This is a genomic window from Serratia sp. LTN-2, from assembly GCF_059740205.1.
In genome coordinates this window covers 78,095-174,479 of the sequence record NZ_JCAXDO010000009.1, presented here as the reverse complement: position 1 = coordinate 174,479, position 96,385 = coordinate 78,095, and the positions used below count along the sequence as shown (strand labels likewise).

Annotated in this window: 79 protein-coding genes (1 of these 79 only partly in view); 48 read left to right on the top strand and 31 right to left on the bottom strand. The window is 60.8% G+C overall.

Translation table 11 applies throughout. The features are described 5' to 3' along the window. The first annotated feature begins 107 nt into the window (after positions 1–107). Together dinF and AC6BYQ_RS17970 are read left to right on the top strand one after the other, a co-directional pair. Positions 108–1,445, top strand: a complete 1,338-nt coding sequence (gene dinF, locus AC6BYQ_RS17975) for an MATE family efflux transporter DinF (protein WP_019453221.1) — start codon at positions 108–110, stop codon at positions 1,443–1,445. A 314-nt stretch (positions 1,446–1,759) separates the two neighbouring features. Continuing rightward, positions 1,760–1,969 (top strand): CsbD family protein, encoded by a 210-nt coding sequence (locus tag AC6BYQ_RS17970; RefSeq protein ID WP_004936743.1) that lies wholly within the window; start codon positions 1,760–1,762, stop codon positions 1,967–1,969. A gap of 105 nt (positions 1,970–2,074) precedes the next feature. On the opposite strand, the gene zur is transcribed toward AC6BYQ_RS17970, so the two are convergent. Next, the gene (gene zur, locus AC6BYQ_RS17965) at positions 2,075–2,587 is read right to left on the bottom strand and encodes a zinc uptake transcriptional repressor Zur (protein ID WP_015379223.1); all 513 of its coding nucleotides are present in this window, start codon (positions 2,585–2,587) and stop codon (positions 2,075–2,077) included. Positions 2,588–2,831: 244 nt separating this feature from the next. On the opposite strand from zur, the gene AC6BYQ_RS17960 reads away from it, so the two are divergent. Further along, positions 2,832–3,404, top strand: a complete 573-nt coding sequence (locus tag AC6BYQ_RS17960; protein WP_063918669.1) for a sugar O-acetyltransferase — start codon at positions 2,832–2,834, stop codon at positions 3,402–3,404. A 21-nt stretch (positions 3,405–3,425) separates the two neighbouring features. Here the strand turns inward: AC6BYQ_RS17960 and AC6BYQ_RS17955 are convergent, their stop codons facing one another. Together AC6BYQ_RS17955 and AC6BYQ_RS17950 are read right to left on the bottom strand one after the other, a co-directional pair. Further along, entirely contained in the window at positions 3,426–3,959 is a 534-nt protein-coding gene (locus tag AC6BYQ_RS17955; protein WP_084799185.1) for an RNA polymerase sigma factor, read from the bottom strand. An 18-nt stretch (positions 3,960–3,977) separates the two neighbouring features. Further along, on the bottom strand, positions 3,978–4,511 hold the full coding sequence (locus AC6BYQ_RS17950) for a tetratricopeptide repeat protein (RefSeq protein ID WP_498057294.1): 534 nt from the start codon (positions 4,509–4,511) through the stop codon (positions 3,978–3,980). A 205-nt stretch (positions 4,512–4,716) separates the two neighbouring features. Here AC6BYQ_RS17950 and dusA point away from each other — a divergent pair, with 205 nt between their 5' ends. Both dusA and pspG read left to right on the top strand, forming a co-directional pair. Continuing rightward, positions 4,717–5,727 carry a tRNA dihydrouridine(20/20a) synthase DusA gene (gene dusA, locus AC6BYQ_RS17945; protein ID WP_019453217.1) on the top strand — a complete coding sequence of 337 codons (1,011 nt, stop codon included), beginning with the start codon at positions 4,717–4,719 and terminating at the stop codon, positions 5,725–5,727. Between the two features lie 157 nt (positions 5,728–5,884). After that, a complete protein-coding gene (gene pspG, locus AC6BYQ_RS17940; protein WP_019453216.1) occupies positions 5,885–6,103 on the top strand; it encodes an envelope stress response protein PspG in 219 nt (72 codons plus the stop codon). A gap of 299 nt (positions 6,104–6,402) precedes the next feature. Here the strand turns inward: pspG and AC6BYQ_RS17935 are convergent, their stop codons facing one another. Further along, the gene (locus AC6BYQ_RS17935) at positions 6,403–7,386 is read right to left on the bottom strand and encodes a quinone oxidoreductase (RefSeq protein ID WP_019453215.1); all 984 of its coding nucleotides are present in this window, start codon (positions 7,384–7,386) and stop codon (positions 6,403–6,405) included. 167 nt (positions 7,387–7,553) lie between these two features. Here AC6BYQ_RS17935 and dnaB point away from each other — a divergent pair, with 167 nt between their 5' ends. Next, positions 7,554–8,978, top strand: a complete 1,425-nt coding sequence (dnaB, locus tag AC6BYQ_RS17930) for a replicative DNA helicase (protein WP_025160134.1) — start codon at positions 7,554–7,556, stop codon at positions 8,976–8,978. Between the two features lie 17 nt (positions 8,979–8,995). Beyond that, a complete protein-coding gene (gene alr, locus AC6BYQ_RS17925; protein WP_019453214.1) occupies positions 8,996–10,075 on the top strand; it encodes an alanine racemase in 1,080 nt (359 codons plus the stop codon). Between the two features lie 44 nt (positions 10,076–10,119). On the opposite strand, the gene AC6BYQ_RS17920 is transcribed toward alr, so the two are convergent. Next, positions 10,120–10,887, bottom strand: a complete 768-nt coding sequence (locus AC6BYQ_RS17920) for a transporter substrate-binding domain-containing protein (RefSeq protein WP_154747264.1) — start codon at positions 10,885–10,887, stop codon at positions 10,120–10,122. Between the two features lie 215 nt (positions 10,888–11,102). Between AC6BYQ_RS17920 and AC6BYQ_RS17915 the strand changes: the two genes are divergently transcribed. From AC6BYQ_RS17915 to maa, 5 genes are all read left to right on the top strand, one after another. Next, entirely contained in the window at positions 11,103–11,570 is a 468-nt protein-coding gene (locus AC6BYQ_RS17915) for an Lrp/AsnC family transcriptional regulator (protein ID WP_004936775.1), read from the top strand. A gap of 83 nt (positions 11,571–11,653) precedes the next feature. Continuing rightward, entirely contained in the window at positions 11,654–12,847 is a 1,194-nt protein-coding gene (locus AC6BYQ_RS17910) for an amino acid aminotransferase (protein ID WP_041922290.1), read from the top strand. 126 nt (positions 12,848–12,973) lie between these two features. Further along, on the top strand, positions 12,974–13,390 hold the full coding sequence (locus AC6BYQ_RS17905) for a secondary thiamine-phosphate synthase enzyme YjbQ (RefSeq protein ID WP_063918672.1): 417 nt from the start codon (positions 12,974–12,976) through the stop codon (positions 13,388–13,390). A 4-nt stretch (positions 13,391–13,394) separates the two neighbouring features. Next, positions 13,395–13,748 (top strand): MmcQ/YjbR family DNA-binding protein, encoded by a 354-nt coding sequence (locus AC6BYQ_RS17900; protein WP_019453210.1) that lies wholly within the window; start codon positions 13,395–13,397, stop codon positions 13,746–13,748. 146 nt (positions 13,749–13,894) lie between these two features. Then, on the top strand, positions 13,895–14,452 hold the full coding sequence (maa, locus tag AC6BYQ_RS17895; RefSeq protein ID WP_063918673.1) for a maltose O-acetyltransferase: 558 nt from the start codon (positions 13,895–13,897) through the stop codon (positions 14,450–14,452). A gap of 15 nt (positions 14,453–14,467) precedes the next feature. Here the strand turns inward: maa and AC6BYQ_RS17890 are convergent, their stop codons facing one another. The 3 genes from AC6BYQ_RS17890 to uvrA all read right to left on the bottom strand — a co-directional run bounded on the left by AC6BYQ_RS17890 (position 14,468) and on the right by uvrA (position 19,483). After that, on the bottom strand, positions 14,468–15,265 hold the full coding sequence (locus tag AC6BYQ_RS17890) for a M48 family metallopeptidase (protein WP_157783364.1): 798 nt from the start codon (positions 15,263–15,265) through the stop codon (positions 14,468–14,470). Positions 15,266–15,484: 219 nt separating this feature from the next. Beyond that, entirely contained in the window at positions 15,485–16,291 is an 807-nt protein-coding gene (locus AC6BYQ_RS17885; protein ID WP_074055131.1) for a MipA/OmpV family protein, read from the bottom strand. A gap of 363 nt (positions 16,292–16,654) precedes the next feature. Further along, positions 16,655–19,483 carry an excinuclease ABC subunit UvrA gene (gene uvrA, locus AC6BYQ_RS17880; RefSeq protein WP_019453206.1) on the bottom strand — a complete coding sequence of 943 codons (2,829 nt, stop codon included), beginning with the start codon at positions 19,481–19,483 and terminating at the stop codon, positions 16,655–16,657. Between the two features lie 277 nt (positions 19,484–19,760). Here uvrA and ssb1 point away from each other — a divergent pair, with 277 nt between their 5' ends. Further along, on the top strand, positions 19,761–20,291 hold the full coding sequence (ssb1, locus tag AC6BYQ_RS17875; protein ID WP_004936793.1) for a single-stranded DNA-binding protein SSB1: 531 nt from the start codon (positions 19,761–19,763) through the stop codon (positions 20,289–20,291). A 60-nt stretch (positions 20,292–20,351) separates the two neighbouring features. Here ssb1 and AC6BYQ_RS17870 read toward each other — a convergent pair whose 3' ends face one another. Then, positions 20,352–21,266, bottom strand: a complete 915-nt coding sequence (locus AC6BYQ_RS17870) for a LysR family transcriptional regulator (RefSeq protein WP_025921000.1) — start codon at positions 21,264–21,266, stop codon at positions 20,352–20,354. A 672-nt stretch (positions 21,267–21,938) separates the two neighbouring features. Between AC6BYQ_RS17870 and AC6BYQ_RS17865 the strand changes: the two genes are divergently transcribed. Further along, positions 21,939–23,153: an MFS transporter gene (locus tag AC6BYQ_RS17865; protein ID WP_498057293.1), complete on the top strand. Its 1,215-nt coding sequence runs from the start codon at positions 21,939–21,941 to the stop codon at positions 23,151–23,153. 194 nt (positions 23,154–23,347) lie between these two features. Here AC6BYQ_RS17865 and AC6BYQ_RS17860 read toward each other — a convergent pair whose 3' ends face one another. After that, entirely contained in the window at positions 23,348–24,097 is a 750-nt protein-coding gene (locus tag AC6BYQ_RS17860) for a 3-oxoacyl-ACP reductase family protein (RefSeq protein ID WP_063918675.1), read from the bottom strand. Between the two features lie 126 nt (positions 24,098–24,223). On the opposite strand from AC6BYQ_RS17860, the gene AC6BYQ_RS17855 reads away from it, so the two are divergent. Next, positions 24,224–25,141: a LysR family transcriptional regulator gene (locus AC6BYQ_RS17855; RefSeq protein ID WP_432525670.1), complete on the top strand. Its 918-nt coding sequence runs from the start codon at positions 24,224–24,226 to the stop codon at positions 25,139–25,141. A 55-nt stretch (positions 25,142–25,196) separates the two neighbouring features. Here AC6BYQ_RS17855 and bhsA read toward each other — a convergent pair whose 3' ends face one another. Continuing rightward, positions 25,197–25,457 (bottom strand): multiple stress resistance protein BhsA, encoded by a 261-nt coding sequence (gene bhsA / locus AC6BYQ_RS17850; RefSeq protein ID WP_063918677.1) that lies wholly within the window; start codon positions 25,455–25,457, stop codon positions 25,197–25,199. Between the two features lie 195 nt (positions 25,458–25,652). On the opposite strand from bhsA, the gene AC6BYQ_RS17845 reads away from it, so the two are divergent. From AC6BYQ_RS17845 to AC6BYQ_RS17825, 5 genes are all read left to right on the top strand, one after another. Then, positions 25,653–26,096 carry a lipocalin-like domain-containing protein gene (locus AC6BYQ_RS17845; protein WP_063918678.1) on the top strand — a complete coding sequence of 148 codons (444 nt, stop codon included), beginning with the start codon at positions 25,653–25,655 and terminating at the stop codon, positions 26,094–26,096. Further along, entirely contained in the window at positions 26,093–26,761 is a 669-nt protein-coding gene (locus AC6BYQ_RS17840; protein ID WP_019453191.1) for a glutathione S-transferase family protein, read from the top strand. Before AC6BYQ_RS17845 ends, AC6BYQ_RS17840 begins: the two co-directional genes overlap by 4 nt. 47 nt (positions 26,762–26,808) lie before the next feature. Then, a complete protein-coding gene (locus AC6BYQ_RS17835; RefSeq protein WP_019453190.1) occupies positions 26,809–27,216 on the top strand; it encodes a VOC family protein in 408 nt (135 codons plus the stop codon). A gap of 333 nt (positions 27,217–27,549) precedes the next feature. Further along, positions 27,550–28,911 (top strand): NCS2 family permease, encoded by a 1,362-nt coding sequence (locus AC6BYQ_RS17830; RefSeq protein WP_063918680.1) that lies wholly within the window; start codon positions 27,550–27,552, stop codon positions 28,909–28,911. Positions 28,912–29,108: 197 nt separating this feature from the next. Further along, positions 29,109–30,758 carry a Na+/H+ antiporter gene (locus AC6BYQ_RS17825; protein ID WP_019453188.1) on the top strand — a complete coding sequence of 550 codons (1,650 nt, stop codon included), beginning with the start codon at positions 29,109–29,111 and terminating at the stop codon, positions 30,756–30,758. Positions 30,759–30,833: 75 nt separating this feature from the next. Here AC6BYQ_RS17825 and AC6BYQ_RS17820 read toward each other — a convergent pair whose 3' ends face one another. Further along, positions 30,834–31,721, bottom strand: a complete 888-nt coding sequence (locus AC6BYQ_RS17820; RefSeq protein WP_019453187.1) for a LysR family transcriptional regulator — start codon at positions 31,719–31,721, stop codon at positions 30,834–30,836. A 140-nt stretch (positions 31,722–31,861) separates the two neighbouring features. On the opposite strand from AC6BYQ_RS17820, the gene AC6BYQ_RS17815 reads away from it, so the two are divergent. The 3 genes from AC6BYQ_RS17815 (at position 31,862) to AC6BYQ_RS17805 (ending at position 51,358) form a co-directional block, all read left to right on the top strand. Beyond that, entirely contained in the window at positions 31,862–32,284 is a 423-nt protein-coding gene (locus AC6BYQ_RS17815) for a CidA/LrgA family protein (RefSeq protein ID WP_004936830.1), read from the top strand. Then, a complete protein-coding gene (locus AC6BYQ_RS17810; protein WP_004936833.1) occupies positions 32,277–32,966 on the top strand; it encodes an LrgB family protein in 690 nt (229 codons plus the stop codon). The genes AC6BYQ_RS17815 and AC6BYQ_RS17810 overlap by 8 nt, the downstream gene beginning before the upstream one ends. Positions 32,967–33,577: 611 nt before the next feature. Next, positions 33,578–51,358 carry an amino acid adenylation domain-containing protein gene (locus AC6BYQ_RS17805; protein ID WP_498057292.1) on the top strand — a complete coding sequence of 5,927 codons (17,781 nt, stop codon included), beginning with the start codon at positions 33,578–33,580 and terminating at the stop codon, positions 51,356–51,358. Between the two features lie 42 nt (positions 51,359–51,400). On the opposite strand, the gene AC6BYQ_RS17800 is transcribed toward AC6BYQ_RS17805, so the two are convergent. The 3 genes from AC6BYQ_RS17800 to lpxO all read right to left on the bottom strand — a co-directional run bounded on the left by AC6BYQ_RS17800 (position 51,401) and on the right by lpxO (position 54,340). Further along, positions 51,401–52,099: a CTP synthase C-terminal region-related (seleno)protein gene (locus tag AC6BYQ_RS17800; RefSeq protein ID WP_498057291.1), complete on the bottom strand. Its 699-nt coding sequence runs from the start codon at positions 52,097–52,099 to the stop codon at positions 51,401–51,403. Positions 52,100–52,213: 114 nt separating this feature from the next. After that, positions 52,214–53,134: a kdo(2)-lipid IV(A) palmitoleoyltransferase gene (gene lpxP / locus AC6BYQ_RS17795; protein WP_063918681.1), complete on the bottom strand. Its 921-nt coding sequence runs from the start codon at positions 53,132–53,134 to the stop codon at positions 52,214–52,216. 300 nt (positions 53,135–53,434) lie between these two features. Beyond that, the gene (lpxO, locus tag AC6BYQ_RS17790; RefSeq protein ID WP_019453182.1) at positions 53,435–54,340 is read right to left on the bottom strand and encodes a lipid A hydroxylase LpxO; all 906 of its coding nucleotides are present in this window, start codon (positions 54,338–54,340) and stop codon (positions 53,435–53,437) included. 247 nt (positions 54,341–54,587) lie between these two features. Between lpxO and AC6BYQ_RS17785 the strand changes: the two genes are divergently transcribed. Next, positions 54,588–54,929 carry a KPN_00521 family repetitive protein gene (locus tag AC6BYQ_RS17785; RefSeq protein WP_019453181.1) on the top strand — a complete coding sequence of 114 codons (342 nt, stop codon included), beginning with the start codon at positions 54,588–54,590 and terminating at the stop codon, positions 54,927–54,929. 126 nt (positions 54,930–55,055) lie between these two features. Here the strand turns inward: AC6BYQ_RS17785 and fis are convergent, their stop codons facing one another. The 11 genes from fis to acuI all read right to left on the bottom strand — a co-directional run bounded on the left by fis (position 55,056) and on the right by acuI (position 64,791). Continuing rightward, positions 55,056–55,352: a DNA-binding transcriptional regulator Fis gene (fis, locus tag AC6BYQ_RS17780; RefSeq protein ID WP_000462905.1), complete on the bottom strand. Its 297-nt coding sequence runs from the start codon at positions 55,350–55,352 to the stop codon at positions 55,056–55,058. Then, complete coding sequence (gene dusB, locus AC6BYQ_RS17775) at positions 55,334–56,338, bottom strand: tRNA dihydrouridine synthase DusB (RefSeq protein ID WP_004936856.1); 1,005 nt, start codon at positions 56,336–56,338, stop codon at positions 55,334–55,336. The genes fis and dusB overlap by 19 nt, the downstream gene beginning before the upstream one ends. Before the next feature lie 393 nt (positions 56,339–56,731). Continuing rightward, complete coding sequence (gene prmA / locus AC6BYQ_RS17770) at positions 56,732–57,613, bottom strand: 50S ribosomal protein L11 methyltransferase (protein ID WP_498057290.1); 882 nt, start codon at positions 57,611–57,613, stop codon at positions 56,732–56,734. An 11-nt stretch (positions 57,614–57,624) separates the two neighbouring features. After that, positions 57,625–59,070 (bottom strand): sodium/pantothenate symporter, encoded by a 1,446-nt coding sequence (gene panF, locus AC6BYQ_RS17765; protein WP_435981426.1) that lies wholly within the window; start codon positions 59,068–59,070, stop codon positions 57,625–57,627. Further along, complete coding sequence (locus tag AC6BYQ_RS17760) at positions 59,060–59,302, bottom strand: YhdT family protein (protein WP_004936865.1); 243 nt, start codon at positions 59,300–59,302, stop codon at positions 59,060–59,062. Before AC6BYQ_RS17760 ends, panF begins: the two co-directional genes overlap by 11 nt. Positions 59,303–59,454: 152 nt before the next feature. After that, entirely contained in the window at positions 59,455–60,804 is a 1,350-nt protein-coding gene (gene accC, locus AC6BYQ_RS17755) for an acetyl-CoA carboxylase biotin carboxylase subunit (RefSeq protein WP_019453177.1), read from the bottom strand. Positions 60,805–60,816: 12 nt separating this feature from the next. Continuing rightward, positions 60,817–61,284: an acetyl-CoA carboxylase biotin carboxyl carrier protein gene (gene accB / locus AC6BYQ_RS17750; RefSeq protein ID WP_019453176.1), complete on the bottom strand. Its 468-nt coding sequence runs from the start codon at positions 61,282–61,284 to the stop codon at positions 60,817–60,819. Positions 61,285–61,316: 32 nt separating this feature from the next. Next, a complete protein-coding gene (gene aroQ / locus AC6BYQ_RS17745) occupies positions 61,317–61,769 on the bottom strand; it encodes a type II 3-dehydroquinate dehydratase (RefSeq protein WP_498057289.1) in 453 nt (150 codons plus the stop codon). Between the two features lie 287 nt (positions 61,770–62,056). Further along, positions 62,057–62,656, bottom strand: coding sequence for a protein-methionine-sulfoxide reductase heme-binding subunit MsrQ (msrQ, locus tag AC6BYQ_RS17740; protein ID WP_498057288.1), 600 nt, complete (start codon positions 62,654–62,656; stop codon positions 62,057–62,059). Beyond that, positions 62,657–63,658, bottom strand: a complete 1,002-nt coding sequence (msrP, locus tag AC6BYQ_RS17735) for a protein-methionine-sulfoxide reductase catalytic subunit MsrP (RefSeq protein WP_063918684.1) — start codon at positions 63,656–63,658, stop codon at positions 62,657–62,659. Between the two features lie 155 nt (positions 63,659–63,813). Next, positions 63,814–64,791: an acrylyl-CoA reductase (NADPH) gene (gene acuI / locus AC6BYQ_RS17730; protein ID WP_435981427.1), complete on the bottom strand. Its 978-nt coding sequence runs from the start codon at positions 64,789–64,791 to the stop codon at positions 63,814–63,816. 203 nt (positions 64,792–64,994) lie between these two features. Between acuI and csrD the strand changes: the two genes are divergently transcribed. From csrD to AC6BYQ_RS17680, 10 genes are all read left to right on the top strand, one after another. Continuing rightward, a complete protein-coding gene (csrD, locus tag AC6BYQ_RS17725) occupies positions 64,995–66,929 on the top strand; it encodes an RNase E specificity factor CsrD (RefSeq protein ID WP_498057287.1) in 1,935 nt (644 codons plus the stop codon). 413 nt (positions 66,930–67,342) lie between these two features. Beyond that, positions 67,343–68,386 (top strand): rod shape-determining protein MreB, encoded by a 1,044-nt coding sequence (gene mreB / locus AC6BYQ_RS17720; RefSeq protein WP_003855260.1) that lies wholly within the window; start codon positions 67,343–67,345, stop codon positions 68,384–68,386. A gap of 94 nt (positions 68,387–68,480) precedes the next feature. Beyond that, on the top strand, positions 68,481–69,506 hold the full coding sequence (gene mreC / locus AC6BYQ_RS17715; RefSeq protein WP_025160128.1) for a rod shape-determining protein MreC: 1,026 nt from the start codon (positions 68,481–68,483) through the stop codon (positions 69,504–69,506). Then, a complete protein-coding gene (mreD, locus tag AC6BYQ_RS17710; protein WP_004936918.1) occupies positions 69,503–69,991 on the top strand; it encodes a rod shape-determining protein MreD in 489 nt (162 codons plus the stop codon). The genes mreC and mreD overlap by 4 nt, the downstream gene beginning before the upstream one ends. Positions 69,992–70,001: 10 nt before the next feature. Next, positions 70,002–70,586, top strand: coding sequence for a Maf family protein (locus AC6BYQ_RS17705; RefSeq protein WP_498057286.1), 585 nt, complete (start codon positions 70,002–70,004; stop codon positions 70,584–70,586). Positions 70,587–70,624: 38 nt separating this feature from the next. Further along, a complete protein-coding gene (gene rng, locus AC6BYQ_RS17700; RefSeq protein ID WP_019453170.1) occupies positions 70,625–72,094 on the top strand; it encodes a ribonuclease G in 1,470 nt (489 codons plus the stop codon). 88 nt (positions 72,095–72,182) lie between these two features. Further along, complete coding sequence (gene yhdP / locus AC6BYQ_RS17695; protein ID WP_498057285.1) at positions 72,183–75,986, top strand: AsmA2 domain-containing protein YhdP; 3,804 nt, start codon at positions 72,183–72,185, stop codon at positions 75,984–75,986. Next, positions 75,983–76,843: a deaminated glutathione amidase gene (nit1, locus tag AC6BYQ_RS17690; protein WP_074054984.1), complete on the top strand. Its 861-nt coding sequence runs from the start codon at positions 75,983–75,985 to the stop codon at positions 76,841–76,843. Before yhdP ends, nit1 begins: the two co-directional genes overlap by 4 nt. A gap of 7 nt (positions 76,844–76,850) precedes the next feature. Then, positions 76,851–78,296 carry a metalloprotease TldD gene (gene tldD, locus AC6BYQ_RS17685; protein ID WP_309530677.1) on the top strand — a complete coding sequence of 482 codons (1,446 nt, stop codon included), beginning with the start codon at positions 76,851–76,853 and terminating at the stop codon, positions 78,294–78,296. Between the two features lie 163 nt (positions 78,297–78,459). Then, entirely contained in the window at positions 78,460–79,224 is a 765-nt protein-coding gene (locus tag AC6BYQ_RS17680) for a CDP-diacylglycerol diphosphatase (RefSeq protein WP_498057284.1), read from the top strand. Positions 79,225–79,239: 15 nt separating this feature from the next. Here AC6BYQ_RS17680 and AC6BYQ_RS17675 read toward each other — a convergent pair whose 3' ends face one another. Together AC6BYQ_RS17675 and uriH are read right to left on the bottom strand one after the other, a co-directional pair. Continuing rightward, positions 79,240–80,922 (bottom strand): PglL family O-oligosaccharyltransferase, encoded by a 1,683-nt coding sequence (locus tag AC6BYQ_RS17675; protein WP_498057283.1) that lies wholly within the window; start codon positions 80,920–80,922, stop codon positions 79,240–79,242. Positions 80,923–81,615: 693 nt separating this feature from the next. Next, on the bottom strand, positions 81,616–82,557 hold the full coding sequence (gene uriH / locus AC6BYQ_RS17670; RefSeq protein WP_019453164.1) for a uridine-preferring nucleoside hydrolase UriH: 942 nt from the start codon (positions 82,555–82,557) through the stop codon (positions 81,616–81,618). Between the two features lie 207 nt (positions 82,558–82,764). On the opposite strand from uriH, the gene AC6BYQ_RS17665 reads away from it, so the two are divergent. Further along, a complete protein-coding gene (locus AC6BYQ_RS17665; RefSeq protein ID WP_019453163.1) occupies positions 82,765–83,040 on the top strand; it encodes a zinc ribbon domain-containing protein in 276 nt (91 codons plus the stop codon). After that, a complete protein-coding gene (locus tag AC6BYQ_RS17660; RefSeq protein ID WP_063918689.1) occupies positions 83,037–83,381 on the top strand; it encodes a hypothetical protein in 345 nt (114 codons plus the stop codon). Before AC6BYQ_RS17665 ends, AC6BYQ_RS17660 begins: the two co-directional genes overlap by 4 nt. Here AC6BYQ_RS17660 and aaeR read toward each other — a convergent pair. Further along, positions 83,372–84,283 carry an HTH-type transcriptional activator AaeR gene (aaeR, locus tag AC6BYQ_RS17655; protein WP_025160124.1) on the bottom strand — a complete coding sequence of 304 codons (912 nt, stop codon included), beginning with the start codon at positions 84,281–84,283 and terminating at the stop codon, positions 83,372–83,374. The two genes, AC6BYQ_RS17660 and aaeR, sit on opposite strands and share 10 nt — an antisense overlap. Before the next feature lie 314 nt (positions 84,284–84,597). Here aaeR and aaeX point away from each other — a divergent pair, with 314 nt between their 5' ends. From aaeX to AC6BYQ_RS17630, 5 genes are all read left to right on the top strand, one after another. Further along, positions 84,598–84,801 carry a p-hydroxybenzoic acid efflux pump operon protein AaeX gene (aaeX, locus tag AC6BYQ_RS17650; protein ID WP_004936952.1) on the top strand — a complete coding sequence of 68 codons (204 nt, stop codon included), beginning with the start codon at positions 84,598–84,600 and terminating at the stop codon, positions 84,799–84,801. Positions 84,802–84,808: 7 nt separating this feature from the next. Continuing rightward, positions 84,809–85,744 (top strand): p-hydroxybenzoic acid efflux pump subunit AaeA, encoded by a 936-nt coding sequence (gene aaeA, locus AC6BYQ_RS17645; RefSeq protein ID WP_498057281.1) that lies wholly within the window; start codon positions 84,809–84,811, stop codon positions 85,742–85,744. Further along, positions 85,744–87,711, top strand: coding sequence for a p-hydroxybenzoic acid efflux pump subunit AaeB (gene aaeB, locus AC6BYQ_RS17640; RefSeq protein WP_498057280.1), 1,968 nt, complete (start codon positions 85,744–85,746; stop codon positions 87,709–87,711). Before aaeA ends, aaeB begins: the two co-directional genes overlap by 1 nt. Positions 87,712–87,991: 280 nt before the next feature. Beyond that, on the top strand, positions 87,992–88,465 hold the full coding sequence (locus AC6BYQ_RS17635) for a ribonuclease (RefSeq protein ID WP_019453158.1): 474 nt from the start codon (positions 87,992–87,994) through the stop codon (positions 88,463–88,465). 5 nt (positions 88,466–88,470) lie between these two features. Continuing rightward, the gene (locus tag AC6BYQ_RS17630; RefSeq protein WP_019453157.1) at positions 88,471–88,770 is read left to right on the top strand and encodes a barstar family protein; all 300 of its coding nucleotides are present in this window, start codon (positions 88,471–88,473) and stop codon (positions 88,768–88,770) included. A 30-nt stretch (positions 88,771–88,800) separates the two neighbouring features. Here AC6BYQ_RS17630 and yjgA read toward each other — a convergent pair whose 3' ends face one another. Continuing rightward, entirely contained in the window at positions 88,801–89,349 is a 549-nt protein-coding gene (gene yjgA / locus AC6BYQ_RS17625; RefSeq protein ID WP_197667931.1) for a ribosome biogenesis factor YjgA, read from the bottom strand. Between the two features lie 190 nt (positions 89,350–89,539). Here yjgA and AC6BYQ_RS17620 point away from each other — a divergent pair, with 190 nt between their 5' ends. The 4 genes from AC6BYQ_RS17620 (at position 89,540) to cybC (ending at position 92,265) form a co-directional block, all read left to right on the top strand. After that, positions 89,540–89,902 (top strand): type II toxin-antitoxin system RelE/ParE family toxin, encoded by a 363-nt coding sequence (locus AC6BYQ_RS17620; protein ID WP_498057279.1) that lies wholly within the window; start codon positions 89,540–89,542, stop codon positions 89,900–89,902. After that, positions 89,886–90,224 carry a helix-turn-helix domain-containing protein gene (locus AC6BYQ_RS17615; RefSeq protein WP_498057278.1) on the top strand — a complete coding sequence of 113 codons (339 nt, stop codon included), beginning with the start codon at positions 89,886–89,888 and terminating at the stop codon, positions 90,222–90,224. Before AC6BYQ_RS17620 ends, AC6BYQ_RS17615 begins: the two co-directional genes overlap by 17 nt. Before the next feature lie 175 nt (positions 90,225–90,399). Then, the gene (pmbA, locus tag AC6BYQ_RS17610; RefSeq protein ID WP_063918690.1) at positions 90,400–91,740 is read left to right on the top strand and encodes a metalloprotease PmbA; all 1,341 of its coding nucleotides are present in this window, start codon (positions 90,400–90,402) and stop codon (positions 91,738–91,740) included. 138 nt (positions 91,741–91,878) lie between these two features. Next, positions 91,879–92,265, top strand: a complete 387-nt coding sequence (gene cybC, locus AC6BYQ_RS17605; RefSeq protein WP_019453154.1) for a cytochrome b562 — start codon at positions 91,879–91,881, stop codon at positions 92,263–92,265. 4 nt (positions 92,266–92,269) lie between these two features. Here the strand turns inward: cybC and AC6BYQ_RS17600 are convergent, their stop codons facing one another. Further along, the gene (locus tag AC6BYQ_RS17600) at positions 92,270–93,052 is read right to left on the bottom strand and encodes an AraC family transcriptional regulator (protein ID WP_019453153.1); all 783 of its coding nucleotides are present in this window, start codon (positions 93,050–93,052) and stop codon (positions 92,270–92,272) included. Between the two features lie 283 nt (positions 93,053–93,335). Between AC6BYQ_RS17600 and AC6BYQ_RS17595 the strand changes: the two genes are divergently transcribed. The 3 genes in view from AC6BYQ_RS17595 to AC6BYQ_RS17585 are tightly spaced (each overlapping or abutting the next) and all read left to right on the top strand, a layout consistent with a single transcriptional unit that may run on beyond the window. Continuing rightward, entirely contained in the window at positions 93,336–94,790 is a 1,455-nt protein-coding gene (locus AC6BYQ_RS17595; RefSeq protein ID WP_498057277.1) for an FAD/NAD(P)-binding protein, read from the top strand. Further along, a complete protein-coding gene (locus tag AC6BYQ_RS17590; RefSeq protein ID WP_498057276.1) occupies positions 94,787–95,668 on the top strand; it encodes a formyltransferase family protein in 882 nt (293 codons plus the stop codon). The genes AC6BYQ_RS17595 and AC6BYQ_RS17590 overlap by 4 nt, the downstream gene beginning before the upstream one ends. Beyond that, positions 95,661–96,385, top strand: partial view of a sulfite exporter TauE/SafE family protein gene (locus AC6BYQ_RS17585; protein WP_498057275.1) — the 5' portion only. Its footprint extends 64 nt past the window's final position; only the first 725 of its 789 coding nucleotides appear in the window; its start codon is at positions 95,661–95,663; its stop codon lies beyond the right edge, outside the window. The genes AC6BYQ_RS17590 and AC6BYQ_RS17585 overlap by 8 nt, the downstream gene beginning before the upstream one ends.

The following is a 96,385-nucleotide window of genomic DNA, read 5'->3' as shown; positions in this document are numbered from 1 at the left end:
ATTTAAACGCCGCGCCATCCGTACCGCTCCCTGTATCAATCGCCCCTGTTCTGGGGCGTTTTTGTTTCTGACTTTGCCCTTCGCCACTGTTACGGGAACATTTCATCATGCGTTTGATTTCCGCCTTCACCAGCGACACCGATAAAGCCCTGTGGCGCCTGGCATTGCCGATGATTTTCTCCAATATCACCGTGCCGCTGCTCGGATTGGTGGACACTGCGGTGATCGGCCACCTCGACAGCCCCATTTATCTGGGGGGCGTGGCGATCGGCGCGGTGGCGACCAGCTTCCTGTTCATGCTGTTGCTGTTCCTGCGCATGAGCACGACCGGCCTGGCGGCACAGGCGCTGGGGGCGCAGAACCCCCAGGCGCTGGCGCGCGCGTTTATGCAACCGCTGCTGCTGGCGCTGTTGGCCGGGGTGGCGATCGTCCTGCTGCGCTACCCGCTGATCGAACTGGCGCTGCAGATCGTCGGCGGCAATGCCGACGTGCTGGAACAGGCGCGGCGTTTTCTTGAGATCCGCTGGCTGAGCGCTCCGGCGGCGCTGGCCAATCTGGTGCTGCTGGGCTGGTTGCTCGGCGTGCAGTATGTGCGTGCGCCGGTGATCCTGCTGATCGTCGGCAACCTGCTGAACATTGTGCTGGATATCTGGCTGGTGATGGGCCTGGGCTGGAACGTGCGGGGAGCGGCGGCGGCGACCGCCATCGCCGAATACGCCACGTTGCTGCTCGGCCTGTGGCTGGCGTGGCGGGTGATGCGCCTGCGCGGCATCACCTTGCCGATGCTGTGTGAGGCTTGGCGGGGCGATCTGCGCCGCCTGCTGGCGCTCAACCGCGACATCATGTTGCGCTCATTGTTGCTGCAACTGTGTTTTGCGTCGCTGACCATCTTCGGCGCTCGCTTGGGGAGCGATGTCGTGGCGGTCAACGCGGTATTGATGAATCTGCTGACGTTCACCGCTTATGCGCTCGACGGCTTCGCTTATGCGGTGGAGGCCCATTCGGGCCACGCCTACGGCGCTCGGGACGACAGCCAGCTGCGCAAGGTGTGGCACGCGGCCTGTCGGCAGGCGGGGCTGGTCGCGTTGGCCTTTGGCCTGACCTATGCCGTCATCGGCCAGCAGATCGTGGCGGCGTTGACCTCTTTGCCGGAGCTGCGTGCGTTAGCCGCCCACTATTTACCTTGGCAGGTCATCCTGCCGCTGGTCGGCGTGTGGTGCTATTTGCTGGACGGCATGTTTATCGGCGCCACGCGCGGCGCCGAGATGCGCAACAGCATGGCGGTGGCCGCGGCGGGATATGGTATTGCGCTGTTCAGCGTGCCGCTGCTCGGTAACCATGGGCTCTGGCTGGCGTTGGCGGTGTTTTTGGCGCTGCGCGGCCTGGCGTTGGGCTGGATCTGGCACCGTCACCAGCTGCGTGGCAGTTGGTTTACTGCACGCTAGTCCAGAAACTTTGTCAGGTAATAAATTAGATTTTTTTATGCTTTTATTCATGTTTACTTACATGTTTTCGGTCCGGGCCTGTTCACGTTAGCTTCTTGTTTGTTGGCGTTTTTTGTTTTTATTTTATTTATTAATGGTTTTTTATACTGGTTTTTTTATTTTAATTTCTTTGTTTGACTAGAATTAGTCTTGTGGCTGGCGAATGAATGGGCGTGATTACCCTTAAGGTGAGGGCGTAATCAGCCAGAAATGTTTCTGGTTAACCCCGGCCGGTTACAGGGATCGCTGATTCACCACAGGTTAACGGAGAGACTATGAATAAAGATCAAGCCGACGGTAACTGGAAGCAGCTTAAAGGCAAAGTGAAGGAAAAATGGGGCAAGCTGACTGATGACGATCTGACGGTCATCGAAGGGAAACGCGAACAGCTGGTCGGTAAAATTCAGGAACGCTACGGTTATCAGAAAGAGGCGGCCGAGAAAGAGGTGAAAGCCTGGGAAGATCACACCAAACACCGCTGGTAATTTGCAGGGCCGCCATTGAAGGCGGCACGCACAGCGCAGGCCGGCGTCGCCCCATCCTCTGGCGTCCCGGCCGCAGGTACAAGGAAGTACCTGACTTCGTATTGCTTACTTCTTCTTGATGGCGATGCTGTGATCGTGTTCGGCGCAGTCATGCTTGCTGTCGCAAGCCTCAACCTCCACGCAGCCGGCACACAGACCGTGCGCCTCCACCACGCTGTGCCGCAGCGCAAATCCGGCCTCCTGCGCCAGCTTCTGCAGCGTTTCTTCTACGCCCTCGGTAGTGCGTTCAGTCACCTGGCCGCAGCGATCGCAGATAAACAGCGCGGACGTATGCATCGGCTGTTCGAAGTGATGGCACAGCACGTAGCTGTTGGCGGACTCTACCCTATGGATAAACCCTTGCTCCAGCAGAAAATCCAGCGCGCGGTAAACCGTCGGCGGCTTGGCCTGCGGTTCGGCGACGCGCAGCAGATCGAGCAGGTCGTAAGCGCTGATTGCACCGGGTTGCTGAGTCATCAGACGCAGCACTTCCAGCCGTTGCGGCGTCAATCGCACATTGCGTTGCTGGCAGAGGCGTTCCGCCTGCGCCAACAGCTTTTCCTGGGTGGTTGAGTTCATCGCAAATATCCCGGTACGTAAAAAAGCCGATTTTACCATGATTACGGCGAATCGCCGAGAGTTGCCCCTTTTCCCCTGAGGATAGTGCAGAGAAAGGCGCGTTGGCCGCGTTAAACGAGAGGTGTATCACAACTTTTTCCCGCAGGCGGGCGGCAAATCAACATTGCCGATTTTAGCGCTGGAGAGCGGGCGGTGAGAGCGGTATAACGCGCCTCACCCGCGTTAAAAGCTGGAGCCCCGCGTGATGACGGAAAGAGAGAAATTGTTAAACGGCCAGGTGTACAACAGCCGCGATGAAGAACTGATCGCCATGTACCACCGGGCGAGGGCGTTGACTAAATGCCTGGGTGCGCTGGATTCGCATCAGGCGGACGAAAAAAACCGCCTGCTCGGCGAGCTGTTCGGCGCCTGGGGAGAAGCAAGCTGGATTGAAACGCCATTCTGGTGCGACTATGGTCAACATGTCCGCATCGGAAAGAACTGTTTTATCAACGTCAATGCGGTGTTCCTCGACTGCAATACCATCACCATCGGCGATAACACGCTGGTCGGCCCTAACGTGCAAATCTACACGCCGAGTCATCCGCTGAAGGCCGATGAACGCTTCACCGGCGATCCGGATTTTCCTTTCCGCACCTCGGCGCAGCCGGTGTCCATCGGCAACAACGTATGGATCGGCGGCAACGTGGTGATCCTGCCGGGGGTGACCATCGGTGACGGCACCACCATCGGTGCGGGCAGCGTAGTGACCGGCGACATCCCGGCCAACGTGCTGGCGCTGGGGCAGCCGTGCCGGGTTATCCGCGCGTTGGAATAAGTACGGTCGCTGGCCGACGGTTTATCGGCGGGAGTGGGGTAAGGGGGGCGAATGGCTTTCCTTACGGTGTTGCCGTTGTCGGTCATCGGCCAATGCTTGGCGTGCGGCCGCCAGGCGGCTCATGACGGTGCCGATCGGCACCGTCAGCACTTTCGCCGCTTCCCGGTAGGACAGCCCTTCGACATACACCAGAAACAGCGCGTTGCGCTGGGCCGCCGGCAACCGGTTTACGCGCCGCATCACTTCATTGAGCAAGACCGGTTGTTCACCGGTGTCCGCATCGCCCAGCTCTTCCGCCACCATGCAGCCTTGCCCCTGGCGAAGGAGCTGGGCGCGAACTTCATTGAGCCAAATAGAGTGCAAGATGGCAAACAGCCAGCGATCCAGATGTGAACCGGGGGTGAATTGCGCGGCGCGCTCCAGCGCACGCACGCAGGTCGCCTGCACCAGGTCGTCGGCGACATCCCGCCGGTGCGAAAGCACCAGCGCATAGCGCCACAGGCGGGAGAGATAGTGGCCGAGTTCATCGCGTATCGCATCGCCGCTGATAGTCACCTCCGCAGGCGCGTCGGATCAAGATTCCGGATGGCGGTCGATGGCTGCCGCCAAATCTCGGTACTCCTCGCACCCGGTGCCGCACAGCGACTGGATCACCTGCAGCTGTTGGCGCGCCAGGTCGGGCCGCCCTTTTAGCATATAGGCTTCACCCAGGTACTCGCGCACTTTGGGGTATTTCGGATCGAGGGCCACTGATTTTAAATAATAGCCGATACCCTCATCGGTGCGGCCAAGTTTGCGCGTGGCGTAGCCGCGATAATTCAGCGCTATGGCGGTGTTGGGATTTTTCAGCGTGTTGAGCATATCGATCGCTTCCTGATAGCGGCCGCTTTTCGCCAGTGCATAGGCATAGTTAGTGCGGTCGGCGTCGTCGACTTTGCTGCTTTTATCCACCGTGCAGGTCTGGGTTTTACTGTCGTAGACCTGGCCTTTCGGACAGGTTGGCGGGGTTTGGCTGCTACCGTCGCCGCCCATCGCCAGCGCCCCGCCGGAAAACAGCAGGCAGCCGGCAATGGCCGATGCCAGCAGGCGTTTAATGAAGCTGTTCATGGTTGTGTCCTCAAGGCAGAGGCGCCGTGCGCGCCCGTAATGAGATAACACCTGAGCGAGTGGGTTTATTCGCTTTATCCCCCACTTAATTTTTGTCGGCGACAAGGCGGTTTTCCCAACGGCGCCGATTGTCGTTATAATAGCCGTTTGCGGCCGCGCGCCGTTCGTTGAATTCAGACAGACATCAGGTAGCCAGTAACTCAGCATGACGAAAGACAACCACGCCCCAACCTACGCCGCCAATCGTTTCTCCATCGCGCCAATGCTCGACTGGACCGATCGTCATTGCCGTTACTTCCACCGCCTGCTGACCAAGGAAACGCTGCTGTACACCGAGATGGTGACCACCGGCGCGATCATCCACGGCAAGGGCGACTATCTGGCCTACAGCGAAGAAGAACATCCGGTGGCGCTGCAGCTGGGCGGCAGCGATCCGGCCGCGCTGGCGCACTGCGCCAAACTGGCGGAGCAGCGCGGTTACGATGAAATTAACCTCAACGTCGGCTGTCCGTCCGATCGCGTGCAAAACGGCATGTTCGGCGCCTGTTTAATGGGCCAGGCGACGCTGGTCGCCGACTGCATCAAGGCGATGCGCGACGTGGTGTCGATCCCGGTGACGGTGAAGACCCGCATCGGCATCGACGATCAGGACAGCTATGCCTTCCTGTGCGACTTTATTCAGACCGTCGCCGGGCGCGGCGAGTGCGACATGTTCACCATTCACGCCCGCAAAGCCTGGCTCTCCGGCCTCAGCCCAAAAGAAAACCGCGAAGTGCCGCCGCTGGACTACCCGCGCGTCTATCAGCTGAAGCGGGATTTCCCGGCGCTGACCATCGCTATCAACGGCGGGGTGAAGACACTGGAAGAGGCGCAGCAGCACCTGCAGCATCTGGACGGCGTGATGATGGGGCGCGAGGCGTACCAGAATCCGGGGATTCTGGCGCGGGTCGACAGCGAACTGTTTGGCGCGCAAACCGCGGTGCCGGACAGCGTGGCGATCGTCGAAGCGCTGTATCCGTATATCGAGCGCGAGCTGTCCAACGGCACCTACCTCGGCCACATCACTCGCCACATCCTCGGTTTGTTCCAGGGCGTGCCGGGTGCGCGTCAGTGGCGCCGCCATCTGAGCGAGAACGCCCATAAACCGGGCGCCGATGCGCGGGTGGTGGAGCAGGCGCTGGCGCTGGTGCGCCAGCCGCGGGTCGAAATGGCGTAATTAACAAAAAACTTCACCAATAGTTAGTCTTTTTCGCCAGGCATTCAGCGTATCACTGGATGCCTGTCTAATCATTTCAATGTGTTAGCGCTTTCGCCGTTCTGGCACGCTTCTTGTAATTCACTCTGCAGATACGTTGTATTGCAAAGGAGCAATCATGTTGGAAATCTTCTTTCTCATTGGCTTTGTGGTGATGCTGATGGTGACCGGCATCTCGCTGCTGGGGATCTTCGCCGCGCTGTTGGTGGCGGCGGCGTTCATGTTGTTGGGCGGATTGTTCGCGGTGGTGTTTAAGCTGCTGCCGTGGCTGATTTTGGCGGTGGTCGGGGTGTGGATTTACCGCTCGATGCAGAAACCTCAGATCAGACGCTACTGATTTTTTGCTGAATAATCAGTCAGTCGCGCTGAAACTTGCGCAATCGCCCGCACCGCTAATGCGGCAGCGATCACAGCTTGGCAGTTTTCCCGCGCGATGTGGCACATAAAGCGTGTTTTTTGCCGGACGGGGCTGTTAGGATATTTATCGATGCAGTGATGCGACCAATTTCATCACCGTGAGAGACAACTAAAATTCGTGTTGCTGAAGCAACCCCTGTCTCTGGCGGACTCTGCTCTACCCCTACAAAACGCAGTAACAGAAAGGGCTCCGCAAGGAGCCCTTTTCTTTGGCCGTTATCAGGGGATCAATAGGCTGGAACCGCTGGTGCTGCGGCTTTCCAGCACCTGGTGCGCGCGTTGGGCGTCGGCCAGCGCGAATTTCTGCTCGTCTTTCACTTCCACCCGAATAGCGCCGCTGCCGATCAGCGAGAACAGCTCGTTGCTGGCGTACTGCAGCTCGGCGCGGTTGGTCACGTAGCCGTTAAGGGAAGGGCGGGTGACATACAGCGAACCTTTCTGATTGAGCAGCGCCAGATCGACCCCGGTCACCGGGCCGGAGGCGTTGCCGAAGCTGACCATCAGACCGCGCCGCTTCAGGCTGTTGAGCGAGGCCTGCCAGGTGCTTTGCCCCACCGAATCGTACACCACGCCAACCTTCTCGCCGTGCGTCAGCTCGGCTACTCGCTGGGCGATATCCTCTTTGTGGTAGTTGATGGTGGCCCAGGCGCCGGCCTGCTTGGCCAGCGCGGCTTTTTCGTCGGACCCGACGCTGCCGATCAGGCGCGCGCCCAGCGCTTTGGCCCATTGGCAGGCGATAAGCCCAACCCCGCCTGCGGCGGCATGGAACAGGAACACTTCACCCGGCTGCACTTCGTGGGTCTGGCGCAGCAGATAGTGCACCGTCAACCCTTTCAAGAAAGAGGCGGCACCCTGTTCAAAGCTCAGGTTGTGCGGCAGCAGCGCCACTTTTTCTTCCGGCACGTTGTGGATTTCGCTGTAAGCGCCGAGCGACGACTGCGCATACACCACCCGGTCGCCCGGTTTGATCGCGCTGACCCCGGCGCCGACCTTGACCACCACGCCGGCCGCCTCGGTGCCGAGGCCGCTCGGCAGACTGGCCGGCGCGTATAGCCCGCTGCGCACATAGGTGTCGATGTAGTTGATGCCGATCGCCTTGTTCTCGATCTGCACTTCGCCGGCGGCCGGATCGAGCGGTGTAAAATCAACGTATTGCAAGACTTCCGGCCCGCCGGTGGCGGAGAATTGAATGCGCTTGGCCATGTCGTTACCTCGTTGGAGTGTCTGATTTCACCCTATTCTTTTTAGTCGCGGAGATCCAGTTCGCCCGTGCGGGGGCCAATACCTTTTTTGCATCGGTTATGACGCAAAAATCACGTATACTCTCGCGTCAGGATCCTTCATTCGCAACCGGATAAAGACTACGTTTCATGGCAGGAAAAAAACCAACCAACAAAACAAACGCGGACGAAACCAGAGAGCGTTCCAGAGATCGTCAGATGGAAGGGCTGAAGATGCCGCCGCACTCGCTGGAGGCCGAGCAGTCGGTGTTGGGCGGTTTGATGCTGGATAACGAGCGCTGGGACAACGTGGCGGAGCGCGTGGTCGCCAACGATTTCTTCAGCCGTCCGCACCGCCTGATCTTTACCGAGATGCAGCGTCTGCTGGAGATGAGCAAGCCTATCGACCTCATCACCCTGTCCGAATCACTCGAGCAGAAGGGCGAGCTGGACTCGGTCGGCGGCTTCGCCTACCTGGCCGAGCTGTCGAAGAACACCCCGAGCGCCGCCAACATCGGCGCTTACGCCGACATCGTGCGCGAGCGCGCGGTGGTGCGCGAGATGATCTCGGTCGCTAACGAGATCGCCGACGCCGGCTACGATCCGCAAGGGCGCAGCAGTGAAGATCTGCTCGATCTGGCGGAGTCCCGCGTCTTCCAAATCGCCGAGAACCGCGCCAGCAAAGACGAGGGCCCGAAGGGCATCGAACGCATCCTGGAAGATACCGTGTCGCGTATCGAGCAGCTGTATCAGCAGCCGCACGACGGCGTGACCGGGGTCGATACCGGCTATCAGGACCTCAACAAGAAAACCGCGGGCATGCAAAAGTCCGATCTGATCATCGTCGCCGCCCGTCCATCGATGGGGAAAACCACCTTCGCCATGAACCTGTGCGAAAACGCCGCGATGACCCAGGAAAAACCGGTGCTGATCTTCAGCCTGGAGATGCCCGGCGAGCAGATCATGATGCGTATGCTGGCGTCGCTGTCGCGCGTGGATCAGACGCGCATCCGTACCGGCCAGCTCGACGACGAGGACTGGGCGCGCATTTCCAGCACCATGGGCATCCTGCTGGAGAAGCGCAACATGTACATCGACGACTCCTCAGGCCTGACGCCGACCGAAGTGCGCTCGCGCGCGCGGCGCATTTTCCGCGAGCACGACGGGCTTAGCCTGATCATGATCGACTACCTGCAGCTGATGCGCGTGCCGGCCTTGTCCGACAACCGTACGCTGGAAATCGCCGAGATTTCGCGCTCGCTGAAAGCGCTGGCGAAAGAGCTGCAGGTGCCGGTGGTGGCGCTGTCGCAGCTGAACCGTAGCCTGGAGCAGCGCGCCGACAAACGCCCGGTCAACTCCGACCTGCGTGAATCCGGCTCTATCGAGCAGGACGCCGACCTGATTATGTTCATCTATCGTGATGAGGTGTATCACGAGAACAGCGATCTGAAAGGGATCGCGGAAATTATTATCGGTAAGCAGCGTAACGGCCCGATCGGTACCGTGCGCCTTACCTTTAACGGCCAGTGGTCGCGTTTCGACAACTACGCGGGGCCACAATACGATGACGAATAATCAGCTAAGGAACTGAAATGAAAGCGGCAACCGCTGTAATCGACCGCCGCGCTCTGCGACATAATCTGCAACAGGTGCGCCGCCAGGCGCCGCAAAGCCGCCTGATTGCCGTTGTGAAAGCAAACGCTTATGGACATGGCCTGCTGGAAACAGCACACACCCTGCAAGACGCCGACTGCTACGGCGTGGCGCGCATCGGCGAAGCGCTGATGCTGCGCTCCGGCGGCATCGTCAAACCGATCCTGCTGCTGGAAGGCTTCTTCAGCGCCGAAGACCTGCCGGTGCTGGTGGCGAACAACATCGAAACCGCGGTGCACAGCATCGAACAGCTCGAAGCGCTGGAGCAGGCCGAGCTGGCGCGTCCGGTGCCGGTGTGGATGAAGCTCGATACCGGCATGCATCGGCTGGGGGTGCGCCCCGAGCAGGCGGAGGCGTTTTATCAGCGCCTGTGCGCCTGCCGCAACGTGGCGCAGCCGGTCAATATCATGAGTCACTTCAGTCGCGCCGACGAGCCGGAATCCGACACCACGTTGAAACAGATCGCCTGCTTTGAGCAGTTCGCGCGCGGCAAACCGGGCCAGCGCTCGGTCGCCGCTTCCGGCGGCACGTTGCTGTGGCCGGACGCCCACAACGAGTGGGTACGCCCTGGCATCATTCTGTACGGCGTATCGCCGCTGGATAACGGCAGCGGCGCCGAGCATGGGCTGCAGCCGGCGATGACCCTGAAATCCAGCCTGATCGCGGTGCGCGAACACAAGGCCGGTGAAGCGGTCGGCTACGGCGGCACCTGGGTAAGTCCGCGCGATACCCGGCTGGGGGTGGTGGCGATGGGGTACGGCGACGGCTATCCGCGCAGCGCGCCGACCGGTACGCCAATCCTGATCAACGGCCGCGAAGTGCCGATCGTCGGCCGGGTGTCGATGGACATGATTTCGGTCGATCTCGGGCCGGACGCCGCCGATAAGGTGGGAGATGAAGCGGTGCTGTGGGGGCCGGCGTTGCCGGTCGAGCGTATCGCCGTCTGTACCGGCATCAGCGCTTATGAACTGATCACCAAGCTCACGCAGCGCGTGGCGATGGAATACATCGGCGACTGATGCGCCGCAGGGGCCGACGTGCGTCGGCCCCGTTCCTCAACGCGTTACTTCTTTACCGCCAACCATTTGTCGATAATCTTCTGATACTCTCCGGTCGCCTTGGCCAGGTGCAGCCACTGATCCACATACAGTTTCCAGCTCAAATCGTCGCGCGGCAGCATGTAAGCCTTCTCGCCGTACTGCATCGGCTTGGTCGGATTCACCGCGCACAGCTTCGGATAACGCTTCTGCTGATACAGCGCCTCGGAGGCGTCGGTGATCATTACGTCCGCCTTGCGATCCACCAGCTGCTGGAAAATGCTCATGTTGTCGTGCGTCAGCGTCAGCTTGGCTTTTGGCAGATAGGCGTGCACGAAGGCTTCGTTGGTGCCGCCCGCCGGCTCCAGCAGGCGCACCGACGGTTTGTTGATCTGTTCGAGAGTGCGGTATTTCTTCACGTCGGTGCAGCGCACCAGCGGGATTTTGCCGTCGGTATCCAGTTTGTCGGCGAAGAACACCTGTTTTTGCCGCTCCAGCGTGACGGAGATGCCGCCCATGGCGATATCGCACTTGCCGGAGGCGAAGTCCGGCGTCAGGGTTTTCCAGCTGGTTTTCACCCACTTCACTTTAGCGCCCAGGCTCTTGGCCAGCGATTCCGCCATGTCGATGTCGATGCCTTCATAGCCGCCGTCTTCCTTGAGGAAGGTATAGGGCTTGTAGTCGCCGGTGGTGCAGACCTCCAGGGTCTTTTGCTGCAGCACTTTGTCCAGGTGGGATTGCGCGCCGGCGCTGCCGGCGGCGAGCAGCAGCGCGAGGGGGAGTAGCTTTTTCATCTGGCGTCCTTTTTATACATTCGTGGTTTTATGCGTTACTTCGCCGTTAATTGTCGTTTGCCTGCATGGGTTAGCCGTTTTTTATGCCGCTTACCGGCGAAAACGCCGGGCGTTGCTGCTGTACGCGATTTAAGCGCCAGGGTGTGACGTCGGCAACGGTAAAAAAACTGGTAGGCTGTAACGTCAACATTTATTAACACAGTTTACAGGTGGCTATGTACAACATTGACGATTTTGATATGAAAATCCTGACGCTGTTACAGGCCAACGGCCGTCTGACCAATCAGGAGCTGAGCGAGCTGGTGGGGCTCTCCGCCTCCCAATGTTCGCGGCGGCGCATCAGCCTGGAGCAGGCGCAGCTGATCCGCGGCTACCACGCGCGGCTGGCGCCGGAGGCGGTCGGCCTGGGGCTGGTGGGGCTGATCGAAGTCAGTCTGATCACGCACGCGCAGGAGCAGATCGACAGCTTTCATCAGATGCTGGAGGAAGTGGACGCGATCCTTGACGCTTACAAGACCACCGGCGACGCTGATTACCTGCTCAAAGTGGCGGTGGCGGACCTGCCGGCGCTGAGCGAGTTCATCAGCCAGACGCTATCGCCGCACAAAAGCGTGGCGCATATCAAAACGGCGGTGGTGCTCAATCGCATCAAGGAAAACGGTTTATTGCCGGTGGCGAGATAAAGCTAAAACCGAACGCGGTTTTCCGTCTATATTAGGAACGTAACGCTGTGCCCAAAACCACAATAAACCAGGAGAAAAACCCCGTGTTCCAGAACGTTGACGCCTATGCCGGCGATCCCATTCTGTCGCTGATGGAAAAATTCAAACAAGACCCGCGCGCGCACAAGGTGAACCTGAGCATCGGCCTGTACTACGATGCGCAGGGCATCATCCCGCAGATGCGGGCGGTCGCCGCGGCGCAAGCGCAGTTGAACAGCGTCGAGCATGGCGCCTCGGTATATCTGCCGATGGAAGGGCTGCAGTCTTACCGTTCCGCCATTCAGCAACTGCTGTTCGGCGCGCAGCACCCGATGCTGCAGCAGGGGCGCATCGCCACCATTCAGACCGTCGGCGGTTCCGGCGCACTGAAAGTGGGTGCCGATTTCCTGAAAAGCTACTTCCCGGATTCGCAGGTGTGGGTCAGCGATCCCACCTGGGAAAACCACGTCGCCATCTTCAGCGGCGCCGGTTTCAAAGTGAATACCTATCCGTATTTCGACAGCGAAAGCCTGGGCGTGAAGTTCGACGCCATGCTTGCCGCGCTGAAACAGCTGCCGAAGCACAGCATCGCGCTGCTGCACCCATGCTGCCACAACCCGACCGGTTCCGACCTGACCCCCGCCCAGTGGGATGAAGTGGTCAAGGTGATCGCCGAACGTGAAATCATTCCGTTCCTCGACATCGCCTATCAGGGCTTCGGCGGCGGCATGGAGCAGGATGCTTACGCTATTCGCGCCATCGCGGCGGCCGGTTTACCGTGCCTGGTGAGCAACTCGTTCTCGAAGATCTTCTCGCTGTACGGCGAGCGCGTCGGCGGCCTGTCGGTGGTGTGCGAAAGCGAAGAAGCGGCCGGGCGCGTGCTGGGCCAGCTGAAGGCCACCGTGCGCCGCAACTACTCGAGCCCGCCGAACTTCGGCGCGCAGCTGGTGGCCAAAGTGTTGAACGACGCCCAGCTGAAAACCCAATGGCTGGATGAAGTGGAGAGCATGCGCACCCGCATTCTCGAGATGCGTCATGCGCTGGTGGACACCCTGAAGAGCGCGCTGCCGCAGCGCAACTTCGATTACCTGCTGGCGCAGCGCGGCATGTTCAGCTACACCGGCTTCAGCGCGGCGCAGGTCGATCGTCTGCGTGAAGAGTTTGGCGTCTACCTGATCCACAGCGGGCGCATGTGCGTGGCCGGTTTGAACCACAACAACGTGCGTCAGGTGGCCGAGGCGTTTGCCGCGGTGCAGTAACGCCTGTTAGTCTGAACGGACGTTGATCGAGGAGCGATAGCGATATCGCTCCTTTTTTATTGCCGGCGCGCCGCCGAAGTTGCCGCAAACCGGAGAGAGAATATACTGATTGAGGGGCGCTCACTCATGTGGCATCAGCAAACGCTAATCCTCAGCGCAAAAGCGCGTGGCTTTCATCTGGTTACCGACGAGATCGCCAACCAGTTAACCCACTTACACCGCCTGCAAACCGGCCTGCTGCATCTGTTGCTGCAGCATACCTCGGCCTCGCTGACGCTCAACGAGAACTGCGATCCCACGGTGCGAGCCGATATGGAGCAGCATTTCCTGCGTCAGGTGCCGGAAAACGCACCCTATCAGCATGACTACGAAGGGCCGGACGACATGCCGGCGCACATCAAATCCTCGCTGCTGGGCGCTTCCTTGACACTGCCCGTCAGGCACGGGCGGCTGATGCTGGGCACATGGCAGGGCATCTGGCTGGGGGAGCACCGCATCCACGGCGGAGCACGCCGTATTGTGGCCACATTACAGGGGGAGTAACCCAATGAATAACAGCGCATTGCTGGAGTACTGCATGGCGAAGCCGGGCGCGGAACAAAGCGACCAAAACCAGTGGCAGGCCAGCCAGATCAAGGTAGGCGACGTGATGTTCGCCATGGTGTGCGAGGTGGAAGGGCGGCCGGCGCTGGCGGTCAAGTCCAGCCCAGAGCTGGCGGAAAGCCTGCGCGAACACCATCCGGAGATCGTCGCCTGCGACGGTCTGAACAAGGCGCACTGGAATACGGTGTTCCTCGACGGCAACCTGCCGAACTCACAGTTTTACACGCTGATCGACAGCTCTTATCAGCTGGTGGTGGAAGGCCTGCCCGAACACGTGCGCCAGGAACTGCGCGCCTGATTGCCGGGCGGCGGCGCCGCCCGTTTTTTCCCGTTCTTTCGTCTTAAAGCGTGATCGCGGTCCTGATTTGGGAACGTTCCCTTTTTATCGCCTGGCTAAAGCGACTACGCTTGAGCCTTCAAGCAACGCGGATTAAGGAGGCCGATATGGCCATCAGCGAAGAAAAGCGCAAGATGATCGCCGGAGAGCTGTACGACGCCGGCGATGAACTGCTGCGCAGCGAACGCCGGCGCGCACGCCAACTGACGCATCGCTACAACCATTCGTCGCCGGAAGAGGGCGAGCTGCGCAAGCAGTGGCTGGATGAGCTGCTGGGCCGCTATCAGGGCGGCACCATCGAGCCGACGTTCCGTTGCGACTACGGCTATAACATCTATCTCGGCAAGAATTTCTACGCCAACTTCGACTGCGTGATCCTCGACGTATGCGAGGTGCATATCGGCGACAACTGCCTGCTGGCGCCGGGCGTGCATATCTACACCGCCACTCATCCGCTGGATGCCGAGACTCGCGTCGGCGGGGCGGAGTTCGGCAAGCCGGTCAAGATTGGCGACAACGTGTGGATCGGCGGGCGTGCGGTGATCAATCCGGGCGTAACCATCGGCGATAATGCGGTCGTGGCGTCCGGCGCCGTGGTCACCAAAGACGTGCCGGCCAACTGCGTGGTGGGCGGTAATCCGGCGCGCGTGCTGAAAACGCTGTAGGCGCGCCGGAGTAGGTTAAAACATGCTGCCGTGGCGCTCGAAGCCGTGCATCTCAATGTCTTTGAGCGCCTTGAAGCGTTTAACCATCACCGCATGGTCAGACAGCAGATTGCTGATGCGGACAAACAGCTCTTTATTCTCGTCTTCACACTGTTCCAGCCAGGCCTGCGGGTTCACGCCATGTTGCATCCAGGGGCCGACGGCCAGCAGCCGCACCGTGTTGGCGTAGTTCGGGCACACCGCGAGCGCCACGCGATCGGCGGAATACTCCTGTGCGCGAGTCGTCGCCAGGCCGGGCAGCAGCAGCGACTGCGGCACGACGCCGATCGCCAGACGCCACAGCGACACATGGCGCAGTTTGTGGTGGGCCAGCTCATGCGCCAGCACGAACTCCACGATCTCCGGCGCGGTAGGCATCAGCATGGCGATTTCAGAATGGATCACCACGTAGCGCTGGCGGCGATTGCACTCCAGCGCGAAGGCGTTGACCACGCCGTTGCCGTTGGTCAGATAAAGCTTGGGCAGCGTCTTGAGTTCCAGCCGCCGGCCGATATCCTGATACAGCGCAAATAATTCCGGAAATTGCGCCGGCCCGATGCGCAAGGCGTTGGATTTCGCCTGTGCGGCGAGATAGAAACGATAAATATAGAAAGCGATCGGGATCAGCGGTAATAACGCAAGCAGGCTGAGGGTATCCAATGTTTCCTTGGCGTCGTCTCCCAATCCAAGTGCAGTGCCATCCGTATTTACCACGACGGCGGCGATACCAAATAAAAAACCGAGCAACGTAATTATCGCCGACAGCCAGATCATGGGCATTTCCCATCGATGCCGAAATGCGGTGAAATTGCGGCTCTCTGTCGCATGATGTTGACACATAAAATATCCTTAATAAGAGGGAGTCACGCCTGACATTGTCAGGTAAATAATCAATGCTTAATTATCCATCCGTTTACCTAACAATCAGCTAAACTATAGTTCATTTTTTAACCGCGACGTTTTCCCTGCCTGCACAGACCCTGGGCAACAACCTCAGAAGCTGTAACTGGCGCTGGTGAAGGCCATGCCCGAGGTGGTTTTCTCGACGATAGGGCTGTCGGCCGCATCGCCCAGCAGACGGGTCACGCCGACCCCGGCCTGGAAAGCGACGTTCGGCCGCCACTGATAATTGAGGGCGGCGGTGAGCGTGGCGTCCTTAAATCCGCTGCCCGGCCGATAAGCGCTAAAGGCGCTGCGTTGAGCCTGCTGCGACGTTACGCCGAAATAGCCGCGTTGATAGCCGCTGTTGGCCCAGGTGGTGGAGAGGTTGCCGATCAACGTCAGCTGTTCGCTGAGCGGATATTGCCCGGTGAGCCCGGTTTCCACATAGGCGGTGTGGCCCAGTTCTTCCCCGCCGTAGCTGCGTTTGCGCGTCGCCTGCATCCCTTTGACATAGGCGCGGAAGGGATCGAATTGGTAGCTTAGCTCGGCGCCGGCCTCCAGTGCGCCACCCAGTTTTCCCATGCCTTTGAGCCGGGTGTTGCGGCCGCGCAAGGTTCTGATTTCTTCGTCACGACCGGCGTCATAGTTAAGCAACAGCGCGATGCCGATGGGCCCGGCCAGCGGAAATTGCCAGCGCGCCCCTTCGCTGCCCGCGCTGAACTCTCCCCAGTTGGCGTTTTGATAGCCGGCATTCACCTGATACAGAGGTTCAATACTGTAAAAAGAAGAGCCTTCATAGGCGGGGGCGACGGCGAGACCGCCGGCGAGCGTCAAAGACGCTTCGCCGTCTTGCGCCTGACCGGCGAGGGGGAAAAACAATAACAGCGCGGCGGCAGAGGTTCCCAATTTATTATCCACGTTAAACACCTTTTATATCATCCCATTGAAAGTACGAGCCAATAGGCCCATTCATTTATTGAAGGCTATTTATAAACGCTATGTTTATATTGATTAATATGCGCGCGGTGCACAGGCGCGGCGTTATTTCATCGGAATAGTGAAGCGCATGGGGAATAAACAAAAGGCAAACAGGCGGCATTCAGGAGGGATTTTATTTTTCGAGGTGAAGAAACTGCCTGTTTTTAAAGGCATGATTCAGAAGAAGCAAAAAATCGGCATATTATGCCAATCACTAAAGCGATAGGTGTTTCTCGGCGAAAAGTGCGGAATATTAAAAAAATGAGGCGGACGATTCCGCCTCGTTGAGAGAATAACCCGCCGTTATTTTGCCAGCAGCGGTTTCAGGAAGCGCGCGGTGTGCGATTTTTCACAATCGGCGACCGTTTCCGGCGTGCCGGCGACCAGGATCTCGCCGCCGCCGCTGCCGCCTTCCGGCCCCAGATCGACGATCCAGTCGGCGGTTTTGATCACGTCCAGGTTATGCTCGATGACCACGATGGTGTTGCCCTGATCGCGCAGCTGATGCAGCACCGCCAACAGCTGTTGGATATCGGCGAAGTGCAGACCGGTGGTCGGTTCGTCGAGGATATATAGCGTCTGGCCTGTGCCGCGTTTCGACAGCTCGCGCGCCAGCTTCACGCGCTGCGCCTCACCGCCGGAGAGCGTGGTGGCCGACTGGCCGAGGCGGATGTAGGACAGGCCGACATCCATCAGGGTCTGCAGCTTGCGCGCCAGCGCCGGCACCGCGTCGAAGAAATCACGCGCTTCTTCGATGGTCATCTCCAGCACTTCGTGGATGCTCTTGCCTTTGTACTTCACTTCCAGCGTTTCGCGGTTATAGCGTTTGCCCTTGCACTGGTCGCACGGCACGTAGATGTCCGGCAGGAAGTGCATCTCGACCTTGATCACCCCGTCGCCCTGGCAGGCTTCACAGCGCCCGCCCTTGACGTTGAAGCTGAAACGGCCCGGCGTGTAACCGCGGCTGCGTGATTCCGGCACGCCGGCGAACAGCTCGCGCACCGGAGTGAAGATACCGGTGTAGGTGGCCGGGTTGGAGCGCGGCGTGCGGCCGATCGGGCTCTGATCGATGTCGATCACCTTGTCGAAATGCTCCAGGCCGGTCACTTCGCGGAACGGCGCCGGTTCGGCGATGGTGGCGCCGTTGAGCTGGCGCTGGGCGATCGGGAACAGCGTATCGTTGATCAGCGTCGATTTGCCGGAGCCGGACACGCCGGTGATGCAGGTAAACAGACCGACCGGCAGCGTCAGCGTCACGTCTTTCAGGTTGTTGCCGCGCGCGCCGCTCAGCTTCAGCACCTTGGTCGGATCGGCCTGCACGCGCTGCGCCGGAATGGCGATCTCGCGTTTACCGCTGAGGAACTGGCCAGTCAGCGACTCCGGCTGCGCCATGATGTCGTCGACGGTGCCTTCCGCCACCACCTGGCCGCCGTGCACGCCGGCGCCGGGGCCGATGTCGATCACATGGTCGGCGGCGCGGATGGCGTCTTCGTCATGCTCCACCACGATCACCGTGTTGCCGAGGTTGCGCAGGTGGATCAGCGTTTCCAGCAGGCGCTCATTGTCGCGTTGGTGCAGGCCGATCGACGGCTCATCCAGCACGTACATCACGCCCACCAGGCCGGCGCCGATCTGGCTGGCGAGGCGGATACGCTGCGCTTCGCCGCCGGAGAGCGTTTCCGCCGAACGGGACAGCGACAGGTAGTTCAGGCCGACGTTCACCAGGAATTTCAGGCGATCGCCGATCTCTTTCAGCACTTTTTCGGCGATCTTGGCGCGCTGGCCGCTGAGCTTCATGTTCTGGAAGAAGGTCATCGCGTGGCCGATGCTCAGATCGGAGATCTCCGGCAGCGTAGTGTCTTCGACGAACACGTTGCGGGCTTCTTCGCGCAGGCGGGTGCCGTGGCATGAGGCGCACGGTCGGTTGCTGATGAACTTCGCCAGCTCTTCGCGCACCGCGCTGGACTCGGTCTCTTTATAGCGGCGCTCCATGTTGTGCAGCACGCCTTCGAACGGATGGCGGCGCACGGTGGTGTCACCGCGATCGTTGATGTATTTGAATTCGATCGACTCTTTGCCGGAACCGCTCAGCACCGCCTTCTGCACGTTGGCGCTCAGGGTGTTGAACGGCGCTTCGACGTCGAACTCATAGTGCTCCGCCAGCGAGCGCAGCATCTGGAAGTAATAGAAGTTGCGGCGATCCCAGCCGCGGATCGCGCCGCCGGCCAGCGACAGCTCGGGGTTCTGCACCACGCGGTCCGGATCGAAGAACTGCTGCACGCCCAGGCCGTCGCAGGTCGGGCAGGCGCCGGCCGGGTTGTTGAAGGAGAACAGGCGCGGTTCCAGCTCGCGCATGCTGTAGCCGCAGATCGGGCAGGCAAAGTTGGCGGAGAACAGCAGCTCGTCCGCTTTTTCGTCGTCCATATCCGCCACTACCGCGGTGCCGCCGGACAGCTCCAGCGCGGTTTCGAACGATTCGGCCAGGCGCTGCGCCATGTCGTCGCGCACCTTGAAACGGTCGACCACCACTTCGATAGTGTGTTTCTTCTGCAGCTCCAGCTTCGGCGGATCGGACAGATCGCACACTTCACCGTCGATGCGCGCGCGGATATAGCCCTGGGCGGCCAGGTTTTCCAGCGTTTTGGTGTGCTCGCCCTTGCGGTCTTTCACCACCGGCGCCAGCAGCATCAGGCGTTTGCCTTCCGGCTGGCTCAGCACATTGTCGACCATCTGGCTGACGGTCTGCGCCGCCAGCGGCACATGGTGATCCGGGCAGCGTGGCTCACCGACGCGGGCGAACAGCAGGCGCAGGTAGTCGTGGATCTCGGTGATGGTGCCGACCGTGGAGCGCGGGTTGTGCGAGGTGGATTTCTGTTCGATGGAGATCGCCGGCGACAGGCCTTCGATATGATCGACGTCCGGCTTTTCCATCAACGACAGGAATTGGCGCGCATAGGCGGAGAGCGATTCGACATAGCGCCGCTGCCCTTCGGCATACAGCGTATCGAAAGCCAGCGATGACTTGCCGGAACCGGACAGGCCGGTGACGACGATCAGTTTGTCACGCGGGATAATCAGGTTGATGTTTTTCAGATTATGGGTTCGAGCACCACGAACTTCGATATTGTCCATTTACACTTCCCGTCTTGATGATACACCGCGCCTGTCGCGATTTTTGCGGGGGATTTTGTGATGGATCTCGCAAAAAACCGGCACAGCCTGGTCGAAACGCATAATTATGACACAAAAAAACCTGAATGAATATCCAGTATGCGAATGCAACAAGGCCGATCGAAAAGACAATTCTGGAATGCAATTCGCACTTATCAACACGGGTGTGGTTTCGTACTCAGCGTGGTAAACTGACGCGTTTATACTGTGTAGAAATCAATCATCGGGAGAAGTGCTCATGGCCAGCAGAGGCGTAAACAAAGTAATTCTGGTCGGGAATCTGGGTCAGGATCCAGAAGTCCGTTACATGCCGAACGGCGGCGCAGTGGCCAACATTACCCTGGCGACCTCCGAAAGCTGGCGTGACAAAGCGACCGGCGAACAGAAAGAAAAGACCGAGTGGCACCGTGTCGTGCTGTTCGGCAAACTGGCCGAAGTGGCGGGCGAATACCTGCGCAAAGGCTCTCAGGTTTACATCGAAGGCTCCCTGCAGACGCGTAAATGGCAGGATCAGAGCGGCCAGGATCGTTACACCACCGAGATCGTGGTTAACGTCGGCGGCACCATGCAGATGTTGGGCGGCCGCCAGGGCGGCGGCGCACCGGCCGGTCAGTCTGCCGGCGGCCAGGGCGGTTGGGGCCAGCCTCAGCAGCCACAGGGCGGCAACCAGTTCAGCGGCGGCCAGCAGCAGTCTCGTCCGGCGCAGAACAGCGCACCGGCGACCAGCAACGAACCGCCAATGGATTTCGACGACGATATTCCGTTCTGATATCCGGCCGTTTACAGCCAACAAAAAAGCCCCGCAAGGGGCTTTTTTGTTTTTGCAGCCTCAGCGCTCTGGCGATGAGGCCAACAATTGTCGGGCTGCGTTCAATACGTTGACCCGTTTTTCGTTTTTTTGCATCACCAGATAAACGTCGATATGCAATCTTTCATTCATTTGTGCATCCAGGTGGCGATAGCACAAGCCCGCCCGGGTGGATACGCACATCGATTGTGGCATCAGTGCCATGCCTTTTCCCCGAGCGATGCTGGCCAGCATGATCAGTGAATCATCGGGTTCCGCTTTGCGCTTCAGTACAAAAGGCAGTGATTGAAGGACATTTTCGCACTTATCATAAAAACCCGGGTTTGCACTGCGGGAGAACCAGTAGAGCGGCAGATCGACAACGTCGCGCAGCGATACGGTATCTTGAATGCTGGCGGGATGAGACGAAGGCAGCGCCAACATGAGCGGTTCTCGATACAACCAACGAAATTCAAAGGCTTCTTCGCCGTTAGGCGCTTTCTCGCCGACAAGCGCGATATCCAGATTCCCCCGAGCCAAGATCTGCAGTAACTGTTTTGACGTCAGTTGATGAGCGGAGATCTCATCGGCATCGATGAGCTTTTCCAAATGGGCATTGATGGTGGGGATCAGACTGAAATCCAGCGTACGCGTGACGCCGATTTTCACCGTGTCGCTCTCGACATTGAGTCGTTGAACCAAATGAGAAAGCTGATTAATGAGTTGTTTGGCTTGCTCCTCCAGTTTGATTCCCGCCTCAGTTAAATGTACCTGATGGGTATCGCGGGTAAACAGCGGGCAACCAATCACGTCCTCGAGGCACTGGATTTGCCGGGTCAACGGCGGTTGCGTCATTCGCATTCTTTCGGCTGCCCGGCGAAAATTCAGCTCGTGTGCGACGGCGAGAAAGCACTGCAACTGCTTAATTGTGGGTAGTTTTTCATTGAAAATCGTCAATTACGGGCTCCGACGTCATTCGACCTGACGCTGATTGGCGAAAGGTGGGCGATAGCAAATAAAATCCAGAATCAACACGTCGGGTACAGCGGTATTCTATTTTTTGTATCAGATTACCTGAACGGTTGTTATATTTCCATAACATTATTGATACAAAAGTTATATTACAAAACTAACAATTCTCTAATGTTATTGGTTTGTTATTGTGAGCTCTCTGAACGCCCTGTTGGAGGTTTATACCTTTCGTGACGCTTTGCCCACTGAAATATCATGTAAGCAAGCCGAAATTAAAATGGCCGAAGACTTTATTACTTACTGTGAAATAAGGCTTTTTAAGCCGCTCTGACTGGAAAGTAACTGATGAGAATAAAATAAATAATGTCATAGAAGACATAATACTTGTCCCGATCCATTGTCGTACTACGGAATAAGAATCTTGGTGAAAGAGGCTCTACGCTGATGCCATTCTTCATGCTCTATTGTCATTCAGCCAAACCATAATATCGATTTGAACAAAATTTTTGCCTATGACGACGATCTCTCTGATATTCCGATGCTGTCAGCGACGGGCAAGCCCGTTTGTGTAGGCGAACATTCAAACCTGGCGGAATATGCGCGCCGGAATAATTGGAACATGCTGGCGGAAAATGCTCCCAATTAATTGAGGATACGATGAAAAATTTATCGAGTGACAATCAGCCATTGAGCATTAAAACCTGGTTGGCATTGGTGATCTTGGCCCTGTCCACGTTCACCATTGTTACCACTGAATTAGCGCCTATCGGCCTGTTGACGCCGATGGCCGAAGGCCTGCACCAGTCAGAGTCGATGATCGGTCTGACCGTCACGCTCTATGCGTGGGTTGGCGCGATCAGCGCGCTGTTGTCTTCGCTGTTTCTGGGTAACTTGCCTAAGAAGCTGCTGTTGCTGACGTTGACGCTGATCATCCTGGTCTCCAACAGTCTGTGCGCCATGGTTGAAAATTACCACTGGTTACTGGCTGCCCGCGTGATCGGCGCTTTGGCGCACGGCGCATTCTGGGCGATGATCGGTGCAACGGCGGTATCGCTGGTGCCGACAAGATTCATCGGGCTGGCTACGTCCATCGTTTTCGGTGGCGTCTCTGCGGCCAGCGTATTCGGTGTGCCGCTGTCGAATTATATCGGGCTGAACGTCGGCTGGCGGCCTGCTTTTTGGTTGATGTCTCTGCTGAGTGTGATTGCATTGGTGGGAATTGCTTTGGTCGTGCCGAAGGTGAAAGCCAGTAGCGCCCTCGGCTTCGAGGCATTGGCTCGCGTATTGCGTTCAGGCGCGCTGTGGCGCATCTACGGTGCGACTTTGCTGGCCATCACGGCGCATTTCGCTGCATTCACCTTTATTGAACCCTGGTTGCACAGCGTTGGGGCAGTCACTTCCAACATGATCCCGGTGATGCTTTTCGTTTTCGGTATTGCCGGCCTGGCGGGCAACTTTGTCACCGGCGTGTTTATCGACAAATGGTTGAAACCGATGGTGGTGCTGTCTGTCGTGCTGATCGCCGCAACGCTGCTGACCCTTGGCCAGATCGGCAACAGCCTGACGAGTGCGGAAATTCTGGCGTTGGTGATCGTCTGGGGCCTGGCCGTTTCCGGCATCTTCGTCGGTTTCCAAACCTGGGTGCTGCGCCTGGCCGGTGAAAATGCGTTCCCCGCTTCAGCGATTTACGTCTCCTTCTTTAATGGTGCCATCGGCTGCGGCGCGTTGGCGGGAGCATGGCTGGTGTCGTTGTACAGCATTCCTGCGTTATTGATGATCGCGGGTATCGCCATTGCGCTCTCGTTGCTGCTGATTGCGATGATTCCGGTAAAAGCTGAACAAGTGGTGGTGTTGGTGGGAGAAGCGTCATGAGTGACGCTGGCAACAACATAGATGACTGGGCAGTATGGCATTGGCTGTAATGACAAGAGAATTTCAAAGTTGTCGATTCAAAAAAGGTATCGAGTGTGGCATTAATGTGATTAAGCCAAATAATGCTTCCTTATTTAATGATATTTTTTCTATAAAAAAGCCCCTTCACGGGGCTGTTTGCATTTCAGAGATGGTTATGCAGAGAAGCCACCGTCGATGCTCAGGCTGGCGCCGGTGATATAACCCGCCTGCGGGCCGGCCAGGTAGGCGACGAAGCCGGCGATCTCTTCATCTTTGCCGTAGCGGCCGATCGCCATCAACTGCTTGAGTTGATCGGCGAACTCGCCGGCGTCCGGGTTCATCTCGGTGTCCACCGGGCCGGGCTGCACGTTATTGACGGTGATGCCGCGCGGGCCGAGATCGCGCGCCATGCCTTTGGTCAAACCGACCAGGGCCGATTTGCTCATCGCATAGACCGCGGCGCCGCCGAACGGCACGCGCTCGGCGTTGGTGCTGCCGATGTGGATGATGCGGCCGCCGTCGTTCATGTGGCGCGCCGCTTCCTGGCTGGCGACGAACACGCTGCGCACGTTGACCGCCAGCATGCGGTCCAGGTCGTCCAGCGCCAGCTCTTCGGTGCCGCCCAGCGTAAATACCCCGGCGTTATTCACCAGAATATCCAGGTTGCCGAAGAGGTTCACCGCCTGGCGCACCGCCTGCTGCAGCGCCGCCGCATCGGCACTGTCGGCCTTGATGGCGAGGGCTTTGCCGCCGGCGGCGGTGATGGCGTTCACCACCGCGTCGGCGCGATCGGCCGAGGCGGCGTAGGTAAAGGCGACGGCGGCGCCTTCGCTCGCCAGCCGTTTAACGATGGCGGCGCCGATGCCGCGCGAGCCGCCCTGAACGAATGCGACTTTACCTTGCAGAGTTTGTGCTGTGGTCATGCTGTGTCTCCAGAGTGGGTAAGGGAAAACCGTTACGGCCAGTATCTGGGATCGCCCGCACGGTAACTAGCCACAAAGAGCTATAATCAGTTCAAACCATAAGTTTAAAATCCATAGAGGAAAAACATGCTGGGACATCTGGAGTGCTTCGTCAGCAGCGCGGAAAACGGCAGCTTTTCCGCCGCCGGCCGCAAGCTGGGCATCAGCCCGGCGGCGGTGAGCAAGAATGTCACCCGGCTGGAAGCGGTGGTTGGCGTGCGGCTGTTTCAGCGCAATACCCGCAAGCTGATCCTCACCGAGGCGGGGGAGCGTTTTCTCAGCGAGGTGAGCGGCGGATTGCAATCGATCCAGTGCGCATTGAAAGGGCTGAGCAGCGGCGGCGGCGCGGCGGCCGGCGGGCTGAAGGTCAGCATGGGCACCGCCTTTGGTCTGCATTTCGTCTTGCCGATGCTGCCGGACTTTCTGGCGCGTTATCCGGCGATCGTGCCGGACTGGCATTTCGACAACCGCCAGGTCGATCTGATCGGTGAGCACTTCGATGCGGCATTGGGCGGCGGCATCGAATTGGCGCAGGGCATCATCGCGCGTGAGCTGGCGCCGGCTCATGGGGTGTTGGTGGCCTCGCCGGAGTATCTGCGGCAGCGGCCGCCGCTGACGGAGCCGGAGCAGTTGGCGGAACATGCGGGCATCTTTATCCGCTCGCCGCAAACCGGGCGTATCCGCCATCAGCCGCTGCGCAACGCGGTCAATGAGCAGCGGGCGCCGGCGATGTCGGTCACGATGACGGTCAACGAACCGGAAGCGGCCGCGCGGGCGGCGGAGATGGGGGTGGGCATCGCGCTGATCGGCATGCCGAATGCGGCGCCTTATCTGGAAAGCGGCCGTCTGGTGCGGGTTCTGCCGGGCTGGTATGTCGATCGCGGCAGCGTCTACCTCTATTTTCCCACCACCAAATTTTTGCCGACCAAAACCCGGGTATTCGTCGATTACATCACCGAGCAGTTTCGCCTGCAGAAGCTGGCGGCACGCTTTGATGCCCGCTAAAACGAGAAAAGCCCCTTGCGGGGCTTCTTTCTTCCGTCGGTTAGCTGTTCGACGATCAGTTGAAGATTTCTGCGGTGCCGTACAGTTTGTTCTGACCGCCGGCGGCGACGATGCGGTATGAGCTGGCGCCCGATGCGGCGGCTTTGCTGGCCAGTTCGCTTTCCAGCGCGCTCAGGTTGGCGGCGCCGCTCACGGAGACTACGCCGATTTTCTGAGCGTCTGCGGCAGGCTGGCTGGTTGGCAGGTCAGCGGCGAAGGTAGCGAAAGAAGCGGTAGCCAGCAGTGCAGCGGTAGCAAAAATTTTGACGTTTTTCATGATGTATTCCTCAGCGTATTGATTGGGTGAGAGCTCGTTGTCTCTCGATGTGTTAAATAGTAGTGCGGCAGGTCGGAATAAAAAATCGGAGAGTTTTGAGTATTTCATTCAAATAAATTGATTATTTTTCACCCGCTGGCGCGCGGTAAAAATCATCACTACCCTTTACAGACGATCCTTAACCGGAGAAGACTGATGACGGTAAACGCGTTTATCGGCAGCTGGGCGCTGGTGTCGTCGGCGTTTAAAAATCAGGATGGCGAGTTGAATTATCCGCTGGGTGAGCAGGTGTTGGGGCGCATCCACTATGAGGCCAATGGCACGATGGCGGCGCAGCTCTACAGCGCCGTGCGGCCGCGTTTCGCCGCCGCTGATTTGGCGCAGGGGTCCGAACGCGAGATCCATACCGCTTTCATCAATATGATTTGCTACTTCGGCCGCTATCAGGTGGAGGAAAGCGAGCTGCAGGTGGTGCATCAGGTCGAAGGCTGTTCGTTCCCCAACTGGATCGGCAGCCGTCAGGTACGCTTTTACGCTTTCAGCGGCGATCGGCTGACGTTGCGCACGGTTCCGCTGCAGCTCGGCAACGGCTTGCAGGTTGGCGAGCTGGTGTGGCAACGGACAGGAGCCTCGTCATGATCATTGTTCATCATCTCAATCACTCGCGTTCGCAGCGCATTCTGTGGTTTCTGGAAGAGCTGGGCGTGCCCTATCAGGTGCAACGCTACGAGCGCGATCCGAACACCATGCTGGCGCCGCCGGCGCTGAAAAAGATCCACCCGCTGGGCAAATCGCCGGTGATCGTCGACGGCGATCTGACGCTGGCGGAATCCGGCGCCATTATCGAATATTTGCAGGAAGCCTATGACGCGCAAGGCATGTTCATGCCGACCGATTTCCACGCGCGTCAGCAATACCGCTACTGGCTGCACTACGCGGAAGGATCGCTGATGCCGCTGTTGGTGATGAAACTGGTGTTCAGCCGTCTCGGCCAGCCGCCGATCCCGTGGCTGCTGCGGCCGGTGGCGGGCGCGATCGGCAAAGGCGTGCAGCGCGAATACCTCGACAAGCAGATCGCGCCGCACTGCGAGTACCTTGAGCAGCACCTGAACAAGGGCAGCTGGTTCGTCGGCAACGACTTCAGTGCGGCGGACATCCAGATGAGTTTCCCGCTGGAGGCGATGGCGGCGCGCGGCGCGCTGGACAATTGCCCGAAACTGCGCGGCTTCCTGCAGCGCATTCATGCCCGGCCGGCCTATCAACGGGCGCTGGAGCAGGGCGGCCCTTACGATCTGCTGAGTTAAAGCGATGGGCTATACTCGATGAGGTCATTCTTCATCGGAGGTAGCCCATGGCTACGCAAATCTTCGTTAATCTGCCCGTACGCGATCTGCCCGCCTCGATGGCGTTTTTCACCCAGTTGGGATTCAGTTTCAACCCGCAATTTACCGACGATACCGCCGCCTGCATGGTGGTCAGCGATACGATTTACGTGATGCTGCTGACCCACGACAAATTCAGCATGTTTACCCCAAATCCGATCGGCGACGCCAGGCAGGCCACCGAGGTGTTGGTTTGTCTGTCGCAACCCAGCCGGGCGGCGGTCGACGAACTGGTGCGCAAGGCGATCGCCGGCGGCGGCAATACCTACCACCAGCCGCGGGATTATGGCGTGATGTACGGCCACGGATTCCAGGATCTGGACGGCCATATCTGGGAGCTGATGTACATGGATCCCAGTGCGGTGCAGACGCAATAATGTCGTCGTGGAAGATGTCGCTCGGGGCGTCCGGTCGCCCCGTCTTTTCGTGCAGAAGCCATTCCCGTCATTTTCTGCATAATTTGCCGCGATCTTTAGTTGATTAGACGCCAGGGAAGGCAGGATAATCGTTTGCCTTGAATAAACCACCATAAATCACCCGTACCGCGCGCTGCGAGTTAAACGTTTGCCTTGGTGCGCATCGCCGTTGGCGGTGCGACGGAAGGGCAAGGAAGCGGAACGTGACGTAAACGATTACGTGGCGATCAGGCGCGGGCGAGATTACAGGCCTGCTGCGACGGGCCGATTCATGAAACACAGGGGAAGTAACCTATGTCGAACTCTCAAGCGAACCACGCCGCAAAACCAACCGGCGGGCTTGATGGCTATTTTAAAATTTCCGCGCGCGGCAGCAGCGTGCGCCAGGAAGTGGTGGCGGGGCTGACCACCTTCCTGGCGATGGTGTACTCGGTGATCGTAGTGCCGAGCATGCTGGGCAAGGCGGGTTTCCCGCCGGCGGCGGTGTTCGTCTCCACCTGCCTGGTGGCTGGTCTGGGATCGCTGTTGATGGGGTTGTGGGCTAATCTGCCGATGGCCATCGGCTGTGCGATCTCGTTGACCGCTTTCACCGCGTTCAGCCTGGTGCTGGGCCAACACATCAGCATCCCGGTGGCGCTGGGCGCAGTGTTCCTGATGGGCGTGCTGTTTACCGTCATCTCGGTGACCGGCATTCGCGCCTGGATCCTGCGCAACCTGCCGATGGGCGTGGCGCACGGCACCGGCATCGGCATCGGCCTGTTCCTGCTGCTGATCGCCGCCAACGGCGTCGGCCTGGTGGTGAAGAACCCGCTGGATGGCCTGCCGGTAGCGCTCGGTGCCTTCACCTCCTTCCCGGTGGTGATGACGTTGGTCGGTCTGGCGGTGATCTTCGGGCTGGAGAAACTGCGCGTGCCCGGCGGCATTCTGCTGGTGATCATCGCCATTTCCATCATCGGTCTGATCTTCGATCCGGCGGTGAAATACCAGGGGCTGTTCGCCATGCCGAGCCTGGCGGACGCTGATGGCAAATCGTTGATCTTCAGCCTGGATATCATGGGCGCACTGCAGCCGGTGGTGTTGCCGAGCGTGCTGGCGCTGGTGATGACCGCGGTGTTCGACGCCACCGGCACCATCCGCGCGGTGGCCGGGCAGGCCAACCTGCTGGATAAAGACGGGCAGATCATCAGCGGTGGCAAGGCGCTGACCTCGGATTCCCTGAGCAGCATCTTCTCCGGCCTGGTGGGCGCCGCACCCGCCGCCGTCTACATCGAGTCCGCCGCCGGCACCGCCGCGGGCGGCAAGACCGGCCTGACCGCCACCGTGGTCGGCATTCTGTTCCTGCTGATCCTGTTCCTGTCGCCGCTGGCCTATCTGGTGCCGGTCTATGCCACTGCACCGGCGTTGATGTACGTCGGCCTGCTGATGTTGAGCAACGTCACCAAGCTGGACTTCAACGACTTCGTCGATGCGATGGCCGGCCTGCTGTGCGCGGTATTCATCGTGCTGACCTGCAACATCGTCACCGGCATCATGCTGGGCTTCAGCTCGCTGGTCATCGGCCGCATCTTCTCCGGCGAATGGCGCAAGCTGAACATCGGCACCGTGCTGATCGCCGTAGCGCTGGTGGCGTTTTACGCCGGCGGCTGGGCGATTTAATCACGCCTCGTTTCCCTCGCCCGGCGGGCGGGGGAAGCATGCACGGCATCTCCCTTCTTAAGATAAGTCTTCTTCTGCTCTGCACCGCGTTTTGAAAGGCACAACAAGCTTTAACCGCTGTAAAAAAAGTGATCTACTATCGGGACCAACGCAGGCCCTGAGCCGATGTCGTCTGAATCGTAGAGTCTAAGGAAAGCATGGAAATCTTTTTTACAATCCTCATTTTGATCCTGGTGGTCTCCCTGTCCGGGGTGGTGACGCGCATGTTGCCGTTCCAGGTGCCGCTGCCGCTGATGCAAATCGCCATCGGGGCGCTGTTGGCCTGGCCGCACTTCGGGCTGCACGTCGACTTTGATCCCGAACTGTTCCTGGTGCTGTTCATCCCGCCGCTGCTGTTCGCCGACGGCTGGAAAACGCCGACGCGCGAGTTCCTGCATCACGGGCGTGAAATCCTCGGCCTGGCGCTGGTGCTGGTGCTGATCACCGTGGTCGGCGTCGGCTATCTGATCTACGCCATGGTGCCGGGCATTCCGCTGGTGGCGGCCTTCGCGCTGGCGGCGGTGCTGTCGCCGACAGACGCCGTGGCGCTGTCCGGCATCGTCGGTAAAGGGCGCATTCCCAAGCCGATCATGGGCGTGCTCGAGGGCGAGGCGCTGATGAACGACGCCTCCGGCCTGGTGTCGCTCAAGTTCGCCATCGCGGTGGCGATGGGCACCATGGTGTTCACCGTGGGCGGCGCAACCCTGGAGTTCCTCAAAGTGGCGATCGGCGGCCTGCTGGCCGGTGTGGCGGTCACCTGGACCTACAGTAAATCGCTGCGGGTGATGAGCCGCTGGAGCGGCGACGATCCGGCGACCCAGATCGTGTTCCTGCTGCTGCTGCCGTTCGCCTCTTATCTGATCGCCGAACATATCGGCGTCTCCGGCATCCTGGCGGCGGTAGCGGCGGGGATGACCATCAGCCAGTCCGGCGTGATCCGCAACGCGCCGCTGGCGATGCGCCTGCGCGCCAACAGCGTATGGGCGATGCTGGAGTTCGTGTTCAACGGCATGGTGTTCATCATGTTGGGCCTGCAGCTGCCGGGCATTCTCGAGACCTCTATCCTGCAGGCGGAGCTGGATCCGACGATTCAGACCTGGTACCTGTTCGCCGACGTGGCCACCATCTACGCCGCGCTGCTGGTGCTGCGCTTCACCTGGCTGTGGGTAATGAAGAAAACCAGCAACCGCTTTATGAAAAAGCGCCCGCTGCAGTTCGGCGATTACAGCACGCGTGAGCTGTGGGTGGCGTCGTTCGCCGGGGTGCGCGGGGCGATTACCCTGGCCGGTGTGCTGTCGATACCGCTGTTGTTGAGTGACGGCACCGCCTTCCCGGCGCGCTATCAACTGGTGTTTATCGCCGCCGGGGTGATCCTGCTGTCGTTGATCGTCGGCGTGCTGGCGTTGCCGCTGCTGCTGCGCGGCGTGCAGGTCACCGACAAGAGTGCCAGCAAGCAGGAGGAGCGCATGGCGATCGCCATGGCGGCCGAAGTGGCGATCGAGAGCGTGAATAAAATGGAAGAGCGCCTGGTTGCCGATACCGAAGAGAACCTCGATCCGCAGGTATTGAAAGAAGTCAGCTCGCGGGTGACGGGCATGCTGCGGCGGCGCATCGCCTCGAAAGACGACATCGAGAATGCGCTGGCGATGGAAAACCTCGAGCGGCGTTTCCGCCTGACGGCGCTGCGCGCCGAGCGCGGCGAGCTGTACCACCTGCGCGCCACGCAGAAAATCAGCAACGAGACGCTGCAAAAACTGCTGCACGATCTCGACTTGCTCGAAGCGCTGCTGATCGAGCGCGAAGGGTAAACTTCAGACGAGGAATAAACGTTTTTCCTCTTATTTCTGTCCTGAAGGGCCGCCTGTGCGGCCCTTGTTTTTTGGCTACTTTACCGGCGGCCAGTAGTCGCGGCAGCAGGCGATCCAGGCCTGCGCGCTGTGTGACAGATAGCTGCCCTGCCGCCAGATCAGCCCGACCCGCCACTCCATGCGCGGCTCCAGCGGCAGCCAAACCAGGTTTTCCTTGTCCAGCCAGCGGCAGACCGGTTCCGGCAGCATGGCGATGCCCACGCCGGCCTGCACCATCGAGGCGAGGAAGTCCCACTGGCCGCTGCGCACCGCGATTTGCGGCTCAAAACCGGCCTGGCTAAACGCCTTCATCAGCATCTTGTACAGCGCGAAGTCCTCGTTATAAATCAGGATTGGGCTGTCGGCCAATTCGGCGATATTGATGCGGGTGCGATTGAGCCACTGCGGCGTGCGCGGCGCCACCACGCACATCGGATGGCCCAGCAGCGGCAGAAAGGTCAGCGGCTGTTCTGAATCGAAGGGCAGCACCGTCATCGCCAGATCCAGCTCGCCGGACATCACCGCCTGCTCGACCGACAGCCCGCCCAGTTCGGAAATTTTTAATTCGATGCCGGGGTAGGTCTGGCGAAAACGGCGGATCAGATCGGCGATCTGCCTGCCGACCATCGGCGGAATGCCGAGCCGCAGCACCCCTTTTTTCACTGAACCGATGTCTTCCAGCTCCGCCTCCAACTGGCGGAATTCGTCGAGGATCGTCAGGCCGCGCTGATACACCGCCTGGCCGCTGTCGGTCAGACGCAGCTTGCGGCCTTCGCGGATCAGCAGCGTGCACTCCAGCTCCTCCTCCAGATGCCGCAGCATCTTGCTGATGGTGGGCTGGGTGACGAACAGTTTTTCCGCCGCGCGGGTGAAGCTTTGCTGGCGCACCACTTCAACGAAGTAGCGCAGGGTGCGGACATCCACGTTAGGGTTCTCCTTGGGGACGCTACCGGTGGGAAACTATTCCCAGACGGCATGATGTCGATAATTTTAATTCATTTCAGGCGTGGTTTCCCGGCTGCGTATACTGTAGGCCGTCAATTTATTGTTTGAGGTCATCTTTCATGTCTCTGGCGTTACGCCGCGTAGCCCCCTCCCTGCTGACCCGTTTGCAGGTGCCGATTCAGGTGGCGTTGTATGCGGCGCTGTTCCTGATCGCCGATCGTCTGGTGCAACAATTCCACCTGCCGCTTCCCGCCAATATCGTCGGCATGCTGATGCTGTTGGCGCTGATCCTGCTGCGCATTCTGCCGCTGAGCTGGGTCAAGGCCGGTTCCCGCTGGCTGCTGGCGGAAATGCTGCTGTTTTTCGTGCCGGCGGTGGTGGCGGTGGTCAACTATGCCCAGCTGCTGATGGTCGAGGGCTGGAAGATCTTTCTGGTGATCGCGGTTAGCACTATGCTGACGCTGGGCGCCACCGGGCTGGTGGTGGACAGGGTGTATCGGCTGGAGATTTGGCTGCAGCGACGGAAGCAGCGCCATGAATGATTTCATCCTTAGCCTGGCCTGTTTTCTGGCGACGCTGGCGCTGTACTTCGCCAACAAGAAACTCTATCGTCGCCGCCGCACGCTGCTGCTGATGCCTTTGGTGCTGACGCCGATGATTCTGGTGTTGCTGCTGGTAGTCACCCACATTTCCTATCAGGACTACATCGGTGAAACCCACTGGCTGCTGTGGCTGTTGGGGCCGGCGACCATCGCCTTCGCGGTGCCGGTGTACGAGAACCTGCATATCATCCGCCGCCACTGGCTGTCGCTGACCGCCGGCGTAACGACGGCGGTGCTGGTGGCGGTGTACAGCTCGGTGTGGCTGGCGCGACTGCTGACGTTGCCGGAAGAGGTGCAGCGCAGCCTGGCGGTGCGTTCGATCACCACGCCATTCGCGCTGGAGGCTGCCAAGCAGATGGGCGGCCAGCCGGACCTGGTGGCGTTGTTCGTGGTGATCACTGGGGTATTTGGCATGGCGGTGGGCGATATTCTGTTCCTGCGCCTGGCGGTGCGTAGCCGCCTGGCGAAGGGAGCCGGATTTGGCGCCTCGTCGCACGGCGCCGGCACCGCCCGCGCCTATGAGCTGGGGCCGCAGGAGGGCGTAGTGTCGAGCCTGGTGATGATGCTGGCGGGAATTATCACGGTAGTGGCCGCGCCGTTGATCGGCCGGCTGATGTGGTAAGACCTCTCGGGGCGGGCTATGCCGCCCCTTTTACGTCGTCTGTCGTTGGGAACGGTGCCGTTGATTGACGCCCGAAAAAACGAAGAAATTTTTCAGCATAATTTTTCCCATCGTTATAACAAAAAACGATAGATGCGCTGCAGGCAAAATCGCCGCTCATTTTAAATGGCAATGAATTAATTAAAAAGTAAATTATTTTCATTAAAACAATAAAGTATAACTTATTGATATGAAGAGGCTCTTATCGTAAGCATTGTTGCACATTAACTATGGTGAATAATAATAAATAATATGAGTTCCTTCCTAATTATCTCGAATTAATACAAGCGGAATACGCTCGTCATCCCTGAGTAATATCGGGGAAATAAAATGGTCATTTATTCCCTTTCGCACATTTCGCCAAAAAAAATATCCTCTCCTATACTTCACACCTCAGCAAATTGAGGCACAGGGGGAACCTCTGGATTAAGCATTACATCCTTTCTTAGTTGGGGGGAGACCCAACTTTTCTACGGTTTTTTTATTCTGACTTGAACTGTCGGGCGGCCAGGCTTTGCCTAAATCCGGACGGTCCCTTTCATTAACGTAATGAAAACGTGCTAGAGAATATTATGAACAAACAAACTGATGTGAAGAGTGGGGAATTCCGTGCGGGTGCTCATGTTGCGGTGGAGAAAGTCGAACTGCATGAAATTACCACCGCTCAGCGCGAGCTTTGGCTGAGCGCCAGCATGTCTGAAGGCTTGCCGTTCAATATGTGGGGATACGGCACGATAGAAGGGCCGTTGCAGATAGCCCTGCTGCGCCAGGCGATAGACGCGATCGTTGAAGAAACGCCGGCGATGCAGGCCCGTTTCACCGAACAAGACGGCGAGCTTTATCAATACCGTGCGGCGCGCAGTCATGATCCGCTTGCCGTGCAGGATTTCAGCAGCCACGAATATCCTGAATTAGCGGCGCAGCGCTGGATGCGGCAAGATGCCGATCGCGTGATCTCCGCGCTGGATCAGGACCTGTTCGGTTTTGCCTTACTGACGTTGGCGCCGGGCAGCTATATCCTCTACCGGCGTTTTCACCACATGCTGGTGGATGGCCGCAGCGCCGAAGAGTTCATGCGCCGTATCGCGCTGTATTACAACGCATTGGCTGAGAAAAAAACCATTCCTGAATTCAGCAATTGCAGTTTTACCCGGCTGTATGAACACGATCTGCAGTACCGCGACTCTTCCCGCTTCGCTACCGATAAACAGTTCTGGCAAGGCTACACGCTCGCCGCGCCCCATAGCCTGACGCGTCAGGAGAAACTCGTCCCTTATTCGTCCATGCAAATCAGTAATCACACACTAACAATAAATGAGATAGCGGCGATTGATCGGGGGGCGGAAAAAGCCGGCGTGCATCGCGCTCATATATTGGCGACGGCCGTCGCATTATGTTTCCATAGTATTACTGGTCAGACCTTGTTGAATTTCAGCCTGCCGGTGACCGGTACGCGAGAGCGAAACAGTATTGGCATGACCGCGAATGTGGTACCACTGATTTTAGCCATTAACCCTGAAAGTCATCTGGCTGATTTCGCACAACAGGTCGCGGCGGAAATAGCCAAAGTGGTTCGTCGGCAATTATATCGCGGTGAAGACATTCGTCGCGATCGCAGCACCATGAGTTCATCCTGGTTTGGCCCCGCCATCAATATCGTTTCCTTCGATCATGGCGATCCGTTTTGGGGATGTAAGACGCGCTGGTATTACGGCGGCAACATTGCCGTCAGCGATATGCAAATTCTGTTTTACGAAGATCAGCAGGCGCAGGAGTTGGACGTCATGTTTGCCGATGCGCCGCATGCCCATTCATTAAGCCAGCTTGAGAGTTTGCAGCGGCGTTTCCAGTTTATTCTGCGGAGCCTTTGCGAGCAGCCTGAGGGCAGCATCGCTCAGGTGATGCAACAACTTCATGCGCAGCCTGAAACGGACGTCAGCGGCAGCTTCTACGATCTTCGCCGACTGCCGCCGGCCGCCGGCATCATCCGCTGGGATCGTCCCGCCGCTGAACTGGTGCGCCTCGCGACGTCACTCGGCCATCCGTCGGGCGATTGCGCGCTGAAAATCCTGTTGGCCGACCGGGCGCTGGGCGTTGGGCGCCTGGAAATGCTGTATGACGCCGGCGATGCGGCGCCCGGTACGCTGCTCAGCGTCGACGATGCGGGCTGGAATATCGCCACGGCGGAAGGGACTGTGCGGATCGGGGGCTGGTTCACCGCCGAAGGCGAGCTGGCGCCGGGGGAAGCGCTGGCGCAGCTGCGCGGCCTGACGGTGGGCGAGCGGTTGCCGTTGCTTGACTCTTCACAGGCGAAACGGCTGGAGGAGATGCAGGCGGCCGGTGGGCACCATGCGGCCTTCTGGCAACCGCGATTGGCGCAGTTTGCCCCGGCGGCGTTCCCGGTAGCCTGGCAGCGCGAAACCCGGCCGGTATGGCAGGCTACGGCCTGGCAACACGCGGGCAAGATCGAAGTTGAATCGGTGTTAACCGGGCTGGCGTTGTATCTGGGATTGATGGGCGGCGAAAGTGATTTCCAACTTGGTTGGCTGAACGCGGCGGATGACGGCATCGGCGAGCCGGGTCAGGTCTGGACGCTGCCGCTGCAGATCTCGCTGAATCCGACGCTGGGCTTCGCCGAGGCGCAGGCGCAGATGCGACGCGAATGGCAGCAGGCGCGTGCGCGCCGGGGGTACCATCCGGCGTTGCTCGGCCTGGACACGCGTTCGCGCGCCTGGTCAACCGTTGTGGCGCTATTGGGCCGCGATACCGCGCCGGGGTTCGACGAAACCCAGGAAGGCGCAGCGGCGGTTAAACGCTCCGGCGCCCGGGCGGTGCTGCAAATCAGTGAAAGCAACGGCGCTTTCCGTTGGGTGTACGACAGCGCCGCGGTGGGGGACGAACAGATGCTGCGCGCTGCGCAGCATCTGCTGTTGCTGCTCCAGCAGGCCGCTGCGGCGCCGAATGCGCCGGTGCGCGGCGAACGTTTACTGAGCCAGGCGGAGCGAGAACTATTGCTCAACCAGCGCAACCGCACCCATCGGGCTTTCCCGCCAGCGTCGAGCGTGTCGGCCCTGTTTGAAGCGCAGGCGCGGCGTACGCCAACGGCGCCGGCGTTGTCTCAGGGCGAGGTGTCGCTGAGCTATGCGGAATTGAACGTGCGCGCCAACCGGCTGGCGCACCACCTGGCGGCACGCGGCGTGGGGCCGGAAAGCCGCGTAGCGGTCTGCGCTGCGCGCAGCCCGGACATGATCGTCGCGCTGCTGGCGATCCTGAAAGCCGGCGGCGGCTATGTGCCGCTGGATCCGGCTTATCCCGCTGAGCGGCTGCACTATATCGTGCAGGACTGTGCGCCGGCGCTGCTGTTGGCGGACAGCGCCGGCCGCGCCGCGCTGGGAGAGGTGGCGGCGCCGCTGTTGGCTCTGGAAGACGCGCTGCCAGAGCAGGATCACGACCTGCCGCCGCGCGCGCAGCCCGACAATCTGGCGTATGTGGTTTACACCTCGGGCTCGACCGGCAAACCGAAAGGGGTGATGGTGGAGCAGGCGCACCTGATCAACCTGATCATGTGGCACTGCGCAGCGACCGGTTTGCAGGCTGGTGAACGAACGACCAGCATGGCGGGGCTGGGTTTTGACGCCAGCGTTTGGGAAATCTGGCCGACGTTGACGCAAGGGGCGATGCTGCTGCTGCCGCCGGCAGAGGCGGCGGGCAATGGCGAAGCGCTGCTGCAATGGTGGCGCGGCAGCGGTGTGCAGGTCGGGTTTATGGTGACGCCGCTGGCCGAGATCGCACTGATGGGCGAAATGCCAGCCGATCTGCGGATGCTGCTGATCGGCGGCGACAGCATTCGCCGCTGGCCGCTGCAGGCGCCGCCTGGCGTAACCATTGTGAATAACTATGGGCCGACGGAGACGACCGTGGTAGCGACGTCGGGCGAGCCGGCGGTCGGTGCGGCGATGCCGTCAATCGGCCGGCCTATCGCCAACGGCCGGGCGTACTTGCTGGATGAATATGGCCAGCCGGTGCCGCTGGGCGCCGTGGGTGAGTTGTATATCGGCGGCGCGCAGGTGGCACGCGGCTACCTGAACCTGCCGGAGCTGACGGCGGAGCGTTTCCTTGCCGATCCTTTCGCGCCGGGTGGCCGCATGTACCGCACCGGCGATCTGGCGCGCTATATGCCGGACGGCAGCCTGGAGTATCTGGGCCGCAACGATCTGCAGGTCAAAATTCGCGGCTTCCGCATCGAATGCGGTGAAATCGAGTCGCAGCTGGCTATGCATGCCGCCGTGCGCGACGCGGTGGTGGATGCGCTGACTGATGACGAAGGCGACAAACGTCTGGTGGCCTGGGTCGTGCCGCAGCCGGAAGCGGAGCGTGAGGCGCTGGCGCAGACGCTGCGCCGGGCGCTCGCTGCAGCGCTGCCGGATTATATGGTGCCGACGGCCTTTGTGTGGCTGGAGGCGTTGCCGCTGTCGCCGAACGGCAAACTGGATCGGCGCGCGCTGCCGGCGCCGGCACCGGATGCCGCCATGCGCGAAAACTATGTCGAGCCGCAGGGGGAAACCGAAACGCTGCTGGCTCAGATCTGGCAGGGGTTGTTGAACGTTGAACGCGTGGGGCGTCATGACAACTTCTTCGAGTTGGGCGGCCATTCGCTGCTGGCGGTGAAACTGATGGCGCAGCTGCGCCAGGCCGGGCTGTCGGCGAGCGTTCAGGCGCTGTTCTCCACGCCAACGCTGTCGGCTCTGGCGCAAACGCTGGTGTCGCAGCAGCGGATCAAGGTGCCGGAAAATCGGATTGCGCCGGGCTGCCGCGCAATCACGCCGCAGATGTTGCCGCTGGCCGATCTGACTCAGGCGGAGATCGATCAGATCGTCGACGGCGTGGAGGGCGGCATCGACAACGTACAGGATATCTACGCCCTCTCCCCGTTGCAGGAAGGCATCTTGTTCCACCATATGCTGGCGGAAGAGGGCGATCCCTACCTGTTATCGGCATTGCTGCGTTTCGACAGCCGGGCGCGTTTCGATCGCTGGCTGGCGGCGATGCAGCAGGTGGTGGATCGTCATGACATTTTGCGCACGGCTTTTGTCGGTGCGGGGTTGTCCGAACCGGTACAGGTCGTCTGGCGTCGGGCGCGTTTAGCGGTGATCGAGCTGGCGCTGGATCCGGCCGAGGGGCCGATCGGCCGTCAGCTGGAAGCGCGTTTCGATCCCCGGCGGATCCGTCAGGATCTGACGCGGGCGCCGCTGTTGTATTACGTCATCGCCGAAGAGAGCGACGGCAGCTGGTACGTCTTGCAGCAGTGGCACCACTTGATTGGCGACCACTCGACGCTGGCGATGATGGGAGAAGAAGTCAACGCCATTCTGGCCGGACGCGGCGAGACGCTGGGCAGTGCGCAGCCGTTCCGCAATGCGGTGGCGCAGGCGCGTTTGGGGCTCAGCGAACAGGAACATGAGAGTTTCTTCCGCGGCATGTTGGCGGACATCGACGAACCGGTGCTGCCGTTCGGGCTCGGCAACGTCCACGGCGACGGTCAGTGCGCCAATACCGACCGCCTGGCGCTGGCGCCGGCGCTGAATGCCGGCCTGCGTCGACAGGCGAAACGGCTGGGCGTCAGCCTGGCCAGCCTGTGCCATCTGGCCTGGGCACAGGTGCTGGCGCGCACCAGCGGGCGGGATGCCGTGGTGTTCGGCACGGTGCTGCTGGGCCGCATGGAATCGGGCGAAGGCGCCGAGCGGGCGCTGGGGCTATTCATCAATACGCTGCCGCTGCGGCTGGATATGGACGGGCGCAGCGTTGAGGCGTCGGTGCGGCAGGCGCATGCGCGCTTGAGCGGCTTGCTGGCGCATGAGCACGCCTCGCTGGCGTTGGCGCAGCGCTGCAGCGGCGTGAACAGCGGCGCGCCGCTGTTCAGTGCGCTGCTGAACTACCGTCACAACGACGGAGAAGAATTGGCGCTGCCGGAAGGGGTCAGCCTGATCGGCGCGGACGAACGCACCAACTATCCGTTTGTGCTGTCGGTGGACGACGGCATGGACTCGCTGGCGTTGACGGCGCAGGTCATCGAGCCTATCGAAGCCGCGCGGGTGTGTCGCTATATGCAACAGGCATTGACCGCTCTGGTGAATGCGCTGGAACACATGCCGGAAATGCCGGTGCGTGAACTGTCGATTTTGCCGGACGACGAGTACGCCTTGCTGATCAACGGCTGGAACGCAACGGCGCAGCCTTACCCGCAGGATGTCTGCCTGCATGCGTTGTTTGAAGCGCAGGTGCGCCGCACGCCGGACGCCGTGGCGCTGGTCTGCGGCGACGCCGAACTGAGCTACGCCCAGCTGAATGCGCAGGCCAATCGCCTGGCGCACGCGCTGATGCAGCGCGGCGTCGGTCCGGATTGCCGCGTGGCGGTGTGCGCCGAGCGCAGTCTGGCAATGGTGACGGCATTGTTCGGCATCCTCAAGGCCGGCGGCGCCTATGTGCCGCTGGATCCGGCTTATCCGGGCGAGCGTCTGCAGTATATCCTGCAGGACGCCGATCCGGTGCTGCTGCTGGCGGATGCCGCCGGTCGCGCGGCGCTGGGCGAACACGCGGTGCCGCTGCTGGCGCTGGATGAACCGTTGCCGAACGATCTGAATGCCGATAACCCGGCATCGCGCGCGCAGCCCAATCATCTGGCCTACGTGATTTATACCTCCGGCTCGACCGGCAAACCGAAAGGCGCGATGAATGAGCATCGCGGTATCGTTAACCGCCTGATCTGGATGCAGCAGGCTTATGGATTGACGCCGGCGGATACGGTGCTGCAGAAAACGCCGTTCGGCTTCGACGTCTCGGTGTGGGAATTCTTCTGGCCGTTGATGTATGGCGCGCGCCTGGCGATGGCGCGCCCTGAAGGCCATAAGGATCCTGAGTACCTGAGCCGCGCCATCGAACAGTATGGCGTGACAACGCTGCACTTTGTGCCGTCGATGCTGCAAAGCTTCCTGTTGTATGAAGGCGCGAGCCGCCGCTGCGGGCAAGTGGTGCGCGTCATGTGCAGCGGCGAGGCGCTGCCCGCCTCGCTGGTGGCGGAGTTCTATCGCCAGATGCCGCATGTCGAGTTGCATAACCTCTATGGACCGACCGAAGCGGCGGTGGACGTGACCGCCTGGCATTGCACCCGCCAACCCGGGCTGGTGTCGGTGCCGATTGGGCGGCCGGTGGCCAACACGCGGATCTATCTGCTTGATGAACAAGGGCAACCGGTGCCGCTGGGAGCGGTTGGCGAGCTGTATATCGGCGGCATTCAGGTGGCGCGCGGCTATTTCAACCGGCCTGAACTGACGGCGGAGCGCTTCCTGGCCGATCCGTTCGATGCTGGCCACGGCGGCCGCATGTACCGTACCGGCGACGTGGCCCGCTACCTGCCGGACGGCAATATCGAGTATCTGGGGCGCAACGATCAGCAGGTGAAGATCCGCGGTTTCCGTATCGAATGCGGAGAGATAGAGGCGGCGCTGGCCGCGCATCCGCAGGTGCGTGAAGCGGTGGTGGATGCGCGCGGCGGCGACGGCGGTGAAAAACGCCTGATCGCCTGGGTGGTGCCGCAGCAGGGCGCCGAGGAGGCGTCGCTGGCGGAGACGTTGCGCCGGCATCTGGCCGACAAACTGCCGGATTACATGGTGCCGGCCGCCTGCGTGCTGCTCGAGACGCTGCCGCTGTCGCCAAATGGCAAGCTCGATCGCCGCGCATTGCCCGACCCGTCGGGCGAGGCCTATCGTCGTGAAGCCTACGAGGCGCCACAGGGGGACGTAGAACAGCGCCTGGCGGCGCTGTGGGAAGAGCTGCTGGGCGTGGAACAGGTTGGCCGCAACGACAGTTTCTTCGCCTTGGGCGGCCATTCGCTGTTGGCGGTGCGTTTGGCCAACCGCCTGCAGCAAAGCGGGTTGCCGCTGTCGCTGCAGGCGCTGTTCGCCAACCCGGTCTTGCAGGCGCTGGCGCGCCAGATCACGCAGGCAGAAAGCCTGCCGCCGGTTCTGCCCGCGCCGCGCGATGCGGCCTTGCCGCTGTCGTTCGCTCAGCAGCGCCTGTGGTTCCTGACCCAGCTGGACGGCATGAGCGAAATTTACCACATGCCGCTGGCGCTGCGGCTGCGCGGGTCGCTGAATCTGGCCGCCTGGCAGAGCAGCCTCGACGCGCTTTATGCGCGCCATGACGCGTTGCGCACCGTTTTCATCAGCCGCGACGGCCAGCCGCAGGCGCTCATTTTGCCGGTCGCCGGTTTGCCGCTGACGATCCACGATCTGCGTGGCGTCGCGGATGCGCAGGCGCGCGCCGCCGCGTTGATGCGGGAAGAGGTCACGGCGCCCTTCGATCTGGCCGGCGGCCCGCTGCTGCGCGCCTGCCTCATCCGGCTGAGCGACGATGAACAGCTGTTCGCACTGACCTGCCACCACATCATTTCCGATGGCTGGTCGAACGGCATCCTGCTGCGGGAGCTGGGCGCGCTGTACGGCGCTTTGTGTCGCGACGAACCGTCGCCGCTGCCGCCGCTGGCGTTGCAGTACGCGGATTACGCCCACTGGCAGCGGCAATGGCTGCAGCCGGCGCGGTTATCGAAGCAGGCCGATTATTGGCGCCAGACGCTGGGCGACGCGCCGGCGCTGTTGACGCTGCCGACCGACCGCCCGCGCCCGGCGGTGCAGTCATTCGCCGGGGATCGGGTGGCGATCTCGCTCGATGCCGAGCTGACCGCGGCGCTGAGGCAATTCAGCCTGCGTCAGGGGTGTACGCTGTTCATCACGCTGCTGACGGCGTGGAGCGTCGTGCTGTCCCGCTTGTCGGGGCAGCGCGATCTGGTGATCGGCACGCCGGAGGCCAACCGTCGCCGGCTGGAAACGGAACCGATGATTGGCTTCTTCGTCAGCACCCTGGCGCTGCGCATCGATCTGTCCGACGATCCGGATTTGCCGACGTTGGCGCTGCGCGTGCGCGATACGCTGCTGGCGGCGCGCGATCATGGCGATCTGCCTTTCGAGCAGGTGGTTGAACAGGTGAACCCGCCGCGTCATCGCGGCCATACTCCGCTGTTCCAGGTGATGTTGAGCTGGCAGGACGGTTCGGTGCACGACATCGGTCTGCCGGGGCTTCAGGCGGAAGCGATCGATGCCGGCTATGCCGCGGCGAAATATGACATGACCTTGGATCTGACCGAGATCGGTGAAGAGATCGCCGGATCGCTGTATTACGCCACGGCGTTGTTCGATCGTGAAACCGCCGAGCGCTACGGGATCTATCTGCGCCAGGTGCTGCAGGGCATCGCCTTGGCGGCGGCGCAGCCGGTTTCGCAGCTTGCGCTGTTGCCGCAGGACGAGCGGCAGCGGTTGCTGCATGGCTGGAACCGGACGCCGGCCGAACCGCAGACGGACCTCTGCCCGCACCATCATCTGGAGCGGCTGGCGCAGCGCACGCCGGAGGCGGTCGCTGTGGTGTGCGGAGAAGAACGCCTCAGCTATCGGGCGCTCAATGAGCAAGCCAACGCGTTGGCGCAGGTGTTGATCGCCCGCGGCGTCGGGCCCGATCGCCTGGTGGCCCTGTGTGCGGAGCGCGGCACGCCGATGCTGGTCGGATTGCTGGCGATCCTGAAAGCGGGCGGCGCCTATGTGCCGCTCGATCCGGCTTATACCGGCGAACGTCTGGAGTACATTTTGCAAGATGCCCGGCCGGTGTTGCTGCTGGCCGACGCCGCAGGGCGCTCGGCGCTGAGCGGGGCCGACGTGCCGATGATGGCGCTGGAGGAGGATTGGGGCGCCGAGGCCGCCAATCCGCAGGTGGCGGGGCTGACGGCGGCCAATCTGGCCTATGTGATCTATACCTCCGGCTCGACCGGCAAACCGAAAGGCGTGATGGTGGAACACCGCCAGGTTGAGCGCCTGTTTACCGCGACCGATGACGGCTTCGGCTTTGACGCCGAGGATGTCTGGTGCCTGTTCCACTCGTTCGCCTTCGATTTCTCGGTATGGGAAATCTGGGGCGCGTGGCGCCACGGCGGCCGGCTGGTGATCGTGCCGCAGGAAACGGCGCGCTCCGCTCCCGCGTTCTATCAGCTGGTGTGCCGTCAGGGCGTGACGGTGCTGAACCAGACGCCAAGCGCCTTTAAGGCGTTCATTCAGGCTCAGGACGACACGCCGCATCGGCTGCGCTACATCGTCTTCGGCGGCGAAATGCTGAATCCGGCCGATCTGGCGCCGTGGTATGCGCGTAATCGGCCGGACGCGCCGCGGCTAATCAATATGTACGGCATAACGGAAACGACGGTGCACGTCACCTACCGGGAAATGTCTCCGGCGGACATCACCGGCAGCGGCAGCCCGATCGGCCGCCGTATCCCGGATCTGCGTTTGTATCTGCTTGACGAACACGCTCAGCCGGTAGCGCAGGGCGCAGTGGGCGAGCTGTACGTCGGTGGGCTGGGGGTGGCGCGCGGCTACCTGAATCGGCCGGAGCTGAATGCGCAACGTTTCCTCGACGATCCTTTCGTGGCGGGAGAACGGATGTATCGCGCCGGCGATTTGGCGCGCTATTTGCCGAACGGTGAGCTGGAGTACCTGGGGCGCAACGATCAGCAGGTGAAAATTCGCGGTTTCCGCATTGAGTGCGGTGAGGTGGAGGCGGCGCTGCTGGGCCATCCTGAGGTGCGCAGCGTAGCGGTTGACGCCTGGCAGGACAACGGCGGCGACAAACGTTTGGTGGCCTGGGCGGTGCCGGGCGAAGGGGCGGATCGGGAAACGCTGGCGCTGCGGTTGCGTCAGCATCTGGCTGGTCGTCTGCCGGATTATATGGTGCCGACGGCCTTCGTGTGGCTGGAGGCGTTGCCGCTGACCACCAACGGCAAACTGGACAAACGCGCGCTGCCGGCGCCGGAGCTGGGCGCCGCCGCGCGCGCCGTTTATGAAGCGCCGGCCGATGAGCGAGAGCGCCTGCTGGCGTCCGTCTGGCGTCAGTTGCTGAACGTGGAACGCGTCGGGCGTCATGATGACTTCTTTGCCCTGGGCGGGCATTCGCTGCTGGCGGTACAGCTGGCCAATCGGGTGCAGCAGGCCGGCTGGCGGCTGCCGCTGTCGGCGCTGTTCGCCGCGCCGGTGTTGCAGGCGCTGGCGCAGTTGCTTGAACGGGAGGGAGCGGCGCAGCCGACGGCCATCGTGCCGACGCCGCGTCACGGCGCCTTGCCGTTGTCGTTTGCCCAGCAGCGGCTGTGGTTCCTGAGCCAAATGGGCGGGATCGGCGAGACTTACCATATCCCGCTGGCGTTGCGCCTGGACGGCGAACTGGATGCAGCGGCGTTCCAGCGCAGCCTCGACGCGCTGTATGCCCGCCACGAGGCCTTGCGCAGCGTGTTTGTCTGCCAGGATGGGCAACCTCAGGTGCGTATCTTGCCGGAGGCGGCCATGCCGCTGACGCATCACGACTTGCGCGGCGAGCGTCAGGCGGAGCCACGTTTGCAAGCACTGGCCGAATCGGCGATGAAAGCGCCGTTCGATCTGGAAGGGGGACCGCTGGTGCGGGCCTGCTTGCTGCAAGTGAGCGAGCGGCGGCATCTGTTCCTGCTGACCTGCCACCATATCGTTTCCGACGGCTGGTCTACCGGGATCCTGATGCGGGAGTTGAGCGCGTTGTATGGCGCCTTCCAACGCGGCGAACCGTCGCCGTTGCCGCCGCTGGCGGTGCAATACGTCGATTATGCCGTTTGGCAACGCCAGTGGCTGACGCAGGAGCGGTTGGCCGAGCAGGCGACGTTCTGGCGCCGGACGCTGGGCGATGCGCCGGCGCTGCTGACGCTGCCGACCGATCGGCCGCGCCCGGCGATGCAGTCGTTCGCCGGCGGCGAGGTGCCGCTGGTCATCGACGCGGCGCTCACCGACGCGCTGCGGCGGTTGAGCCGTCAATACGGCGGCACGCTGTTCATGACGGTGTTGGCCGCCTGGAGTCTGGTGCTGTCCCGCATGGCCGGCCAACAGCAGGTGGTGATCGGCACGCCGGAAGCCAACCGCGGCAGGCTGGAAATCGAACCGCTGGCCGGCTTCTTCGTCAGTACGCTGGCGATGCATATCGATCTGCGCGGTGAGCCGACGCTGCAAGTCTTGCTCGAGCGAGTGCGCGAGACGGTGTTGGCGGCGCGGGAAAACGGCGATCTGCCGTTCGAACAGGTGGTGGAGGTGGTCAATCCGCCGCGCCAGCTGGACGCGACGCCGCTGTTCCAGGTGATGCTGGCCTGGCAGGACGGCTCGGTGCGCGATATCGCATTGCCGGGCCTGCAAACGACGGATGCGGGGTTGAGCTATGACGTCGCGAAATTCGACATGACGCTTGAGTTGGCGGAAAGCGGCAGCGGCATTGTCGGCTCGTTGAATTACGCCAGCGCCTTGTTCGATCGCGACACGGCGGTGCGCTACGGCGCGTATCTGCAGCAGGCGCTGCGAGCGATGGTGGCGGATCTTGCTCAGCCGGCCACGCGCGTCGATCTGCTGCCTGCGGCCGAACGCCAACGTCTGCTGCACGATTGGAACCGCACCGAGCGGGCGTATCCGGCGCAGGCGTGCGTGCATCAGCTGTTCGACGAGCAGGCGCGGCGCACGCCGCAGGCGACGGCGTTGATCGATGGCGAGCAGCTTATCCGCTACGAGCAGTTGGCGGAACGCGCCAATCGACTGGCCTGGCGTCTGATTGAGGCGGGCGTGGAGCCCGGCCAGCGGGTGGCGGTCCGGTTTGAGCGCTGCGCCGCCCTGGTGATCGCCCAATTGGCGATCCTGAAAGCCGGCGCGGCCTATGTGCCGGTTGATCCGCAGCTGCCGGCCGGCCGGCAAAACTGGATCATCGCCGACAGCGGCGCGGTGCTGCTGCTGAACGGCGGTGAGGACGACGCGCAGATTGGCGTCGGCGTCGCCCGTCTGCCTCAAAGCGACGACGCGGACCTGCCGGCCGGCGCGCCGATATTGGCGAGCAACAGTCTGGATCTGGCCTACATCATGTACACCTCCGGTTCAACCGGTAAGCCGAAAGGCGTGATGGTGCCGCATCAGGGGATCAACCGACTGGTGATCAATAACGGCTATGCGGAGTTCAGCGACTCGGATCGCATCGCTTTCGCCATCAACCCGGCGTTCGATCCGGCGACGCTGGAAGTGTGGGGCGCATTGCTGAACGGCGCCGCGCTGGTGGTGGTGCCGCCGGCGGTCTTGCTGGACGCCTCGGCGTTCGCCGATCTGCTGACGCGCCAGGCGATTACGGTGCTGGTGCTGCCGACCTCGCTGTTCAATCAGCATGCGCACAGCATCCCCGCGACGTTGGCGGGACTGAAATACCTGATCAGCGGCGGCGAAGCGGCGGATCCTCATGCCTATACCCGGGTGCTGAAGGAGGGCGGCCGGGTGCAGCTGATCAATGGCTACGGCCCGACGGAAGCCACCACCGCCGCCACCTCGGCGCACATCACCGTGGCGGCGGGGCGGCACCGTCTGCCGATTGGCCGGCCGATCGGCAATACGCGGGTGTATCTGCTGGACGAACACCGTCAGCCGGTGCCGCTGGGCGCGATTGGCGAGCTGTATATCGGCGGCGTGGGCGTGGCGCTGGGTTACCTGAATCGCGAAGATCTCACGGCCGAGCGTTTCCTGGCGGATCCGTTTAACGAGGGGGGCCGCATGTATCGCACCGGCGATTTGGCGCGCTATCTGTCGGACGGCAACCTCGATTACTGCGGGCGCAACGATCAGCAGGTGAAGATCCGCGGCTTCCGCATCGAGTGCAGCGAGATTGAAGTCCTGCTGGAAACGCACCCGGCGGTGCGCGAAGCGGTGGTTGACGTGCGCGGCGCGCATCCTGCGCTGATCGCCTGGATCGTTCCGCAAGCCGAGGCCGAAGGCCGCGATCTGACAGACGAGCTGCGGCGACATTTGGCGGCGCAGCTGCCGGACTACATGGTGCCGTCGGCCTGTCTGATGCTCGCCGACTTGCCGTTGACCCCGAATGGCAAAGTGGATCGCCGCGCGCTGCCGGCGCCGCAGGCCGACGACTTTGCGCGCGTGGGCCATGAGGCGCCTCAGGGAGAGACGGAAACCCTGTTGGCGGCGATCTGGGGCGAATTGCTCGGTCTGCCGAATGTCGGCCGACACGACAATTTCTTCGAACTGGGCGGGCATTCGCTGCTGGCGGTGAAACTGATCGCGGAGCTGCGTCGCTGCGGCCTGACGGCGAACGTGCAGACGCTGTTTACCGCCCCGACGCTGGCCTCGCTGGCGGAGGCGCTGGAGGCGCGCTGCGAAATCGAGATCCCTGAGAACCTGCTGCGGCCGGATAGCGAGCGCATCACGCCTGAGCTGTTGCCGCTGGCCTCGCTGAACCAGGCTGAGATCGACAGCATCGTGGCGCGCGTGCCGGGCGGCGTGGCCAACGTGCAGGATATCTATGCGCTGTCGCCGTTGCAGGAGGGGATTCTGTTCCACCACCTGTTGGCGGAGCGGGGCGATCCGTACCTGTTGTCAACGCTGCTGCGCTTTGAGAACCGCGAGCGTCTGGATCGTTGGCGGGCCGCGATGCAACAGGTGATCGATCGTCACGATATTCTGCGCACGGCGTTCATCAGCGAGGCGATCCGCGAGCCGGTACAGGTCGTTTGGCGCGCCGCTGCGCTGCCGTGGACTGAGCTGGCGCTCGATCCGGCGCAGGGGGCGATTGGCGATCAACTGCTGGCGCGCTTCGATCCTCAGCATGCGCGGCTGGATCTCAGCCGTGCGCCGCTGCTGAACGTGGTGGTGGCGCAAGATAGCGATGGCGGTTGGTGGATGCTGCAGCAATGGCACCATCTGGTGGGGGATCATTCCACGGCGGCATTGATCGAGGAAGAGATCGCCACGATCCTCGCCGGCAAAGGCGCCGAACTGGGGGCCGCACCGCCGTTCCGCAATGCGGTGGCGCAGGCGCGCTTGAGCGTCAGCGCGCAAGAGCATGAAACCTTCTTCCGCACCCTGTTGGCGGACATCGAAGAGCCGGTGCTGCCGTTCGGGCTCGGCAACGTGCGCGGCGACGGCAAAGGCGTCACCACGGCGCACCAGCCTATCGACAAGGCGCTGAACGAACGTCTGCGGCATCAGGCCAAGCGGCTGGGCGTGAGCCTGGCCAGCCTGTGCCATCTGGCCTGGGCGCAGGTGCTGGCCCGCACCAGCGGCCACGACCGCGTGGTGTTCGGCACCGTGCTGCTGGGGCGGATGCAGGCGGGGGAAGGCGCCGAGCGCGCGATGGGGCTGTTTATCAATACCTTGCCACTGCGCCTCGACATCGGCGATGACGATGTGGTGACGGCGGCGCGCCAGGCCCATGCGCGGCTGAGCGGGTTGCTGCATCATGAACATGCGCCGCTGGCGCTGGCGCAGCGTTGCAGCGGCGTGGCGGCGGGGATGCCGCTGTTCAGCGCGTTGCTCAACTATCGCCACAACAACGGCAGCGAGCTGGTGCTGCCGGAAGGCATGACGCTGTTGAGCGCGCAGGAGCGCACCAACTATCCGTTCGTCCTGTCGGTGGAAGACGGCGGTGATTCTCTGGGGCTGACGGCGCAGGTCAGCGAGCCGGTGCCGGCGGCGAGGATCTGCGGCTATATGCAACAGGCGCTGGCCTCATTGGCGCAGGCACTGGAAAGCCAGCCGACTCTGCCGGCGAGCGAACTGGAGATCCTGCCGCCGTCAGAGCGCCGGCTGCTGCTGGAGGAATGGAATCAGACGGCGGAGCCTTATCCTGCAGAGCTTTGCGTGCATCAGCTGTTTGAGCGTCAGGCGAAGCGTGCGCCGCAGGCTGTGGCGATCGTGCAAGGCGATCGTCGGATCGGCTATGCGGCGTTGAACGCCCAGGCTAACCGGCTGGCGCATGCCCTGATCGCGCGCGGCATCCAACCGGGCGAGCGCGTGGCGGCACGCCTGACGCGCAGCATCGATCTGGTGGCGACGCAGTTGGCGATCTTCAAAGCCGGCGCGGTGTATGTGCCGATCGACCCGCAACTGCCGGCGGCGCGTCAGCAGTGGATCCTAGAGGACAGCGGCGCGCGTCTTATCGTCGGTGAAGCGACGGACGGGGATACCTTGCCGCTGCTGCGGCCGGAGGCCGCCGGCGGTGACGAGAGCGACCCGGCGTTGGCGCTGTCGAGCGGCGAAGCGGCGTACATCATGTACACGTCCGGCTCCACAGGGCTGCCGAAAGGCGTGATGACGCCGCACCAGGGCATCACCCGGTTGGTGATCAATAACCGGTATGCGGCGTTCGATGCGACGGAGCGAGTGGCTTACGCCGCTAACCCGGCCTTCGACGCCGCGACGATGGAGGTGTGGGCGGCGCTGTTGAACGGCGGCGAACTGGTGGTGATCCCGGCGGAAACCGTGATGGATGCGGCGCGCCTGAGCGCCGCATTGACGCAGCATCGCGTGACGACGTTGTTCCTGACGACCGCGCTGTTCAATCAGTATGTGTACAGCATGGGCGCGACGCTGGCCCAGCTGCGCTACCTGATCTGCGGCGGGGAAAAAGAGGAGCCGGGTGCCTTCGAACGTCTGCTGCAGGAAGCGGGGCCGGTACAGGTGATCCATGCCTATGGGCCGACAGAGGCGACGACCTTCGCGACGACGGCGACGATCGCCGAGGTGCAAGGCGCAACGCGCTTGCCGATCGGCAAACCGATCGGCAACACCCGAGCCTATGTGCTGGATGCGCGCGGCCGACCGGTGCCGCTGGGCGTTACCGGCGAGCTGTATATCGGCGGCGTGGGCGTGGCGCTGGGGTACCTCAACCGGCCGGAACTGACCGCAGAGCGCTTCCTGAACGATCCATTCAATCCGGGTGGACGCATGTATCGCACCGGCGACCTGGTGCGCTATCGGGCGGACGGCAACCTCGAGTATCAGCGACGCAACGATCGTCAGGTGAAAATTCGCGGCTTCCGCATCGAGATGGGAGAGATCGAGGCGCGCCTGGCGGCGCACCCGGCGGTGAACGAAGCGGTGGTCGATGCCCACTGCGTCGGTGCGGATACGCGGTTGATCGCCTGGATCAGCGTGCGTGAGGACGTGGCGAGCGACGGGTTGGCCAGCGAGCTGCGCCAGCACCTGGCGGCGCAGCTGCCGGACTATATGCTGCCCGCGGCCTTTGTCTGGCTGGCGGCGATGCCGCTGACGCCAAACGGCAAGATTGACCGGCGGGCTCTGCCGGCGCCGGAGATGGCCGCCGCCGCTGGCGAAGCCTACGAAGCGCCGCGCGGCGATACTGAAACGCTGTTGGCGCAGGCGTGGGCGGAGTTGCTGGGGCTGCCGCAGATCGGCAGACACGACAACTTCTTCGAACTGGGCGGCCACTCGCTGCTGGCGGTGCGCCAGGCGAGTCTGGTGCAGCAGTGGGGGATCGCACTGCAGGTACAGGCGATCTTTGACCACCCGGTGTTGGCGGATCTGGCGGCGCATGTCGAGCAGCGCACGGGCGAACAGCCGCTCAGGGCATTGCCGGCGCGCCGCAGCGGCCAGCGCCCGCCGGTATTCTTCATGCCGACCGGCTATGGCGATCACTCCTATGTTTATGAGATAGCCAAAGAGATCGATGCGGACTTCCCGATTTATGCCGTGCCATGGCCAGAGATGACCGATGCGCCGCCGGCAACGATGGAGGCGATGGCGGAGATCGTCGCCGGGGTCATCCGACAGGCGCAAGCCAGCGGGCCGTATCAACTGTTCGGTTACTCTTCGGGCGGGATCTTGACCTACATGGTGGCGGAGCGGCTGCAGGCGGAAGGGGAAGAGGTGGCGCTGGTGGGCCTGCTCGACACCATGCGGCCGCAGCAGGCGATGCGCGATGCGACGCAGCTGTTCCTCAGCTGGCTGGAGGTGGAACATCCGACGCTGGAGGCGGCGCTGTTCGCCCGCCTCCAGCCGCTGTCGGTGGAGGAGGCGCTGGCCGTGCTGCACGGCCAGGGCATCAGCACTTTCCTCGACGATCCGCAGAAGGAAGCCGCTTTGTGGCGCAAGCGTTATCACTATGCGACCCTGGTCGGCGCCAGCGTTATCCGGCCGCTCGGCCTTAATCTGCACCTGTTTAAAGCGGTGGAGGAGATGCCCGGCTTGCTGAACGACGATCTGGAGGCCTACTGGCAGCGCATCAAGCCGGCGGGTTACAACCGCCGTGACGGCTCGGCGCTTGGCTGGGAGGGGCATTTGCCGGCGTCGGCGGTGACGGTCAACCTGGTCGATGGCGATCATGTCACCATGATGTCGGAAGCCGCGAACCGGCGCGGGTTAGGGGAGCGCATCAGCGCCGTGCTGAATGCGCTCGCCCGACGCTGACCGCGTTGCTTGTAGGTGAAGCCCTCGCAAGAGGGCTTTTTTTTATCCGTTAGCGGCGGTTTTGACGAGCTCCACCACCAGCGGTGAAAGCTCGCCGCGCAGCGCGGCGCGTTCCGACTGGAACAGCGTGGCGACGTAAAAGCGCCGGCCCGGCAGTTCGATAGCGCGCACGTCGCCTTCGGTGTCGTGGCCGCTGATGATCAGCGGGAAGCGCTCAAGATCGGCGACGAATTCCGGATTGACGCCGAAGTTGCAGTGGTAGCCTTCATGGGTGTTCAGGCTGCCGTAGGCCCGCGCGACGCGGCTGCCCGACTGAAAAACGATGTCGCCGGTTTTTTCCACCAGCGAGCAGCTCAGCGGGGCGATCACCAGCCGGCCGCCGCTGTCGGTTTCGGCATGACCGGCGTCGTGCCAGCCCATCACGTTGCGGGCGTACTCGACGATAGCGTATTGAAAACCGCCGCAGGAGCCGAGGAATGGCACGTCGTTTTCCCGCGCATGCCTGATCGCCATAAAGGCGCCGTCGTCGTGACGATACGGGCTGCCCGGCACTACCCAAACGGCGTCGAAATCTTGCAGGACTTCGGGGGAGGTCAGGGTTTCGGTCGGCAGCCATTGAGGCTGAACGTCGATGTCGAGGTGAGCGGCGGTAAGCTGGAGCGCCACGGGGATGGCCTGATGGGCGACGGCTTGCGGATTGTAATCACCGACCAGAGCAATGCGGACTTGAGCTTTCATCATTTCCTTTCCTGTGCGGGTAAAAAAGGAGATTACAGCAAAGCGGGATATTGAGCCGCCGTTTTTTATACGCGGCGCACAAAAAAGCCCGGCGTTGGCCGGGCTGGCAAGAGAAGCTCAGTACAGCGACGGCGCGCCGGCCGGTCGGGTTTTGAAGCGGCGGTGCAGCCAGAGATATTGCTCCGGCGCGCGCATGATCTCTTTCTCGATCACTTTGTTCATGTAGGCCGCCGCCGCCTGTTCGTCGCTGAGCGGATAGTCCTCCAGGGCCGGCTGAATCAGCAGGTCGTAGCCGCGCCCGCCTTCGCGGCGGATCAGCACCACCGGCACCAGCGCCGGATTGGCCATGCGCGCCAGCATAAAGGTGCCGCTGGTGGTGGCGGCCTGATCGACGGCGAACAGCGGGGCGAATACGCTGCCGCGCGGGCCGTAGTCCTGGTCCGGCGCGAACCACACCGCCTCGCCGCGCTTGAGTGCGTGCACCATGCCGCGCAGATCCTTGCGATCGATCATCGCCTTGTTGGAACGCATGCGGCCCTTGGTCTGCGCCCACTCCATCGCCTTGTTGTTGTGCGGGCGGTACATCGCCATCATCGGCTGGCACAGGCCCATCGCCCGGCCACCCAGCTCCAGCGACATGAAATGCACGCCGATCACCAGCACGCCGCGATCGTCCCGCTGCGCCACTTTGAGGTGATTGATGCCGGAGACGTTGAACCAGCGCTTGACGCGTTTATCCGGCCAGAACCAGGCCATACCGGTTTCCAACAGCCCCATGCCGAGAGATTCGAAGTTGCCTACCACTTTGCGTTCGCGCTGCGCTTCGTCCATCTCGGGGAAGCACAGCTCTAGGTTGCGGCGGGTGATGGCGACGCGGCGCTTAAGAAAACGCATCGAGGTGCGGCCCATCCATACCCCCAGCCGGTTGAGCAGCGGGTAGGGGAGCTGGACCAGCAGGAACAGCAGAGCGAGGCCGAACCAGGTCAGCCAGTAGCGCGGGTGCAACAAGGCCGGTTGAAATGCTTTTGCAGGTTTCATAGAAACTCGTTTTATACGTTAAAGGGGGCAGCAAGCTGTAACGCATAAAGGTTCCACTCGATAGCGATACGACCACTCAGACACCCGGGCATGACCAGGGTTTAGTCAGAATTCCATAATTGACTAAACATTTACATTCGAAGGGCGGTTTGCGCTGCTATCAGGCTTCGGAGGGATAGCTGTTGGCCAGCGGAGGCGGCTCTAGGAATGCTTATGCTAGCACAGGTTACGGGGTGTGGCGGAAGAGGGGCATGCGAATATTCTCATTCGCGTTGCCCCTGGATTGAAGATTGGCGCGTTTTATAGGCTGGGAATGATAATGGCGGCGAAAATTGCGGCGATCACCAGCCATTTCAGCAGGTAGTAGCCGCGGCGATTGCGCGCTTTCAGGCGCTGGCCGGCGTCGCGCACCGCATTGACGTATTTGAAGATGCGGTTGATGCCGCCGGTGCGGTCCTGGTCGTCGTTCGGCGAACTGGCCGCCGACATCAGCGTGGAGCCGACCCAGTGGTTGACCGCCTGCGCCCAGCGCCACTTCATCGGCCGCTCGACGTCGCAAAACAGAATGATGCGCGTCTGGTCGGTGGCGTTTTGCGCCCAGTGCACGTAGGTTTCGTCGAAGATCACCGCCTGGCCGTCGCGCCAGCTGTGTGACTCGCCGTCCACTTCGATAAAGCAGCGATCGTCGTTAGGCGTCATCAGCCCCAGGTGATAGCGCACCGAACCGGCGTAAGGGTCGCGGTGTTTACCCAAATGGCTGCCGGGCGGCAGCTCGGCGAACATAGCAGCTTTGACCGACGGGATGCGGTTGAGCAGCTCGACGGTTTTCGGGCACAGCGTCTGCGCCGAAGGGTGGCTGTCGCTGTACCACTTCAGATAAAAACGTTTCCAGCCGCGTTTGAAGAAGGTGTTGAAACCGGCGTCGTTGTGCGACTGCGCCTTTTTGATGTGATCCTGCAGACGCACCGCTTCCTCGCGGATCACCTGCCAGTTGTCGGTCAGCGTTTGCAGTTCCGGGAAGCCTTTTTCGTCGAAATAGGGCTGTTTGGCGGGCAAACGGGAGAAACCGGTCATAAACATGTTGATCGGCCCCATAAACGTGGAGTGATCGAACAGTTGGCGGGTAACCTTTTGTTTCTCTTTGCCGCGGGAGTGTGCGTAGAGGAAGCTGACGATGAAAATGCCGATAATGATCGCGGCAACCATAGAATCCATCCGTGTTAGTGCTTGTTAATAATTCGTACAAATTATAGTTTTGTGACAGGAAAAATTTAACGTTTTCGTGCTCTTTGACCGTGATCCGCGTAAGTGGCATAAAAGAACAAGAAATATATTAAAAATAAAATTTTATATCGATTTTTTTGGTTTTAGTCCTATTCTTAAATCGTTCGAGGGGCATTTTATGCCATCTTGTTTCATGACGAATGGCACGTATCTGAGAAAAGAGGGACTTATGAAGAAATCAATCATTGCCTTGTCTGCACTGCTGCTCGCTTCCCCGGTGTTCGCCGCCGATACCGCGACCGACACCGCCGCTCACGCCAGCAACGAGGTCGTTGCCGAAGCGCATAAAGGGGCGGATACCGCCAAAGAAAAGCTGCACCAGTCTCAGGACAAGGGTGAAGAGCTGAAGCTGAAAGCCAAGCACGCCGCCGAAGGCAAGAGCGATAGCGTCGGCAGTAAAGTGAGCGAAGGCTCGCAAAAGGCCTGGCACTCCACCAAACAGGGGTCGGAGAAGGCTTGGGATAAGACCAAGCAAGGGGCGGAAAGCCTCAAGAACAAAGTGACCGAGTAAGGTCTCCGCTTTACCCCAAGGGCCGCGCTGCGGCCTTTTTTATTGCTCGCAAACCGGGAATGCCCCAAAGAAAAAGGCGCCGCCTCTTGCAAGGTTGCGCCTTTTCAACACGTTAACTGACTAGTATCAGTTCATGCCGTATTTTTTCAGCTTCTTACGCAGCGTGCCGCGGTTGATGCCCATCATCAGGGCTGCGCGGGTCTGGTTGCCACGGGTGTATTGCATCACCATGTCCAACAGTGGCTGTTCAACTTCAGCCAGTACCAGCTCATACAGGTCATTTACGTCTTGACCATTCAGTTGAGCAAAATAGTTCTTCAGTGCTTGTTTAACCGAGTCACGCAGAGGCTTTTGAGTCACCTGATCTTGTGAGTTAACGGTAGAAACGGTCAGTACGTCAGAATTTACGCGTTGTTCGAACATAGTTCTGTCAGCTCTTTTTTTACGCTAAGATTTTCGAAATATGCCTCCAACGCCTCCAGCTGTTCGCTGGCATCCTCTATGGCGTTGAATGTGCGCCGAAACTGGTCATTCGGAGCGTGTTCCTGGAGATACCAGGACACGTGCTTACGAGCAATCCGGAATCCCTTGCCTTGGCCATAGAAGCCGTGCAATTCCCGAATGTGCCCAATCAACAAGCGCTTCACCTCGCCAAGCGGCAGCGGCGGCAGCAACTCCCCAGTGTCCAGATAATGCTGGATTTCCCGGAAGATCCAGGGTCTCCCCTGAGCAGCGCGGCCTATCATCAGGGCGTCGGCCCCGGTGTAGTCGAGCACTGCTCTGGCTTTATGCGGGTCAGTAATATCCCCATTCGCGATAATCGGAATGGAAACACTCTGCTTAACTGCCCGAATGCTGTCGTATTCCGCGTCGCCGTTAAACAGACAGGCGCGGGTTCGGCCGTGAATCGTCAGGGCCTGAATACCACAGTCTTCGGCCAGTTGGGCAATCTCTACACAGTTACGATGCTCTGGCGCCCAGCCGGTGCGAATCTTCAGCGTTACCGGCACATCCACCGCGTCAACCACCGCGTGGAGGATCCGTTTTACCAGATCCGGGTACTGCAACAAGGCGGACCCGGCAAGCTTCCGGTTCACTTTTTTGGCAGGGCATCCCATATTGATGTCGATGATCTGCGCGCCGCTGGCCACGTTAATACGCGCGGCGGCGGCCATATCATCAGGATCGCATCCGGCAATCTGCACGGAGCGGATCCCTGGTTCATCGCTATGCACCATACGCAGACGCGACTTATCCGTCCGCCACACCTCCGGGTTGGAGGAGAGCATTTCGGATACAGCCATCCCAGCACCCATTGCATGACAGAGGGTTCTGAACGGGCGATCTGTAATACCGGCCATCGGGGCCGCAATCAGGCAATTAGTAAGCTGGTGGTGTCCAATGCGCATAGACAAAGAGTGACCATACTGTGTCCGCAAGGGCGCGTATATTACGCATTTTTGCGCCGAGATGAAAGGCCAAACTTTAACCAATTGGCCCGATATTAGGGCGAAAAATGCGCTACGCGGTGATTCATAAAAATATTATATATATTTTACAATAAGTTGACGAAAAGTGCTTATTTTGTGTGCGACAAAATATTCGCCTTTGTGCAGGATATTATCTGCATTCACCCGCTGTTTTGGCCGGGATAGCCTGCCTGGAAGGCGCATTGTCAGGGCGATCCGTCGTTGAACGGCGAAAAAGTGGATAAAATTTTGTGTCGTTCGCGGGCCGATCGCCGGACAAAAAAAATCCACCGGCGCAGGGCCGGTGGATGACAGAACGACGCGCCGTGTCGCTTATTTGCGGCGGCCGGTGATGCGGCACCACTCTTCGCGCTCGGCGACCGGGTCGAGCGCGAACTTCTCTTCGTAGGCTTCTGCTACGCTGCTCGCCTGGCTGGCCAGCACGCCGGACAGCCCCAGATGGCCGCCGGCCTTCGGCAGGCAGCCGATCAGCGGCGCCAGCTCGCGCAGCGGGCCGGCAAGGATGTTGGCGACCACTACGTCCGCCAGCAGGTCCGCCGGCTGGTCTTTCGGCAGATACAGCTCCAGACGCTCTGAAACGCCGTTACGCTGCGCGTTGTCGCGGCTGGCCTGAATGGCCTGGGGATCGATGTCGATGCCGATAGCGCGCGCCGCACCGAGCTTCAGGGCGGCGATCGCCAGGATGCCGGAACCACAGCCGAAGTCGATAACGGTTTTGCCGGCCAGATCGAGGCCGTCCAGCCACTGCAGGCACAGCGCGGTGGTCGGGTGAGTGCCGGTGCCGAACGCCAGGCCCGGATCGAGCATGACGTTGACCGCGTCGGGATCCGGCACGTCACGCCAGCTCGGGCAGATCCACAAGCGCTCGCCGAAGCGCATCGGGTGGAAGTTGTCCATCCACTCGCGCTCCCAGTCCTTATCCTCCAGCTGTTCTATCTTGTGGCGGAAACCGGCGCCCAGCAGCGGGCGCTGTTCCAGCATCGCCACCACCTCGGCCATATCGGTCTCGGCGTCGTACAGGCCGATCACGTCGGTATCGCCCCACAGCAGGGTTTCACCCGGCAAGGGTTCGAACACCGGGTTGTCGTGGGTGTCCTGGAAGGTCACCGACACGGCGCCGCTTTCCACCAGCGCGTCGCTCAGGTCTTCCGCCTGGCTGCCGGTGGTGTTGAGTTTGAGTTGGATCCAAGGCATAGCAATTCTCTTCAAGAGGGTAATGATGACGTCGCCCGGCGCTTTTCGCCGACGACGTTACCGAGATAAAACGCCAACAGGCTGAGCAACAGCGAAGGCACGATAGGATGCAGCCCCGCCGGTTGCAGGTTGAAGCTGGCCAATAGCGTATAGCATACCGCACCCGACACCATTGAGCTAAGCGCTCCCTGAGCATTGGCGCGCTCCCAGTACAGGCCCAGCACCAGCGGCCACAGGAATACCGCCTCCAGCCCGCCGAAAGCCAGCAGGTTGAGCCAGATGATCATCTCCGGCGGCCGCCAGGCCGCCAGCAGCACCAGCAGGCCGAGGATCAGCGTGGTCAGGCTGGAAAAGCGCTTGATCAACCGCTCGTTGTGGATCTGCTGCGGCCTCACGCCAAGATAGAGATCCTTGATGATGGTGGCGGAGGATTGCAGCAGTTGGGCGTTGATGGTCGACATGATCGCCGCCATCGGCGCCGCCAAAAAGATCCCGGCGGCGTACGGCGGCAGCACGGTGATCATCAGCGTCGGGATCACCTGATCGGGGATCTTGAGATCCGGCAGCACCGCGCGGCCGAGCGCGCCGGCCAGATGCATGCCGAACATCAGCACTGCCACCACCACGGTACCGAGCAGAATGCCGCGATGGACCGCTTTGCTGTCCTTATAGGAGATGCAGCGCACGGCGGTGTGGGGCAGGCCGATCACCCCGAAGCACACCAGGATCCAGAACGACGCCATAAACGGCAGGCTGAGGATCTGATCGCCGCCCTGCGGCGAGACCAGCGCCGGATCGATCTGCTGCAGCTTGTGCACCGCGCTGTCCAGTCCGCCGGCGGCATGGATCACCGCCACCAGCAGCAACACGGTGCCGAGTAGCATCACCAGCCCCTGCATGGCGTCGTTCAGCACGCTGGCGCGGAAGCCGCCAAAGGCGGTGTAGAGCGCGATGCTGATGCCGAAGATCAGCAGACCGGTGTCGTAAGGAATGCCGGCGGCGGTCTCCAGCAGCCGGGCGCCGCCGATAAACTGCACCGTCATGGCGCCGAGGAACGCCACCAGCAGGCTGAGGCTGGCCAGCCACACCAGCAGGCGGCTTTGGTAGCGGCCATACAGCATGTCATTGAGGGTGATGGCGTTGTAGCGGCGCGCCAGGATGGCGAATTTCTTGCCCAGCACGCCGAGCGACAGCCACACCGCTGGCAGTTGGATCATCGCCAGCAGCACCCAGCCCAGGCCGTATTTGTAAGCGGCGCCGGGGCCGCCGATAAACGAACTGGCGCTGATGTAGGTGGCGGTCAGGGTCATCGCCAGCACAAAGCCGCCCATCGAGCGGTTGCCGAGGAAGTATTCGCTGAGGAAATTCCCGCTCTGGCGGCGGCGATAGGCGTACACCGACAGGCCGAACACCAGCAACAGGTAGGCGATCAGCGGCAGAATCACTTCAGTTTGCATCGCGGTCCTCCAGCGAAATGTCGCGGAACACCGTGCGCACCATCAGCCAGCACAGGCCGATGAACAGCAGCGGCACCAGCAGACAGGCCATTTCGAACCAGTGCGGCAGGCCGGTGACGCCGATGGCGCTGTCCGGCAAATAGGCCGCCAGGCCCCAGGCCAGCAGGTAGAGCAGCGTCAGCCCCAGCGCCCAGCGCGCTTCGCGGTGCGCCTGGATAAAGCGTTTGTCCATCCGTGTCTCCCATAGGTTTACGGTGATGGATTCATCAAAGGTAGGGAATTTTACGGCATGACGGCGTTTTGCCAAGCCGTTACTGGCGGTAGTGCCAAAGAAAAAGGCCGGTGATTAACCGGCCTTTCGTCAGACGATGCTGCGTGGCTGCCTTAGGTTTCCTGCAGACCCAGCTTCTTCTCCAGATAGTGGATGTTGGTGCCACCGTGCTGGAAGTTTTCGTCGTTCATGATCTTCTGCTGCAGCTCAACGTTGGTTTTGATGCCGTCGATGATCAGTTCAGCCAGGGCGTTTTTCATGCGGGCAATCGCCACGTCACGGTTTTCGCCGAAGGTGATCAGTTTGCCGATCATGGAGTCATAGTACGGCGGTACGGTATAACCGGCGTAGATATGAGATTCCCAACGCACGCCGAAACCGCCTGGCGCGTGGAAGCGGGTGATCTTGCCCGGGCTCGGCAGGAAGGTGTTCGGATCTTCGGCGTTGATACGGCATTCTACCGCATGGCCGTGGATCTTCACTTCTTCCTGTTTGATCGACAGTGGCTGACCGGCAGCGATGCGCAGCTGCTCTTTGATCAGATCCACGCCGGTGATCATTTCGGTAACCGGGTGCTCTACCTGAATACGGGTGTTCATTTCGATGAAATAGAACTCGCCGTTTTCATACAGGAACTCGAAGGTGCCCGCACCGCGGTAGCCGATTTCCACACAGGCTTTCGAGCAACGCTCGCCGATGTAGCGGCGCATTTCGCTGGTGATGCCCGGCGCTGGCGCTTCTTCGACCACTTTCTGGTGGCGGCGCTGCATGGAGCAGTCGCGCTCGGCCAGATAGATGGCGTTGCCCTGGCCGTCGGCCAATACCTGAATCTCGATGTGACGCGGATTCTCCAGGTATTTTTCCATGTACACCATGTCGTTGTTGAAAGCCGCTTTGGCTTCCGCTTTCGTCATGTTGATGGACTGCTCAAGGTCTTTATCGCTGCGCACGACGCGCATGCCGCGACCGCCGCCGCCGCCTGAGGCCTTGATGATCACCGGATAGCCGATGCGCTTGGCGAAGGCACGGTTTTTATCCATGTCGTCGGTCAGCGGGCCGTCGGAGCCAGGCACGCAAGGCACGCCGGCTTTTTTCATGGCGTTGATCGCGGAAACCTTGTCGCCCATCAGGCGGATGGTTTCGGCTCTCGGGCCGATGAAGATGAAGCCGGAGCGTTCAACCTGCTCGGCGAAATCGGCGTTCTCGGACAGGAAGCCGTAGCCCGGGTGGATCGCCACGGCGCCGGTGATTTCCGCCGCCGAGATGATGGCCGGGATGTTCAGATAGCTTTTTACCGATGGCGCGGGACCGATGCAGACGGTCTCGTCGGCCAGCAGTACGTGTTTCAGATCGCGGTCGGCTGCGGAGTGAACCGCAACGGTCTTGATGCCCAGTTCTTTACAGGCACGCAGGATGCGAAGCGCGATCTCGCCGCGGTTGGCGATAACAATTTTATCAAGCATGGGGGCGCCTCGTTATTCGATGACGACCAGCGGCTCGTCATATTCGACCGGCTGGCCGTTTTCCACCAGGATGGCTTTCACGACGCCGGACTTGTCCGCTTCGATCTGGTTCATCATTTTCATGGCTTCAACGATGCACAGGGTATCGCCGGCGTTCACTTTCTGGCCCACTTCCACGAAGGCTTTCGCGTCCGGGCTTGGGGTGCGGTAGAAGGTACCTACCATCGGAGAACGAACGACGTGGCCACTCATGGCCGCCGGTGCTGCAGGGGTTTCTGCCGCAGGTGCGGTGGCGACGGCGGTAGCCAGAGCTGGCTGCTGCTGTGCCGGCATCGCGTAGGCCTGCTGCATGACGGGATAAGCCTGCGCCGGTGCGGCACGGCTGATGCGAACCGATTCTTCGCCTTCAGAGATTTCCAGTTCAGAAATGCCTGATTCTTCAACCAGTTCGATCAGTTTCTTGATTTTACGAATATCCATGAGTGTGATTCCGTACTCTTTTTGTGGAGCAATTAGTGGGTTTTCGACAGACGGTTAACCGCTGCCTGTAAAGCGAAAACGTAGCCATCCGCGCCGAGGCCGCAAATCACGCCTACCGCTACGTCTGAGAGATAAGAGTGATGGCGGAAAGGTTCGCGGGCGTGCACGTTGGACAGGTGGATCTCGATGAACGGGATCTGCACCGCCAACAACGCATCGCGCAGCGCCACGCTGGTGTGCGTGAACGCCGCCGGGTTTATCAGAATGAAATCGGTGTTGCCGCGCGCCTGATGGATGTGATCGATCAGCTGATGCTCGGCGTTGGATTGCAGATGGCTCAGGGTAATATCCAATGCGGATGCCTGGTTTTCCAATCCGTTAACAATCTCTGTCAGCGTCGTGCTGCCGTACTTCTCCGGCTCACGCGTCCCCAGCAGATTGAGATTGGGGCCGTTCAGAAGCAAAATGTGAAACTTATCCGCCATTGTGCTGGTATCTCCGGCAATAAAACCATCATCGTAGAAAATAACCCGATGTTACCGATTTGTCACCTGTTAAGGGGTAAATTCACCCTGAGAACAGAAACAAGGTCGGGCATTATAACGATATCGTAGCAATTCGCAGCTAAATACTGGTCTTATCAGCGAAGATATTCAACCCCAAATCGACGAACTCGGGGATCCGTGACAGCAATATGAGCGCTGGAACACAGAAAAAGTTCCCGCCGACGGCGCGTGTTTTTCTACGGCGATAACGCGCGCCGCCGTGCGATTCAGCGCCACCAGGCGCGGAACTTCTTATAACGCAATCCCAGCAGCGCCACCGCCAGCAACGCGTAAATGAACGGCTGGGGTGAAAAGGTTTTGACCGACCACAGGTAGTGGATGGGAGCGAGGATCGCCGCCAGATAGACGAAGTTGTGCAACGTTTGCCATTTGGCGCCCAGTTTGCGCATCGCCCACAGCGTCGACGTGGCCGCCAGCGCCAGCAGGATCAGCCAGGTGAGGATGCCGAGCGTCAAATAGGGCCGGTTCACCAGTTCGCTGCCCAGCAGGCCGAGATTGCTCAGCCCCAGCTCCAGCGTGGAGTAGCTTATCAGGTGCAGCGTGCCCCAGGCAAAGCACCACAGCCCCACCAGACGCCGGCAGCGGAGCAGCAGCGGCTGACGGGCGTAGCGCGCCAGCGGGGCGATCATCAGCGTGGCCAGCAGCAGTTTCAGCGTCATCCTGCCGGTAAAATGCTGGATGTCCTTGGACGGATCGGCGCTGAACCAGCCCTGGTCCACCGCCAACACCAGCCAGAGAAAGGGCAGAAACGCCGCCAGATGCAGGGCGGCTTTCAGCCATTTGATATGAACAGGCGTCAGGCGCACTTAGAAATTCTCCCGCAGATCCATGCCGCGATACAGCGATGCCACCTGATCGGCATAGCCGTTAAACAGCAGCGTCGGTTGGCGTTTGACATCGAGAATGCCGCCGGAGCCGATGAAGCGCTCGGTAGCCTGTGACCAGCGCGGATGATCGACGTGCGGATTCACGTTGGCGTAAAAACCGTACTCGTTCGGCGCGGATTGGTTCCAGGTGGTCGGCGGCTGATCGCGCACCAAACGGATGTGCACGATCGATTTAATGCCTTTGAAGCCGTATTTCCACGGCGTAATCAGCCGCAGCGGCGCGCCGTTTTGCGGCGGCAGGGTTTTGCCGTACACGCCGACGGTCAGCAGCGCCAGCGGATGCATCGCCTCGTCCAGCCGCAGCCCTTCGACGTAGGGATATTTCAGGCCGCCGCCGATAAAGCGATCTTTCTGGCCGGGCATCTGTTCCGGATCGTACAGCGTCTGGAAGGCCACGTAGCGCGCGTTGCTGTTCGGTTCGGCCAGCTTGATAAGCTTGCCCAGTTCGAAACCGATCCACGGCACCACCATCGACCAGGCCTCGACGCAGCGCATGCGGTAAATGCGCTGCTCCAGCGGGAAACGCTTCATCAGATCGTCGATATCCAGCGTTATCGGCTTCGCCACTTCGCCGTCGATGCGCACTTTCCAGCCTTCGGTCTTCAGCCCGCCGGCGTTGGCGGCCGGATCGGCCTTGTCGAGACCGAATTCATAGAAGTTGTTGTAGCCGGTGACCTTGTCTTCCGGCGTCATCGCCAACTGGGCCTGCCAGGCGGCCGGCTTGCTGAATGCCAGCGCTTTGCCCGGCGGCGCCTTGGGGCGATCGTTGCCTTTAAACCACGACAGCAGGTCCGCCTGCGCGCCGGTAGGCAGCGCCAGCGAAGCGGCGGTGATGCCGAGCGCCTGCAGCACTTTGCGCCGCTGGTGGAACACGCTCTCCGGCGTGACGTCGGCCTCGGTCAATTTAGGGTGTTTGTTCATGCTTATGTTCTCCGCGACTGATCCCCGCCGCCGGGGAGCGGCGGGTGGGTCTCCATGAAATAAGCATGGCGTTAAAGCCGGCCGGAAGCGAGGGGGCGCGGGAAAATATGAAATTTCGCAGAAGCCGGAGACCCCCCGTTGCCGGGGGGAGCGCGTCAACGAATCTTCACCAGGGTGCGGCCGGTGATTTGGTTGTTCAGCAGCGCGGCGGCGGTGGCCGGTGCCTGTTCGAGAGGGATTTGGTGCGTGGCCTGCTGATAGAAGCTGTCCGGCAGAATGCCGGCCAGCCGTTCCCAGGCGGTTTGGCGGCGATGCAGCGGCGTATGCACCGAGTCCACGCCCTGCAGGCGCACGTTGCGCAGAATGAACGGCATCACGGTGGTCGGCAGTTGATAGCCGCCCGCCAGGCCGCAGGCGGCGACGGTGCCGTTATAGTTCATCTGCGCCAGCACCCGCGCCAGCAGTTTGTCGCCGACGGTGTCCACCGCGCCGGCCCACAGCTGTTTTTCCAACGGACGCGGCGTGTCGATATAGCCATCGCGGGACATCACCTCTTTGGCGCCGAGCGCCTTCAGGTAGTCGGTATTGCTGTCGCGGCCGCTGATGGCGGTCACCCGGTAACCCAGCGCCGCCAGCAGAGCGATGGCGGTGCTGCCCACGCCGCCGCTGGCGCCGGTGACCAGGATGTCGCCGTCGTCCGGGTGCACGCCGCCTTCCTCCAGCGCCATTACGCACAGCATGGCGGTAAAGCCGGCGGTGCCGATGATCATCGCCTTGCGCTCATCGAGGCCGTTCGGCAGCGGCACCAGCCACTCGCCGGAAACGCGCGCCTGCTCGGCCAATCCGCCCCAGTGGTGTTCACCCACGCCCCAGCCGGTGAGCACCACGCTTTGGCCCTCTTTGAAACGATCGTCGCGGCTGTGGCGCACGGTGCCGGCGAAGTCGATGCCCGGCACCATCGGGAAGTTGCGCACGATCTTGCCTTTGCCGGTGATCGCCAGCGCATCCTTGTAATTCAGGCTGGACCAGTTGATGTCGACGGTAACATCACCCTCCGGCAATTGGCCGCTGTCGATATCTTTGATATGAGCCAGAGTTTGGTCGTCTTGTTGTTCCAATAGCAGTGCACGCATGTCACTCTTCCTCTTGTTTACACTTTTCTATCAATGGCTGAATCACATTTCTTTGACTATATGCATAATAAGCGGCTCAGGCCCTGATAAAGGACAAAAATGGCGCTTGCAGGTTTTATTCCTCGGCAAGGCTTGTTAGGGTTGGACAACCCTTTTAACTAAAGGGTGAACACTCACTTAACCATAGCGGACAAGGCACAGGGATGCGATTTACCACCAAACTCTCTGCATTGATCACTCTGTTGGTCGCGCTGGCGATGTTTTTGATGCTGATGGGATGCTCATACAGCTTCTTTTACGTTACCCAGGATCGCCAGGAGCGTCGCTTTGATTCGCTGGTCACCTCTCTCGATCAGGCCATGTTGCACGAGTCGCCGCGCGATCAGGAGAAATGGTTGCCGATCGTCATGCGCCCGCTCGGCATCGTGTCGATCCGCGTAGAGGCCGGTACCAGCCAGTTTCTCAACTATAAATTGCCGACGGTGAAAAAAGAGCCCTGGGATGCGCTGAACGGCTATCGTCAGATCTCGCGCCCCCTGTTGCAGCACCCGGGCAGCACGCTGTACATCACTTACCTCGATCCCTTCGCCAGCGATGTGCGCACGCTGCAGTCCACCGCCGCTGTCACGCTGTCGATCGTCGTCATGGTGGTGGTTTTGCTGTTCAGCCTGCGCTGGCTGCGTGAACAGGCCGACGGTGAAGATCGCCTGGAACGCCGCGCGCGGCGCATTCTGAACGGCGAGCGCGAAAACGTCATGCAGGGCGACGTGCGTGAGTGGCCGGCCAACGTCAGCGGCGCGCTCGACCGCCTGCTGGCCGATCTGGCGGAAGCGCGGGAAGAGCGCAGCCGGGTCGATACGCTGATCCGCGCCTTCGCCGCACAGGACGCCAAAACCGGGCTTAACAATCGCCTGTTCTTCGATAATCAATTGACCACTCAGCTGGAAGACGAAGGTTCGCACGGCATCGTGATGATGGTGCGGCTGCCCGATTTCGAGACCCTGCGCGACACGCACGGCAGCGTGGCGGTGCAGGAGCTGATGTATTCGCTGGTCAATCTGCTGTCGACTTTCGTGATGCGCTACCCGTCGGCGCTGCTGGCGCGCTATTTCCACAGCGATTTTACCGTGCTGTTGCCGCATCGCACCCTGAAGGAGGCCGACGGCATCGCGTCACAGCTGGTCAACGCCATCGATGCCTTGCCTTCCACGGCGCTGATCGACCGTGAGGCCTTCCTTCACATCGGCATCGTGGCGTACCGCAGCGGCCAAACCACGGAGCAGGTGATCGACTATGCGGAGCAGGCGACGCGCCATGCCACGCTGCAGGGCGAAAACGGTTGGTATGTGTACGACAGCCAGGTGCCGGAAATGGGGCGCGGCAGCGTCAAGTGGCGCACGCTGCTGGAACAGGTGCTGGCGCGCGGCGGCCCGCGGCTGTATCAGAAACCGGCGGTCACCGTGGAAGGCGAAGTGCACCATCGCGAGATCATGAGCCGGATCTATGACGGCTCCCAGGAGTTGCTGCCGGCGGAATATATGCCGCTGGTTCAGCAGTTGGGGTTGGCGGAGAGCTACGATCGCCAGCAGGTGAGTCGCATCATCCCCTTGTTGACGCAATGGCCTGAGGAAACGCTGGCGTTCCCGCTGTGCGTGGATTCGATTTTGCAGCGCTCTTTCCAGCGCTGGCTGCGCGATACGCTGCTGCAGTGCGAAAAAAGTCAGCGTCGGCGAATTCTGATTGAACTTGCGGAGGCAGATGTGTGTCAACATATCGACCGTCTTCGTCCGGTGCTGAGGCTGTTGTCAGGGCTGGGCTGCCGCCTCGCGGTGTCCAAAGCGGGTTTAACCGTGGTCAGTACGTCCTATATCAAGTCGCTGCAGGTGGAGATCGTCAAGCTCCATCCGGGGCTGGTGCGGAGTATCGATAAGCGGGACGAAAATCAGCTGTTCGTGCAGAGCCTGACCGGGGCCTGCGCGGGGACGCACGCTCAAGTGTTCGCCGCCAGCGTGCGTACGCGCAACGAGTGGCAGACGCTGAAAGAGCGTGGGATCCGCGGCGGGCAGGGTGACTTTTTCGCGTCGCCGGAGCCGATCGACCCGGGGCGTAAAAAATATTCACGTCGTTATCGTGTTTAAGCTGATTGCCGAACAAAAATTGACGTAGAATGAGCGCCGGATCCATCTGGGCCATGTCACCTGTCATTTTGGAGTTTTCTCCAATCTGCCTGCGACAAAGACGCCTATTTGAGATAGGCTCTTGTCAGCTTTTATCTGGCTGACGTTGGTAGGTGCTTACCACCGGCGGCAATCAGGGAATATGTTAGATTTTATGAGCTGTGTTACGCCGTTTCGTGCGTTGACAGGGTGGTAAACTGAGCCTTTGTTCAGGGAATTCAGGCCTCATCCAATTTCCGTGCATTCGAGCAGAAACAATACAGACTATTTTTCACCGAAGTAGAACGTTTTTGCGCCTTGTCGCTGCTTCGTGTGGTTGGTAAAGTAGGCGGATTTTATTTTCCGCCCCCAGCTTGCAGGATTATCCTTTCGTTATGTTTAAGAAATTTCGTGGCATGTTTTCCAACGACTTGTCCATCGACTTGGGTACCGCCAATACCCTGATTTATGTTAAAGGGCAAGGCATCGTACTGAATGAACCTTCGGTGGTTGCCATTCGCCAGGATCGTGCCGGCTCCCCAAAGAGCGTAGCGGCCGTCGGTCATGACGCCAAACAGATGCTGGGCCGCACCCCCGGCAACATCGCGGCTATTCGCCCGATGAAAGACGGCGTGATCGCCGACTTCTTCGTGACCGAAAAAATGCTGCAGCACTTCATCAAACAGGTTCACAGCAACAGCTTTATGCGCCCAAGCCCGCGCGTGCTGGTCTGTGTGCCGGTCGGCGCGACCCAGGTTGAACGCCGTGCCATCCGCGAGTCCGCCCAAGGGGCCGGCGCGCGTGAAGTGTTCCTGATTGAAGAGCCGATGGCGGCGGCGATCGGCGCGGGTCTGCCGGTCTCCGAAGCGACCGGCTCCATGGTGGTGGATATCGGCGGCGGTACCACAGAAGTGGCGGTGATCTCGCTGAACGGCGTGGTGTACTCCTCTTCCGTGCGCATCGGCGGTGACCGCTTCGATGAAGCTATCATCAATTATGTGCGCCGCAACTATGGCTCGCTGATCGGCGAAGCCACCGCGGAACGCATTAAGCACGAAATCGGTTCTGCCTACCCGGGCGACGAAGTGCGCGAAATCGAAGTCCGCGGCCGTAACCTGGCCGAAGGCGTACCGCGCGGCTTTACCCTGAACTCCAATGAAATCCTCGAAGCCCTGCAAGAGCCGCTGACCGGCATCGTCAGCGCGGTGATGGTGGCGCTGGAACAGTGCCCGCCAGAATTGGCCTCCGATATTTCCGAACGCGGCATGGTGTTGACCGGCGGCGGCGCGCTGCTGCGCAACCTCGATCGCCTGCTGATGGAAGAAACCGGCATCCCGGTCGTGGTGGCGGAAGATCCGTTGACCTGCGTGGCGCGCGGCGGCGGCAAGGCGTTGGAAATGATCGACATGCACGGCGGCGATTTGTTCAGCGAAGAATAGTCAGCCCCTGGAAGGAGGAATCGTATCGGATGAATGCGCACAGCGAAAATCGGGTACGGTTCCTCTTTCTGTTGTCGAGGAACTCGCATAATTTATGAAGCCGATTTTTAGCAGGGGGCCTTCCCTGCAACTGCGACTTTTTTTGGCGGTGATTGCGGCCATTGGCCTGATCGTTGCCGACAGCCGGCTCGGCACGTTCGTGAAGATACGCAACTACATGGACACCGCAGTCAGCCCTTTCTATTTTCTGGCCAACGGGCCGCGTAAAGTTCTGGACAGCGTGTCAGAAACGCTGGCTACCCGCCAACAGCTGGAGCTGGAAAACCGAGCTCTGCGGCAGGAACTGCTGCTGAAAAACAGCGATATTCTTCTTCTTGGCCAATTCAAGCAGGAAAACGCCCGTTTGCGCGAACTGCTGGGTTCCCCGCTGCGCCAGGACGAGCACAAGATGGTTACCCAGGTGATCTCCACCGGTTCCGATCCCTACAGCGACCAGGTCGTTATCGACAAAGGGTCGGACAACGGCGTCTATGAAGGCCAGCCGGTGATCAGCGACAAGGGCGTGGTCGGCCAGGTGGTGGCGGTGGCGAAGGTCACCAGCCGCGTGCTGCTGATCTGCGATGCCTCCCACGCGCTGCCGATTCAGGTGCTGCGCAACGATATTCGGGTGATCGCCGCAGGCAGCGGCTGCGCCGACGATCTGCAGCTGGAACACCTGCCGAACAACACCGATATCCGCGTTGGCGACGTGCTGGTGACCTCAGGCCTCGGCGGCCGCTTCCCGGAAGGTTATCCGGTGGCGGTGGTCTCCTCGGTCAAGGTCGACAACCAGCGCGCTTACACCGTGATTCAGGCGCGGCCAACCGCCGGTCTGCAGCGTTTGCGCTACCTGCTGCTGCTGTGGGGCGCCGATCGCAACGGCGACATGCCGCTGCCGCCGGACGAAGTACACCGCGTGGCCAATGAACGCCTGATGCAGATGATGCCGCAGGTGCTGCCGCCGGCCGGTTCGGTTGGGCCGCAGCTGCCAGCCCCGGCCGGCGGCGCGGCGCCGCAATCCGGCGCTCCGGCGTCTGCTCAGCCTCAGGTTCAGCCCGCAGCGGCGGGAGTCGTGCAATGAACAGCTACCGCAGCCACGGGCGCTGGATAATCTGGCTGTCGTTCCTGGTGGCGCTGGTGCTGCAAATCATGCCGTGGCCGGAGCAGATCTACATGTTCCGGCCGTCCTGGCTGGTGCTGATCCTGATCTACTGGGTGATGGCCTTGCCGCATCGGGTCAACGTCGGCACCGGCTTCGTGCTGGGGCTGATCATGGATCTGATCCTCGGCTCCACGCTGGGCGTGCGCGCGCTGGCGCTGGGTATCATCGCTTACCTGGTGGCGTTCAAATTCCAACTGTTCCGCAATATGGCGCTGTGGCAACAGGCGCTGATCGTCGTGCTGTTGTCGCTGTCGATGGACGTAGTGGTGTTCTGGGCTGAGTTTTTAGTGATCAACGTCTCTTTCCGCCCAGAGGTGTTCTGGAGTAGTGTGGTAAACGGCATTTTGTGGCCGTGGTTATTCCTGTTGATGCGCAAAATCCGCCGTCAGTTCGCCGTACAGTAAGGGTATATCAATGACTTCGCTTTATCTGGCCTCCGGCTCCCCACGTCGACGTGAACTGCTGACCCTGCTGGGCGTGCCGTTCGACATTCTGCTGACGCATACCAAAGAACAGCGCCGGGAAGGCGAAGCCGCGGAAGCCTATGTGCGCCGCCTGGCGCAGGACAAGGCCAAAGCAGGCGTGGCGCTGGCGCAGGAAGATAGGCCGGTGCTGGGTGCCGACACCATCGTGGTGCTCAACGGCCGGGTGCTGGAGAAGCCGCGCGACGAAGCCCATGCGGCGGAAATGCTGGCGGCCCTGTCCGGCAAACAGCATCAGGTGATGACGGCGGTGGCGATCGCCGATCGCCACGACGTGCGTTGCCAATTGGTGGTGACCGACGTGACGTTCCGCAGCCTGTCGCAACAGGATATCCGCGACTATATTGCTACGGGCGAACCGATGGATAAAGCGGGCGCCTACGGAATTCAAGGAAAGGGTGGTTGTTTCGTCAGAACGATAACCGGGAGTTATCATGCGGTGGTCGGTCTGCCGCTGGTCGAAACACATGAGCTGCTCAGTAATTTTGTCGCATTACGTGATGTAAGAACCGGTTGATGGGCGCTGCCATTATCGACCGGCTCTGAGGAGAAGGCATGACAGCTGAGCTACTGGTTAATATCACACCGTCTGAAACGCGGGTCGCCTATATCGACGGCGGCATTCTGCAAGAGATCCATATCGAACGCGAATCCAAACGCGGCATCGTCGGCAATATCTATAAAGGGCGCGTCAGCCGCGTCTTGCCGGGGATGCAGGCGGCGTTCGTCGACATCGGCCTCGATAAGGCCGCCTTCCTGCACGCCTCCGACATCATGCCGCATACCGAATGCGTCGCCGGTGACGAGCGGAAAAACTTCCACGTGCGCGATATCGCCGAGCTGGTGCGCCAGGGGCAAGACCTGATGGTGCAGGTGGTGAAAGATCCGCTCGGCACCAAGGGTGCGCGCCTGACCACCGACATCACGCTGCCTTCGCGCTATCTGGTCTTCATGCCGGGCGCGGCGCACGTCGGCGTTTCGCAGCGCATTGAAAGCGAAGCCGAGCGCGAACGCTTGAAATCCATCGTTGCGCCGCACTGCGACGAGCTGGGCGGTTTTATCATCCGCACCGCGGCGGAAGGCATCGGCGAGGAAGAGCTGGCGCAGGACGCCGCGTTCCTCAAGCGCTTGTGGACCAAGGTGATGGAGCGCAAGAAGCGCAACCAGACCAAGTACAAACTGTACGGCGAGCTGGCGCTGGCGCAGCGCATTTTGCGCGACTTCGCCGGCGCGGCGCTGGATCGCATCCGCGTCGATTCGCGGTTGACGCACGATCTGCTGGTGGAATTTACCGGCGAGTATATCCCGGACATCACCCGCAAGCTGGAGCTGTACACCGGCAGCCAGCCGATTTTCGATCTGTACGATGTGGAAAACGAGATCCAGCGCGCGCTGGAGCGCAAGGTGGAGCTGAAGTCCGGCGGCTATTTGATCATCGATCAGACCGAGGCGATGACCACGGTCGACATCAACACCGGCGCCTTCGTCGGCCATCGCAACCTCGATGAAACCATCTTCAATACCAACATCGAGGCGACGCAGGCCATCGCCCGCCAGCTGCGGCTGCGCAATCTGGGCGGCATCATCATCATCGACTTTATCGATATGAACAACGAAGAGCATCGCCGCCGGGTGCTGCACTCGCTGGAGCAGGCGTTGAGTAAAGATCGGGTAAAAACCACGATCAACGGCTTCTCTCAGCTAGGCTTAGTTGAAATGACGCGTAAACGAACGCGTGAAAGCATTGAACATGTGCTCTGTCACGATTGTCCTACTTGTAATGGGCGCGGCACCGTGAAAACGGTGGAAACCGTGTGCTACGAGATCCTGCGCGAGATTGTGCGTGTGCATCACGCTTACGATTCCGATCGCTTCCTGGTGTACGCCTCCGCGGCGGTCGGCGAAGCGCTGAAGAGCGAAGAGTCGCATGCGCTGGCCGAAGTGGAGATCTTCGTCGGCAAACAGGTGAAGGTGCAGATCGAACCGTTGTACAGCCAGGAGCAGTTCGACGTCGTCATGATGTAGCCCGTCCGACATCGGAAAGGGCCCGGCACGCCGGGCCTGTCAGTGCATAGATATTCCCGTTGCCAGGCAGCGGAGCAAGGAGAACTGCGTGAGGCGACTGCCTGGGATTCTGTTAGCAACAGGCGCCACCCTAATTGTGATTGTGGCGCTGCTGATCAGCGGGCTGCGCCTGATGCTGCCGAAGCTGAACGACTATCGTCCCCAACTGTTGGCGCAGGTGGAGAAGCTGTCCGGCGTGCCTGTACGAATGGATTTCGTGCAGGGCAGTTGGGAAACCTTCGGCCCGCAGCTTGAAATGCGCAACCTGAGCGCCACGCTGCCCAAAAGCGATGTGCATATCGAACGCGTAACGCTGGCGTTGGACGTGTGGCAGTCGCTGCTGCACTGGCGTTGGCAGTTCCGCGATCTGACCTTCTACCAATTCCGGCTCGATCTGAACGCCACGCTGGGCGGCGACCAGCAGGGCGAAGGCCTTGAGCCGGGCAAAATCAGCGATCTGATGCTGCGCCAGCTCGACCATTTCGATCTGCGCGACAGCCGTATTTCATTCCTGACGCCCGCCGGCGCGCGCGCCGAATTCGACATTCCTCAGTTGACCTGGCTCAACGGCCGCGATCGCCACCGCGCCGAGGGGCAGATCAGCCTGTCGACGTTGAATGGCCAACATGGCGTGGTGCAGCTGCGCATGGACCTGCGTGACAATCAAGGCCTGCTGGATACCGGTACGGTCTACCTGCAGGCCGACAACATCGACATGAAACCCTGGTTTACCCGCTGGCTGCGCGCCAACACCGGGCTGGAAAGCGCCGATTTCAGTCTGGCGGCCTGGCTGCAGGTGCAGAACGGCGAGATCGCCGGCGGCCATGCGTTGCTCAAGCAGGGGGCGGCCAACTGGGATACCGGCGCTGCTCAGCACCGGCTGGACGTGGACAATCTGGCGCTGTCGCTGCGCCGCCAGGGCACCGGTTGGCAGCTCGACGTGCCGCAGCTGCGTTTGAGCACCGACGGCCAGGCCTGGCCGCAGGGCGGGTTTTCCGCGCTGTGGCTGCCGGAAAACACCGAGTTCATGGGGCCGGCGCAGAATGAAGAGCTGCGGGTGCGCGCGACCAATATTCAGCTGGAGCGCCTGTCGGCGCTGCTGCCGACCTTCTCGTTCCTCAGTCCGGATGTGCTCGATCGCTGGAACGATCTGCAGCCGCAAGGGAAGCTGGAAGCCTTGGCGCTGGACATCCCGCTCAAGCAACCGGAAAAGAGCCGGTTCCAGGCGCTGTGGCGCGATGTCAGCTGGCAACGTTGGGAACTGCTGCCGGGCGTCAACCACTTCTCCGGCGCGTTGAGCGGTGGGGTGGAGAACGGCCGTCTGACGCTGGGGCTCACCGACAGCACCCTGCCTTACGGCGACATGTTCCGTGCGCCGCTTGAAGTCAGCAGCGCGCGTGGCGCGCTGACCTGGCGCTATAACCAGCAGGGTTGGGAGCTGGCGAGCCAGGGGCTGGACGTCAAGGCGAAGTCGCTGTGGGTCAACGGCGATTTTCGCTACCAGCAGCCGGCCAAGGGCGATCCGTGGCTGAACATCCTGGCGGGTATCCGCCTGTATGACGGCGCCGACGCCTGGCGCTATTTCCCGGAACCGCTGATGGGCAAGCATCTGGTGGATTACCTGAGCGGCGCCATTCAGGGCGGCCAGGTGGATAACGCCACGCTGATTTATTCCGGCGATCCGCAGCACTTCCCGTACCGTAAAAACGAAGGGCAATTCGAGGTCTTCGTGCCGTTGCGCCACGCCACTTTCCAGTTCCAACCGGGCTGGCCGGCGCTGACCGATTTGGCGATCGATCTCGATTTTGCCAACGAGGGGTTGTGGATGCATGCGCCGCAAACCCGGCTGGGTAAGGTGGCGGGCAAAAATATTAGCGCGGTGATCCCGGATTATCTGAAAGAGCGGCTGCTGATCGACGCCGAAGTGGCGGGGGCGGGCAGCGACGTGCATGACTACTTCATGCAGACGCCGTTGCACGATTCGCTGGGGGCGGCGCTGGATCAGCTGCAGATCGGCGGTAATGTCAGTGGGCGCTTACATCTCGATATCCCCTTGGACGGCGAGCAGGTCAAAGCCACCGGCGAAGTGGCGTTGAACAACAATTCGTTGCTGATCAAGCCGCTGGAAAGCGAGCTGCAGAAGCTTAGCGGCAAATTCCGCTTCGATAACGGCAATCTGGAGAGCGACACCCTGTCGGCCAACTGGTTCGGGCAGCCGGTGGCGGTGAACTTCACCACGCAGGAAGGCGATCGCGACTACAAGGTCAACGTCGGCCTGAAGGGCGACTGGCAGCCGGGCAAGTTCCCCGGCCTGCCAAAAGAGGCCGCTGATGCGCTCAGCGGCAGCGCGTCCTGGCAGAGCCAGGTGGCCATCACGCTGCCGCATCAGGGCTCGGCCAGCTATGATATCGGCATTGACGCGGATTTGAAGAAAGTGAGCAGTCACTTACCTTCGCCGCTGGACAAGGCGCCGGGTGAGGCGCTGCCGGTGAACGTCAAGGTTAAAGGCGGTCTGAACGGCTTCATGCTGACGGGCAGCGCAGGCAAACAGAACCGCTTCAACAGCGAATGGAGCTTCGACAAGAAACAGGTGAATCTGGCGCGCGCCGCCTGGCAAACCAACGGTGGTGGCACGCCGCCGCTGCCGGCCGGCAAATCGATGACGCTGAACCTGCCGGCGTTGGACGGCGAGCAGTGGCTGGCGCTGCTGGCGCCGGCGCTGAAACAGGGCGGCGGCAGTGGCCAGGTGGGCGGTTTCAGTTTCCCCACCACCGTAGCACTGACCACGCCGCAGCTGCTGTTGGGGGGCCAGGCCTGGCATAAGCTGACGCTGTCGGCCGAGAAACAGCTTGGCGCTACCCTCGTGAGTGCCAAGAGCGACGAAGTGGACGGTAGCCTGCGGGTGGCCGATCGCGGGCCGTGGCGCGCCGATATCAATTACCTGTATTACAACCCGCAGTTCGCCGAAACGAAAAACGCGGCGGGCACGCCGCCGCCGTCGACCGAGAAAGTTTCCTTCCGCGATTGGCCTTCGCTGATGCTGCGCTGCAAGTCGTGCTGGGTGCTGGGACAGAACCTCGGCAGGGTCGAGGCGGATCTGACCAATCGGGGCGATACCCTGACGCTGGATCACGGCCTGGTCGATACCGGCAAAGGGCGCATGACCGCCACCGGCCTGTGGAAACAAAATGCGCAGGAAGAGCGCAGCTCGCTGAAAGGCAAGCTGCTCGGCGGCAAGATCGACGAAACCGCCGCCTTCTTCGGCATCACCATTCCGCTCAAGGGGGCGCCTTACGACGTGGATTTCGATCTGTACTGGCATGGCACGCCGTGGCAGCCACGGGTCGATACGCTGAGCGGCGCGCTGCAGGTCAAGATGGGCAAGGGCGAGATCGACAGCATGGGTGGCGGCCGCGCCGGTCAGCTGTTGCGATTGGTCAGCTTTGACGCCCTGCTGCGCAAACTGCAGTTCGATTTCAGCGATACCTTCGGCAAAGGCTTCTACTTTGATTCCATCCGCAGCACCGCCTGGCTGAAAGATGGCATAATGCATACGGATAATCTATTGATCGACGGCCTGGCAGCGGACATCGCCATGAGCGGCCAGATCGATCTGGCGCGCCGTCGCATCGATATGGAGGCGGTGGTGGCACCGGCGATTTCGGCGACCGTCGGCGTGGCCACCGCGTTTGTCGTCAACCCGATCGTCGGCGCGGCGGTATTTGCCGCCTCGCAGGTGTTGGGGCCGCTGTGGAGCAAGATTTCGCTGATTCGCTACCATATCGGCGGCGATCTCGACCAGCCGAAGATCAATGAGGTACTTCGTAAGGCAAAGGAGGATAAGGCGTCATGAGGAATGCTAACGTTGCGTTGTTGCAGTTGTGCAGTGGCGATCAGGTGCGCGATAACCTGGCCCAGATTGAACAGCAGATCAAGCAGCTCAATGCCGGGGTAAAACTGGTCATGACGCCGGAGAACGCGCTGCTGTTCGCCAACTCCGCGGCCTATCGCCAACAGGCGGAAAAACAGGGCGACGGACCGCTGCAGAACGCGGTACGCGAACTGGCGCGCCGCTATGGCGTATGGTTATTGGTAGGCTCGATGCCTTTGATCAGCCGTGAGGATCCGCAGCTTATCACTACCAGCAGCCTGTTGTTCGACGATCAGGGCGAGATCCGCGCCCGCTACGACAAGCTGCACATGTTCGATGTGGATATTAACGATGCGCACGGCCACTACCGCGAGTCGGATACCTACCAGCACGGGCAGCATCTGACGGTGGTGGATACGCCGGTCGGGCGTTTGGGCATGACCATATGCTACGATCTGCGTTTCCCCGCGCTGTTCCAGGCGCTGCGGGCGCAGGGCGCCGAACTGATATCGGTGCCGGCGGCCTTTACCCGGGTGACCGGCGAGGCGCATTGGGAGATCCTGCTGCGCGCCCGGGCAATCGAGAACCAGTGCATGATCCTGGCGCCGGCGCAGGTGGGGCGCCATGGGCCGACCCGCCGCACCTGGGGCCACTCGCTGGCTGTCGACGGCTGGGGTAAGGTGCTGGCCGAGAACGCGGACGCCGTGGCGGCGCTGAAGGTGCGCGTGGACACCGCAAGCCTGCAAACGCTGCGGCAACAGATGCCGGTATTGCAGCACAATCGATTCCAGACGTCGCTGACGGCGCCGTCTGACAAGCTATCCTCCAATCAAGAGTGAAACCATTATGAGCCTGACGTTTGTCAGTGAGCAGTTACTCGCTACCAACAAGCTGAGTCATCAAGACCTGTACAAGGTACTGGGTCAACTGGCAGAACGCCGTATCGACTACGCCGATCTCTATTTCCAGTCCAGCTATCACGAAGCCTGGGTGATTGAGGACGGCATCATCAAGGATGGCTCTTACAACATCGACCAGGGCGTCGGCGTGCGCGCCGTCAGCGGCGAGAAGACCGGCTTCGCTTATGCCGATCAGATCACCCTGCATGCGCTGCAGCAGAGCGCCCAGGCGGCGCGCAGCATCGTGCGCGAGCAGGGCGACGGACGGGCGCATACCCTGGGTGAGATCGGCTATCGGGCACTGTATCCGCTGCTCGACCCGCTGCAAAGCCTGCCGCGTGAAGAGAAAATCGCCCTGCTGCACCGTGTCGACAAAGTGGCGCGCGCCGCCGATGCGCGGGTGCAGGAAGTGAACGCCAGCATTACCGGCGTTTATGAGCAGGTGTTGGTGGCCGCCACCGACGGCACGCTGGCGGCGGACGTTCGCCCGCTGGTGCGTCTCTCCGTCAGCGTGCTGGTGGAGCAGGACGGCAAGCGTGAGCGCGGCTCCAGCGGCGGCGGCGGCCGTTTCGGTTACGACTACTTCCTGGAAATCGCCGACGGCGACGTGCGCGCCGATGCCTATGCCAAAGAAGCGGTGCGCATGGCGTTGGTCAATCTCGGCGCGGTGGCGGCACCGGCCGGCAATATGCCGGTGGTGTTGGGGGCCGGCTGGCCGGGCGTGCTGCTGCACGAAGCGGTAGGCCACGGCCTGGAAGGCGACTTCAACCGGCGCGGCACTTCGGTGTTCAGCGGCCATATGGGCGAGCTGGTGGCGTCCGAACTGTGCACCGTGGTGGATGACGGCACCCTGCAAGGGCGCCGCGGTTCGCTGGCGATCGACGACGAAGGCGTGCCGGGCCAATACAACGTGCTGATCGAAAACGGCGTGCTGAAAGGCTACATGCAGGACAAGCTCAACGCGCGGCTGATGGGCGTCGCCCCAACCGGCAACGGCCGCCGCGAGTCCTACGCGCATCTGCCGATGCCGCGCATGACCAACACCTACATGCTGGCGGGCCAATCGACGCCGGAAGAGATCATCGCCAGCGTCGAATACGGCCTGTACGCGCCGAACTTCGGCGGTGGCCAGGTGGATATCACCTCCGGCAAGTTCGTGTTTTCCACCACCGAAGCCTATCTGATCGAGAAAGGCCGCATCACTAAGCCGGTGAAGGGGGCGACGCTGATCGGCTCCGGCATTGAGGCGATGCAGCAGATTTCGATGGTCGGCAACGATCTGGCGCTCGATAAAGGCGTGGGCGTGTGTGGCAAGGAAGGCCAGAGCGTGCCGGTGGGCGTCGGCCAGCCGACGCTGAAACTGGATACGCTCACCGTCGGCGGCACGGCGTAATCTTTCCTCAAGGGGCCATGCAGTGGCCCCTTAGTCATTCCCCCTGTTGCGGCTTGCCCGCATTCATAACGTTAAGCGCGGCAGGACGCCGCATCCCAGCAGGCGTGCCTGCGCCCATTGATGGAATGAAATTGACGTGGCGAAAAAACAGAACACTTCGAGGATGAGGCGTTTGGCATTATCCGCCCGGCGTTGGCTGCTGGTGCTGGGCGTTCTGTCCCTGACGGGCTGCGCCCGTTCAGATGCGCTGTGGGGCGTGGTCGATAAGCTCTGTATGGCCAACTATCAGCAAAAACGCAATCCAGCCCCGTGCGAGCAGATTTATATGCCGCAGGGTAAAGCGCAGGGCTTTAGCGTGCTGCAAAACCCGCGTTACCCTTATCACTTTATCCTGGTGCCGACGGCGCGGCTCTCCGGCATTGAAAGCCCGCAGCTGCTGGCTGGGGAACGGACGGATTATTTTGGCTATGCGTGGCTGATGCGTTACCGGTTGGCCGCCGAGTATGGCGGGCCGGTGCCGGATGATATGTTGGGCATGGCGATCAACTCCGCATACGGCCGCAGTCAGAACCAATTGCATATTCACCTGACCTGCCTGCGCGAAGATGTGCGACGTCAATTGCAGGCGGAGCGCCCCTACATACAGGAACAATGGCGGCCTTTGCCGGATAAGCTGTTGCGCCACACCTACTATGCCCGCCGTGTGATGCAGCCGACCGCGATGGGCATTTACCCGATTAAGGACGTCGCGCAATATTTCCATTTGTCGCCGTCGCAGCTGGCGGAATATGGCGTGGCCGTCGTCCCGGCCACATTTGCCGGCCGGCAAGGGTTTATCTTGCTGGCCTCGAAACGTGGCTGGGACGTTGGCAATCGCGCGTCGGTAGAATCGCTGCTGGATAAAGAGTGCGCGATTTTGCCACGTTGATCGCAGCGTTCTTCCCTATCTGAACCGCGCATCCCACGAAAACAGGAAGGCGGCTTCCCGCTGGCGAGCATCGGCTTCCGCCTGAGCGCCCTGGTAACGCAAGATCATGATCAGCGTGGCGTAGACGTTGGCGTCGATACGGCGCAGCAGATAGGCATTGGCCCACTGTCGATAGCCGGTCAACAGGGCGTCATCACGCGTCTGGTTATAGACCAGCAGCGAATGAGATTGCTCGTCGAAGGTTTTGCGCTCCCGGTAGATCCAGGCGGCCGGCGGCGGCATCTGCTCGATGCTGTCGATATTTGCCAACATAGTGCGTTCCGACTGGGTGAGCGCCATGCGCCCTTGCCAGGCGAAGACCGCCATCACCAGCACGCCGATCGCCGCCATCGCCACCGGCAGGCTCAGGGCTTTGGCGAACGGCAGCGGGCGGGGTTCGCCGGTTTGGCTGTCCAGCAACGCCAACAGCAACAGAAACGCCAGCCAGTGCGGCGCAGACAGATAGAAAGGGTATTCCAGCTGAGTGTGCACCAGCATTGGCAGCAGCACCAGAAACAGCCCGACGCGCGCGCCGGCCGGCTGCTCGCGATCCCGTTGCCAGGCGCGTTTCAGCAGCAGCGCGCCGGCGGCGAGGAGGATAACGATACCCGCCAGCGCCGGCAGGCCGCCCTCAACCCACCACAGCAGGATTTCATTGTGTGGATGCCCGGCGACTTCCAACACTTCTCGCCAGGGCATTTCCTGCAGACGGAAATGCGCGAAGCTGTATTCAAAGCCGCCGTAGCCCCAGCCCAGCAATGGTTTGGCCAGGATCATGCTTAGGGTATCCAGCAGCATCGTCAGACGTGAATAATTCGAGCCTTCGCGTGCGATAAGACTTGAGCGGCCATCAAGACCAAGACCGGTGAACAGAAACATCAGGCCAAGCGCGATGCCCAACAGCAGCGCGCCGCCGGCCCAGCGGCTTGTGGCCGGATGCTGGTGGGCAAAACGCCACAGCAGCAACGCAGCCGCCAATGCCCCGCCCAGCCAGGCGGCGCGCGATTGAATCAGCACCAGCAGGGCGGAGAAAACGATCAGCAGCGCGAGCAGCGGAAGTTGCCGCCGCCGTGCCGGCGCAGAGAGAGGGGCAAGCAGCAGCCAGAGTGCCAAAGCCAGCCCGGTGGCGATAAAGCTGCCCAGCACGTTCGGCTGCTGAAAGACGCCGTAGACCCGGTTGCCGTTAGGGGATACCCAGGCCAGCGCAGGGGCGAACAGCTGCAGAGCCGCCAGCAATGCCTGAACGCCGACGGCGAACAGCAGGCCGTACAGCAGCAGGCTGCGCTGCCGGGGAGTTGGGCGCAGCTGCAGGCAGGCGACATAGAACAGCCAACCGCCGAGCAAACCGGCGCAGCGCCACAGGGCATCTTCGCGCCACTCGGGGCGGGTATACAGCAGCGGCAGCGCCAGCACGGCGATGCCGAGCAGCAACAGCCGGGCGGTAGGGGTAAGCGAAAGACGGGTACGGCCAAGGCAAACGGTGAAGGCCACTATCAGCGTAGTGAGCGCCATGGCGCTCCAGGCCAGAATATTTTGCGGCAGCGCCAGGCCACCGCCGCCCATGTTGGGGTGATAAACCGGCAAAATCACCGCCATCCAGATCAGCAGCAGGGGCAGCACGGCGGCAGTCGGTATGTTAACGGGGGATTTATCGGTCATGGTAAACCCGCCATGTCTCGATATCGTCTATTGAATGCATGTTTTTATTATTCCCTGTCTTTTATTACGGTGTTTAAATTCGCTGATGCTTCAATTCCTAAAAATATTATGAAAATTTAAAATCATTCATGTCTAAATGATAATTTATTTTCACGCTGAGAATTGCGGGGTGCTGCTTGCATAAAGAAAGGTTAAGCCGCATTGGTTCACCTGTAAAAGGCATTTTCGGTGTGTAAAAAATAGAGGTGTCATTTTCTCAAATCTATTGCGATTCAGTCAATTCTTCATTAAGCAATTTAAATTTTCAATTAAAATCAATCAATTGAACTCATCTTTGGTGTGGGCTGGCGCAGTGGGTGAGTACGATGATGGGTTGCATCGACAGGCAAGACGGAGAATAAAGGCGTCAATCCTCTGTTAAGTTTATGTTGCCAATACCGGTGTAGCGACCGCAATTTATTTTATCTTCATCTGTCGCTTTTTTTCATATTTGATTTGAGTGCTGTGATTTTATTTTTATTAAGATTTTTCTCGTCTTTGAGTGTTTTTCATGGTTTTTATTTAATGCTCTATTGTTAGGAATATTCTGCTGTCTTGAAAATAAAAGAGGCCATGGCCTGAGCCTCACGCTTGACGCGATATGGTGCAGACTAACGCGCCCGTAAAAGCGCGTTAATCTCGTCTCTCATTCGCTTACTCCACCTCACCGATCCGCTCCAGCGCATCCACCACCAGATCCCAGAATTTATCCTGATCCAGTTTGACCGCCACCTGGGTGTGGCAATCCGGCGGCGGCGGCGCGCGGAAGTCCGCCACCGTCATGCCTAGCGTCAGGGTGCCGGTCAGTTCGATATCCACCGGTGCCTTGCGCACCGTCATCACGCTGGGATCGATCACGTAGGCGACTGCGCAGGGGTCGTGTACCGGCGGGGCGCTAAAGCCCTGCGCCTGTTGGTACATACGGCCAAAGAATGCCAGCAGTTCGCCGACGAACGTGGCCGGCCGGGTGCCGAGGGCGGCGATGCGTTCGCAGATTGCTGGCGTGGCCAGCGCCTGGTGGGTGAGATCCAGCCCGACCATGGTCAGCGGCCATTTTTCGTTAAACACGATGTGCGCCGCTTCGGGGTCGATTTTGATATTGAATTCCGCCACCGCGCTCCAGTTGCCCACATGATAGCCGCCGCCCATCAACACCACTTCCTTGACCCGTTCGGCGATGCGCGGCTCTTTGCGCACCGCCATGGCGATATTGGTCAGGCCGCCGGTCGGCACCAGCGTCACGCTGCCGGGCGGATGAGCCATCACCGTATCGATGATCAGATCTACCGCATGGCGCGTATCCAACTGCAGGTGGGGCTCCGGCAATACCGGGCCATCGAGGCCGGAATCGCCGTGAATGTCAGGCGCCACTTCGATATTGCGCACCAGCGGGCGCGGGCAGCCGGCGGCGAAAGGCACGCCGGTGATATTGGCGATGCGCGCCACCGCCAGGGCGTTGCGCGTCACTTTGTCCAGCGTTTGGTTGCCCACCACGGTGGTGACCGCCAGCAGGTCGATCTGCGGATTGCCCCAGGCCAGCAGCAGGGCGATAGCGTCGTCATGCCCCGGGTCACAGTCCAGTATGATTTTTTTCATGGTTATTCCTGATGCAGGGAGAGGTTCCCGCAGCATAACGCAGTGCGGCGAGGTGGGGGAATGCCGATGCGAATTTTGTTAACTACATCAAAGCCTTGCCGATCATTCGATGTAATGAAACGTAAATCCTGCTCGCCGGGCTTTACCCTGGAGTTTACTCCAGGGTTTACAGTGAGGTTCAGCGTTAATGCACAGAGGAGAGGCGTGATGAGCTTACTGAAAAGGTTGTTGGGGCAAGGTGGTGTTAACGGCGGTCATCAGCGCGCGGGTCACCGCGGCGGGCATCATGGCAACCGCTATAGCCAGCATGGCGATCAGGGGCCGCAGTGTCCGGAATGCCAGGCGGTGAATAAATCGGGCGCGCGTTACTGTCACCGTTGCGGCCAGCCGTTTGCCGCGGTGAGCGCCACCTGCGGGCAGTGCGCCGCGCCGCTGCCGCCGGGCAGCCGCTTTTGCCCGCAGTGCGGCGGCGGCGTACCGTGAACCGGGGCGGCTGGACGCTCGCGCTGTTGCTCGGCGCGATGGTGCTGTGGACGCTGCTGGCCTGGGGCGTTGCCGGTATGCTGGCCTGGCTCCCGGCGTTGGCGGAGGCGGCCGGCGACGCATCCCTGCCGGTAAACGGCGCGCTGAGCCTGGTGCCGCAGACGATGCTGGACGCCTGGCTGCCGTGGCTGAAACAGCTGGGCAGCGGTCTGGCGAGCTATTTTCCTCTGTTGCTGACCTGGGCGGGTTACGCCGTTTGGCTGCTATGGGGCCTCGGCATGTTGGCGCTGATGCTGCTGGGCGCGCTGGCGCGCCGCTATTTGAGCGCCGCTCAGCGATAGCCCTGATAGACCGCCGCTACGCGCTCGAAATAGTCGGTTAAATAGTTGATGCACACCTGCACCTTCAGCGGCAGTTTGTCCTTTTCGGTATAGAGCGCGTAGATCGGCCGCGGATCCGAATGGTAGCTTTTGAACAGGATCTCGATCTCGCCGCGTTTGATCTCTTCGATCACCCACATCAGCGGGGCGTAGGCGATGCCGGCGCCGTTTTTCAACCAGCGGATCATGGTGGAGGAGTCGTTGGTCACGAAGCGCCCCTGCGGCGAAATGCGCGTGGTGATGCCTTCCGGCGACATCAGTTCAAATTCGCTGTCAGGCCGCACGCTGTATTCCAGCCAGGAGAAGTTAACCATGTCGCTCGGTTTCTGCGGCGTGCCGTGCTGGCTCAGGTAGCTTTTGGCGGCGCACACCACCATCGGCATCTGCCCCAGGCGGCGAGAGAACAGGCTGGAATCCTGCAGCGCCCCGGTGCGGATCACCAGATCCAGCCCGTCGGCGATCAGATCCGGCGCCGGTATGCCGGTCACCAGGTTGACCGTCAGGCCCGGGTACTCTTTCATCATTTCGGCGGTCATGTTCGCCAGCACGTTTTGCGCCATGGTGGAGGAGCTGCCGATGCGCAGCGTGCCGGCGGGCGTATTGTTAAACGCATACAGCTGCTCATGCACTTCACTGACTTCCTGCAGCATGCGCCGGCAGCCCTGATAGTAGATTTTGCCGGCTTCGGTCAGGCCGATGCTGCGCGTGCTGCGGTTCAGCAGCTTGACCTGCAGCTCATTTTCCAGTTTCGAGACGGTTTGGCTGATCGATGAAACGCTCATGTCGAGTTGGCGCGCGGCCGCGGTAAACGACCCGAACTCAACCACTTTGGCGAATACCGACATCCGTTTTAATCTTTCCATTATTCACTCTGGCTTAAAAGTGATTTAGATCACAGATTGTTGATGCCTTGATAGTAAGCAGGCTAATATAACGTGGTCGGGTGAATAGACCTTACCAACGTGCGAGAGCGAGCGGCCCTGCAATCCTGCCGCTCCTCCGGCACCCTCGCAATCCCTGTCGTGGATGTCTGCCCCAAAGTTTAACCTTTTTTCGGGTTCGTGACCTGGACAAGCTGTCCGGTCAAGATTTGTGGCGCGCGCACGCTAAAATGTAAAGAGAATGTGAATGGCAAGGCCCGTCGTCCCCCGGCGCAGTGAACAATAAGGAAAAAGTGATGAGTTTGCTTCCGGTTATGGTCATCTTCGGACTGTCGTTTCCGCCGGTGTTTTTCGAGCTGTTGGTGTCGCTGGCGCTGTTTTTTCTCCTGCGCCGCCTGCTGCAGCCGACGGGGATTTACGATTTTGTCTGGCATCCGGCGCTGTTTAACACCGCGCTGTATTGCTGCCTGTTTTATTTGATTTCATGTCTTTTTGTTTGAGGTCGCTGTGAAAAATTTTTCGATAAAAATAACCCGGATCGCGATCACTTTGATTCTTGTGCTGCTGGGGATCGTTGCGGTGTTCAAGGCCTGGGTGTTTTACACCGAGTCGCCGTGGACGCGCGACGCCAAGTTCACCGCCGACGTGGTGGCGATCGCCCCGGACGTCAGCGGCCTGCTGACCGACGTGCCGGTGGTGGACAACCAGCTGGTGAAAAAAGGGCAGGTGCTGTTCGTGGTCGATCGGCCGCGCTATGAGCAGGCCCTGGCGGAAGCCGGCGCCGACGTCGCCTACTATCAAGCGCTGGCGGCGGAAAAACGGCGTGAGGCCGGCCGCCGCGTGAAGCTGGGCGTGCAGGCGATGTCGCAGGAAGAGATCGACCAGTCGAACAACTCGCTGCAGACCGTGCAGCACCAGCTGGCGAAGGCCGTAGCGGCGCGCGAGCTGGCGCAGCTGGATCTGGAACGCACCACGGTGCGCGCCCCGGCCGATGGCTGGATCACCAACCTCAACGTACACGCCGGCGAATACATCACTCGCGGCTCGGTGGCGGTGGCGTTAGTGAAGAAAGACTCCTTCTACATCCTGGCTTACCTGGAAGAAACCAAGCTGAGCGGCCTGAATAAGGGCGACCGCGCGGAGATCACCCCGCTGGGCAGCAACCGCATCATGCATGGCACCGTCGACAGCGTGGCGGCGGCGGTAAACAACAGCAGCAGCACGGTCAACAGCAAAGGGTTGGCGTCGATCGACAGCAACCTGGAGTGGGTGCGCCTGGCGCAGCGCGTGCCGGTGAAGATCCTGCTGGACGCCAAGGATCAGCAGCATCCGTACCCGGCCGGCACTACCGCGACCGTGGTGATCGTCGGCAAGAACGACCGCAATGCCGACAGCGGCTCGCCTTTTGTGCGCCTGATGCACCGGCTGCGTGAGTTCGGCTGATGAACAGCCCAACCTTCATCCGGCTGAGATTTGCCTTCAAACTCAGCTTCGCGATTGTGTTTGCGCTGTTCGTCGGCTTCCACCTCAATCTGGAAACCCCGCGGTGGTCGGCGATGACCGCTGCCATCGTCGCCGCCGGCCCGGCCTTTGCCGCCGGCGGTGAACCCTTCTCCGGCGCCATCCGCCATCGCGGCTGGCTGCGCATCATCGGCACCTTTATCGGCTGCTTCGTCGGCCTGATCATTATCATCACCACCGCCCGCGCGCCGGTGGTAATGCTGCTGCTGTGCTGCATCTGGGCCGGGTTCTGCACCTGGATTTCTTCGCTGATCAAGGTGGAAAACTCTTACGCCTGGGGGTTGGCCGGTTATACCGCGCTGATCATCATCGTCACCGTCGCCACCAGCGAAGCGCATCTGTTGGAAGCGCCGCAGTTCGCTATTGAGCGTTGCAGCGAGATCGTGCTGGGGATCGTCAGCGCCGTGCTGGCGGATCTGCTGTTTTCGCCGCGCTCGATCAAGCAGGACATCGATCGGGCGGTCGATCAACTGCTGGTGGAGCAATACCGCCTGCTGCAGATGTGCATCAGCAACGCCGATAAAGAGGACATCGACCGCGCCTGGAGCAACCTGGTGAAGAGCACCACGGCGCTGGACGGCATGCGCAACAACCTGATGATGGAGTCCTCGCGCTGGCAGAAGGTCAATCGCCGGGTAAAAGCGTTGCATACCCTGTCGCTGACGCTGATCACTCAGGCCTGCGAAACCTATCTGATCCTGCTGAATCACCCGGACGCGTTGCAAGCGAGCCTGCGGGAGCAGCTGATGGTGCCGGCGGAAAACCCGCCGGAGATCCACAAACGCATGAAGCTGCTGCGCCAGGTGCTGACCACCCATCGCTCCGATGAAACGCTGCCGACCATCACCGGCTGGGTCGGCGCGGCGACGCGCTACCTGCTGCTGTCGAAGGGCGTGCATACCAACGGCAGCATCAGCGCGGTTGAAGAGGACGTGTTGAGCAAAGAAACCGTGGTCAAACCGACCTCGGCGGAAGGGCACCACGCGATGATCAACGGCCTGCGCACCTTCGTGGCGACGGCCTTCGGCAGCCTGCTGTGGCTGTGGACCGGTTGGACATCCGGCAGCGGTTTTATGGTGATCATCGCGGTGATCACTTCGCTGGCGATGCGCACCCCGGCGCCACGCATGGTGGCGATGGATTTCGTGCTGGGGATGCTGGCGGCGATCCCGGTCGGTTCCCTGTTCTTCATGGTGATCCTGCCGGCGACGCAGCAGAGCATTCTGCTGTTGTGTCTCAGCCTCGGTCTGCTGGCGTTTTTCATCGGTATCGAGGTGCAAAAGCGGCGGCTCGGTTCGCTGGGGCTGTTAGCGGGGACCATCAACATTCTGGTGCTGAGCAACCCAATGGAGTTTAACGTGACCCAGTTTCTCGACGGGGCGCTCGGCCAGTTCCTCGGCAGCTGCGTCGGGCTGATGGTGCTGCTGCTGATCCGCGACAATTCGCGCGAACGCACCGGCCGCACGTTGCTCAACCAATTCGTCAGCAGCGCGGTGTCGGCGCTGACCACCAAGGCGGCGCGCCGCCGGCAGAACCACTTGCCGGCGCTGTATCAGCAGCTTAACCAGCTGCTGATGATGTTCCCGAACGATATCGCCAAGTATCGTCTGGCGCTGAACCTGATCATCGCCCATCAGCGCATGCAGCGGGCGGAAATCCCGATCAGCGAAGAGCTGTCGGCCTTCCACCGCCAGATCCGCAGCACCGCCGATCGGGTGGTCTCCGCCAAGAACGACGTCAAGCGCGCTTATTACTACGATCGCTTGCTGGGTGAAATGAACGAGTACCAGCAAAAGCTGGTAGACAATCAGGCACCGCTCAGCGTCACCGGGCCGGTGAAACGCCTGGCCGACATGCTGCATCGCTATCGTCACGCATTGATCGATTGATGCGTTCCCACCTGTTGCGCCGCGCGATGCGGCGCCTTCCCTGACTATACTGAAAGCAATGCCTGGCACGGCGGGTCGTCTCATGTGAGACGGCCCGTTTTCAGAGAGACTCCGAGTGCCAGAACGGCTGGAAAGTGGCATCATTGTCATGAATGGATGAAACCTTCGCCGCCGCGAAAACGTTACGCGGCGGTCATCTTAGTTTCATCCAGAACGGCTATATACCTAACTAGCCTGGGGGAGCTGCGGCGCCTCCCGCGGCATAATTTCAGGGAATGTCATGAACAAGCGGATTCTGTTGGCGATCGTCATCGCCGTCGTTATCGCCGTTTTCAGCGCCTTGCGCGGCAACGAGCACCGAGCGATCGGCGGCAACCCGGCGGTAACGCAGGCACCGGCATCGGCGGGGCAGCCGCAGAGCATCGATCGGCTCACGCAGCAGCAAACGGTGGTGAGTTACCTGCAGCAGCATCAGCGCCTGCCGGACTATTACGTCACCAAGAAGCAGGCGCGAGAGCAGGGTTGGGATCCGCGTTCAGGCAACCTCTGTTCGGTATTGCCGGGCAAGGCGATTGGCGGCGATCGATTCTCTAACCGTGAGGGGCAGTTGCCGACCGCCGGCGGCCGGGTTTGGCGCGAAGCGGACATCAATTACCAGTGTGGCCGGCGCGGCGCCGATCGCCTGCTGTATTCGAGCGACGGTCTGATCTTCGTCACGCGCGACCATTACAAAAACTTCATTCGTGTGGAGTGAGTTTGATGGCAAAAGTAGAGTTTGATTTTGAGCAGATCCAGGATGTGCCGGCCTTCTACCGCGATTTCGCGCACAAGTTTGCGCTGAACGAGGAGTTTGGCGCCAACCTCGACGCGCTGTGGGACGTGGTGACCGGCGATATCGGTTTGCCGGTGGAAATCGAGTTCACCCACCTGAATGCCCGCAGCAAGCGTCGTTTCGGCGCGATCATTCTGCTGTTTGAAGAGGCGGAAGAAGAGCTGGAAGGCAGCCTGCGTTTCAATATCCGCGAAAGCAGCGGCGAACCGGCGCATCACCGGGGATGAAACGGGTTCATCCCGGGATGGCGGCAGCGCTTAGTCGGTCGCTTCGGCCAGCTCGCGCAGGTATTGGAAGATCTGGCGGTAAGCCTTAGGCGGCTTGTTGGCGGCCTTCTCTTTCTGCGCGTTGCGCACCAGTGAACGCAGCTGTTGGCGATCGGCGGCCGGGTACAGATCCAGGATCGACGGGATAGCGTCATCGCCTTCTTCCACCAGGCGGTCGCGCAGCGCTTCCAGCTTATGGAACAGCGAAACCTGCTGGTTGTGGCGGTTTTTCAGCTTGTCGAGTGCGGTCTGGATCGGCTCGATATCGCGGGCGCGCAGCATCTTGCCGATCAACTGCAGCTGACGGCGACGGCCTTCTTTCTTGATCTTTTGCGCCAGCTCGATGGCGGCACGCAAATCTTCGTCCAACGGAATGCGGTCCAGCGCGTTTTTGCCCAGATCGACCATTTCGGCCCCCAGGTCTTTCAGCGCTTCGGCATCACGTTTAATTTCACTTTTACTGACCCAGATAATCTCGTCATCGTCCTCGTTTTCATTCTCCGGGACATCGTCGAGCCAGTCTTCAGGCTGTTTGTTCATGGTAGGCTCCGTTAAAAAGAGGCTAATCCTAACAGGTTGTCCGGCAACCCGCCAATTGCGTGCCCTGAGCAAACTGAGTATAGCTGCCACACTGGGGCATTATCATGCCTTGCCGCCTGTCCTCTGAATTCATGCTGTTGTTTTTATCATCATGTATGTATAAAATTTTATACAAAAGGAGGTGGTATTCATGGATGACGGCATCGAGAAAGCCATTGATTGGCGCGGTTCATCGTTAGCGGATTTGCTGGCCTTTCCAATCGATGCGCGAAAAGCGGCAGGATTTGAACTGAGTAAAGTGCAAAGAGGTCTGGAACCCGGTAATTGGAAACCGATGGTCAGCTGCGGAAGTGGCGTTATCGAAATCCGTTTATATGCCATCGGCGGTGCGTTCAGGGTGGTCTATGTGGCAAAGTTCAGCGAAGCGATCTACGTTCTGCACAGCTTTCAAAAGAAGGCGGAGAAAACCAGCCGCCACGATATTCAGATAATCAAAGCGCGTTATGACGCGGTCATTAATGAGCGGAGTAAAGGTCATGACCAAGCCGATTGATACCGGTTCGCGCCACGTTACGCCAACAGGCGGCAATGTGTTTGCGGACTTGGGGTTTTCCGCCGACGAGGCTCGGCAATTACAAGCGCAGTCCAATGCGGAAATTGCGCAGCTTATCGCACTGAAAAAGCAGCTGATGGGAGAGATCAGCGCGTGGATTGAGGAAGAAGGTTATCGTCAGGAGGAGGCGGCACGTTATCTGCACACTTCCCGGCCGCGTGTGTCCGACGTAGTGAATCAGAAAACCGAGAAGTTCACGCTGGATGCGTTGGTCAACATGATGGCGAATATCGGCAAGTCGATAAAACTGATCGTCGAGTGACGGGGGAGTTTTGCATGTTATCCCGGTTTTGCCTTTCGGCTTTATGCGAAATTCAACGCGGTTCCTGTTAGACTCAACGGCAGAGATCTCAGGATTTTTGCGCGCCGCCTCGCGTGCACAACTACGCCGCTCCGGCACTTTTCTCAACGATTTTCTGATTAATTATGGCAGATTGATGAAAGTAGTCACTCAAGTTGCAGAACAGCGCAAGGCGCTGGAACAGGCCGTTTCTCAGGCGCTGGAGCTGGCTCGCGCCGGTTCCGACGCGGCGGAAGTCGCGGTCACCAAATCGACCGGCATCAGCGTCAGCACCCGCTTCGGCGAAGTGGAAAACGTCGAGTTCAACAGCGATGGCGCGCTGGGCATTACCGTGTATCACCGCCAACGCAAAGGCAGCGCCTCATCCACCGATCTCAGCCCGGACGCCATCGCCCGCACCGTGCAGGCGGCGCTGGACATCGCTCGCTACACCTCGGAAGATCCTTGCGCCGGCCCGGCGGAGAAAGAGTTGCTGGCGTTTGAGGCGCCGGATCTCGATCTGTTCCACCCGATCGAACTGGACGCCGATCGCGGCATCGAGCTGGCGGCGCGCGCCGAGCAGGCTTCGCTGGCGGCGGACAAACGCATCACCAACACCGAAGGCGGCAGCTTCAACAGCCACTACGGCATCAAGGTGTTCGGCAACAGCCACGGCATGCTGCAAAGCTACTGTTCCAGCCGTCACTCGCTGTCCAGCTGCGTCATCGCGGAGCAGGACGGCGACATGGAGCGGGATTACGCTTACACCATCGGCCGGGCGATGGGCGATCTGCAAAGCCCTGAGTGGGTGGGTCAGGAGTGCGCCCGCCGCACGCTGGCGCGTCTCGCGCCGCGCAAACTGTCGACCATGAAGGCGCCGGTGCTGTTCGCTTCCGAGGTGGCCACTGGGCTGTTCGGCCATCTGGTGGGCGCCATCAGCGGCAGCAGCGTTTATCGCAAATCCACCTTCCTGCTGGACTCGCTCGGCAAGCAGATCCTGCCGGCGTGGCTGACCGTCGAGGAGCATCCGCATCTGTTGAAAGGGCTGGCGTCGACGCCGTTCGACAGCGAAGGCGTGCGCACCCAACGGCGTGATATCGTCAAGGACGGCGTGCTGCAGACCTGGCTGATGACCAGCTATTCGGCGCGCAAGCTGGGCCTGCACAGCACCGGCCATGCCGGCGGCATCCATAACTGGCGCATTGCCGGGCAGGGCGCCGACTTTGCCGGCATGCTGAAACAGCTTGGCACCGGCCTGGTAGTCACCGAGTTGATGGGGCAGGGCGTCAGCGGCGTCACCGGCGATTACTCGCGCGGTGCCGCCGGTTTCTGGGTGGAAAACGGCGAAATCCAATATCCGGTCAGCGAGATCACCATCGCCGGCAACCTGAAAGACATGCTGCGCAACATCGTCAGCGTCGGCAGCGATATCGAAACCCGCAGCAATATCCAGTGCGGTTCGGTGCTGTTGCCGGAAATGAAGATCGCCGGCCAGTGATCCCCAGCGCAGCCGGCGCCCGCCGGCTGCGCATTATCCTGTCTCAACCTTGCTTACAAATCTCCGGTTTCGATTTCGCCCGGCCTTGCCTATGGTAACGGTGGGTTAATTAAAACAATAACTGGAAGGTGAGCAAACATGCAGAATACCCTGAAAGCGCTGGCGGCGTTGGCGCTGCTGGCGGCCAGTTCGCTGGCGGTCGCCGCCGATCTCGGCGACGATATGGACACCCTGGCGGAAAACTACAAAACGGTGCTGAATACCGACTCCGCCGCCACCCTCAAGCAAAGCCTGCAGAACATGCGCGCGGCGGCGCAGGACGCCAAACTAGGCACCCCGCCGAAGCTGGAGGACAAAGCCGCCGACAGCCCGGAAATGCAAGATTTTCATCGCGGATTGGATACCCTGATCGGCCAGATCGATCAGGCACTGGCGCTGGCCAATCAAGGTAAAGTCGCCGAAGCGAAGCAAGTGGCGCAGGGCTTCAAGCAGACCCGCGACGCCAACCACAAGAAATTCCGCTAATCCGTCAACCCTCGCGCCCGTCCTCCGTCAGATAGGCAGAGGGCGCCTGCCCCAGCACGCGGCGAAACATGGTTGAAAACGCCGCGCTGCTGTCATACCCCATCTCCATCGCCACCTGCGTCACGCTGCACCCTTCCGCCAGCAGCGCCAGCGCCAGCACCACGCAGGCGCGCTGGCGCCATTGCGAAAACGGCATACCGGTCTGCGCGCGAAAGAAGCGGCTGAAGGTGCGAATGCTCATGTACAGACGCGGGGCCCACTGCTGCGCGGAGTCGTGGGCGTCGGGATGCTGCAAAAAGGCGTGGCACAGCTCGCCGAGCCGCGGATCGGCGGGCAGCGGGATATGCAGCGGCAAGGGCTGCAGCCGGGCCAGCTCGTGCAGCAGCAGGGTCGCCAGCGCCCCGTCGCGTCCCGCTTGCTCATACTCCAGCGGCATATCCACCGCCGCCATCAACAGCTGGCGCATCAGCGGGGTGACGCTGACCACCTGGCATACCTGAGGCTGCGCGGCGGACAAGGCGCCGGGTTCGAGGTACAGGCTGCGAGTGGTGACGCCGACCATCCTCACCGCGTGCGGCATCTGCGGCGGCAGCCATACCGCGTGCTGTGGCGGGACCACCCAATTGCCTTGCTGCGTGAAAACGTGCATCACGCCGGTGGCGCCGTACAGCAACTGCGCGCGCCGGTGGCTGTGCATCGGCAACAGGTGCCCCGGCGGATAGTCGGTCCCGATGGCGATCACCGCGCGCGCTACATGGTCGAAGTCATCAATGCGAACATTGCGCATGTATCCCCTTTGGCGAGCAGATTGGCCGAAACGCAATGATAGTTGGCCCTTCATATAAAGCAAGCCAGCTCCCCGGGTTCTACTATCGGGGCAGAAAAATAATGCTTGTCCGGGGCGCCGTTATTTTATCGGCCAGGAAGCCCGTGCAAGTTTTCACACCGGGGTGGGACGAGCGTTCTCGTTCTCGCAATACAAGAAGTTAATAAGGAATAAGGCGTCTTTTTATTCCAACACCTGAAGCAATAGTTCTTAGCGCAGTTCAATGACTATAAGGTGATATTTCATGTATAAGTTCGGTGTGATTGGCGGCGGAGCCGCCGGGATCTCTTTTGCCTATAACTTTATAAAAAATAAGTCGGTTAATCATTGCAAAAGACCGCTTTCCCTGACGGTTTTCGACAAGCAGGGCTTCAAGGGCGGGATGGCATACAGCAGCGATTTTGACAGCCATATATTAAATATGACGCCGGAAAATATGTCGGCGGATATTTTCGACGAAGCGCATTTCGTCGATTGGATCGCCATGCATTTTCCGCAATTTTGTCAGGATCGTTATCCGCCGCGCTGGCTATATCGGGAATATCTCGATTTTATTCGCGACATGACAATGTATATGGCGGCGGACAGTAACGTGACATTGAATTTCGTGGCCGCCGAAGTGAACGCCATCGCGCCGCACGAGGCGGGCTATCGGCTGACCACCGCCTGCGGCGCCGTCGAACAGATGAACGCGCTGGTGCTGTGTTCGGGGCACAACCCGCCGGAATGTCTCTATCCGGTGGACGGGGTGATCGCTTATCAGGCGCATCAGGAGCTGCCGCCGATCAACCCTTACTCGGCCATCGGTGTCATCGGCTGCAGCCTGACGGCGATCGACGCCATCGTTGAACTTATGGAGCGTTTGGGGGCGACCGATATCTGTGCCCTGTCGCGTTCCGGTCTGTTCCCCAGCGTGCAGCCGGCGCTGATGCGTCCGCCGCCGGAAGCGTTTGTGACGGAGCTGCGGCGCTTTGTCGCCGGCAATGATTTTATTGATGCGCATCGGCTGGTGCATGCGATCAACGCCGCGCTGGCGCGTCACTATCCGGGGCCGGAGCGGTTGGTGGTGCTTTCGGCGCTGGGGGAAAGGCGCGACTGTTATCGCGATCTGGCGGACAGCCTCGATCGGGCGCGCTTTGCCCGGGAACATATCTGCAGCTATCTGGCGGCGATCCATCCGACAGTCTGCGCCGCCTGGGTCAAGATGGATGCTCATAACCGGCAGGTCTTCATGCGTTTTTACAACTCCTCCTGGATGCGCAATCGGCACGCCATGCCGATCAAAAACGCCAACAAGATCGCGGCGGCCCTGGAGAGCCAGCGTCTGCGCGTCTGTGGCGGCCTGGCGGATATCAGCAAGGGAGCGGACGGGTTTATCCTGCGTTGCCATGATGCTCGGGTGCATACGCAATACCTGTTCAACTGCACCACGCCCTCTTATCAACTGCCGCCCAATCGCCTGAGCCATCAGCTGCTGGAGGATGGGCTGGTGCAGGAGAACCTGTTCGGCGGCGTGAAGTGCGACCCGCATACGCTGAAAATCGCGGACCGCCGCGGTCGCGAGCAGCATCTTTACTCGCTCGGCGCGCCCGCCAAGGGCGACCTTTTCTACACCTCGGCGATGGAATCCATCACGCGGGATATCAGCAAGATCGTGTTCAATAACCCTATTTTCAATGCAAAGAAGGCTGAAGTATGAAAAACGTAGCGCTCTTTGTCGGCAACGACATTTTCTCCTGGCTGGTGTGCCAGGATCTGATCGCCGCCCTGAAGGACGACTGTGCTTTTACGGTGTATTTCCCCCTGGCGAAAAGCGCCGGACGCACACAGGAGCCGGCGGTTCGCCGACTGGGGTTGTATGAGCGCGAAGTGCTGAATGATTTCGTGTTTCCGTTCGTTGGCCGCAACGCCGGCGTCTGCGAGGGCGCCTATCAGCCGCCGGCCCTGTTCCTGGCCGCCGCCGGGGTAAAAGCGCATCGCGTTCTCGACATCAACGACGCCACGTTTATCAGCAGCCTCGGGCATATGGACGGGGTGATCTCCCTGCGTTGTTATCAGAAATTTTCCGCTGACTATGTGCGCGCCTTCAGCCGACGCGGCAAGCTGCTGTGGAACCTGCATCCGGGGGATTTGCCGCGCTATCGCGGGGTGATGACGCTGTTCCGGGCGATGATGAACGGTGACAAGGATTGTGCGGTGACGCTGCATGAAATGGATGAGCACTGGGACGCGGGGCCGGTGCTCGCCCGCTTGCCTGCCGAGCTGCGTCACGACCTGTCGTTCCTGGAAAATATGATGCTGCTGGGCGTGCAGAGCGGCGGCTTCCTGGCGCGCCAGCTGATGCGGGCGGAGCACAGCGAAGCGATAGCGGCGGAGAAGCAGGGCGATTCGCGCTATTGGGGCTTCCCGGACGCGCAGACGCTGGCGCTGGCGGAACAGGCGGGCATTGAGCTGGTGGACCATGACGCCGTGCGCGAACAGTACCTGGGGCTGTTCGTCGGCGATCGTTTCCACCCGCTGGCGGGGCAGTTCTGCGCCGGGTTCGACGACTTCGTTCGGGCGCACGGCCATGATTGAAACGCTCATCGTGCTGGGTGCCGGTTTTCTGACCGGCATCACCACTATTCTGTTCGGCTTCGGCGGCGGTTTTGTGGTGGTGCCCTTTGTCTATCACTTGATCTCCGCGTCGGGCGAGCAGCCCGGTCAGGCGATGCATATTGCGGTGGCGACCTCGACGGCGGTGATGATCCTCAACGCCAGTTACGCCACCCTGACCAACTGGCGCAGCGGCAACCTGCTGCGCGAAGCCATCGTGCCGCTGATCTTTTTCATCGGCATCGGGGCGGCGCTGGGCGCGTTCGCCTCCTCGCTGTTGGCGGACGGCGTGATACGTGGGCTGTTCGTGGTCTATATGGCGGTGACCATCGCCGACTGTCTGTTCCGCCGGGGCTTCCTGATCAAACCGGCGCGCGCCGAACTGTCCACCGCCACGCTGTGGGGCGGCGGGCCGCTGATCGGTGGCATCGCCACTCTGCTGGGGGTGGGCGGCAGCGTGATGACCGTGCCGCTGCTGCGCCGCCATGGTTATGACATGAAGTATTGCGTCAGCGCCGCCAACCCGTTGTCGATCCCGGTTGCGGTGATCGGCGCGCTGATGTATGTCGTGTTGGGGTGGCGCGAGATGAGCGGGCCGCAGTATCTGGGCTACGTCAATCTGAACATTCTGGGGCTGCTGGTGGCGGCGGGGATTGCGGGGATCGTGTTTGCCAGGCGCTGTTTGCCGAAGGTGAGCGA

Coding starts and splice junctions, on each gene's coding strand:
- dinF (WP_019453221.1), top strand. CDS start 108: ATGCGTTTGATTTCCGCCTTCACCAGCGACACCGATAAAGCCCTGTGG.
- AC6BYQ_RS17970 (WP_004936743.1), top strand. CDS start 1,760: ATGAATAAAGATCAAGCCGACGGTAACTGGAAGCAGCTTAAAGGCAAA.
- zur (WP_015379223.1), bottom strand. CDS start 2,587: ATGAACTCAACCACCCAGGAAAAGCTGTTGGCGCAGGCGGAACGCCTC.
- AC6BYQ_RS17960 (WP_063918669.1), top strand. CDS start 2,832: ATGACGGAAAGAGAGAAATTGTTAAACGGCCAGGTGTACAACAGCCGC.
- AC6BYQ_RS17950 (WP_498057294.1), bottom strand. CDS start 4,511: ATGAACAGCTTCATTAAACGCCTGCTGGCATCGGCCATTGCCGGCTGC.
- dusA (WP_019453217.1), top strand. CDS start 4,717: ATGACGAAAGACAACCACGCCCCAACCTACGCCGCCAATCGTTTCTCC.
- pspG (WP_019453216.1), top strand. CDS start 5,885: ATGTTGGAAATCTTCTTTCTCATTGGCTTTGTGGTGATGCTGATGGTG.
- AC6BYQ_RS17935 (WP_019453215.1), bottom strand. CDS start 7,386: ATGGCCAAGCGCATTCAATTCTCCGCCACCGGCGGGCCGGAAGTCTTG.
- dnaB (WP_025160134.1), top strand. CDS start 7,554: ATGGCAGGAAAAAAACCAACCAACAAAACAAACGCGGACGAAACCAGA.
- alr (WP_019453214.1), top strand. CDS start 8,996: ATGAAAGCGGCAACCGCTGTAATCGACCGCCGCGCTCTGCGACATAAT.
- AC6BYQ_RS17920 (WP_154747264.1), bottom strand. CDS start 10,887: ATGAAAAAGCTACTCCCCCTCGCGCTGCTGCTCGCCGCCGGCAGCGCC.
- AC6BYQ_RS17915 (WP_004936775.1), top strand. CDS start 11,103: ATGTACAACATTGACGATTTTGATATGAAAATCCTGACGCTGTTACAG.
- AC6BYQ_RS17905 (WP_063918672.1), top strand. CDS start 12,974: ATGTGGCATCAGCAAACGCTAATCCTCAGCGCAAAAGCGCGTGGCTTT.
- AC6BYQ_RS17900 (WP_019453210.1), top strand. CDS start 13,395: ATGAATAACAGCGCATTGCTGGAGTACTGCATGGCGAAGCCGGGCGCG.
- maa (WP_063918673.1), top strand. CDS start 13,895: ATGGCCATCAGCGAAGAAAAGCGCAAGATGATCGCCGGAGAGCTGTAC.
- AC6BYQ_RS17890 (WP_157783364.1), bottom strand. CDS start 15,265: ATGATCTGGCTGTCGGCGATAATTACGTTGCTCGGTTTTTTATTTGGT.
- uvrA (WP_019453206.1), bottom strand. CDS start 19,483: ATGGACAATATCGAAGTTCGTGGTGCTCGAACCCATAATCTGAAAAAC.
- ssb1 (WP_004936793.1), top strand. CDS start 19,761: ATGGCCAGCAGAGGCGTAAACAAAGTAATTCTGGTCGGGAATCTGGGT.
- AC6BYQ_RS17865 (WP_498057293.1), top strand. CDS start 21,939: ATGAAAAATTTATCGAGTGACAATCAGCCATTGAGCATTAAAACCTGG.
- AC6BYQ_RS17860 (WP_063918675.1), bottom strand. CDS start 24,097: ATGACCACAGCACAAACTCTGCAAGGTAAAGTCGCATTCGTTCAGGGC.
- AC6BYQ_RS17855 (WP_432525670.1), top strand. CDS start 24,224: ATGCTGGGACATCTGGAGTGCTTCGTCAGCAGCGCGGAAAACGGCAGC.
- bhsA (WP_063918677.1), bottom strand. CDS start 25,457: ATGAAAAACGTCAAAATTTTTGCTACCGCTGCACTGCTGGCTACCGCT.
- AC6BYQ_RS17845 (WP_063918678.1), top strand. CDS start 25,653: ATGACGGTAAACGCGTTTATCGGCAGCTGGGCGCTGGTGTCGTCGGCG.
- AC6BYQ_RS17840 (WP_019453191.1), top strand. CDS start 26,093: ATGATCATTGTTCATCATCTCAATCACTCGCGTTCGCAGCGCATTCTG.
- AC6BYQ_RS17835 (WP_019453190.1), top strand. CDS start 26,809: ATGGCTACGCAAATCTTCGTTAATCTGCCCGTACGCGATCTGCCCGCC.
- AC6BYQ_RS17830 (WP_063918680.1), top strand. CDS start 27,550: ATGTCGAACTCTCAAGCGAACCACGCCGCAAAACCAACCGGCGGGCTT.
- AC6BYQ_RS17825 (WP_019453188.1), top strand. CDS start 29,109: ATGGAAATCTTTTTTACAATCCTCATTTTGATCCTGGTGGTCTCCCTG.
- AC6BYQ_RS17815 (WP_004936830.1), top strand. CDS start 31,862: ATGTCTCTGGCGTTACGCCGCGTAGCCCCCTCCCTGCTGACCCGTTTG.
- AC6BYQ_RS17810 (WP_004936833.1), top strand. CDS start 32,277: ATGAATGATTTCATCCTTAGCCTGGCCTGTTTTCTGGCGACGCTGGCG.
- AC6BYQ_RS17805 (WP_498057292.1), top strand. CDS start 33,578: ATGAACAAACAAACTGATGTGAAGAGTGGGGAATTCCGTGCGGGTGCT.
- AC6BYQ_RS17800 (WP_498057291.1), bottom strand. CDS start 52,099: ATGATGAAAGCTCAAGTCCGCATTGCTCTGGTCGGTGATTACAATCCG.
- lpxP (WP_063918681.1), bottom strand. CDS start 53,134: ATGAAACCTGCAAAAGCATTTCAACCGGCCTTGTTGCACCCGCGCTAC.
- lpxO (WP_019453182.1), bottom strand. CDS start 54,340: ATGGTTGCCGCGATCATTATCGGCATTTTCATCGTCAGCTTCCTCTAC.
- AC6BYQ_RS17785 (WP_019453181.1), top strand. CDS start 54,588: ATGAAGAAATCAATCATTGCCTTGTCTGCACTGCTGCTCGCTTCCCCG.
- fis (WP_000462905.1), bottom strand. CDS start 55,352: ATGTTCGAACAACGCGTAAATTCTGACGTACTGACCGTTTCTACCGTT.
- dusB (WP_004936856.1), bottom strand. CDS start 56,338: ATGCGCATTGGACACCACCAGCTTACTAATTGCCTGATTGCGGCCCCG.
- prmA (WP_498057290.1), bottom strand. CDS start 57,613: ATGCCTTGGATCCAACTCAAACTCAACACCACCGGCAGCCAGGCGGAA.
- panF (WP_435981426.1), bottom strand. CDS start 59,070: ATGCAAACTGAAGTGATTCTGCCGCTGATCGCCTACCTGTTGCTGGTG.
- AC6BYQ_RS17760 (WP_004936865.1), bottom strand. CDS start 59,302: ATGGACAAACGCTTTATCCAGGCGCACCGCGAAGCGCGCTGGGCGCTG.
- accC (WP_019453177.1), bottom strand. CDS start 60,804: ATGCTTGATAAAATTGTTATCGCCAACCGCGGCGAGATCGCGCTTCGC.
- accB (WP_019453176.1), bottom strand. CDS start 61,284: ATGGATATTCGTAAAATCAAGAAACTGATCGAACTGGTTGAAGAATCA.
- aroQ (WP_498057289.1), bottom strand. CDS start 61,769: ATGGCGGATAAGTTTCACATTTTGCTTCTGAACGGCCCCAATCTCAAT.
- msrP (WP_063918684.1), bottom strand. CDS start 63,658: ATGAACAAACACCCTAAATTGACCGAGGCCGACGTCACGCCGGAGAGC.
- acuI (WP_435981427.1), bottom strand. CDS start 64,791: ATGCGTGCACTGCTATTGGAACAACAAGACGACCAAACTCTGGCTCAT.
- csrD (WP_498057287.1), top strand. CDS start 64,995: ATGCGATTTACCACCAAACTCTCTGCATTGATCACTCTGTTGGTCGCG.
- mreB (WP_003855260.1), top strand. CDS start 67,343: ATGTTTAAGAAATTTCGTGGCATGTTTTCCAACGACTTGTCCATCGAC.
- mreC (WP_025160128.1), top strand. CDS start 68,481: ATGAAGCCGATTTTTAGCAGGGGGCCTTCCCTGCAACTGCGACTTTTT.
- mreD (WP_004936918.1), top strand. CDS start 69,503: ATGAACAGCTACCGCAGCCACGGGCGCTGGATAATCTGGCTGTCGTTC.
- AC6BYQ_RS17705 (WP_498057286.1), top strand. CDS start 70,002: ATGACTTCGCTTTATCTGGCCTCCGGCTCCCCACGTCGACGTGAACTG.
- rng (WP_019453170.1), top strand. CDS start 70,625: ATGACAGCTGAGCTACTGGTTAATATCACACCGTCTGAAACGCGGGTC.
- nit1 (WP_074054984.1), top strand. CDS start 75,983: ATGAGGAATGCTAACGTTGCGTTGTTGCAGTTGTGCAGTGGCGATCAG.
- tldD (WP_309530677.1), top strand. CDS start 76,851: ATGAGCCTGACGTTTGTCAGTGAGCAGTTACTCGCTACCAACAAGCTG.
- AC6BYQ_RS17680 (WP_498057284.1), top strand. CDS start 78,460: ATGAGGCGTTTGGCATTATCCGCCCGGCGTTGGCTGCTGGTGCTGGGC.
- AC6BYQ_RS17675 (WP_498057283.1), bottom strand. CDS start 80,922: ATGACCGATAAATCCCCCGTTAACATACCGACTGCCGCCGTGCTGCCC.
- uriH (WP_019453164.1), bottom strand. CDS start 82,557: ATGAAAAAAATCATACTGGACTGTGACCCGGGGCATGACGACGCTATC.
- AC6BYQ_RS17665 (WP_019453163.1), top strand. CDS start 82,765: ATGAGCTTACTGAAAAGGTTGTTGGGGCAAGGTGGTGTTAACGGCGGT.
- aaeR (WP_025160124.1), bottom strand. CDS start 84,283: ATGGAAAGATTAAAACGGATGTCGGTATTCGCCAAAGTGGTTGAGTTC.
- aaeX (WP_004936952.1), top strand. CDS start 84,598: ATGAGTTTGCTTCCGGTTATGGTCATCTTCGGACTGTCGTTTCCGCCG.
- aaeB (WP_498057280.1), top strand. CDS start 85,744: ATGAACAGCCCAACCTTCATCCGGCTGAGATTTGCCTTCAAACTCAGC.
- AC6BYQ_RS17635 (WP_019453158.1), top strand. CDS start 87,992: ATGAACAAGCGGATTCTGTTGGCGATCGTCATCGCCGTCGTTATCGCC.
- AC6BYQ_RS17630 (WP_019453157.1), top strand. CDS start 88,471: ATGGCAAAAGTAGAGTTTGATTTTGAGCAGATCCAGGATGTGCCGGCC.
- yjgA (WP_197667931.1), bottom strand. CDS start 89,349: ATGAACAAACAGCCTGAAGACTGGCTCGACGATGTCCCGGAGAATGAA.
- AC6BYQ_RS17620 (WP_498057279.1), top strand. CDS start 89,540: ATGGATGACGGCATCGAGAAAGCCATTGATTGGCGCGGTTCATCGTTA.
- AC6BYQ_RS17615 (WP_498057278.1), top strand. CDS start 89,886: ATGACCAAGCCGATTGATACCGGTTCGCGCCACGTTACGCCAACAGGC.
- pmbA (WP_063918690.1), top strand. CDS start 90,400: ATGAAAGTAGTCACTCAAGTTGCAGAACAGCGCAAGGCGCTGGAACAG.
- cybC (WP_019453154.1), top strand. CDS start 91,879: ATGCAGAATACCCTGAAAGCGCTGGCGGCGTTGGCGCTGCTGGCGGCC.
- AC6BYQ_RS17600 (WP_019453153.1), bottom strand. CDS start 93,052: ATGCGCAATGTTCGCATTGATGACTTCGACCATGTAGCGCGCGCGGTG.
- AC6BYQ_RS17595 (WP_498057277.1), top strand. CDS start 93,336: ATGTATAAGTTCGGTGTGATTGGCGGCGGAGCCGCCGGGATCTCTTTT.
- AC6BYQ_RS17590 (WP_498057276.1), top strand. CDS start 94,787: ATGAAAAACGTAGCGCTCTTTGTCGGCAACGACATTTTCTCCTGGCTG.